The 115,343-nt window shown below is 30.7% G+C and carries 100 protein-coding genes, 2 tRNA genes, 1 pseudogene and 1 riboswitch (2 of these 104 only partly in view); of the genes and pseudogenes, 65 read left to right on the top strand and 38 right to left on the bottom strand.

Annotated elements, in window-relative coordinates:
* The 3 genes in view from proB to FVE74_RS07915 are tightly spaced (at most 58 nt apart) and all read left to right on the top strand, a layout consistent with a single transcriptional unit that may run on beyond the window.
* A protein-coding gene (gene proB, locus FVE74_RS07925) for a glutamate 5-kinase (protein ID WP_147004046.1) crosses the window boundary here: on the top strand, positions 1-711 show its 3' portion. It extends 432 nt beyond the left edge of the window; only the last 711 of its 1,143 coding nucleotides appear in the window; its start codon lies beyond the left edge, outside the window; it ends in the stop codon at positions 709-711.
* A 41-nt stretch (positions 712-752) separates the two neighbouring features.
* On the top strand, positions 753-2,009 hold the full coding sequence (locus FVE74_RS07920; RefSeq protein ID WP_147004045.1) for a glutamate-5-semialdehyde dehydrogenase: 1,257 nt from the start codon (positions 753-755) through the stop codon (positions 2,007-2,009).
* Positions 2,010-2,067: 58 nt separating this feature from the next.
* Positions 2,068-2,940, top strand: a complete 873-nt coding sequence (locus FVE74_RS07915; protein WP_147004044.1) for a tetratricopeptide repeat protein — start codon at positions 2,068-2,070, stop codon at positions 2,938-2,940.
* A 411-nt stretch (positions 2,941-3,351) separates the two neighbouring features.
* On the opposite strand, the gene FVE74_RS07910 is transcribed toward FVE74_RS07915, so the two are convergent.
* Positions 3,352-3,576: a heavy-metal-associated domain-containing protein gene (locus FVE74_RS07910; protein ID WP_147004043.1), complete on the bottom strand. Its 225-nt coding sequence runs from the start codon at positions 3,574-3,576 to the stop codon at positions 3,352-3,354.
* A gap of 200 nt (positions 3,577-3,776) precedes the next feature.
* Here FVE74_RS07910 and FVE74_RS07905 point away from each other — a divergent pair, with 200 nt between their 5' ends.
* The 12 genes from FVE74_RS07905 (at position 3,777) to FVE74_RS07850 (ending at position 12,812) form a co-directional block, all read left to right on the top strand.
* Positions 3,777-4,412: a class I SAM-dependent methyltransferase gene (locus FVE74_RS07905; RefSeq protein WP_147004042.1), complete on the top strand. Its 636-nt coding sequence runs from the start codon at positions 3,777-3,779 to the stop codon at positions 4,410-4,412.
* Between the two features lie 173 nt (positions 4,413-4,585).
* Complete coding sequence (infA, locus tag FVE74_RS07900; RefSeq protein ID WP_006805851.1) at positions 4,586-4,804, top strand: translation initiation factor IF-1; 219 nt, start codon at positions 4,586-4,588, stop codon at positions 4,802-4,804.
* A 21-nt stretch (positions 4,805-4,825) separates the two neighbouring features.
* On the top strand, positions 4,826-4,939 hold the full coding sequence (gene rpmJ, locus FVE74_RS07895; RefSeq protein WP_015770204.1) for a 50S ribosomal protein L36: 114 nt from the start codon (positions 4,826-4,828) through the stop codon (positions 4,937-4,939).
* A 210-nt stretch (positions 4,940-5,149) separates the two neighbouring features.
* Positions 5,150-5,515, top strand: coding sequence for a 30S ribosomal protein S13 (rpsM, locus tag FVE74_RS07890; RefSeq protein ID WP_021744138.1), 366 nt, complete (start codon positions 5,150-5,152; stop codon positions 5,513-5,515).
* A gap of 31 nt (positions 5,516-5,546) precedes the next feature.
* Positions 5,547-5,936, top strand: coding sequence for a 30S ribosomal protein S11 (gene rpsK, locus FVE74_RS07885; RefSeq protein WP_147004041.1), 390 nt, complete (start codon positions 5,547-5,549; stop codon positions 5,934-5,936).
* 28 nt (positions 5,937-5,964) lie between these two features.
* Entirely contained in the window at positions 5,965-6,552 is a 588-nt protein-coding gene (rpsD, locus tag FVE74_RS07880) for a 30S ribosomal protein S4 (RefSeq protein WP_018451246.1), read from the top strand.
* Between the two features lie 30 nt (positions 6,553-6,582).
* Complete coding sequence (locus tag FVE74_RS07875) at positions 6,583-7,557, top strand: DNA-directed RNA polymerase subunit alpha (protein WP_146964627.1); 975 nt, start codon at positions 6,583-6,585, stop codon at positions 7,555-7,557.
* Between the two features lie 54 nt (positions 7,558-7,611).
* Positions 7,612-7,986 carry a 50S ribosomal protein L17 gene (gene rplQ, locus FVE74_RS07870; RefSeq protein WP_147004040.1) on the top strand — a complete coding sequence of 125 codons (375 nt, stop codon included), beginning with the start codon at positions 7,612-7,614 and terminating at the stop codon, positions 7,984-7,986.
* A gap of 279 nt (positions 7,987-8,265) precedes the next feature.
* Positions 8,266-9,861 carry a subtype B tannase gene (locus FVE74_RS07865; RefSeq protein WP_147004039.1) on the top strand — a complete coding sequence of 532 codons (1,596 nt, stop codon included), beginning with the start codon at positions 8,266-8,268 and terminating at the stop codon, positions 9,859-9,861.
* A 1-nt stretch (position 9,862) separates the two neighbouring features.
* Positions 9,863-11,659, top strand: coding sequence for a sensor histidine kinase (locus FVE74_RS07860; protein WP_147004038.1), 1,797 nt, complete (start codon positions 9,863-9,865; stop codon positions 11,657-11,659).
* Positions 11,660-11,862: 203 nt separating this feature from the next.
* The gene (locus FVE74_RS07855) at positions 11,863-12,279 is read left to right on the top strand and encodes a Fur family transcriptional regulator (protein WP_147004037.1); all 417 of its coding nucleotides are present in this window, start codon (positions 11,863-11,865) and stop codon (positions 12,277-12,279) included.
* Between the two features lie 35 nt (positions 12,280-12,314).
* Complete coding sequence (locus FVE74_RS07850) at positions 12,315-12,812, top strand: ferritin (protein ID WP_147004036.1); 498 nt, start codon at positions 12,315-12,317, stop codon at positions 12,810-12,812.
* A 354-nt stretch (positions 12,813-13,166) separates the two neighbouring features.
* On the opposite strand, the gene nadR is transcribed toward FVE74_RS07850, so the two are convergent.
* The 6 genes from nadR to FVE74_RS07820 all read right to left on the bottom strand — a co-directional run bounded on the left by nadR (position 13,167) and on the right by FVE74_RS07820 (position 18,149).
* Positions 13,167-14,327 carry a multifunctional transcriptional regulator/nicotinamide-nucleotide adenylyltransferase/ribosylnicotinamide kinase NadR gene (nadR, locus tag FVE74_RS07845; protein ID WP_269473148.1) on the bottom strand — a complete coding sequence of 387 codons (1,161 nt, stop codon included), beginning with the start codon at positions 14,325-14,327 and terminating at the stop codon, positions 13,167-13,169.
* 176 nt (positions 14,328-14,503) lie between these two features.
* The gene (gene nusB, locus FVE74_RS07840) at positions 14,504-14,923 is read right to left on the bottom strand and encodes a transcription antitermination factor NusB (RefSeq protein WP_147004034.1); all 420 of its coding nucleotides are present in this window, start codon (positions 14,921-14,923) and stop codon (positions 14,504-14,506) included.
* On the bottom strand, positions 14,923-15,606 hold the full coding sequence (gene amaP, locus FVE74_RS07835; RefSeq protein ID WP_147004033.1) for an alkaline shock response membrane anchor protein AmaP: 684 nt from the start codon (positions 15,604-15,606) through the stop codon (positions 14,923-14,925). The genes nusB and amaP overlap by 1 nt, the downstream gene beginning before the upstream one ends.
* Positions 15,607-15,793: 187 nt before the next feature.
* Positions 15,794-16,189 (bottom strand): Asp23/Gls24 family envelope stress response protein, encoded by a 396-nt coding sequence (locus FVE74_RS07830; protein WP_147004032.1) that lies wholly within the window; start codon positions 16,187-16,189, stop codon positions 15,794-15,796.
* Positions 16,190-16,301: 112 nt separating this feature from the next.
* Positions 16,302-17,657 (bottom strand): acetyl-CoA carboxylase biotin carboxylase subunit, encoded by a 1,356-nt coding sequence (gene accC, locus FVE74_RS07825; protein ID WP_147004031.1) that lies wholly within the window; start codon positions 17,655-17,657, stop codon positions 16,302-16,304.
* A gap of 84 nt (positions 17,658-17,741) precedes the next feature.
* On the bottom strand, positions 17,742-18,149 hold the full coding sequence (locus FVE74_RS07820) for an acetyl-CoA carboxylase biotin carboxyl carrier protein (protein ID WP_147004030.1): 408 nt from the start codon (positions 18,147-18,149) through the stop codon (positions 17,742-17,744).
* Between the two features lie 252 nt (positions 18,150-18,401).
* Between FVE74_RS07820 and coaE the strand changes: the two genes are divergently transcribed.
* Genes coaE through yihA form a run of 3 tightly spaced genes read left to right on the top strand, consistent with a single transcriptional unit; the run spans position 18,402 to position 20,459 of the window.
* A complete protein-coding gene (gene coaE / locus FVE74_RS07815) occupies positions 18,402-19,016 on the top strand; it encodes a dephospho-CoA kinase (protein ID WP_147004029.1) in 615 nt (204 codons plus the stop codon).
* A gap of 36 nt (positions 19,017-19,052) precedes the next feature.
* Complete coding sequence (locus FVE74_RS07810; protein ID WP_147004028.1) at positions 19,053-19,853, top strand: LCP family protein; 801 nt, start codon at positions 19,053-19,055, stop codon at positions 19,851-19,853.
* Between the two features lie 15 nt (positions 19,854-19,868).
* Positions 19,869-20,459, top strand: a complete 591-nt coding sequence (gene yihA, locus FVE74_RS07805) for a ribosome biogenesis GTP-binding protein YihA/YsxC (protein ID WP_147004027.1) — start codon at positions 19,869-19,871, stop codon at positions 20,457-20,459.
* 129 nt (positions 20,460-20,588) lie between these two features.
* Here the strand turns inward: yihA and FVE74_RS07800 are convergent, their stop codons facing one another.
* Positions 20,589-22,112, bottom strand: coding sequence for a YifB family Mg chelatase-like AAA ATPase (locus FVE74_RS07800; protein WP_147004026.1), 1,524 nt, complete (start codon positions 22,110-22,112; stop codon positions 20,589-20,591).
* Positions 22,113-22,277: 165 nt separating this feature from the next.
* Positions 22,278-22,715 (bottom strand): Dps family protein, encoded by a 438-nt coding sequence (locus FVE74_RS07795; RefSeq protein ID WP_147004025.1) that lies wholly within the window; start codon positions 22,713-22,715, stop codon positions 22,278-22,280.
* A gap of 236 nt (positions 22,716-22,951) precedes the next feature.
* Here FVE74_RS07795 and FVE74_RS11960 point away from each other — a divergent pair.
* The 15 genes and pseudogenes from FVE74_RS11960 to FVE74_RS07720 all read left to right on the top strand — a co-directional run.
* Positions 22,952-23,274, top strand: a pseudogene (locus FVE74_RS11960) (autotransporter-associated N-terminal domain-containing protein); the annotation flags it as partial.
* A gap of 969 nt (positions 23,275-24,243) precedes the next feature.
* Positions 24,244-30,072, top strand: coding sequence for an autotransporter domain-containing protein (locus FVE74_RS07785; protein WP_420028891.1), 5,829 nt, complete (start codon positions 24,244-24,246; stop codon positions 30,070-30,072).
* Positions 30,073-30,398: 326 nt separating this feature from the next.
* Complete coding sequence (locus FVE74_RS07780) at positions 30,399-37,298, top strand: autotransporter-associated N-terminal domain-containing protein (RefSeq protein ID WP_147004022.1); 6,900 nt, start codon at positions 30,399-30,401, stop codon at positions 37,296-37,298.
* 140 nt (positions 37,299-37,438) lie between these two features.
* Positions 37,439-38,131, top strand: a complete 693-nt coding sequence (locus FVE74_RS07775; RefSeq protein WP_147004021.1) for a hypothetical protein — start codon at positions 37,439-37,441, stop codon at positions 38,129-38,131.
* A 63-nt stretch (positions 38,132-38,194) separates the two neighbouring features.
* On the top strand, positions 38,195-39,139 hold the full coding sequence (locus FVE74_RS07770; RefSeq protein ID WP_232053910.1) for a tetratricopeptide repeat protein: 945 nt from the start codon (positions 38,195-38,197) through the stop codon (positions 39,137-39,139).
* A gap of 552 nt (positions 39,140-39,691) precedes the next feature.
* Positions 39,692-42,370: a leucine--tRNA ligase gene (leuS, locus tag FVE74_RS07765; protein ID WP_147004019.1), complete on the top strand. Its 2,679-nt coding sequence runs from the start codon at positions 39,692-39,694 to the stop codon at positions 42,368-42,370.
* Between the two features lie 139 nt (positions 42,371-42,509).
* Positions 42,510-43,346: an SDR family oxidoreductase gene (locus FVE74_RS07760; RefSeq protein WP_147004018.1), complete on the top strand. Its 837-nt coding sequence runs from the start codon at positions 42,510-42,512 to the stop codon at positions 43,344-43,346.
* Between the two features lie 166 nt (positions 43,347-43,512).
* On the top strand, positions 43,513-46,116 hold the full coding sequence (locus FVE74_RS07755) for a DUF2339 domain-containing protein (protein WP_147004017.1): 2,604 nt from the start codon (positions 43,513-43,515) through the stop codon (positions 46,114-46,116).
* Positions 46,100-47,272 (top strand): hypothetical protein, encoded by a 1,173-nt coding sequence (locus FVE74_RS07750; protein ID WP_147004016.1) that lies wholly within the window; start codon positions 46,100-46,102, stop codon positions 47,270-47,272. The genes FVE74_RS07755 and FVE74_RS07750 overlap by 17 nt, the downstream gene beginning before the upstream one ends.
* A 16-nt stretch (positions 47,273-47,288) precedes the next feature.
* Positions 47,289-47,855: a LemA family protein gene (locus tag FVE74_RS07745; protein ID WP_147004015.1), complete on the top strand. Its 567-nt coding sequence runs from the start codon at positions 47,289-47,291 to the stop codon at positions 47,853-47,855.
* 34 nt (positions 47,856-47,889) lie between these two features.
* Positions 47,890-49,776, top strand: coding sequence for a DUF2207 domain-containing protein (locus tag FVE74_RS07740; RefSeq protein ID WP_147004014.1), 1,887 nt, complete (start codon positions 47,890-47,892; stop codon positions 49,774-49,776).
* A 92-nt stretch (positions 49,777-49,868) separates the two neighbouring features.
* Positions 49,869-50,783 carry a LysR family transcriptional regulator gene (locus tag FVE74_RS07735; RefSeq protein WP_147004013.1) on the top strand — a complete coding sequence of 305 codons (915 nt, stop codon included), beginning with the start codon at positions 49,869-49,871 and terminating at the stop codon, positions 50,781-50,783.
* A gap of 242 nt (positions 50,784-51,025) precedes the next feature.
* The gene (gene metE / locus FVE74_RS07730; protein WP_147004012.1) at positions 51,026-53,314 is read left to right on the top strand and encodes a 5-methyltetrahydropteroyltriglutamate--homocysteine S-methyltransferase; all 2,289 of its coding nucleotides are present in this window, start codon (positions 51,026-51,028) and stop codon (positions 53,312-53,314) included.
* Positions 53,315-53,394: 80 nt separating this feature from the next.
* Entirely contained in the window at positions 53,395-54,540 is a 1,146-nt protein-coding gene (locus tag FVE74_RS07725) for a 5-methyltetrahydropteroyltriglutamate--homocysteine S-methyltransferase (protein ID WP_147004011.1), read from the top strand.
* A 122-nt stretch (positions 54,541-54,662) separates the two neighbouring features.
* Positions 54,663-54,923 carry a DUF1858 domain-containing protein gene (locus tag FVE74_RS07720; RefSeq protein WP_232053909.1) on the top strand — a complete coding sequence of 87 codons (261 nt, stop codon included), beginning with the start codon at positions 54,663-54,665 and terminating at the stop codon, positions 54,921-54,923.
* Positions 54,924-54,986: 63 nt separating this feature from the next.
* Here the strand turns inward: FVE74_RS07720 and FVE74_RS07715 are convergent.
* Together FVE74_RS07715 and FVE74_RS07710 are read right to left on the bottom strand one after the other, a co-directional pair.
* Positions 54,987-55,071, bottom strand: a tRNA-Leu gene (locus FVE74_RS07715).
* A 34-nt stretch (positions 55,072-55,105) separates the two neighbouring features.
* A tRNA-Leu gene (locus FVE74_RS07710) sits at positions 55,106-55,191 on the bottom strand.
* Positions 55,192-55,354: 163 nt separating this feature from the next.
* Between FVE74_RS07710 and FVE74_RS07705 the strand changes: the two genes are divergently transcribed.
* From FVE74_RS07705 to FVE74_RS07620, 18 genes are all read left to right on the top strand, one after another.
* Complete coding sequence (locus FVE74_RS07705) at positions 55,355-56,347, top strand: ABC transporter ATP-binding protein (protein WP_147004010.1); 993 nt, start codon at positions 55,355-55,357, stop codon at positions 56,345-56,347.
* Between the two features lie 50 nt (positions 56,348-56,397).
* The gene (locus FVE74_RS07700; RefSeq protein ID WP_147004009.1) at positions 56,398-57,369 is read left to right on the top strand and encodes an ATP-binding cassette domain-containing protein; all 972 of its coding nucleotides are present in this window, start codon (positions 56,398-56,400) and stop codon (positions 57,367-57,369) included.
* Between the two features lie 3 nt (positions 57,370-57,372).
* Entirely contained in the window at positions 57,373-58,335 is a 963-nt protein-coding gene (opp4B, locus tag FVE74_RS07695; protein ID WP_146964568.1) for an oligopeptide ABC transporter permease, read from the top strand.
* An 11-nt stretch (positions 58,336-58,346) separates the two neighbouring features.
* Positions 58,347-59,282 (top strand): ABC transporter permease, encoded by a 936-nt coding sequence (locus FVE74_RS07690; protein ID WP_147004008.1) that lies wholly within the window; start codon positions 58,347-58,349, stop codon positions 59,280-59,282.
* A gap of 26 nt (positions 59,283-59,308) precedes the next feature.
* On the top strand, positions 59,309-61,090 hold the full coding sequence (locus tag FVE74_RS07685) for an oligopeptide ABC transporter substrate-binding protein (protein WP_147004007.1): 1,782 nt from the start codon (positions 59,309-59,311) through the stop codon (positions 61,088-61,090).
* Between the two features lie 123 nt (positions 61,091-61,213).
* Positions 61,214-63,694, top strand: a complete 2,481-nt coding sequence (locus FVE74_RS07680; protein ID WP_147004006.1) for a glycogen/starch/alpha-glucan phosphorylase — start codon at positions 61,214-61,216, stop codon at positions 63,692-63,694.
* 282 nt (positions 63,695-63,976) lie between these two features.
* Entirely contained in the window at positions 63,977-65,161 is a 1,185-nt protein-coding gene (locus FVE74_RS07675; RefSeq protein WP_147004005.1) for a chorismate mutase, read from the top strand.
* Between the two features lie 43 nt (positions 65,162-65,204).
* Positions 65,205-65,924, top strand: a complete 720-nt coding sequence (locus FVE74_RS07670) for a pseudouridine synthase (RefSeq protein ID WP_147004004.1) — start codon at positions 65,205-65,207, stop codon at positions 65,922-65,924.
* A 137-nt stretch (positions 65,925-66,061) separates the two neighbouring features.
* A complete protein-coding gene (locus FVE74_RS07665) occupies positions 66,062-66,877 on the top strand; it encodes a shikimate dehydrogenase family protein (protein ID WP_147004003.1) in 816 nt (271 codons plus the stop codon).
* A 69-nt stretch (positions 66,878-66,946) separates the two neighbouring features.
* Entirely contained in the window at positions 66,947-67,768 is an 822-nt protein-coding gene (locus tag FVE74_RS07660; RefSeq protein WP_147004002.1) for a hypothetical protein, read from the top strand.
* Positions 67,769-67,871: 103 nt separating this feature from the next.
* Positions 67,872-68,717, top strand: a complete 846-nt coding sequence (locus FVE74_RS07655) for a hypothetical protein (protein ID WP_147004001.1) — start codon at positions 67,872-67,874, stop codon at positions 68,715-68,717.
* Between the two features lie 19 nt (positions 68,718-68,736).
* A complete protein-coding gene (locus FVE74_RS07650) occupies positions 68,737-68,925 on the top strand; it encodes a DUF4250 domain-containing protein (RefSeq protein ID WP_147004000.1) in 189 nt (62 codons plus the stop codon).
* Between the two features lie 115 nt (positions 68,926-69,040).
* A complete protein-coding gene (locus FVE74_RS07645) occupies positions 69,041-69,535 on the top strand; it encodes a shikimate kinase (RefSeq protein ID WP_147003999.1) in 495 nt (164 codons plus the stop codon).
* A gap of 24 nt (positions 69,536-69,559) precedes the next feature.
* Positions 69,560-70,000 carry a type II 3-dehydroquinate dehydratase gene (aroQ, locus tag FVE74_RS07640; RefSeq protein WP_147003998.1) on the top strand — a complete coding sequence of 147 codons (441 nt, stop codon included), beginning with the start codon at positions 69,560-69,562 and terminating at the stop codon, positions 69,998-70,000.
* Between the two features lie 25 nt (positions 70,001-70,025).
* On the top strand, positions 70,026-70,460 hold the full coding sequence (locus FVE74_RS07635; RefSeq protein WP_147003997.1) for a HutP family protein: 435 nt from the start codon (positions 70,026-70,028) through the stop codon (positions 70,458-70,460).
* Positions 70,461-70,488: 28 nt separating this feature from the next.
* Complete coding sequence (locus FVE74_RS07630) at positions 70,489-71,163, top strand: HAD family hydrolase (protein ID WP_147003996.1); 675 nt, start codon at positions 70,489-70,491, stop codon at positions 71,161-71,163.
* 30 nt (positions 71,164-71,193) lie between these two features.
* The gene (locus tag FVE74_RS07625; protein ID WP_147003995.1) at positions 71,194-72,171 is read left to right on the top strand and encodes a dipeptidase; all 978 of its coding nucleotides are present in this window, start codon (positions 71,194-71,196) and stop codon (positions 72,169-72,171) included.
* Positions 72,172-72,198: 27 nt separating this feature from the next.
* On the top strand, positions 72,199-72,927 hold the full coding sequence (locus tag FVE74_RS07620) for a gamma-glutamyl-gamma-aminobutyrate hydrolase family protein (RefSeq protein ID WP_147003994.1): 729 nt from the start codon (positions 72,199-72,201) through the stop codon (positions 72,925-72,927).
* Between the two features lie 36 nt (positions 72,928-72,963).
* Here FVE74_RS07620 and FVE74_RS07615 read toward each other — a convergent pair whose 3' ends face one another.
* Genes FVE74_RS07615 through thiD form a run of 8 tightly spaced genes read right to left on the bottom strand, consistent with a single transcriptional unit; the run spans position 72,964 to position 79,104 of the window.
* On the bottom strand, positions 72,964-73,584 hold the full coding sequence (locus FVE74_RS07615) for a thiamine phosphate synthase (protein WP_147004586.1): 621 nt from the start codon (positions 73,582-73,584) through the stop codon (positions 72,964-72,966).
* Positions 73,584-74,717, bottom strand: coding sequence for a 2-iminoacetate synthase ThiH (gene thiH / locus FVE74_RS07610; protein ID WP_147003993.1), 1,134 nt, complete (start codon positions 74,715-74,717; stop codon positions 73,584-73,586). Before thiH ends, FVE74_RS07615 begins: the two co-directional genes overlap by 1 nt.
* The gene (locus FVE74_RS07605) at positions 74,717-75,490 is read right to left on the bottom strand and encodes a thiazole synthase (RefSeq protein WP_147003992.1); all 774 of its coding nucleotides are present in this window, start codon (positions 75,488-75,490) and stop codon (positions 74,717-74,719) included. The genes thiH and FVE74_RS07605 overlap by 1 nt, the downstream gene beginning before the upstream one ends.
* Positions 75,487-76,104 (bottom strand): sulfur carrier protein ThiS adenylyltransferase ThiF, encoded by a 618-nt coding sequence (thiF, locus tag FVE74_RS07600; RefSeq protein ID WP_147003991.1) that lies wholly within the window; start codon positions 76,102-76,104, stop codon positions 75,487-75,489. The genes FVE74_RS07605 and thiF overlap by 4 nt, the downstream gene beginning before the upstream one ends.
* A 3-nt stretch (positions 76,105-76,107) precedes the next feature.
* Positions 76,108-76,302 (bottom strand): sulfur carrier protein ThiS, encoded by a 195-nt coding sequence (thiS, locus tag FVE74_RS07595; protein ID WP_018499107.1) that lies wholly within the window; start codon positions 76,300-76,302, stop codon positions 76,108-76,110.
* 9 nt (positions 76,303-76,311) lie between these two features.
* The gene (gene thiC / locus FVE74_RS07590) at positions 76,312-77,613 is read right to left on the bottom strand and encodes a phosphomethylpyrimidine synthase ThiC (protein ID WP_018499108.1); all 1,302 of its coding nucleotides are present in this window, start codon (positions 77,611-77,613) and stop codon (positions 76,312-76,314) included.
* Positions 77,614-77,633: 20 nt separating this feature from the next.
* Entirely contained in the window at positions 77,634-78,254 is a 621-nt protein-coding gene (thiE, locus tag FVE74_RS07585) for a thiamine phosphate synthase (RefSeq protein WP_147003990.1), read from the bottom strand.
* Between the two features lie 16 nt (positions 78,255-78,270).
* Positions 78,271-79,104, bottom strand: coding sequence for a bifunctional hydroxymethylpyrimidine kinase/phosphomethylpyrimidine kinase (gene thiD / locus FVE74_RS07580; protein ID WP_172617463.1), 834 nt, complete (start codon positions 79,102-79,104; stop codon positions 78,271-78,273).
* Between the two features lie 54 nt (positions 79,105-79,158).
* Positions 79,159-79,264, bottom strand: a riboswitch (TPP riboswitch).
* 186 nt (positions 79,265-79,450) lie between these two features.
* Between thiD and FVE74_RS07575 the strand changes: the two genes are divergently transcribed.
* The 3 genes from FVE74_RS07575 (at position 79,451) to FVE74_RS07565 (ending at position 82,053) form a co-directional block, all read left to right on the top strand.
* Complete coding sequence (locus tag FVE74_RS07575; protein WP_147003989.1) at positions 79,451-80,281, top strand: tetratricopeptide repeat protein; 831 nt, start codon at positions 79,451-79,453, stop codon at positions 80,279-80,281.
* Positions 80,282-80,302: 21 nt separating this feature from the next.
* Positions 80,303-81,256, top strand: coding sequence for a DUF4037 domain-containing protein (locus tag FVE74_RS07570; protein ID WP_147003988.1), 954 nt, complete (start codon positions 80,303-80,305; stop codon positions 81,254-81,256).
* A gap of 173 nt (positions 81,257-81,429) precedes the next feature.
* Positions 81,430-82,053, top strand: a complete 624-nt coding sequence (locus FVE74_RS07565) for a DUF4125 family protein (RefSeq protein ID WP_147003987.1) — start codon at positions 81,430-81,432, stop codon at positions 82,051-82,053.
* Positions 82,054-82,357: 304 nt separating this feature from the next.
* On the opposite strand, the gene FVE74_RS07560 is transcribed toward FVE74_RS07565, so the two are convergent.
* The 16 genes from FVE74_RS07560 to FVE74_RS11955 form a co-directional block, all read right to left on the bottom strand.
* Positions 82,358-83,170, bottom strand: a complete 813-nt coding sequence (locus tag FVE74_RS07560; protein WP_147003986.1) for a tetratricopeptide repeat protein — start codon at positions 83,168-83,170, stop codon at positions 82,358-82,360.
* Positions 83,171-83,181: 11 nt separating this feature from the next.
* On the bottom strand, positions 83,182-83,691 hold the full coding sequence (locus FVE74_RS07555; RefSeq protein WP_147003985.1) for a very short patch repair endonuclease: 510 nt from the start codon (positions 83,689-83,691) through the stop codon (positions 83,182-83,184).
* An 8-nt stretch (positions 83,692-83,699) separates the two neighbouring features.
* Positions 83,700-85,142, bottom strand: a complete 1,443-nt coding sequence (gene purB / locus FVE74_RS07550) for an adenylosuccinate lyase (protein ID WP_147003984.1) — start codon at positions 85,140-85,142, stop codon at positions 83,700-83,702.
* Between the two features lie 251 nt (positions 85,143-85,393).
* A complete protein-coding gene (locus FVE74_RS07545; protein WP_147003983.1) occupies positions 85,394-85,858 on the bottom strand; it encodes a hypothetical protein in 465 nt (154 codons plus the stop codon).
* Between the two features lie 64 nt (positions 85,859-85,922).
* A complete protein-coding gene (locus FVE74_RS07540; protein ID WP_147003982.1) occupies positions 85,923-86,360 on the bottom strand; it encodes a rhodanese-like domain-containing protein in 438 nt (145 codons plus the stop codon).
* Between the two features lie 18 nt (positions 86,361-86,378).
* Positions 86,379-86,891, bottom strand: a complete 513-nt coding sequence (locus FVE74_RS07535; protein ID WP_147003981.1) for a hypothetical protein — start codon at positions 86,889-86,891, stop codon at positions 86,379-86,381.
* Between the two features lie 22 nt (positions 86,892-86,913).
* Positions 86,914-88,212: an adenylosuccinate synthase gene (locus FVE74_RS07530; protein WP_147003980.1), complete on the bottom strand. Its 1,299-nt coding sequence runs from the start codon at positions 88,210-88,212 to the stop codon at positions 86,914-86,916.
* Between the two features lie 306 nt (positions 88,213-88,518).
* The gene (locus FVE74_RS07525; protein ID WP_147003979.1) at positions 88,519-90,159 is read right to left on the bottom strand and encodes a Na/Pi cotransporter family protein; all 1,641 of its coding nucleotides are present in this window, start codon (positions 90,157-90,159) and stop codon (positions 88,519-88,521) included.
* A 163-nt stretch (positions 90,160-90,322) separates the two neighbouring features.
* On the bottom strand, positions 90,323-91,141 hold the full coding sequence (locus tag FVE74_RS07520) for an oligoendopeptidase (protein WP_147003978.1): 819 nt from the start codon (positions 91,139-91,141) through the stop codon (positions 90,323-90,325).
* Between the two features lie 227 nt (positions 91,142-91,368).
* On the bottom strand, positions 91,369-92,016 hold the full coding sequence (locus tag FVE74_RS07515; RefSeq protein WP_147003977.1) for an OmpA family protein: 648 nt from the start codon (positions 92,014-92,016) through the stop codon (positions 91,369-91,371).
* Between the two features lie 278 nt (positions 92,017-92,294).
* Positions 92,295-92,573, bottom strand: coding sequence for a hypothetical protein (locus FVE74_RS07510; RefSeq protein ID WP_147003976.1), 279 nt, complete (start codon positions 92,571-92,573; stop codon positions 92,295-92,297).
* The gene (locus FVE74_RS07505) at positions 92,574-93,323 is read right to left on the bottom strand and encodes a hypothetical protein (protein ID WP_147003975.1); all 750 of its coding nucleotides are present in this window, start codon (positions 93,321-93,323) and stop codon (positions 92,574-92,576) included.
* 12 nt (positions 93,324-93,335) lie between these two features.
* The gene (locus FVE74_RS07500) at positions 93,336-94,826 is read right to left on the bottom strand and encodes a dynamin family protein (protein WP_172617462.1); all 1,491 of its coding nucleotides are present in this window, start codon (positions 94,824-94,826) and stop codon (positions 93,336-93,338) included.
* A 199-nt stretch (positions 94,827-95,025) separates the two neighbouring features.
* Positions 95,026-95,289: a hypothetical protein gene (locus FVE74_RS07495; RefSeq protein ID WP_147003973.1), complete on the bottom strand. Its 264-nt coding sequence runs from the start codon at positions 95,287-95,289 to the stop codon at positions 95,026-95,028.
* 30 nt (positions 95,290-95,319) lie between these two features.
* Positions 95,320-95,769: a lysozyme inhibitor LprI family protein gene (locus FVE74_RS07490; protein WP_232053908.1), complete on the bottom strand. Its 450-nt coding sequence runs from the start codon at positions 95,767-95,769 to the stop codon at positions 95,320-95,322.
* Entirely contained in the window at positions 95,747-95,986 is a 240-nt protein-coding gene (locus FVE74_RS11955; RefSeq protein ID WP_232053907.1) for a hypothetical protein, read from the bottom strand. Before FVE74_RS11955 ends, FVE74_RS07490 begins: the two co-directional genes overlap by 23 nt.
* A 452-nt stretch (positions 95,987-96,438) precedes the next feature.
* Between FVE74_RS11955 and FVE74_RS07485 the strand changes: the two genes are divergently transcribed.
* The 11 genes from FVE74_RS07485 to secA all read left to right on the top strand — a co-directional run bounded on the left by FVE74_RS07485 (position 96,439) and on the right by secA (position 110,459).
* Complete coding sequence (locus FVE74_RS07485) at positions 96,439-97,416, top strand: tRNA dihydrouridine synthase (protein ID WP_147003972.1); 978 nt, start codon at positions 96,439-96,441, stop codon at positions 97,414-97,416.
* 380 nt (positions 97,417-97,796) lie between these two features.
* Entirely contained in the window at positions 97,797-99,110 is a 1,314-nt protein-coding gene (locus FVE74_RS07480) for a hypothetical protein (RefSeq protein ID WP_147003971.1), read from the top strand.
* A 213-nt stretch (positions 99,111-99,323) separates the two neighbouring features.
* Positions 99,324-99,809, top strand: a complete 486-nt coding sequence (locus tag FVE74_RS07475; protein WP_147003970.1) for a YhcH/YjgK/YiaL family protein — start codon at positions 99,324-99,326, stop codon at positions 99,807-99,809.
* Between the two features lie 38 nt (positions 99,810-99,847).
* A complete protein-coding gene (locus tag FVE74_RS07470) occupies positions 99,848-100,810 on the top strand; it encodes a S66 peptidase family protein (RefSeq protein ID WP_147003969.1) in 963 nt (320 codons plus the stop codon).
* A gap of 159 nt (positions 100,811-100,969) precedes the next feature.
* On the top strand, positions 100,970-102,232 hold the full coding sequence (locus tag FVE74_RS07465; protein ID WP_147003968.1) for a TolC family protein: 1,263 nt from the start codon (positions 100,970-100,972) through the stop codon (positions 102,230-102,232).
* Positions 102,233-102,385: 153 nt separating this feature from the next.
* On the top strand, positions 102,386-103,714 hold the full coding sequence (locus FVE74_RS07460; protein WP_147003967.1) for an efflux RND transporter periplasmic adaptor subunit: 1,329 nt from the start codon (positions 102,386-102,388) through the stop codon (positions 103,712-103,714).
* Between the two features lie 45 nt (positions 103,715-103,759).
* A complete protein-coding gene (locus tag FVE74_RS07455) occupies positions 103,760-104,452 on the top strand; it encodes an ABC transporter ATP-binding protein (RefSeq protein ID WP_147003966.1) in 693 nt (230 codons plus the stop codon).
* Positions 104,453-105,667, top strand: a complete 1,215-nt coding sequence (locus FVE74_RS07450; protein ID WP_147003965.1) for an ABC transporter permease — start codon at positions 104,453-104,455, stop codon at positions 105,665-105,667.
* A gap of 316 nt (positions 105,668-105,983) precedes the next feature.
* Entirely contained in the window at positions 105,984-107,171 is a 1,188-nt protein-coding gene (nspC, locus tag FVE74_RS07445; protein ID WP_147003964.1) for a carboxynorspermidine decarboxylase, read from the top strand.
* A 136-nt stretch (positions 107,172-107,307) separates the two neighbouring features.
* Positions 107,308-107,721, top strand: a complete 414-nt coding sequence (locus tag FVE74_RS07440) for a hypothetical protein (RefSeq protein ID WP_147003963.1) — start codon at positions 107,308-107,310, stop codon at positions 107,719-107,721.
* 77 nt (positions 107,722-107,798) lie between these two features.
* The gene (gene secA, locus FVE74_RS07435; RefSeq protein WP_147003962.1) at positions 107,799-110,459 is read left to right on the top strand and encodes a preprotein translocase subunit SecA; all 2,661 of its coding nucleotides are present in this window, start codon (positions 107,799-107,801) and stop codon (positions 110,457-110,459) included.
* 155 nt (positions 110,460-110,614) lie between these two features.
* Here secA and FVE74_RS07430 read toward each other — a convergent pair whose 3' ends face one another.
* The 3 genes from FVE74_RS07430 to FVE74_RS07420 form a co-directional block, all read right to left on the bottom strand.
* On the bottom strand, positions 110,615-111,919 hold the full coding sequence (locus FVE74_RS07430; protein WP_147003961.1) for a thymidine phosphorylase: 1,305 nt from the start codon (positions 111,917-111,919) through the stop codon (positions 110,615-110,617).
* A gap of 164 nt (positions 111,920-112,083) precedes the next feature.
* A complete protein-coding gene (locus FVE74_RS07425) occupies positions 112,084-113,124 on the bottom strand; it encodes a BMP family lipoprotein (protein ID WP_147003960.1) in 1,041 nt (346 codons plus the stop codon).
* 175 nt (positions 113,125-113,299) lie between these two features.
* Positions 113,300-115,343 carry the 3' end of an autotransporter-associated N-terminal domain-containing protein gene (locus tag FVE74_RS07420; RefSeq protein WP_147003959.1) on the bottom strand. The gene runs 5,012 nt beyond the window's last position, so 2,044 of the gene's 7,056 nt are visible here — the last part of the coding sequence; its start codon lies off the right edge, out of view; the stop codon is at positions 113,300-113,302.

The raw sequence follows: 115,343 nt of genomic DNA, 5'->3' as shown, positions 1-115,343 counted from the left end.
GAAAATGATGCGATTGTATCAAATGCTTTAAAAATAAAGGTTGGTGATAATGATACGATGTCAGCACTTGTTTCAGGATTGATTGATGCTGATTTATTGATTATTTTGTCGGATATTGATGGGCTTTATAACAAAAATCCTAGAAAATATGAGGATGCTAATCTAATTAATATGGTTGGAGACATTAACGAAGACATAAAAAATATGGCAGGAGCAGAAGGTTCAAAATTTGGGACTGGTGGAATGATTACAAAAATTGTTGCTGCAGAGATGGTAACAAAAATAGGAACAAGTTTAGTTATTGCAAGTGGAGACGACCCTAGAAACATAACTAGAATTGTTGAAAAAGAAAATATTGGAACACTTTTTGTGAAGAAAAATAAAAAAATCAGCTTGAAAAAATATTGGCTTGCTTACGGTCCTAACAAAGAAGGCGTAGTAACAATTGATAATGGTGCAAAAACAGCCTTGAAAAATGGTAAGAGCCTATTATCTGTTGGAATAAAATCAGTTGAAGGAAATTTTGATAAAGGAGCTGTTATTGAAATCGAAAATTTAGAAGGAAAAGTTATCGCAACAGGAATTTCAAATTATTCGGCAGAAGAAATTAATCTTATAAAAGGCGTTAAAAGTGAAAATATTGAAGAAATTTTAGGTTATAAATATGATGATGCAGTGATTCATATTGATAATGTTGTAGTAAAAAAATAAAAAAATATATATAAATTAAAAAATGAGAAATGAGGGAAAATATGAGTTATATAGAAGAACTTGGAGAAAAAGCAAAAATTGCATCAAGGGAACTTTTGAGAATCGGAACTAAAACTAAAAATGATGTTTTGCTTGCAATTGCAGATGAACTTATAAATAAAAAAGAGGAAATAAAAGCAGCGAATAAAATAGATTTGGAAAAAGGGGAAAAAAATGGGCTTTCTTTTGCTTTGCTAGATAGAATGACATTGACTGATAGCAGAATTGAAGGGATGGCCCAGAGTTTACGAGAAATGGCTGCGTTCCCAGATCCAATTGGAGAAGTCGTTACAGGATGGAATCATAAAAATGGAATGAGCATTACTAAAAAGAGAGTTCCCCTTGGAGTAATCGGAATGATTTACGAATCACGTCCAAATGTTACAGTCGATGCAGCAGGACTTGCGATAAAATCTTCAAATGCGATAATTTTACGTGGTTCAGAGGATGCTCTAAATTCAAATATTTATTTAAATAATTTGTTAAATAGAGTTGCAGATGCTCATGGATTGCCAAAAAATACAGTTCAGCTTGTGGAAAAGCCAGATAGGGAATTGGTAAAGGATTTAATTCGTGCAGATAAATATATTGATGTAATTATCCCGAGAGGTGGAAAAGGGCTAAAAAGATTTATCATTGAAAATGCAACAATTCCAATGATAGAAACTGGTGCGGGAATTTGTCATATTTTTGTAGATGAAACAGCTGATATAAAACAAGCACTGCCAATTATTGAAAATGCTAAAGTTCAACGTCCAAGCGTTTGTAATGCTATTGAAACAACGTTAATTCATGAAAATATTGCAAAAGAAATTTTGCCTGAATTGACAGAAATGCTTTTGAAGGATGGAGTAGAGTTAAGATATAGTAAGGAAGCATTGGAAATAGTAGGAAATAGATCGGATGTAAAATTGGCAGCTGAAGAAGATTTTGGAGCAGAATATTTAGATTTGATAATGTCGCTAAAATTAGTTAAAAACGTAGATGAAGCAATAGAATACATAAATAATCACGGAACGCACCATTCCGACTCAATCTTGACAAAATCTATAGAAAATGCTGAAAAATTCCTAAACGAAGTAGATTCAGCCAATGTTTATTTAAACGCTTCAACAAGATTTTCTGACGGAGGGGAATTTGGTTTCGGTGGAGAAATTGGAATTTCCACACAAAAACTGCATGCTCGTGGGCCTATGGGAATTAGGGAATTGACTACGACGAAGTATGTGATTAGAGGAGAAGGGCAAATTAGAGAATAAATTTTTTTAATATTATATTTTGGTTTAGAAAGGATAAAATATTTAAAAGGAGGATAGTGTGAATAATAGATATTTAAAAATTTTAATTTTATTAAGTTTTTTTGTATTAAGTTTTGGGATTTTAGCTGAAGATCAGGAAGAAATTATGAGAGTTACACGACAGGAACTGAAAGAATTGAAGATAAACGATAAATCAATTGAAAAAACTTTTGAGGGAATAAAAATGCAAGGAATAGATTTTTCTAAATCAAAAAAACCATTTGAAGAAGCTGTTCAGCTAGATAATAAAAATTATCTTGCCATGTTTTATATTGGAACATACGAAAGAGTGTTTAACAAAGATACAAAAAAAGCAATTGAATATTATCAAAAAGCAATAAATTTAAATCCGAAAAATCCAAGACCATATAACAATCTTGCAATTGCCTATGGATATTTAGGTGATACTAAAAAATCTGATGAAACTATAAAACAGATAATGTCATTATTTCCCGAATATCCAGAGGGATACTATCAATGGGCTTTAAAGTTATTAGATAATAAAAAATATTCTGAAAGCACAGAGTATATGAAAAAAGCAATTGAAAAATATAACAAGATAAAAAAAATTGATTACTGGTATATAACTCAAGATATGAAAAAAAGTTTTATAATAGATGCCCAAAAAATAATAATTAATAACTATGTAAAACAGGAAAAATTAGCAGAGGCAATAGAGTTTTTTGAAGATTCCTATATTAATATGAAACAGGATAATTCTTCTGTTGTAAATGAATTAATGGAGCTATTGTATTATAAAAATCAAGAATTGTATGAAAATAAAAATTCTAAATTATACAAAGAAAATTTTGATAAATTGAAATCTATTGAGTTTCTTGGACTTTTAATGGAGGCAAATGATCATTTAAAAGGTAAAAATAAAGGAAAATAGTTAAAAAAATTAAAAAGATGATAAAGAGCAGTAAAATCGTTTAATATCATCTTTTTTATTTTATAAAAATTTGTAATTTATTAAAAAAATTAAAAAATAGATATACAAACATTTCAAAAAATATTATAATTTTAGCAATCCTTGAGAAAGGAGGTAATACTATAATGAGAGTGTTATTGATAAAAATCTTAATTGTAATTTTATTACAGATAGTAATAATTTTAATTCAAGAATTTTGGAAATAACTAAAAAAGAGAACTTACTTTGGGGGTTAGCTCTCTTTTGATTTGTAACACTACAATGAGAATTTTTATTCTTTTACATCATTATTATAACATTTTATAATAAAAAAATCAACTCAATTTAAAATAATTTTTTTAATTTTTTATAAATAAATAGTTAATAAAAAGATTAAGAAATTTCTGTAACATCCTTCACTTTATAATGTCCAGCACCATTTACCACATCTGCTATTAGCAAGTCGTCAACTTCTTCATTTAAAGTAACTTTTGCATTTTTATCAGAAAGATTTACTTCCACATCTTCTACTTCTGGCAATCCGAATAAAGCATTTTTCACTTTTTTTGCACAGTTTTCACAATGCAGTCCTTCTATTTCAACAAGTTTTTTAATCATTTTAAAAACCTCCATAAAAATTTATTTTTATTAGGGCACAAAATTATTTTGTGTCAAAAGTATTATATAAAAAAATTGGATAAAATGCAAGGGATTTTGTATGTGCAAGAAAATAAATATGTGGTATGAGCGGTAAAATATGGTATAATGGTATGAAATTAAAAAATTATAGAAAACAAAAATTTAAGAGGTGAAATAGGATGAGTCATTATTTTTCAGAAAAGCAGGAAGTTAAATCAGACAGAAAAATAATAAGATATGAGATAGAAAATAGAAATTTTGAATTTGTGACAGATAATGGGGTATTTTCAAAGACAAAGGTGGATTTTGGGACAGATGTTATGTTGAAGGTGTTTTTACGGGAAAATTCAAATAAAAAAAATCAAAAATTTGATGTGCTGGATATTGGATGTGGATATGGAGTTGTATCTGTTGTTGTAAAATCTTTTTTTAAAAATTCGAGAACTGTTTCATCAGATGTGAACGAGCGGGCTTTGGAGCTTACGAGGGAAAATCTTTTTAAAAATGGAGTTGTAAAAAGTAATGATTTTGGAAATAGTGACTTTAAAGTGATAAAATCTTTTGCATTTGATAATATTTCTGAAAAGTTTGATGTGATTTTGTCTAATCCGCCGATTCGGGCTGGAAAACAGACTATTTTTCAGATTTATGAAAAAAGTTTTGAGCATTTGAATGAAAATGGGGAATTTTATTGTGTGATTCAGACAAAACATGGGGCGAAAAGTACACAGAAAAAACTGGAGGAGGTTTTTGGGAATTGTGAAACGCTGGAAATTGATGCTGGGTACAGGATTTTTAGAAGTGTTAAAAAATAGAAGATTTGCTGTAAAATAAAAATAATTGACAAAATGTGATAAATACTGTATTATGATAGAGTAAATAAAAAATGTAAATTGTTTTTTGAGATTTTATCAAAATTAAATATTGAAAAAAACTGGACATTTATTTATTTTTTTGTTATAATAAAAAGGATCCGAGGTGATTATTTATGGCAAAACAGGATGTTCTTGAGCTGGAAGGTGAAATAATCGAGGCGTTGCCTAATGCGATGTTTCAAGTAAGGCTTGAAAATGGACACGAAGTTTTAGGACATATCTCAGGGAAAATGAGAATGAACTATATAAAAATTTTACCAGGAGATAAAGTTACAGTGGAAGTTTCTCCATACGACTTGTCAAGAGGTAGAATTGTATATAGAAAAAAATAACAGTTGGAAGGAGGGTTTTTAGTGAAAGTAAAAGCTTCAGTAAAACCTATTTGTGACAAATGTAAAATCGTTAAACGTCACGGAAAAGTAAGAGTAATATGCGAAAACCCTAAACACAAGCAAATACAAGGATAATTTTAAAATATTTTTTATTTTAAAAAACAGATTAATAAACCTGAAAAAGATTTTTATTAAAATATATATAGACTGAAGGAAATTGAGATTACTATGGATATTGAAATAAAGATTGTAAAGGTATGTTTGGCTGTAGGGCTTATTCCTTATATTGCGTATGTGAGGGCATATTGAAGAAGATTAAAATATCAAAAATGAGGAGGAAAAAATTTGGCTAGAATAGCAGGAGTAGATATTCCAAGAAATAAAAGAGTAGAAGTTTCTTTAACTTACATTTTTGGAATCGGTAGAAGTACTTCAAACAAAATTTTAGGAGCAACTGGTATCGACAGAGATACTAAAGTAAAAGATTTAACGGAAGAACAAGTAGCAAAATTAAGAGCTGCTGTAGAAGAGTACAAAATTGAAGGAGAGTTAAGAAAAGAAATTAGACTTAACATCAAACGTCTGCTTGACATCAAGAGTTACAGAGGATTAAGACATAGAAATGGATTACCTGTAAGAGGACAAAAAACTAAAACAAATGCAAGAACTAGAAAAGGGCCAGTTAGAATGGCAATTGCTAAGAAAAAATAATAGACTATTAAGTTAAAGGAGGAAACCATAAGTGGCAAAAAGACCAGCAACTTCAAAAAAGAAAAAATTAAAAAATATTCCTAATGGAATCGCATATATACATTCTACTTTTAATAATACTGTTGTAACTATTACAGATGCAGAAGGAAAAGTAGTAATCTGGAAATCAGGAGGAACTTCAGGGTTTAAAGGAACTAAAAAAGGAACTCCATTCGCAGCTCAAATAGCAGCTGAACAAGCAGCTCAAGTTGCAATTGAAAATGGAATGAAACAAATCGAAATCAAAATAAAAGGACCTGGATCTGGAAGAGAAGCTTCTATAAGATCAATACAGGCTACTGGATTAGAAGTAACAAGAATAGTTGACATAACTCCAGTACCTCATAATGGTGCAAGACCACCTAAAAAGAGAAGACCGTAATTTTATAAACTAAGGAGGAAAAAGATAAATGGCAAGAGATAGACAGCCTGTGTTAAAAAGATGTAGAAATCTTGGTTTAGATCCTATTGTTTTAGGGGTAAACAAAAAATCAAACAGAAATATTAGACCAAACGCAAATAGAAAATTAACTGAATATGGAACACAACAAAGAGAAAAACAAAAAGTAAAATTTGTTTATGGAGTAATGGAAAAACAATTCTATAAACTATATGAAGAAGCAACAAGAAAAGAAGGAGTAACAGGGGAACTTTTACTTCAATATCTTGAAAGAAGATTAGATAACGTAATTTACAGATTAGGATTTGGAGCTACTAGAAGACAAGCAAGACAAATCGTAAGTCACGGACATATTTTAATAAATGGAAAAAGAGTAAATATTGCATCATATAGAGTAAAACAAGGTGATGTAATTACAGTTAAGGAAGATTCTAAAGAATTAGCTTTAATTAAAGAATCTGTTGGGCAAAAAGCAATTCCAGGATGGTTGTCACTTGAAGAAAATACTTTAAAAGCTCAAGTGCTTGAAAATCCAGGAAGAGACGCAGTTGACTTTGAGGTTGACGAAGCGATGATTATCGAGTTCTACTCTAGATAATAATATTTTAATCAGAGGAGATGAATTAGCTTGTTAAATATTGAAAAAATAGCTAAAAATGTAAGATTGACTGAAGAAAAAGAAGATAATTATACAGCAAAATATACATTGGAGCCTTTATATAGAGGATATGGAAATACTATTGGAAATGCGCTTAGAAGAATATTATTATCATCAATTCCAGGAACTGCAATAAAGGGAATCAAAATTGAAGGTGTATTAAATGAATTTTCTACAATTGAAGGTGTAAAAGAAGCAGTTACAGATATTATTTTGAATATTAAAGAAATAGTAGTTGAAGCTGATGAACCTGGTGAAAAGAAAATGACACTTTCAGTAAAAGGACCAGCTGTGATTACAGCAGCTGATATTCACGTAGAACCAGGACTAAAAGTTATAAATCCAGAACAAGTCATTATGACAGTTACAACTGACAGACAGATTGATATTGAATTTCTTGTGGATTCAGGGGAAGGATTTGTAATTTCTGATGAAATTAATACTGATGGATGGCCAATAGGATATTTAGCAGTTGATGCGATTTATACGCCTATCAAAAGAGTAAATTATAGTGTTGAAGATACTATGGTTGGACGTGTTACAAATTATGACAAGTTAATTTTGGAAATTGCAACAGATGGAAGTATCGAAATTAAAGATGCCTTGTCTTATGCGGTAGAGTTACTAACTTGGCATTTGGAACCATTTACAAATATTGGAAACAGTATGAGTAAATATAGAGATAGTGAAGAAGAATTGACAGAAACTGAAGAAGAAAATGAAAATAACATTGAAGATATGAAAATTGAAGAACTTGACTTTACAGTACGTTCATATAACTGCTTGAAGAAGGCAGGAGTAAATACAATTTCAGACTTAACTTCAATGACTTATAATGAATTATTGAAAATCAAGAATTTAGGGAAAAAATCACTAAATGAAATTATCGATAAAATGAAAGAACTTGGTTACGATTTAGGCGATAACGTAGGCAGTGAAGAGTAATCATAAAAAAAATTAAACTAGAATATAGAATAAAATCTTAAACGAGGAGGGAAAATGAATCATAATAAATCATACAGAAAATTAGGTAGAAGAACAGACCATAGATTAGCTATGCTTAAAAATATGACAATTTCTTTAGTGAAACATGAGCAAATCGAAACAACTGTAACTCGTGCTAAAGAATTAAGAAAATTTGCTGAAAAAGCAATTACTTTAGGGAAAAAATACAATAATTCAACTGATACTGCAAGAAGAATACATTTAAGAAGACAGGCTTTTGCATTTTTAAGAAATGAAGAAGCAGTTGTTAAAATCTTTAATGAAATTGCACCTAAATATGCTGAAAGAAATGGTGGATATACAAGAATCATTAAAACTGCTGTAAGACGTGGAGATTCAGCTGAATTGGCAATTATTGAATTAGTATAATAATTATTATAATAGTTAAAAGGCATAGGTTTTATACTTATGTCCTTTTTTATTTTGTGTTTATAGTAATTTTCATTTAAAAAATTGAAAAGATATTTTATTTGTTTTCTGGCAAAGGGTTAAAATATCTTATTAAATAGGATTTATAATAAATCTAGTACTCTAATGGGAAATATTATAAAATTTTTGTTAAAAAATAAAATGTAGTAAAATAGAAATATAGGATTAATCAGATTTGTAGAATCTTATCAATATTTTTAAAAAATAGAAGGAGAAATTATGAAGAAAAAATTGATTGTAATGAGTTTATTAATTTCAGTAGCAGTTATGGCTAGTGAGACATGTACTATGAAAAGTTTAGATTTTAGCAAAACTCAAAAAAGTGTAGAAAAGAATGAAGATAAAAAACCACAAATGGGAGCACCTATGAATAAAAAAGTAATAACCGAAGATATGATAACAAATAAAACAGAAAATGGTTACAACTTAAATTTTGATGCAAATAAAAATTATACAACAAAAACAGCGACTGTTAATGGAAAAACTGTTACTTATCGTGCTTATGAAAATATAGTTTATGTTGCAAAACCAGTTGACATTGCTTATCAAACTATAAATATCTATATTCCAGAAGAATATTTTAAAAGTAAATCAGTTGGGAAATACAATGCAAAAAGCGCACCAATATTTTTCCCAAATACAGTTGGAGGATACATGCCTGGAGCGGCTGGAGTGCCTGGAAATGGAAGAGATGGGAAACCTGATGCTTCATTAGTTGCCTTGTCAAATGGATATGTTGTGGCAAGTCCTGGAGCTAGAGGTAGAACTTTGGAAAAAGATGGGAAATATACAGGAAAGGCACCTGCTGTAATTGTAGATTTGAAGGCAGCTGTCAGATATTTGCGTTATAATGATAATAAAATGCCTGGTAGAGCTGACAGAATTATTTCTAATGGGACAAGTGCTGGAGGAGCGGTTTCAGCTCTGTTAGGTGCAACTGGTAATAGCAAGGATTACGAGCCTTATTTGAAGGAAATTGGAGCATTGAAAGCTAGAGATGATATTTATGCAGTTTCAGCTTATTGTCCAATAACTAATTTAGAAAATGCAAATACAGCGTATGAATGGATGTTTAATGATGTGAAAACATATAAAAAGATAGAAATTTCAATGCTAGATTACAATGTGGAAAGAAAATACACTGAGGGTACATTGACTGATGATGAAATTTTACGTTCAAATGATTTGAAAAAAATGTTTCCTGATTATGTGAATAGTTTAAAATTGAAGGACAAAAATGGTAAACTTTTAATGTTGGATAAAGATGGAAATGGAAGCTTTAAAAATCAAATTAAGCAGTATTACATTGATTCTGCAAATGTAGCTTTGAAAAAAGGAACTGATTTATCAGAATTTGACTTTTTAACAATAAAAAATGGAAAAGTTGTAGATTTGGATTACAATAAATATATTGCTTACATGGGTAGACAAAAAACGCCTGGAGCCTTTGATAATGTGGATTTATCGACTGGAGAAAATAATGAATTTGGAGATGAAACTACAGATAATAAGCATTTTACAGAATATATGCTAGAACATTCGACAGTAAATGGAACAATGGCTGATAAGAAAATTATAAAAATGATGAATCCGATGAATTATATTGGAAGTTCAAAAGTGAAATATTGGAGAATAAGACACGGTGCAGTTGACAAAGATACTTCACTTGCAATACCTGCGATACTTGCCATAAAATTGGAAAATCTTGGGAAAAAAGTTGATTTTGCATCACCTTGGGCGACACCACATTCAGGAGATTATGATTTGACAGAATTGTTTGGATGGATAGATAAAGTTGTGGCAGAAGGAAAGTAAGGTGAAATTAATTAAAAAAGCACAAAATGTTAGATTTAGGAATAAAATAGCTATAAAGTTGCTGTCGTATTTTGGAGTATCACTTTTTTTATTTTCAATTGTAATTGGAAGTATTTTTGGGTATATCTATATTCAGAATACAGTTGCAATGCATAAAAAAGATTTAGAGGAAAGGGCTTGTAAGATTTCAGAAACTTTGTCTAAAGTATGGTTTGAGAATGAAAAAAGTCCAGATAGGGATTTGAGTGCGGATGGAAAAAGAAGAACTGGAAATCCTGAAGAAGATAAAAATAAATTTCCGCATAGAGAAAATGCTGAGATTGTAGGAAATATAAAGGGGAAAATTTTTGAAAATAATATTATTGAAGATATACGAAAAGATGAAGATGAAAGAAAGCCTGAAGAAAGACATAAAATTTTAGAAAATAAATTGAGGAAAAGGGAAGATAATAGAAATATAGAAGATGAAAAAGATAATATTCCACCTGAAGAAAGACGTTTTCATAGGCATAGAATTGTAGATGAAAAAGATAACAATGTTAAAATTTTTAGAAGTATGAGAATGATTGAAAATCTTGCAATGGGAGAAGTTTGGATAGTTGATGCGAAAACAGGAAATATTGTCCAAGGAAGAAGTGAGAGAACCCAGTCGCTATCTTATTTAAAGTTGCCGCCAAATGCTGAAAATACTATAAAAAGGACACTCGCTGGAGAGACAACTACAACAGAAAATTTTAATGAATATTTAAATGAAAATTCAATTACTGTGGCAGTTCCAATAAAAAATGGTAAAATTATCGAAGGAGCAGTTTTGCTTCATTCTCCAGTAAAATATATGTCATCTGCCTTAAAAAGCGGAATTTATACGCTTATTTTCAGTATTTTAGCAGCTCTTGCAATAGCAAGCATCAGTGCAATATGGCTTTCTATAAGTTTTACAAGGCCACTTAACAAGATTAGAAATGCTACGCTTAAATTGGCACAGGGAGATTATGAGGTGACAACAGATGTGGATCAAGGGGATGAAATTGGAGAACTTGCAGAAAGTATTGATAAATTGGCAGTTCAGCTTGATAAAAGCTCTAAGGAAAGTGAGCGGTTTGAAAAAATGCGGCAAAATTTTATTGCGAATATTTCTCATGAGCTGCGGACACCGATTACTGTGATTCGAGGTTCGATAGAAGCCATTTGTGACGGGATTATTAGTGATCCTGAGCAGTTAAAAGAATATAATAGGCAGATTTTATCAGACAGTATTCATTTACAAAGGCTAGTCAATGATCTGATCGATTTGACAAAACTTCAGAACACGGATTTTTCCATTGATAAAAGTATAATTGACTTATCTGAAATTGTGAATGATGCGGTTAGAAGCATGAAGCAGATTTCAACCAAAAAGAATATAAAAATTAATTTTTTTGGAAATAAAGTCAATCAAAAAATGGAAAATTATCTTTTTACTGGAGATTATCAGAGAATTAGGCAAATGATAATAATTATCTTGGATAATGCAATAAAATTTTCAAGCGAAAATCAGAAAATTGACATTTATTTAAGAAAAGTAAATAAAAAATACGAACTTAAAATTTGTGATTACGGAAAAGGAATAGATCCCGAAAATATCGGAGAAATTTTTAATCGTTACCACAAGTCAAATACAGAAGAAAATAAGAATGGAATGGGGCTAGGCCTTGCAATTGCAAAGGAAATTGCGATACGGCATAATATTGAAATTTTGGTGGAAAGTGAACCAGATGTGCAAACGATTTTTACTTTTTTAATTCCTTTTGATAAATAATAGAATTGTTTGGAAAAATTAAAATTGAAAAATATTTTATTTATGAGTTTACTTTTAAAATGGATTTATTGTTGTATTGAAAAAAAATAAATTTTGATAATAAAAATAAATAAAGGTGTTGACAAAACTTAGAAAAAGGTATAAAATTGTAATGGATACAAGGAAAAGCAAATATAAATAACTTAATAGTAATAGGAGGAAAAATGCAAATAGAAAACGTTGGTGAATATTTGAAAAAAAATGGGATTAAGCCATCAATACAAAGAATGAGAATATTTCAATATCTAATGGATAATCATACACATCCAACAGTTGATGATATTTTTCAGAATTTATCTCCTGAAATGCCTACTTTGTCCAAAACTACAGTATATAACACATTAAATACGTTCGTCAGAAGTAACATTATTCAAGAGATAATAATCGAAGAAAATGAAGTGAGATATGATGTAGTGACGGAAAATCACGGACATTTCAAATGCAAGACTTGCGGAGAAATAATGGACTTCGATGTGGATTTATCAAAAATTGATTTATCAAAGTTGGGTAATGTGGAAATTGATGAAATACACTTTTATATAAAAGGTGTTTGTGAAAAATGTTTAGAAAAACATAACTAAAAATAAAAATATAAAAAATAAAGATTGGAGTAGAAATGAAATTAAATAAAGAATTGGAATTATTATTAAATGATCAAATAAATATGGAACTTGCAGCTTCTTACCAATATCAAGCAATGGCAGCATATTTTGATGAAAGAGCGTTGGAAGGGTTCTCAAAATGGATGAGCAAACAATCAAAGGAAGAAGTTGAACATTCAAATGAATTCTATAATTACGTATTAAAAAGAAATGGGAAAGTAGAATTTTTTGCACTAGATAAACCTAGAATGGACTTTAAATCAGTAAAAGAAGTATTTGAAGCTACACTTGCACACGAAGAAGCAGTAACTGCAGCTATTGAAAAAATTCATAAACTTGCAAGAGAATTGGGAGATTATGGAGCTGAAGTGTTCTTAAACAAATTTGCTGAAGAACAGGAAGAAGAAGAAGAACAAGTTCAAAAAATAATTGACAAAATAGTTTCTTTAGATATTGATAATAATAGTGCTACACTTTATCTATTAGACAAAGAAATGGGAGCAAGAGAATAAGTATTTTATATTTATAATTAAATAAGATAATAAAGTGGTTTTTTAAAAATGGCTAGGTATGCACGATTTAGGAGGGCACGGCAAAAGTATTTAGCTGTTTTTCATAAAAAAGCACATAAAATTTAGTTCTAAAAAAGAACCTATTACTAAAGTTTTTCATATTTAGTAAATAGGTTTTTGTTTTTTTATTCATCAAATATTCATCAAAATTATTGAGACTTATGTTATTTTTGGTTAGAGCAATGGATTTATTAAAAATCCTATTTAACAAGATGTTATAATTATATATTATTTGCAAAGAAATTTGTAACTAGTTCGATGTTTAAATGGAAAATAGTAATATCTTCAACTATGTTATATAAAACTGTCTGCAATTTCCTGTAATTGAGAATTGTCAGCACCATCTAAATAAGCCTTTATAATATCTTTACAAGCTAAATATCTTTTTTCATAACTGTTGGATTTTACTGTAATATAGGGAATATTATATTCTTTGTACAGCTGTTTTAATAAATTTTGAAATTTTTCCCGTCTGTCATTGTCTCCAATTGAACGAAGCCCATCATTTACCCATGCCACATTATTTTCCAGTAAAATTGTCAAATCAAATTTATAATTTTGAACAAATTCACGGACAATTGGATTATCTCTTTTTTCATAAGTTAGGCAAAAAGCAAGAGTAGCAATATAGTCTGTGTCGATTAATGCAAACTTATTGGCATTTCTTGCGGCATAGAGTACATTTGACTGGTGTCCAAAGACAATTTTTTCATAATCAGAATACTGAAGGGATTCTTCATCGCCGCCTAGTTTTTCAAATACATATTCACGTCCATATTCCCAAGCTGAAGTTGTATTAAATACATTTGCAAGTTTATCAATCATTACACTTTTTCCACTGCTTTCTCCACCACAAATTGTAATAATCGGGATTAAATGCTCCCTCACTTCACGTGGCAAAAAATCCCAGTATTTACTTGGATTTTCACGTATCTGCTTGGAATTGACGTTGTATTCAATGTAATTTTTGTCTATGGATCTAGTTTCTGAACCAAAATGTTTTAAGTTATACTCCTTATCTTCATCACGGTTGCTTATGAAAATAACATTGTTTTTCCAGTCTATTTCTGTTTCATTTTCCAGCTTTTCCCTTTTTTCAATTTCTTTCTTTAAAGTGTTAGCCCATTCTTCCCAATTTTCACTTTGTTGGGAAAAATGATTTTCATCTAGCAAAAAAGATGAAATATTTGGCTGATTTTTAAATGTCTGTTTTACAAAACGTAATCTGTCTTTTGGGGTAATTTCCTTTACAAAACGGGAATTGGATGTAAGCAGGTCATCGGCATCGTCAGAATATGAGATGACAACGTACAGTCTGTCTACAATACCGCTGGCTCTCTGAATGAAATTTACATGTCCGATGTGAAGCGGGAAAAATTTCCCGATAATTATTCCTATTTTTTTCATTAATTTTTTCCTTTCTAATAATATAATTGCTTGATTAGATCTGTTCAACAACTTTTTTTACAAAAGATTAAGACTATTTGCTTTAGAACATTTGTTTATTTACAGATAGTTTATGAACAAATCTATTATATAAATTTTAAGTAAAAATTTCACTAGATTATTTAAAAAAAACTCCCATATTCAAAAATATAGAAGTTTTTTATATAACCTATTTTAAAATGAATTTAGAAGTCACTCTTTCCTTCTTTAATATTTTTTACTAATCTTGCAAGAATTCCATTTAAAAATTCTTTCGTATCATTGTAGGAATATTTTTTTGCAATTTCTAAAACTTCATTAATTGCAATTTCGTATCCGATTTTTTTTATTGTGATTTCATAAAAGGATATTTTTAATAAAACTTTCTCGATTGTTCCAAGACGTTCGTAAGTCCAGCCTTCCAAAACATCTTTTATTCTTTCAATCAAAATATCTTCATTTGCAATTATGTCAGTTACATAACTTCTTAAGAAATCAATTTCATCTTCTTTTTTCAAATGTTCTTCTTCAATTACATCATTTATTCTTTTTTCAATATTATTATCAATTAGCTCATATTCAAAAAGTAATTTAAATATTTCTTCTCTAATCTCTCTTCGTGTCATTAATTTTCCTTTCCAGATGGGGAAGTTTTGCTATTTTCTTCATTTTTTAAATTTTCGTCATTGTTAATTTTACTTGCTTCAACTTCTAATTTTTTCTTCTCTTCTTCTTTTTCAATTTCCTCTTGAACAGCTGGAGAATCAATGACTTTTTTTTCAACAATTGTTTTGCCTAAAACTTTTTTTAACTTAACTTTACTTTTTTTTACGGTAATTCCAGTAGAATGGAAAATGTAATCGGATAATTTGTTTTGAATATCTGCTAATTTTTCATTTAAGTTATCAACGTTGTAGGTATCAACAGTAGCTTCAATAATAACTGATCTTCCTTTTGGATATGACTTTACTTTTGAATTTTTTATAATTTCCATTGAACTTAAAAAACTTTTTGATGTTTCATTTATTGTTTTGATGGAAACTTCGATTTCCCCATTTTTATTTTTTACTTTTCTATTTTGAGAATATTTTGTAAGTTTGTTAATGTAAGAAAGTAAAAATATGACTAAATAAATTATTGATAACAGCCCGATTAAAATTTTAAAATTTAGGCTGCTTAAATCTATAAAACTGTCAAGCTGCCCCAAGTAATCGGTTCTGAACAAAGTATCTGATATACTTGAAAATGCAATACCGATAAATCCAAGTATCACAGATAATCTTGCTAAAAATCCCAATATTGCAATCATTAATTTTGTAAACTAGCAAAAATACACCATATTTGTTTTATCATAACTTATCTGCATAGCTTCTAACTGAATCTCCCACGACTAAAGCTGCGAGTGTTCTTGCACTATTTCATAAACTATTTTTTATTTTAAAAATTAATAATAGTAAATTATGGTGTATCTCTGTCAGTTTCTCCTTTCTTTTTTCTTACTCTTCGATTTCAGCTGTTTCTGCTACAGCAGCTGGAACTACATCTTTCTTTTCATCTTTTACAATTTTTTGAATGTAGACATTAACTTCCTGTACTTTTAATCCTGTCATTTCAGTAATTGCTTTTACTACTTTTGTTTGGATTTCTCCAGCTAATGCTGGTAATTTGTATCCCATTTTTGCTACAATGTAAAGATCTAATGTACATTCAGTTTCGCCAACTTCCACTTCGATTCCTTTTCCGCCTGAAGATACATTTTGGAAAAATTTAACAATTTCATTTTTTGAAGTTCCACCAACAAGGCTGTTTACTCCTTCAATTTCTGATATTACTGATTCTGCGATTGTTGCTACCACTTCCTGTGATATATTTACATTTCCTAATTCGTTCATTTTGATTCCTCCTAATTTTTAATTAATTTATTTATTTAATGGCAAGGGATTTTGTCCCTTGTTAAATAACATCTTAAATATAATTTAAACCTATATAGTTTGAATAGGTTTATTATTTCCCAAGAACTTCCTTAAAGTGAGTTTCAATAAAGTTTGTATAGACAGTTCCCTTTTTAAAGTCCTCATTGTCAAGCACTTTCAAGTGGAAAGGAATAGTTGTATCTACACCTTCTATAATAAATTCCCTCAAGGCACGTTTCATACGTGAAATAGCTTCTTCCCGATTTTTTCCCTTTACGATAAGTTTTGCTATCATTGAATCGTAGTAAGGCGGGATTTCATAATTTTGGTAGGAATGTGAGTCAATTCTTACTCCAATTCCTCCAGATGGAATATATGTTTCTAAAGTTCCTGATGACGGCAAGAATCCATTTTCAGAATCTTCTGCATTTATTCTGCATTCAATTACATGTCCATTAATATGTATATCTTTTTGAGAAATACTTAACTTTTCTCCTGCAGCCACTCTTATTTGTTCTTTTACCAGGTCAACTCCAGTAATTTCTTCACTTATTGTATGCTCAACCTGAATTCTTGTATTCATTTCCATAAAATAGAAATTCATGCTCTTGTCAACAAGAAATTCTAATGTTCCAACACTGTCGTAACCAATACCTTTTGCAAGTTTTGCGGCGAATTTTCCCATTTTTTCACGTGTTTTTGAATCAATTCCTGCTGATGGAGATTCTTCGATTAATTTTTGGTGTCTTCTTTGAATTGTACAATCTCTTTCACCAAGATGGACTACGTTTCCAAATTTATCTCCTATAATCTGAATTTCAACGTGTCTTGGCTCTTCAACATATTTTTCAATATAAACATCTGGATTTCCAAAATTTGCTTTTGCTTCGTTTTGTGCAACAATATAATTTTCAGCCAATTCTTTTTCATCACGTGCAATTCTCATTCCTTTTCCGCCACCACCGGCAGTAGCCTTGATCATAACAGGATAAGTTATCCATTCTGCAACTTTTTTAGCTTCTTCCAAAGTTGGCACAATTCCATCTGATCCCTTTGTTATCGGAACTTTATGCTTGATGGCAGTTTCCCTTGCAGTTGCCTTATCTCCCATCATACTTATCAGTTCAGGTTTTGGACCAATAAATACAATTCCATTTTTATCGCATATTTCAGCAAATCTTTGATTTTCAGATAAAAATCCATATCCTGGATGGATTGCTTCACTTTGTGTAATTTGAGCCGCTGAAATAATATTTGGTATTTTTAAATATGAATCTGCGCTGCTGGCAGTTCCAATACAAATGGCTTCATCAGCTAATCTTACGTGAAGCGAATCTTTATCAGCTTCTGAATAAACTGCAACTGTTGCAATTCCCAATTCTCTTGCTGCCCTGATTATCCTAACAGCAATTTCCCCTCTATTTGCTATTAATATTTTTTTGAACATTAATATTCAGTCCTCCTAAAAGATTTTCTGTTTCTAAAAAAAATTATTAACTATTTAAATTTAAATTTTTTCTAAATTAGTTTATTAATTAACTTCAATTTTAAATAATTCCTTTGCAAAATCAACTGCTGAGCCATCTGCTACAAGCACTTCCTTTAAAGTACCGTTCACAGTAGCCTTTACATCATTGTCAATTCCCATTGTTTTAATTTTGGCAAGAATTTGCCCTTTTTTCACCAAAGTTCCAGTTTTTGGACTTAACAGCTTTATTTTACCTACATTGCTAGATTTAACAATTTCTTCCGCTGGCAATACCGCTTTAGCGATTTTTTTCTCTTTTGTAACTTTAGGCAATGCTGCTGCAGTGTTTACAATTTTTGTATTTTCAGAATTTGTTAAAGTAAGTTTTACTTTTCCGTATCTTACTTTTAGTTCTGCTATGTCTTCTTTTTTCAGAACTTTCATTAATTCCTGAATATCCTTAAGTTCCATAGTCCCTCCTTAATTTTGAGTTAAATATTTTATTTCAATAAATTTTTTATAATTTTTTTAAAATTTCATATTATAATTTTACCATATTAAAAGTATTTTTTCAATTTTTTCTTTTTTTAGAACAAAATAAATTTGTTAGAAGTCTCTTGTTTTTTTATTTTAAAAAATTATTGCAAATAAATGAAAAAAGGTATAAAATATATCATAATCTTTTTTGTAGAAATAAATTATTTTTGGAAAGGAAAATAAATAATGGTTATCGGACTTACAGGAGGGATTGGAACGGGGAAGAGCACTGTTAGCCAGATTTTGAAGGATAGAGGATTTCCTGTGATTGATTTGGATGTGATTTCACATGAAGTTATTGAATTTTCATCGGTTGTGGAAAAAATTGTACAAAATTTTGGAAGAGAAGTTCTGGCTGAGGATGAAGCTGGAAATTGTACTATTTCACGGGAAAAGCTGGGGAAAATTATTTTTTCCGATAAGAAAAAAAGGCTTGCTTTAAATTCCATTATGCACCCTGAAATTTTAAAAGTTATGCATAAAAAAATTTTGGAATGTGAATTGGGAAAAAATAAAAAGAAAAATAAAATTATTTTTGTGGAAGTTCAGCTGCTTTTTGAAGTCCAATGGGAAAAGGAATTTGATTATATACTGCTAGTTGCTGCAAAAAGGGATATGCAAGTTAGGCGTGTTTTGGAAAGGGATAAGCGTAGTGAAGAAGAAGCCTGGAATATTATAAATTCTCAGATGTCTTTGGATGAGAAAAGGGAAAAAAGTGATTTTGTCATTGAAAATGATGGAAATATGGATGATTTAAATAAAAAAGTTGATAAATTTTTAAAAAGTTTAGAACGACAGTAATTTCAAAAAAATTAAAATACATAAGAGGTAAAAAAAATGAAAAAAATATTTTTAATATTGGGAATATTCCTGATAGCATTTATTGGATGGCTTTCTATACCGTTTAATATTCTTGTGATAGGAGTCGATGCTTATGCTAATCAGCCTACGGAAGGGTCTAGAAGTGACGGGCTTATTGTTATAAGAGTTGTTCCGTATTTGGCACAGGTGAAAATGATTTCAATTCCACGTGATACTTATGCGGAAATTCCGTGTGAAAATTATAAGCAGGATAAAATTACACATTCACACCATTTTGGAGGAGTGCAATGTACGATTGACGCTGTGGAAAATTTACTTGAAACTAAAATTAATTATCACGTAAGATTTAGATTTGAAGATGTTATGAATATAACGACTTTAATTGGAGGAGTTAATGTTGTTTCAAATCATACGTTTAATCAGGACTATTTTGATCAGGAAGTGTTTCACTTTAATCAAGGGCAAGTTTATAATTTACAAGGAAGAATGGCGCTTGCATATACAAGACATAGAAAAAGTGACACGGCTTTTAAGCGTGATGAACGTCAAAGACAGGTTATTCAAGGAATTGCTAAAAAGTTAGTTGCCCCATCTGGATGGAAATATGTGCCACAAGTATATAATTATTCAAAACAGCATATGGATATTGCAGTAAATCCGATTAAAGCATTGTCAGTATTGCCAGCATTTCTTATGCATCAGTCAAATATTGATCAATATGAAATTACTGGAGATGGAAAAATGATAAACGGAATTTGGTATTTTATGCCTGATGAGGCATCGCTGGAACAAGCAAGGGAAGAATTTAAAAATTAAAAAAAGAGGTGAAATATGGAAATAAATAAGTCAGAATTTGTAAAATCGGCAGTTATGGAAAAGGATTATCCAAAATTTAATAACGTTGTAGAATTTTCATTTATTGGAAGATCAAATGTTGGAAAGTCTTCGCTTATAAATTCTCTTACAAAGAGAAAAAATCTTGCAAGAACAAGTAAAACCCCAGGAAGAACACAGCTTATAAATTATTTTTTGATAAATAATGCAATTCATTTTGTAGACTTGCCAGGATATGGGTTTGCGAAAGTACCTGATTCAGTAAAGAAAAACTGGGGAAAAACAATTGAAGGCTATCTTATGTCAGATCGTGAAAAAGTTGTATTTCTTTTGCTGGATTTGCGTAGAATCCCAACGGGCGAAGATATGGAAATGTTAAAGTGGCTGGAACATTTTGGAATTGAATATTATATAATTTTTACAAAGGCTGATAAATTGTCTAATAATGAAAAATTTAAGCAGTTAAAGGAAATTAAGAAAAAACTTGTGTTTAAAAATGAAGATGTGTTTTTTTATTCTTCCTTAAAAAATACTGGAAGAAAAGAATTGCTTGATTTTATTGGGGAAAGAGTTAATGAAAAAAAATAAAAATGTCTATTGATTTTCAAATTAATTTTCAAAAAAGCAAAAGTTATTTTAACAAGGGGTCAAAGCCCCTTGTAATTAAATAAGTAAATAAAATAGTTTTTTTTTAACAAATTGCTGCCAAATAAAAAATTACTGTTTTTTTCGATAATTCAGGGCTTCTAATAAATGTTCTTTTTTTATATTTTCTTGCCCATCTAAATCTGCTATTGTTCTTGAGATTTTTAATATTTTGTCAAACATTCTGACTGATAATCTTAAATTATCAATGGCGGCCTTCATAATTTCTTGGCTTTCCTTGTCAATTTTGCAATATTTGTTTAATTGCTTTTTGTTCATATCTCTGTTTAGCGTATTTGAATTAAATCGCTGTTTTTGGATCTCTCTGGCTTTTATTACTCTTTCTTGGATGTCTTTTGATTTTTCTGAAAGGGATTCGTCAAAGATTTCATCTTTTTTTAGCTGATGCATTTCAACGTAAAGGTCCATTCGGTCAAGAAGAGGCCCTGAAAATTTTTTTTGATAGCGTTTTATTTCTTTCAGACTGTCGCTGCATAGCGGATTATCGGGAAAGTAGCCGCTTGGAGTTGGATTTGAAGCCGTTATCGTGATATTTTTTACAGGATAAGTTACGCTGAAATTTGCTCTGGAAATGACAATTTTTCCATCTTCCAGAGGCTGTCGGAGCGCTTCTAGCGTTTTTCCCTCAAATTCTCCAATTTCATCCAGAAAAAATACTCCGTTTAGTGCTAATGTTATTTCTCCGACTCTGCTTGCTCCGCCTACAAGTGCAACTTGTGTGGCTGAATAATGAGGTGCCCTAAATGGTCTTTTGCGGATTATCGGCTCTTTTTGGCTTAACATTCCTGAAATGCTGTAAATTTTGGTTGTTTCGATTATTTCTTCCTCTAGCATGTCAGGCAAAATTGTATTAAATCTTTTGGCAAGCATTGACTTTCCTGAACCTGGGTCACCTATTAGAAACACGTTGTGTCCACCAGCTGCTGCGATTTCTAAAGCTCTTTTTGCCATAAGCTGCCCTTTTACATCTGAAAAGTCAATGGCTTCTTCTGGCTTCTTATCCTTTTCAATTTTTAAAGTATCCATTTCAACGGCTTTTTTGCACAAAGTTTCCACATCAATTTTTCCATCTAGAAAGTCCAGAAGTTCACTAATTTCATCAACTGGAATAATTTCTGCTCCTGAAATCAGCTTTGCTTCGTTATAGTTTTCCATTGGAACGATAACTCCTTTAAAGTCGGTTTCTTTTGCTAAGATTGTGGCATTTATTGCTCCATTTATTGATTTTATTTTTCCATTTAGGGAAATTTCTCCCAAAATTAGGTATTTTTTTAGTATTTCTATATTTGAAATATGTCCTGTGTTGGCAAGGATGCCTAAAAATATGCTTAAATCAAAATGGCTTCCTTTTTTTCTAATATTTGCAGGCGATAAATTTACTAGCACACGCCTGACCGGAAACTCAAATCCCACATTTTTAAAGCAGCTTCTAATTCGCTCCTTGCTTTCTGAAATGGCTTGATCTCCCATTCCAACTATATTAAAAACAGGCAGTCCTCTGGAAAGGTCGACTTCCACCTCTACAACGTAGGTATCAACTCCCAAATAACTGCAGCTAAATAAACTTATTGCCATAACTCCCACCTTTTAATCTTTAATTAATAATTAATTATAACATTTTTTAATGAAAAATGCAACTGGAAAATAAAAAAGAGAAAATCTATAAAAAGACTTTCTCCCTAAAGTATATATAATAGGCAATTTTAATAATTTTGTAAAGTTTTGTCTATTTTTAAAGATTTATTTTAAGTATGCGTTTAACATCCATAAATCTTTTTCATAAGTGCTGATATATTCATCAACCATTGCAGATGTTCCGTAATCGTTTTCTGAATCTGCAGCTTCTTTTACTTCTTTTACTAATTTTAGCATTGCTTCAAATTCTTTTTTTACGTCGGTAACTGCATCAGCAATAGAAATTTCTTTGTTTTCAGCTTCTTTAATAGTAGTAACTGCTAAGTAATCTTTTAATGTTCCTAAAGGACGACCACCGATTGAAAGGATTCTTTCAGCTACATCATCAATTTGTTCATTTAATGCATCATAGTATTCTTCCAATTTTGCATGAACAGAAAAGAAACCTGTACCAACAATATTCCAGTGGTAATTTTGAACTTTTCTGTATAGTACGTTTAAATTTGCTAAATAAAGATTTAATTTTTCAACTGTTTTTGACATTTTTATCACTCCTTAAATTATATATTTTTATTGATTACAAATTTATTATATCAAAAATAAATTTATTTGTCAACAACTTTTTATAATTATTTTAAAAATATAATTATTATAATTTTGAAATTAAAATTATTTTAGATGAGATGAAAAAAATGTTGATTTTTTTTTGTTTTGTGATATAATATTTAAGAAATTTTCAGAATAATAAAAATATAAGCAAAAAAAAGGAGAGAAAAAAGATGACTAATAATTTGAGAAAGGCAAAGAAGGATTTATGTGCTTTTGCTAAAAAATGTAAAGATTTTAAATATACAGATTCTGCATTAATTACATTTTTGATTACAGGAGTAGTGAATATTTCAAATAATTTATTTTCTGCTGAAACAAATAAAAATATAGATAATCAAAAACAGGCAATCCACACATCAATTAAGGATATACATCAAGAAGTTCAGAAAACTAGGGAAGAAAACAACAAGCTTTTGAAAAAACAAATCTGGAATTAATTCAGTTAATGGAGCAAGGAGATCACGTGGTCAAATCTCCTTGGAGCAGTTGGCAATATGGAATTAACGGATTTTATAATAACTGGGGAGGAACATACAAAGGAAGAGGAGATAAATCTGAAAAATATCCTTATGAAGGAAAATTTGAAAGAAGCCAAAACAGATTCGAGAGAAATATATCTCCCTTGAGTTCAAACTACGATTTGTTAAGCAAATCAAGAAACCCAAGATCAGCCACAACAAGCGGAAGATTCGGCTACGAGAAAGGATATGGAATTTCAAGCACAGAGAAAAAACAAGAACCAGTGGCAAGTCTAAATATAGATGCCTCAATTAAACCTAAAGATGTACATAAAAGTCCTGTTGCTGCACCAAATGTTAATGTGAATGCACCAGTATTGGCACCTTTGAGTATACCAACTGTAGTTCCTGCTACTTTGACGATTCCTACTCCTAATCCGCCTGTGGTACAGGTAGATCTTCCACAACCTAGTGCAAAACCGTTTGTGGACTTTTCCTTTCAGAATGGAGTGTTGGGATGGTTTAGCGTAGATTCTGCAACTGATAATAATACTTACACTACAATTAATAATAATACTCACATTGCTGCAAATTCGAGATTTAATAATGGGATAGGACATAAATTTTGGACAGGATTCAATCCAACTACAAATTCATTAGAACCGCATTCAGGAGTAGATGGAAGTGATTTACCATATGGATATACAAGTCAAGGATACACAGCAACACAAAATAGAAGGAATGTTAATCCTAGAACAGGGGCATTGCTATACTTTAATAGTTCTTTTAGATTAACATCTAAAAATGCTCCGGAAAATAAATTTCAAGCTCAAAACTTTGATTTATATCTAGCAGGAAATGTAGGAAATGCAGGATTAACAGATGGAAATCATGAAGGAGCATTGGGGATACACACAGTTTGGAATGGAAAACTTTCAAATGTAAATGCACATTTATATGGAAAAGCTGCTTTCCTTTCACTGGAAACATGGTGGGCAGGTAAAATGGAGTTTGATAATACACCTGGAAAAGAAGTTAAAGTAAATATTGAGTCAGTTCCAGGAGTAGCAGGAAGTGGAAATGAAAATACAATATTCCTTATTTACCCAGGAAGCTATGGTACAGTAGCATCATACAATAATGGAGCTAAACACCAGCGTGGTGGATTTACCGGTAAAGTAAATGCTGATATAAAAACTGATAAAAATATAGTTTATTCAGTACTAGGAAATCAGGGATCCTTTGAGATAGACAGTAGTGGAAAATATAATATAACAGGAAATGAAAATATAGTTTATTCAGGTTATGGATATGCACCTAACTGGAATAACTTTGTAGGTAAAGGAGTTGTACAGGATAAACATCAGACTGGTATGACACCGACTATAAAACTTACTGAAGCACCTATAATAAATGGTGATAGAAATATCGTACTTCTTTTTAATGATAAAATGGATGATACTTCAGCAGCCAGTATGAACGTATACACTACTAATGATGCAAACTGGAAAAAATCAGTAATTGGTATTTATCAGGGAGAAATTGATGCAAGAGCAAGAATAGGAAATAATGATGCAACAAGAGTGGTTGAAAATAACATCGGGATATATTCAAGGTCAGGACAAAGAGGTCAGGAAACTATAAATGGCCAGGTTGCTAAATTTAATACAAAAACAGATTTAGGAGCTGCCGGATCAAGTATAAATTATGAAGATGATCCTATACATTCTTTACAAGTAAACAATATTGATATAACATTTGGTAAAAATTCTAAAAATGGAGTTATGATAGCCGCTGAAAGAGGGACTGTAATTGATGTGGCTATGCCTAATAATCTTCATAGCACTGTTGTAAAAGATAATAGTGGAAATGCTATGTCAGGAAAAACAGATTCTACAACAGTACCAATTATGACTACACCTATAAAAGATTATGAAGGAACATCGCTTTTGACAGCTTCTTATAATGATACTACAAACCAAGTTGCTACTGGTACAGTTATTGCTTATGCAGCTGGTGAGTGGAAAAATACAGATCATAGAATGACTTCTTCTGAAGTACAGAGATTTGAAGGAAAGGGAAGTCAAATTAATATTGGACAGGATGTTGTAATGTCTGCTAGATATAAAGATTACACACCAGCAGGTTCTACAACAAAAGTAGAGTCATTCCCAGCGGCATACGTGGCTAAAGATAGCGGTATAATTACAGCTGCAGGAACTACTGATGCGAAAGGATTTGGATCTATAATTGCGTATGCGGATAATAATGCGAAGATTACATTGGATAAAGCAGTTACGGCGGTTGATGAGTGGGCTGCAAGTGATGATGCTACGAAACCGTATTTGTATAAGAATATTGGGGGATATGCAAATAAAGGAGCAGATGGTGGAAGTACAATAACATTTGGAGATGATGTTAAAGTACGTGGTATTGGAGGATTTTCTAATGGAGCTGGTTCGGTAATTAAATTTGAAGGTACTAATAATGAGATTTATTCGGCAAAAGAAGGAGGGCTTATAGCTTTAGATGGCGGTAAGATTGACTTTAAAGGTGGAAAAATTGATACTAGAAAAAGAAATTCTACAGATGATTATAGTGGAGTTGTGCCATTTTTAGCTAATACTGGATCAAATATTAATTTTTCAGGGAATACGGAACTTACTATTTCTGATGGAATACTTATGCCTGGAACAGCGGCTGATTATGCGGCTGAAGATTCATCTAATCCTGCAAATGCTGCTGCAACTGCTGGGAAAAAATATACTGGTATGAGTAATATGAAAATTAAAGTTGAAGGAAATGGTGTAATTTTAAGAGTTACAGATGGTGGGACTAGAACTGATAATAAATGGACTGGGCCTACAGGACTTATTGAAAGTGTTGAGGATGACTTGAAGATAAACAGAGGAAACTTGACGATTGGGACTGGTGCTGATTACAAGGTATATTATAAAAATGGAGAATATTCTATACAACGAGATATTGATTTAGATAATGCTCCAATATTTGACAAGATAAAATTTGTTAGAGAAAAAATATTTATTGATCCTGGAATTACAGTAAGTTCGGCTACTGGTAAGGGTATGATTGTTGGATCTGATGCTGGTGCAACTTCAAATACGCAAACGGGATATGTAAATGAAGGAAATGTGGCTATAACAGGTGGTTCTGCTTCTACAATTGCTCTTAGTACAAGTTATGGAGAAATTATAAATAAAAATACAATTACTGTAGATAATGGACTTGGAGCATATGGAGTAAATGGAAGTAAATTATTAAATGATACTAATGGAAATATTACTATTTCAGGAACTGGAGTTGGAATGGCTGCCTTTACATCTGCTAATAAACTTCAAACTTATGGAACTGATGCTAAAATTGCAAATGGATCACTTTTAAATACAGATAAAACGCTTGAAGTTGAAAATAAAGGTACGATTACTGTAAATGGAAATAATGGTATTGGATTGTATGGAGAATTGAATACTATTACTGGAGCACATCCGAGCATTGAAGTTGGAAAAGCTGGAACAAGTCATGGAAGTATTAGAAATGCTGGAAAAATCGTGTTGGCAGGCGATAATTCAGTTGGAATTGTGTCGAAAGTTACGCCACCTGCTGGAGCTGCTGATCCTTTACAATTTGGTGGGCCTGAAGTGAAACTTAACGGAACTGGAAGTTCGGATATTGTGACTACTGGAAATGATGGAATTGGTGTTTATGCGGATAATACGAAGGTTACATTTGAAACAGATTATGGAGTGGAAGTTAAAGACAGAGGAACTGGTATTTTTGTTGAGGGAAATAATCCTTCATTGAATGACAGTAAAAACTTTGAACTTAAATATACTGGAGCACCTACAGCATCTGCGGTTGCATTCTTTATGAATAATAAATCAACATTGCCTACATCTAGTATGACGAACAAGATGAATATTACTCTTAATGATACAGTTAACAATACAGAAGGACTTGTTGGAATATTAGCAAAAGGAGCTGCTGGAGATATTAACAATCAAGGAAACATTACTGGAAATGCTGGATATGGAATTATTTCTGAAGGTGTAGAAGTTAGAAATAGTGGAAATATCACTTTACCAAATCCGTTGGATGCTGCTAGTAAAAAGGCTAGTGTTGGGATTTATGTTAAAAACGGAAATAAAATTACAAATAGCGGAGATATTACTATAGGAAAATATTCTGTTGGAATTTATGGACATCAAGTTGAAAACAGTGGAAATATTAATGTTGGCGATGCGGGAACTGGAATATTCAGTACTGCTGGAAATGTTGACTTGACTGCTGGAACAATAAATGTTGGAACGGATCAGGCTGCAGGAATTTATGTGAATGGAGATAATCAAACTGTAACTGCACATTCTGGAGCAAATATGACGATTGCTGATAATTCATTTGGAATTATTTCTGAAAAAGGAACAGGTTCTGCTGGAAATAAAATTATAAGTAACATTGGAAGCATTAATAATCTTGGAAATGACACTGTTTATATTTATTCAAATGACAACAGAGCTGGAGCACAAGTTACAAATAATACAAACTTGACTTCTACAGGTTCTTACAATTATGGTGTTTATTCTGCTGGAGAAGTTGTAAATAACGGAAACATTAATTTTGGTTCAGGATATGGAAATGTGGGAGTTTACAGTACTCTTGGCGGAACTGCTACGAATAATGCTTCGATTACGGTTGGAGAATCGTATTTTGATCCAATTAGTTCATTAAATAATCGTTATGCTATAGGAATGGCTGCTGGGTATACTCCAACGGCTGCTGAAATTGCTGCAGGAAAAGTGGGATATACTGGAAATATTGTAAATAATGGCGTTATTAATGTTACAGGAAAAGGAAGTATTGGAATGTACGGAACTGGAGCGGGAACAACGGTTTACAACGGTACTGCTTCAAATCGTAATGCTGTGATAAACTTGAATTCGAGTGAAACTACTGGAATTTACTTGGATAACGGAGCTTACGGATACAATTATGGAACGATTAAATCGAATGGTTCTGGATTGAAAAAAGTTGTCGGAGTTGTAGTAAAAAATGGTTCGACAATTGAAAATCACGGAAATATTGATATTACTGCAGAAGATGCAAGAGGAATTTTATCAAAAGGAAATGCTTCAGGAGCTAATCTTGGAATAGTTAAAAACTATGGAACATTCAATATTAATGGTGTAACAGATTCGACTGATGCGACAGTTATTGGAGTGGATGCTGCGAGTGACTTGACAAAAACAGTATCTGGAATAAAAATTGATGTTCCTAGAGGATCTTCAGTTGGAACAATAACAGTAAATGGAAATCCAGTAATACCTGAATTAGCAACAACATCAGCAGAAGAGTTTCAGCCAATGGAATTATCAAAAATAGGAATGTATATTGACACTTCAAATAAAGTGTACACAAATCCTATTACAGGACTTAGTTCTTTGACAGGATTGAAAAAAGCTGACTTAATTGTGGGAGCTGAAGCTGCTCAAAATACGACTGCAAAATATATTCAAGTGGATTCAAAAATAACTGATCCATACAATGCAACAATTAGAGCTAATCCACAAATTGAAAAATGGAACATTTATTCAGGATCATTAACTTGGATGGCAACAGTCGCACAAAATTCAAACGATGGAACAATAGAAAATGCCTACCTTGCTAAAATACCATATACATACTGGGCAGGAAATGAAGCATCACCTGTAAATCCTACAGATACATACAATTTCTTGGATGGATTGGAACAAAGATATGGTGTAGAAGCACTAGGAAGCAGAGAAAATCAATTATTCCAAAAATTAAATGGAATTGGAAACAACGAAGAAATTTTATTCTATCAAGCAATGGACGAAATGATGGGTCACCAATATGCAAACACTCAAATGAGAATAAATGCAACTGGAAATATGCTTGATAAGGAATTTAGATACTTGAAAAATGAATGGAGAAATCCTTCTAAGCAAAATAACAAAATTAAAGTATTTGGAATGAGAGATCAGTATAAGACTGACACAGCTGGAATCATTGACTATACAAGCAATGCCTGGGGAGTGGCTTATGTTCACGAAGATGAAAAAATCAAGATGGGTAACTCTAGTGGATGGTATGCAGGAGCTGTAACAAATAGATTCAAGTTTAGCGACATCGGACATTCAGATGAAGATCAGACAATGCTAAAAGCAGGAGTATTTAAGACAATGTCCCCTAAGAAAGACTATAATGGAGCATTGCAATGGACAGTTGCAGGAGATGTATTTGCTGGAATTAACAATATGAAACGTAAATTCTTGGTTGTAGATGATGTATTCCAAGCTAAGTCAAATTATCATTCTTATGGAGCTGCATTAAAAAATGAACTAGGTTATGATATAAGAATGAGCGAAAGAACTCATTTAAGACCTTATGGAATGTTAAAAATGGAATACGGAAGATTTAACAGCATAAAGGAAGATTCAGGACAAATGAGATTAGAAGTGAAAGGGAACGACTATTTCTCTGTTAAGCCTGAAGCTGGAGTAGAGTTTAAATATGTACAGCCGTTGGCAGTAAGAACTAATTTGACAGTTGGATTGACAGCCGCTTATGAAAATGAACTTGGAAAAGTTGGAGATGTCAATAATGAAGCTAGAGTTAGATATACGAATGCTGACTGGTTTGGAATTAGAGGGGAAAAGGAAGACAGAAGAGGTAATGGTAAATTTGATCTAAATATTGGAGTTGATAATACTAGATTTGGTGTTACAGTGAATGCCGGGTATGATACTAAGGGAAGTAATGTTCGTGGAGGTATTGGATTTAGGGCAATTTACTAAAATTTTTAAAATAAAAGAAAGAGCAGTGAAATTTAAGTTTTGCTGTTCTCTTTTTATTTTATAATGAATCCATTGCTTTGAGAGAATTTATTTTATAATGAATCCATTGCTTTGAGAGAATTATGATATTTTTAGAATTTGTAAAAAAATTAAAAATTAAAAAATTTTTTTGAAAAATCTTTTTTTTATGTTATAATAATTAGTGGCATGAAATATAATTATTTCACTTTTTTTATGACAAAAAATCAAATAAAAACTAATAAAAAAGGAGTAATATAAGTCATTTAATAAAAAACTAAAATTTAATTAAAAGGAGAGAATGGAAAATGACTAATAATTTAAGAAAAGTAAAAAAAGACCTATGTTCATTTGCAAAAAGATGTCAAGAATTTAGGTATACTGATTCAGCGCTTATAACATTTTTAATAACAGGAACAGTAAACATTTCAAATAACCTATTTTCTAATGAGACAAATACAACAATTGAAAAGCAAAAGCAAGTAATTTCTACATCAATTAAAGACATACATCAAAAAGTTCAAGAAACTCGAAAAGAAAATGACAAACTTCTGAAAAAGACAAATTTAGAATTAATTCAACTTATGGAACAAGGGGATCATGTTGTAAAATCTCCTTGGAGCAATTGGCAATTTGGAGTCAATGGATTTTCCAGTAACTGGGGAGGAACTTTTAAAGGGAGAGGAGATAAGTCTGAAAAATATTCTTATGAAGGAGTCTATGAAAGAAGTAAAAATCTATTTGAGAGAAATGTTTCGCCATTGAGTAAAAATTATGGAAATTTGGCATTAAGTAGAAATAGAAGAATGGCTTCTTCAAACGAAAGAACTGGATTTAACTCGACTTATGGCCTTATGAGCAATACCAGAGCACAGGAACCAATCCTGGAAATAAATGTTGATGCATCAATAAAACCAAAAACTGTACAGATAGAAATTCCGGATTTAGGAATAAGAGCACCTCAGTTACAAGTGATGACAGTTAATGGAATAGAGGTACCAGCAATAAAAGTTCCTACACCAAATACTCCTACTAAAACAGTCAGCATTGCAAAACCTAATGCTGAACCATTTACAGGTTATTATTTTGATGGAACGTGGAACCATAGAGAGTTAAGAGATAATATTTCTATTTATTCAGGAATAGATCCTACTTCTTTAATAGGAAATATAGATAATAGAAATCCTACTCCTGCAGCAATGACAGGTTCATATAATGGTAGACAACTTGAAGGAACACGTATAATAAATGAAAATAATAGATATACTAATACTTACTATATAAATAGTCAAACTAATGCAACTAAAATTGAAAATAATACTTTCTATTTAAGAGGACATTATGCTACTGATACTTATAATGATAGTAATACTAGAGCACATTTAGGAATATCTGATAATGGACAAAGAGCATATAATGACGGGCATGGAAATGGGATTCCAGATGAAGGTGTTGTTGGTGTTCATGCATTGGGAGATTTAAATATTAAACATTTAGTATTTAATCTATATGGAAGAGCAGGAGCAGTAACAAATGAAACATGGAGACATGGAATACTGGATTTTGATGATGTAACTGTAAATATGTATAATAGTGATAATATGGGATTCTATAATATGCCAGTTGCTAGATATACATATAAATATTTCAAAGCAGGAAAAGAATGGCGTGTTCTAGCTGGAGGATTTTCTGGAAAAGCTAATGTAAATATGTATGGAAGAAATAATTCTGTTTATTTAACAACAGGATTATCATATATGAAACATTGGCAAAATGATGGTTTAATACAATCAGATGGAGCTTCAAACATAGTATATTCAAGTTTTTCCTATGCTCCAACTTTATCAAAACTTGTAAATCCGGCAGGAGCAGGATATCTTCACAATACAAATATGATAAAGTTATCAAATGTTAAACTATATGGTGATGAAAATATAGGTATGTATTTTGGTAGTAGAATCAAAGGAAATGTTGCTAAAGTACATATGGAAGGTGCCAATGAACTAGAAAGTGTATATGGATATAACAATAAGGCAGCTCATATAGGACTATACCAAGGTGAAATAGATTTTTCTGCAAAAATTGGAGAAAAATTAACAATAGATAACCAAAATCAACAGACAGCTGAAGGAAATTTAAACAATGCAGGTTATACTAATGAAACAGTTGATGGAGCTGTAGGAATTTTCTCAGAAAGTGGTCAAAGAGTTGGAATAGTTGCAAGAGGAGATGTAATGGAGGGAGTCCCACCAACTGCAGCTGAAATAAATGCTCATAAAACTGATCCTGCTTGGGATAGATGGTTTTTGTATAAATGGAATAATACAACACAAAGATTGGAAGTAGATAAGAATAATATTGGACCAGGATATGGTTTCCCAATGGGTAATGATTTTTCAAAAGACCCTATACATAATTTAGAAGTAGCAAAACTTGATATTAGATTTGGAAAATATTCTAAAAATGGAATTATGGTATTATCAAAGCAAGGAACAGTAATAGATGTAGGTAAAAATACTTCTAACTATCATATTACTGGAGTAAGTTCAGATATTACTGATGGTATCAATGGTGCTAATACTCTTGAAGCAGATGCTTCAACAGGAACTATAGTTGCGTATTCGGAAGGAACTTGGGATCAGTTAAAACATAGATATGGAAGTGAGGACGCAAGAATAGCTCAAAATGATGCTGATGCTGGAGCTATAAATAATGGAACAGCTAGAAAGGCATTGACAGATGCAACTGCTACAACTGCAGCAAAATTACAAGGATTGCCTTCTGAAGTAAATGTTTATCCTAATGTGGTATTAGCTTCAAAAGAAGGAATTGCCTATATGGGTGACAATAAGGGTATTGTAAATGCTGGAACACAGGCAAATCCTACAACTACAGAAGCAGTGAATTACAAATCAATAATTGGATTTGCACGAGATGAAGGAACTGTTAATATTCATGGAAATATTGAAGCAATAGATAAAAATGCTACTCAGAATAAATTTGAGAATATTGCAGGTCTAGCTACAAAAACGGTAACTGGAACATCTGGGGGAACTGTTAATATAGAAGATGGAAGTATTAAAATAAGCGGTATGGCAGGATTTGCCTCTGGAACCGGTTCAGTTGTAAATGTTAACAATGGTACAGCTAATAAAATTCAAACTGGAGAAAATGGAGCATTGGCGGCAGTTGATGGCGGAAAAGTTAACTTCAGTGGAGGAACAATCTATCATGAAGATAAAGCAACAACTTCAGATGTGGTAACAGCTGGAACAGTAACTGCTGATCATTCAAGATCTACACCATTTTATGCAGACAGCTCTTCAAAGATTGAATTCAAAGGTGCTACTACAATAAATATGGCAGATGGAATACTTATGCCAGGAACAGATGCAACTAATTATGATGGCGGAAATACTTCTTCTACTGCCAAATATCTTGGAATGAATAATGTAACTGTAAATCTTACTGGAGATAAAGCTGTACTTCGTACATACCATGGAGATACAACTAACTGGACTGGCGGGACAACAGGAACTACAAATATAAAAAATGATATGCAGCTTGCGGCACTGAATACAAATAATCACGACTACAAGATATACTACATAGATGGTAAATTTAATCTTAACATTAATCAGGATTTAGATGACAATACAGATGAATTTAACACGAAAATAGGACTTTCAAATGAGAAATTTACTATTGCAAATGGAGTTACTGTAAGTTCTGCAGCAGGAAAAGGACTGTCGATGGCTTCACATGACGGTGTTGCGACAAATACGACTACAGGGTATACAAATAATGGGACTGTTAATATAACTGGAGGAACAGCTTCCAAAACTACGGCAATATCTACAAGTTTTGGATATGTGGATAATAAAGGTACGATAAATGTTGATAATGGAATTGGAGCTTATGGAATAAATGGAAGTTCTCTTACAAATAACAAGGCTGTAAATATTACTTCGAGCGGTGTTGGTATGGCAGGATTTGCTTCTGCTTCAAAATTGAAAACTTATGGAACGGATGATAAAATTTCAAACGGAACATTACTAGCGGCTGACAAAGTTTTGGAAATAATTAATAATGGTACAATAACTGTTGCAGGTAATGGTTCGATTGGACTATATGGAAATACAAATGATATTGCAGGAACTGGATTAGTTTTAACATCAAACGGAGTTATTTCAAATAATGGCAAAATAGTGATGACTGGCGATAGCGGTGTTGGTATTGTGTCAGAAGGAGCTGGAAATACAGTTAATTTAGGGGGAACTGGAAGTTCTGATATTTTAGTAGGAAAAAGCGGAATTGGAGTTTATGCAGGTGGAATGAAGAGCGAGGTGAATTTTACTTCAAATACTGGAGTTGAAATTAAGGATAAAGGAGTAGGAATTTCAGTTTCAAGCGGTTCTGTTATAAATCCGAATGGAAATAAATTTGAAATAAAATATACAGGTTCAGCAAATGCTTCTGGAGCAGGTATTTTTTATGACAGCACGGCTACAAACATAACTGATGTGGATATAGTAAATACTAGCAGCGATAAAGGAATAGTTGGAATTTATGCAACAAAAGGAACTCTTGCAAATGCGGCTGCAATAACCGATAAGAGCGGAAAAGCCTATGGAATTTACTCTGATGGAGCAGATGTCATAAATAGCGGAACATTGACTATGAAGGACAAGGGTAAAGGAATACTTAGTACAAATGGAAATGTTACATTGACAAATAATTCTATAATTACATTAGGAGAAAATGAAGCAATCGGTGTATATACAAAAGGAACTGGAAATCTGATAAAAGCCGATGCAGGTTCAAAAATGACAATTGGCAACGGTTCGTATGGATTTATCAATGAAGGGTCTGGAAATACGATAATAAGCGATGCGACAGTTTCACCTGCTGGGGATAATACCGTTTTTGTATTTTCAAGAGATACATCTGGAAATGTAATCAACAACACTCCATTGACTTCAACTGGTTCACTAAATTATGGACTTTATTCAGCAGGAAATGTGGTAAATAAGGCTGATATCAATTACAGTTCAGGTATAGGAAATGTTGGAATTTACAGTATTTATGGAGGAACTGCCGTTAATAGCGGTACTGCTAGAATTGCAGTAGGAACTTCGAGTGTTGGAAATACTAATCCAGCTGATAATTATTATGCGATAGGAATGGCTGCGGGATATGTTGGAGATGCCGTAAAGCCAGCATATTCTGGAAATGTGATAAATGAAGGAATTATTGATGTTAATGGTGAACATAGTATTGGAATGTATGGAACGGAAAGAGGAACGACTGTAACAAATAATGGGACTATTAACCTTAATGCAAGTAACACCACTGGAATGTATCTTGACAATGGAGCTTATGGAATAAATAACGGAATTATCCGTTCAAATGGAACAGGATTGAGAAGAGTTGTAGGAATGGTAGTTAAAAACGGTTCAACAATTGAAAATAATGGAATTATTCAGATTGATGCGACAGATGCGGTAGGATTGCTTGCCAAAGGAAATTTGGCAGGTAAAAATGTGGGAATAATTAAGAACTATGGAACATTGAATATAACAGGAAGCGGATCAGAAAATTCAGTAGTTCCAGCTGAAGGTCAAGATTTGGCTAAAGATATGGGAGGTGTAAAAATACATGCACCAGCGGGATCTCAAACAGCCACAATAACTGTAAACGGAGTTCCAGTAATACCAGAACTAGCTTCAACAACAGCCAAAGAATTTAAGCCGATGGAAGTTTCAACAATTGGAATGTACATCGATACTTCAAATAAACGGTTTACAGTGCCTGTAACAGGATTAACTCAATTAAGCACATTAAAACAAGCCGATTTAATTATAGGAAATGAAGCCGCTCAAAATACAACTGGAAAATACATTCAAGTAAGCAAAAAAATACTTGCACCATACAATCAAATGATTTTAAATAATCCGCAAATTGAAAAATGGAGTATTTATTCAGGTTCACTAACTTGGATGGCAAGTGTTGCACAAAATCAGACAGATGGAACAATAGAAAATGCCTATATGGCAAAAATTCCATACACAAAATGGTCAGGAACAGACAAATCGCCAGTAAATAAAACAGATTCATATAATTTTGCAGATGGATTAGAACAAAGATATGGCGTAGAAGCACTTGGAAGCAGAGAAAATCAATTATTTCAAAAATTAAATGGAATTGGAAATAATGAAGAAGTATTATTGTATCAAGCGATGGATGAAATGATGGGACACCAATATGGAAATATTCAGCAAAGAATCAATGCAACTGGAAACACTTTAGACAAAGAATTTAATCATCTACAAAAAAATTGGCAAAATCCATCTAAACAAAACAATAAAATCAAAGTATTCGGAATGAAAGATGAATATAAAACTGATACAGCAGGAATCATTGATTATACAAACAATGCTTACGGAGTGGCTTATGTTCACGAAAATGAAACAGTTAAATTAGGAAATTCAAGCGGATGGTATGCTGGAGTTGTGACAAACAGATTTAAATTCAAGGACATCGGACATTCAAGTGAAGATCAGACAATGCTTAAAGCCGGAGTATTTAAAACAATGTCGCCTAAGAAGGACTACAATGGAGCATTGCAATGGACAATCGGAGGAGATGTGTTTGCCGGAATTAACAACATGAAACGTAAATTTTTAGTTGTTGATGATGTATTTGAAGCCAAGTCAAATTATAATTCCTACGGTGCTGCACTGAAAACAGATTTGGGATACGACATAAGAATGAGCGAGAGAACACATTTAAGACCTTATGGAGCATTGAAGATGGAATATGGAAGATTTAATAACATCAAGGAAGATTCAGGACAAATGAGATTAGAAGTGAAAGGGAACGACTATTTCTCTGTTAAGCCTGAAGCTGGAGTAGAGTTTAAATATGTACAGCCATTGGCAGTAAGAACTAATTTGACAGTTGGATTGACAGCCGCTTATGAAAATGAACTTGGAAAAATTGGAGATGTCAATAACGAAGCGAGAGTTAGATATACGAATGCTGACTGGTTTGGAATTAGAGGGGAAAAGGAAGACAGAAGAGGTAATGGTAAATTTGATCTAAATATTGGAGTTGATAATACTCAATTTGGTGTTACGGTGAATGCTGGGTATGATACTAAAGGAAGTAATGTTCGTGGAGGTATTGGATTTAGAGCGATTTACTAAAATTTTAAAATTTGTTAAACTAATTTTTGAGAAGGAACATTGAAACTTAGGTTTTGGTGTTCTTTTTTGTAAAAAAAATGAAAAAATAAAATTTTTATGATATAATTTATTAAATCATAAGTTTGTTTTTGGAGGTAAGTATGAAAAAAGTAATTTTAAGTTTGTCAATATTATTAAGTTTGTCAAGTTTTGCACAAGAAAAATATCAAGTGGAAGTAGAACCAGCTGTAAAACTTAACCAGAGTATCCTTTCAGATTACAATTCTCAAATTGAAAAGGAAGTTGGCAGAATTTACTCAAAAGAGGAAATGTTTGGAATGATGAATAAAATGATGAATGGAGTTTTTGCTGGAAGTCAAAAAGATGGGTCGAATCAGATGAAAGAAATGATGGGTTCTTTTTTTGGAGAGGATTATTTTTCTAAAATGATAGATACAATGTATAAATATTACAAGATTGATATAGAAAAAATAGATTATATCAATGGAGAAAAAGCATATGTAAAAGTTAAATTGGGATTTCCTGTAAATACAGATGAAATGAGCATGGATAAGATGATTGAAAGATCTGGAGAAATGGCTGAAAAAATGGATAAAGCCTTTAAGAAAAAAACAGGAAAAACAATGGAAGAATATCAAAAATCGATTTCACAAAATGATGAAAAAGCTATTAAAAAATATTTTAAAACAATAGGCGAAATTCAATTAGAAATGATGGATCAAGAATTAGAACGAATTACAAAAAATGGGAAATATGTAGGAAGAAAAGAAATTTTAGAAGCTAATAAAAAGAATGGAAGATGGGTTATTGAAAATCCAAGTTTTGGGTATTAGTAGGTTGAAATAGATTATTTATTGAAAGGGAAATAGGGAATTATGCATAGGGAAATAGAAAAAATGTACAAACAATTTAAAAAATTTATGGAAGAACATTCTACTGAAGAAATGAGCGAAAGTGAAATTCGAAAACTAATAGATGAATTTGAAAGACAATATAATGAAAGTACAATGAAAGGTGAAGAAGATAATTCTTTTGATGAAAGTGATTCTGAAAAGATTTATGACTATTTAGAAATGGCATTTGAAACAGAGGATGATAGTAAAAGGCTAAAATATGCAAAAGAAGTATTAAAAATGGATAAGGATAATTTGGATGCCGAATATTTGATAGCTAGTACAGATGCAAAAGATTCAATTGATATGTTAAATAGATTGGAAAAAATATTAAAGCATGGAAATGAAATAATGGAGCGGGAAGGTTTCATGGATGAAGAAAATATTGGAGAGTTCTGGGAAATAGTTGAAACTCGGCCATATATGAGGATAAAACAAAGCTATGCAGAAATTTTGGCAGAAAATGGAATGATGAAAAAAGCCGTTAAAGAATATGAAGAAATACTAAAATTAAATGAAAATGACAATCTGGGAGTCCGATTTAGATTGATGTCACTTTATGCTTTTTTTGAAGATGAAGAAAATGCATTAAAACTTTACAAAAAATATAATGGACAAAATTCAGTACAGATGTTGCTTCCAATTTCAGTTCTTTATTTTAAAAAGGGAGAATTTACCAAATCATTAAATTATTTGAAAAAAATTGAGAAAAATGTAAAAGGATTGAAAAAATTCTTTAAAGATATGATGAATGAAAGAGGAGAATTTTATCTTAATCAATTAAGCAGTATGGGATATAGACCATTTTCAACTGATGAACTTATATTATCAATGACAGAGAATGATTATTTATTTTTGACTGCAAGTTCGTTTGTTGAATGGGCTTATGAGAAATTAGGGAAGAAAACTGGAGGGAAATCGAAAAAGGTTGTGAAGTTGAAGAAGTAAATTGGTTGAATGATAAATAGAGTTTAGGAAAAAGATAGATTTTATTAGATTTTGTTGTTTTATGCGAAGAGGAAATAATATTTATAGGATCTCTAGAAATATTATGAAACAAAAATAATTGTCAAAAATTCCAAAATATAGTACAATTATGAGGCGGAGGGAGAAAATGCACATGTTAAAAATTTGGGAGATAATTATTTTATTCATTACAACTATAGATTATCTGATAAAGATAATAAAATGGATTATCAAAATGATTAGGAGGTTTAAAGGGGAATAACCTCCCTTCTATTTAATCAAAGGAGAGTGCTGAATATGGAATGGATTAGGGTAGCAACGATTATATTATGTATTGTAAAAACAATAGAATTTAGTTATCGATTTTTAAAGTGGATAAAAAAATAAGAGCAATAATACTCTTATTTTTCACACATGTTTTTATTTGGTAATTAATTATAAAATATTTTTGCAGAAATGTCAATAGACAAATTATTTTTTAAGGATATTAAATAAAAAATTTATAAATACTGAAAAAATGGAGGAGAAAAAATAATGATTAAGGAATATAATCCTAATGAAATTGAGAAAAAATGGCAAGATAAATGGGCTGAAAAAGATGTTTTTAAGTCTGAAAATAAAGCCGATGGGAAAGAGAATTATTATGTGCTTGAGATGTTTGCATATCCGTCAGGGAAATTGCATGTTGGGCATTTGAGAAATTATGCGATTGGTGATGCGATTGCTAGATATAAGAAAATGAAAGGGTTTAATGTGTTGCATCCATTTGGATGGGATAGTTTTGGGTTACCTGCGGAAAATGCGGCGATTGATCATGGGGCTCATCCTGGAAAATGGACTAAAGCGAACATTGACAACATGAGAAGACAGTTGAAACTTATGGGTCTTTCTTATGATTGGGATAGAGAACTTAGCACTTACACTCCAGAGTATTACAAATGGAATCAAAAATTCTTTATTGAAATGTATAAAAAAGGATTGGTTTATAAGAAAAAATCTTTTGTAAACTGGTGTCCTGATTGTAATACGGTTTTGGCGAATGAACAAGTTGAAGATGGGAAATGCTGGAGACATAGTAAAACTGATGTTATTCAAAAGGAATTGTCGCAATGGTATTTTAAAATAACTGATTATGCTGAAGAATTGCTGCAAGGGCATGAAGAACTTAGAGGACATTGGCCTGAACAAGTTTTAACTATGCAAAAAAACTGGATTGGAAAATCAACTGGATCTGAAGTTGACTTTATTTTAGATTACAAATTTGAAAATAATGGACATACGCATTTGAAATTGAATGACAAGGGAGAAGTTGTAATTTCTGTGTTTACAACAAGACCAGATACGCTTTATGGAGTTACTTATGCAACTGTTGCACCTGAACATCCGTTAGTTGAGGAAGTTATTTTAAAGGAAAATCCTAGTATTAGAGAAAAAGTTGAAACGATGAGAAATGAGGATAAAATAGCTCGTACAGCAGAAGATAAGGAAAAAGAAGGAGTATTTTCTGGACTTTATGTGATTAATCCTGTAAATGGAGAAAAAGTGCAATTGTGGGTTGCAAATTATGTGTTGATGGATTATGGGACAGGAGCTGTTATGGCGGTACCTGCACATGATGAAAGAGATTTTCAATTTGCTAAGAAATATAACTTGGATTTGAAAATTGTTGTAAATCCTGTTGATAAAAATGGGAGTTTAGAAGAAGTTTCTGTTGAAAAATTGGAAAATGCTTTAACAGTTCCAGGAATACTGGTAAATTCAAAAGAATTTAATGGATTAAATAGTAATGAAGCAAAAGAGAAAATTACTGAAAAATTGGAAAAAATTAGGCTTGGTAAGAAAACGGTAAATTATAGACTTCATGATTGGTTGATTAGTAGACAAAGATATTGGGGAACTCCAATTCCTGTGATTTATGATGAAGATGGGAATATTTACTTGGAAGAAGAAGAAAACTTGCCTGTGAAACTTCCTACTGATATTGAATTTAATGGGAAAGGGAATCCGCTTGAAACTTCGGAAGAGTTTAAGAATGTGATTTTGCCGAATGGGAAAAAAGGTAGAAGAGAAACTGATACGATGGATACTTTCGTTGATTCATCTTGGTACTATTTGAGATATTTAGATTCTCACAGTGCGGATAAACCTTTTGAAAAAGCGGATGCAGATGCTTGGACACCTGTAAACCAATATATTGGTGGAATTGAGCATGCGGTAATGCACTTGCTTTATGCGAGATTTTTCCATAAATCACTTAGAGATTTGGGATATGTTGATACAAATGAGCCGTTTAAAAAATTATTGACGCAAGGAATGGTTTTAGGACCTTCATTCTATTCACAAAATGAGAGAAGATACTTATTCCCAAGAGAAGCTGAATTTAAAGATGGAAAAGCGTTTTCGATTAAAACAGGGGAAGAATTAGTTACAAAAGTAGAAAAAATGAGTAAATCAAAAAATAATGGAGTTGACCCTGAAGAAATCGTGAAAGAATATGGAGCTGACTCTTCAAGAGTGTTTACATTATTTGCTGCACCGCCTGAAAAAGAATTAGAATGGAACATGAATGGGCTTGCAGGGGCATACAGATTTATAAATAGATTGTATTTATTGGCTTCTGGAACTGCAGAATTTTCTGACCATAATGCGAAATCAGCAAATCATTATGGAGTTGAATTAAAAAATAGAAATCAAAAAGATGAAGAAATTCAAAAGAAATTACATCAAACAGTTAAAAAAGTTACAGAAAGCATTGAAGATGATTTCCACTTTAATACTGCAATTGCAGCTGTTATGGAATTGTTAAACGACATGACAACTTACAAGCAAGAAGTAATTGATAAAGACAATATATCTTCAGAAAGCAAAAAAATCTGGCGTGAAGTATTGGAAAAAACAATCTTGTTAATCGCACCATTTGCACCACATGTAGCTGATGAATTGTGGGCTTATTTAGGAAATAAAACATTCACTTTTGAAGAAGAATGGCCAAAATATGACGAAGAATTGACAAAAGATCATACTTTCAATTTGGTAATCCAAGTAAACGGAAAAGTGAGAGATATGGTTTCGGCTCAAATCGGAATTTCAAAAGATGACGCTGAAAAACTTGCGTTTGAATCAGAAAAAGCTAAGAAATTTATTGATGGAAAAGAAGTTGTGAAAGTGATTGTTGTACCAAATAAATTGGTTAATGTTGTTGTGAAAGGGTAAATAATTTTTATAAAAGGTGGGGGATTTTTTAGAAAAAATTAAGAAAATCTTAATGAATATTTTGTTTGAAAAAATAGAATAAAATAAAGAAGTATTTATTAGATTACATGATAAATTGAGAATAAGAGGCGATATTAAAATGACTAAAATTGCAGTAACTGGAGTGACTGGACACTTAGGTGGAATTGTTTCAAAATTATGTAAGAAAAATGGAATAGAAGTTATAAACTTGGCTAGAAATAAAGAAAAGGCTGAAAAAATGGGATTTTCTAATGTTTTTAAGTCAAGTTATGATAAATCAGAAGATACTGTGAAATCGCTAGAGGGAATTGATGTGCTTTTTATGGTGTCTGGTTCGGAAAATCCTAATCGTGTACAGCAACATAAGGATTTTATTGATGCGGCTAAAATGGCAAAGGTTTCGCACATTGTGTATCTTTCGTTTTATAATGCTTCAAAAAATTCTGTGTTTACATTGGGAAGAGATCATTATGCGACTGAAGAGTATATTAAAGAAAATGGATTTAAATATACATTTTTGAGAGATAATTTTTATGCGGATTTCTTTGTGGATATGTGTAGAGAATATGGAGAAATAAAAGGACCTGCGGGGAATGGGAAAGTCTCTGTTGTAGTTCGTTCAGATGTTTCGGAAGTTGTTGCTAAAATTTTGGAAAATCCAAAAAAATGGGAAAATCAAACTTTGAATATGACAGGGCCTGAGGAACTTACAATGAATGAAATTGTAAAAATTGTGAGCGAATATTTTGGAAAAGAAATTAAGTATATTGATGAAACTGTGGAAGAAGCTTACGAAAGTCGTAAAATTTGGAAGGCTGAGCAATGGGAATATGATTCTTGGGTTTCGACTTATACTGCGATCGCTCAAGGTGAACAATCGGGAATTTCTTGTGATATTGAAAAAGTATTGGGACGTAGAGCAACTTCGCTTTCCGAGTATTTGAAGAACTTGTAAAAAAATATTGAAAATTCTAATAAAGTTAGTTTCATTAACTAAATTTGGAGAGAGTGTAAATTTTTTGTATAAATAAAATAAAAAATCCTTATGTTACTGGATTTGTCTAGAGATTCATACAAAATTTGAACACTCTCTATTTTAAAACTTTTGAGGTGGTCTTACAATGATTGACAAACTAAAAGAATTAGAGAATCTTGAGAATAAGTATAGGGAAATTGGGAAAATAAATTCGGAGATAGAATCAATAATTGCAAATATAAAAAATGAGGCTGGAATAAGCAGGGAAAAAGAACTTTTGGAAGATAATGAAAGGCTGGCGAAGGATTTAAAGGCATTTCATGAAAAGATGAAAGTTAGGGAAGAGGAAATTGGAAGGCTTAAAAATAGTAATGCAGTACTTATTGAGGAATTGAAGGAAGCGAGAAAAATTAGGAGAAATGGTGAGATTGATAAGTTTCAGAATATTTTGGCTGAGAAGATGAATGTGGAATTGGAAAGTGGAGTGACTAGAAGACTTTCTAATTATGCAGAGGAAATGAAGAGAAAAGTCAAAATGCTGGAAAGAAATCTTTCTCACGAATTTTCAGATGAAGCTGATTCTTTAAGAGATGAACTTAAAAAAATTAATGGGAAAATTGGTGCTTTTTTAGAGAAAAGTAATAAGAAAACTTTTGAAAATAAGATGTTTCTTCAAGAGGAATCTTCGGTGTTTCATAATAAGATAAAGAAAGAAACGGCTTTGAAGGAAGTGGAATTTCTTTTTGAAAGAGAGAAAAAAAGATTTGTATTTGAAAAGCTTATTGGACTTAAAGGATTTAACTTTTTAGGGATAATATCAATCTTTTTGGGAGTTTTTTTGGTATTTAGGACACAGTTTGCAAAAATTCTGGCAAATAATTATGTAAAAAGTTCGGCATCGTATTTGCTTGGGATGTTTTTCCTTTTTGCTGGAGAAAAATTTTATCAGAAAAATAAGAAGCATTTTGCAGTTGGGCTGATTGGTGGTGGAATTGGGATTCTTTATTTGACTACACTTCTTTCCACGCTTTATCTCAAACTTTATCCAATGACAGCGGGACTTTTTATATCAGTAATATTGACAGGGCTGGTTGTGATTCTTTCGTTACGATACGACAGCCAGGTGATTGGAGTATTATCGCTGATTGGTGGATATTTACCTTACGGAGCGTATATTTGGGTGAATAGGAGCAATGTTCAGATTTATTATATTTTGGCATATTCTTTGATTTTGCAGGGAATTGTGCTTGGAGTTTCTTGGAAAAAGGACTGGATATACAGCAAGATTTTTGGATTTGTTACAGGTGTAGTAAATATGACGGGGCTAGTTTATTATTTAAATTACAGCATTCACGACAAGATTACGGCATTTTTCTACATCGTAATTTTTACAACGGCATACAGTTTCATTTTCCTAAATTCGCACAAAAAAGAAAACCGTCAAAGCAACATAATCGACTATATATTTCTAAGTTTAAATCTAATTATAAAATTTTCATTGATTTACAGCTTGTTTGACAAGACAACCCCAAGTTGGCTAAAAGCGGTATTAGTTGGAACAGTCGGAATAATTTACGGATTTTTTGGCGACAGGCTCAAGGACAACAAAGTTGCAAAAATCTTTTATATCGTGGCATTAGGAAGTTTTATCCTAATTATTCCGTTAATTGTACCAGAACAATTTGTTGTGATTGCATGGGGTGTTGAAACTGCACTATTATATTTCTTTTATAGAAAATATAAAAATAAGGAAATGCGATATGGAACGATTGCGATTTATCTAGTTTCGCTAGTGAGTAATTTAATTGTGCGGGAAGAAAAATATTTGCTTGTGTATATTCAGGATTTGATGATAATATCTTTTTCATTTGTGCTTTATTTCCTGATAAAACAAAAGAGTTATAAAAAGGAAGTTAGGATTTTAAATGGAATATTTAAATATCTGATTTTTATTTATTCAATATTTTTTATAAATAAAGTTGTTTATAATACTGCTCAAAAACTAGGATTTACAAATTATGGTAAAGAGATTTTACTTTGTATGTTGGCTGTGGTATTTATACTGAGAATGGTAACTTATAAAATAAAAAAATTACAAGATAGTTTTAGCTTGAAATTTTTAGTAATAATTGAAATAATTTATTTGTTATTTATAAATATGTTTAATTGTGTAAAATATATTCTTGGAAGTGGAGAATGGGTAGAAGAAAATTTGTATTCAAGATATCCGCCAATAAACTTTCAGATATATCTAATTTTACTAGTTTTTGTAAATATATATTTATTTATGGTTGCTAAAAATGATATTCATTTATGCTTTTTCAAAAAAAATGAGAAAAAACCATTGTGGATACTCGGAGAATCAATATATTTCCTTTGTGTAGCAAATATTATTTTACGAATATACGAACAGTCAAATATGCTTTTTTTAGGAGCTGGATTGGCTTTAGATATAGTTGGGCTGCTACTATGTGGATATTTAGTCTGGAAAGGATTTAGAGTACCGAATAGGAATGTTAGAAGAATTGGGCTTGGAATAGGAATATCTTTTGTGGCAAAAAGTTTTTTATGGGATTTCTTACGATTTGATAATTCCTATAAGTTGATTGCTTACTTTAGTATGGGGGCTATTCTGATTGGAACTTCCTATATTTATCAGACAGCTTTGAAGAAATTGGAGCAGGAAGTGAAAGAGAGTTTGAGTGACACGGATTTTGGGAAAGGTGAGAAAAATGAAGAAAATAAATAAAATAATATTGTTTTTATTTTTAATAACAATTGTTCAACTTTTTTCCAGCCAGTATTTTAAAACTATAAAAATAACAGGAAAGTCGACATACAAGCAATTTTTTCTAACAGAGGATATTTATGAGAACAGTAAAAATAATCTTGGAGATATACGGATAATTGATAAGAAAGGGAAAGAAGTTCCTTATGTTATCGAAACTGGAAAAGAGCAGGAAAAGCACAGCGAAAAAATTGTGGCAAGGGCAAAAATAGATGAAGTGTTGACGAAAAAGGATAAAATGGAATTTATTGTGAAATTTAATTCTGATAGTTCGTTAAAGGGTATAATTGGAAACAGGCTTGTGCTGATTTCTTCCAAAAATTTTTACAGCGAATATACTTTGCTTGGAAGTAATAACGGTACAAATTGGGAACAGATAACTTCGGGAGAAATTTATAAGACACCTGATAAGTCAAACTTGACAATCGAATTTTCAGAAAAAAGATATGAATTTTATAAAATTGTAACGCCGTTGGATAAAGGGAATATCTTTAGTGAAGCAATTTTGAAATTGTCAAATAATGAGGCTGGAAAACTTAAAACTGTAGGGACAAAATTGGATTATAAAGTTGAGCAGGAAGGAAAAAATACAATTCTGAAAATCAAGAGCAAGTTTTTGCCGTTAAAAAATATTGTTCTGGATGTGGAAGATGAGTTTCAGAGAAATTATACTGTGAGAAGCGGAGATAATTTTTATGCGGAAGAGATAATTTTTAAAGTTGGGGAAAAGTCAAATTTGATAATAAATTTAGAAAATGTTCCTAAATTGTCTGAAATAGTCGTTGAAATACAGAATGGAGATAATTCACCGCTCAAAATAAAAGGGGTAACAGGAAACTATGTTCCAGACAGAATTGTGTTTAGGGCTACAGAAGGGGAAGATTATAAAATAACCTTTGGAGATGAAAGTTTAGATAAGCCAGAATACGATATTGCAGAATTTGCTGATTCAATAAAAGAACGAGATGAAGTTTTTGTAGGAAAATTGGAAAAGGCAGATATAAAGAAAGTTTCAAAGCCAAGGGATTACACGGTTTATTATAATGTTTTTATAGGAGCTGTTGTGGTAATATTAATTGGATTTATGTTAAATAAAATAAATAAAAATAAAAAATAGAAGAGGAGAATGAATTATGAATATTGTATTTGTTTTTATAGGAATTTTGGTAATTTTGGTTCTGATGGCAATGGGGATTTACAATAAATATATCAAATTGAAGAATTTGAATGAGGAAGGTTGGAGCGGAATAGGCGTATATTTGCAAAAAAGACTGGATTTGATACCAAATCTTGTGAATACTGTTAAAGGGTATGCGACGCATGAAAAGGAAACTCTGGAAAATGTGGTGAAATTGAGAAGTCAGATGATGTCAATTGATACAAAGGATATTGATAATATTGAAAAAATTCAAAAACTTGAAAATGAAATGACAAAGACGTTAAGATCAATAATGATGTTACAGGAAAATTACCCAGACTTGAAGGCAAATGAAAACTTTTTGAACTTACAATCCCAATTAACTCAAATAGAAACAGAAATTCAAAGTTCAAGAAAATATTACAACAGAACAGCGAGAGATAGAAATACTTTTGTGGAAACTTTTCCAAATAATATTTTTGGTGGAATTTTTGGATTCAAAAAGGCTGAGTTCTTTAATGCTGTGGAAGAGGCGGAAAAAGTTCCAGAAGTTAAATTTTAATTTGTTTAAATGGATTTTTAGAAGGGGGATTGTTATGAAAAGTTTTAACAAACAAAAATTAAATAATATTTTTTCAATAATTTTTGTATTTTTCACGTTATTTTTCTTAAATACAAAATCGTTAATTGCTGAAAAAATAACAAATTATGACGTTACAGTTCAGATAAATAAAAATGGGACTTTGACAGTAAATGAAGTAATTGACTATGAATTTGATGATGCGGCAAAGCATGGGATTTATAGGGATATTCCGTTACGTTCAAAGAAAAATGGGGCGGATATCTACAAATCTTACATAAAAATGAATTCGATAAAGAGAAATGGGCTTTCAGAAGAGTATTCAACGAAAAATTTTAATGAAGGAGTAAGATACAGAGTAGGTTCTGCAGACAGATTTGTGGAAAATGGCGTAAACAGATATGAGTTTAACTATGTGATATATAATGCAGTATTTGAAAAAGATGGAATTTATCAAGTATATTACAATGCGATTGGGCAGTTCTGGAATGTTCCTGTTGAACGGGCAAGCGTCATTATAAGATTTTCTGATGGACAGGAAATTAAAAAAAATGAAATTAAAAAATTGGAAGTTTATACTGGAAGTTATGGAGAAAAAGGTGAAAATTATGATATTTTAGAAAATGATGTAGAAATACACATTGCAACAAAAGAGCTGGAGCCCAAAAATGGGCTTACATTTATGCTAAATTTGAAAACAGATAAAATAAGTCCAACTTTGGCAGATAAGCTGAGAATTGTATATCTTTCCAATCCTGCAACTATAATTTTGCCATTTTTGTTATTGTTTCTTACAATTTATTCAATCGTAACATGGAATTTTTTTGGAAGGGATCCGCAAGGAAAATCTGTAATTCCAGAATTTAATTTGCCAAAAGACATTTCTCCAATGTTTGCGGCATATATAAATGGTGAAAGAGACACAGTGGAAATATTAAATGCAGGAATATTTACATTACTTACAAAAGGGTTTATAGTAGCAAATAGAGTTAATGGTGAAATTAAATATAATAAGGGATTCAAAACTGTGTATACACAGGAAACTGAACTGGCTGAAGAGGAAAGAATGCTGCTTGATGCTCTTTCTTCAGAAAAGAATAATATTTTTGGTGGTGAAAAAAGAATTTATAATAAGGCAAATAGTATTATTGAAATCCTGAAGGATAAGTATAATAAAATAATTTATAAAAATAATGGAAGTTTTTTAGTTCCATTTTATTGTGCAGCTCCTGTTTTTATAATTTTTATATTTTCACAGACAAATTTTGAGATTTTCAATCCTTTTATAATACTGTATATACTTATAACATTAGGCTCATTTTTTCATAGAATTTGGATAACTGTTAGTAAAAAACTGTTAACAGGGCTAATAATTATAGCGATTTTAGGTGTATCTTTTTATCAGGGAATTGAGATTTTTGTTTTTGTAACATATTTTGTAATACTATTTATTACGTATTCAAAGTTAATTGGGAAATATACAAATGAAGGCTTGAGAAAAAAAGAATACCTGAAAGGTATGAAAATGTATATAAAAACGGCAGAAGAGAATCAGATAAGAAAATTTGACAATGTAAAGGAATTAATCGAATATTTTAATGGAATCTTGCCTTTTGCAGTAGCGCTTGGAGTAAAAAATGAGGCAATAAAATTAATGAAAAAAACAATAAAATTATACAACTTCGACATAAATGAATCTTATATAAATAGCCACACTCATATGTACGCTTATAGTAATCATAGTTTTACGAACGCATTTTCAAGAAGTTATAGCAGTGGAAAATCGAAAATTATGAGTGAAAAATTTAGTTCATCCAAGAGTGGCTCAGGCGGAGGCGGCTTCTTTAGTGGAGGAGGTTTCTCTGGCGGAGGTTCCGGCGGGGGAGGTGGAGGAAGCTGGTAGAAATATCAGCTTTTTTTGTTATGCGGACTAAGGCGACAGAACAGGGCTTAAAGTAATTATCAATTATTTTAATAAAAAAAGAAAGGGGTAAAATGACATTACAACAATTAAAGTATGTAGTTACAGTCGCTGAAAAAGGGACATTGAGTGATGCTGCAAAAGAGCTTTTTGTTTCTCAACCAGCACTGACTAAGGCTATAAAAGAATTGGAAGATGAAATGAATATATCAATTTTTAACAGAACAAATAAGGGAGTGATTGTTTCTCTTGAGGGAGATAGATTTTTGGGATATGCAAGGCAGGTTTTGGAACAGACAGATTTATTGGAGGAAGAGTATAAGAAGGGAAATAAGATAACTAGGCATTTTTCGGTGTCTGCACAGCATTATTCGTTTGCAGTAAATGCTTTTGTGGATGTGATTAAGAAGTTTGGGGAAAATAAGTACGATTTTACGCTTAGGGAAACTCAGACTAATGAAATTATTGAAGATGTGAGCAAGAGAAAAAGTGAAATTGGGATTTTGTATACTTCAGGGGCAAATAAAACTGTGATTGAGAAAATGATAAAAAGAAATAATTTGAAATTTATTGAATTATTTACTGCGAAGCCGCATGTTTTTATTAGTTTCAATCATCCTTTAGCAAAAAAAGAAAGCATTAGTCTTGAAGATTTGAAGGAATATCCATATTTGTCGTTTGAGCAGGGGGATTACAATTCATTTTATTTTTCGGAAGAAATACTTAGCACGATTGACAGGGATAAAAATATAAAAGTTAGGGACAGGGCGACTTTGTTTAATTTGGCAGTTGGGCTTAATGGGTATACTGTGAGTACAGGGATAATCAGTAAAGAGCTGAATGGAGAAAATATTATTGCAAGACCGCTGGAAGTTGATGAGTATATGAAAGTGGGGATTATAATGCAGAAAAATATTGAACTTAGTGTTTATGGGAAAGTTTATGTTGAGGCTTTGAAGGAGCATTTGAAATATACGGAAATTTTGTAAAATTTATAAAAATTATTTTGAGATATTATTGAAAAAACTGAAATAAAAAGAAATAAAAAAGACTGGATTAGAATTGTAAATTTTAGTGCAGTTTTTTTTATAAAAAAAAATGATATAAATAAAAGTTATAACAAACCAAAAAATAAATGTATTTTACAGAAATAATATATTTGTATATAATAATTTTATCAAAAATAATTAGAGATATTACTAGTGTAACAAATAGATAAAGGAGATAAATTATGAAAACGGCGATTATTGGATACCCTAGAATTGGGGAGAATAGAGAATTAAAATTTGCGATAGAAAAATATTGGAGAAATGAAATTACAGAGAATGAACTTTTGGAAATAGCGGAAAAGCTTAGAAAAGACCAGTGGTTAAAACAGAAGGAAGAAAAAATTTCATTTATTCCGGGAAATACATTTTCATTTTATGATGGAATACTGGATACAATAATTTTATTGAATGCGATTCCAAAACATTATAAAGATTTAGGATTGAATGAACTGAATACATATTTTGCAATTGCGAGAGGTTATCAAGGGGAAAAAGGAGATGTAAAAGCTCTTTCAATGAGAAAATGGTACAATACCAATTATCATTATATGGTTCCTGAACTAGATGATTATGCAGAGATTAAATTAAATGCAGATAAGATATTTAATGAACTTGAGGAAGCTAAAAAATTAGGAGTGAACACTCATCCGTCAGTAATTGGACCATTTACATTTTATAAATTGGCTAAAACAACTGGAAATAAAGAGAAAAAAGAATATTTAACTGATATTGTAAATGTTTATGTGGAATTGCTGAAAAAATGTAATGAAAAAAATATCGATTGGATTCAAATTGAAGAACCGCAATTAGTAACAGATCAGACAGAGGAAGATATAAAATTGTTTGAAGAAATTTATACAGAAATTTTGAAGAATAAGAAAGATGTAAAAGTATTGCTTCAAACATATTTTGGAGATGTGAGAGATTGCTACAAGACAATAACAAAACTTGATTTTGATGGGATAGGTCTTGATTTTGCTGAAGGAAGACAAACTGAGAAATTAATAACTGAAAAGGGATTTCCAAAAGATAAAATATTATTTGCAGGAATTGTAAATGGGAAAAATATTTGGAAATGTGACTATAAAAAAGTTTTAAATATATTGAATAATTTAAAAGGAAAAGTTGAAAATATAGTAATAACGACATCTTGTTCACTGCTTCATGTGCCTTATACTTTGAGAAATGAAAAAAAATTATCAGAAAATATATTAAGACATTTCTCGTTTGCTGAGGAAAAATTATCAGAATTAAAAGAGTTGGGAGAATTGAGTCAAGTTCTTTGGGAAAATTCGCTGGAAAAAGTACAGGAAAATGAATTTTATGTAAAAAACCAAAAAATTATAACTTCTGAAAAAGGAATGGAAGATAAGGAAGTTAGAGATACGGTTAAAAAATTGAAAGATAGTGATTTTGTAAGAGAGGGAGCAAGAAAGGAAAGACAGAAAATTCAAAGGGAAGAGTTGAATATTCCTTTACTTGCAACAACTACAATAGGTTCTTTTCCCCAAACAAAGGAAGTGAAGCTAAATAGAAGCAAATTTAGAAAAGGTGAAATTAGCAAAGAAGAATATGATAAAAATGTATTTAACTTCATAAAAGAATGTATTGAATTGCAGGAAAAAATTGGACTTGATGTGCTTGTGCATGGAGAGTATGAAAGAAATGACATGGTTGAATTTTTTGGAGAAAATCTGGCAGGATATATATTTACAGAAAAAGCGTGGGTTCAGTCTTACGGAACAAGATGTGTAAAACCGCCAATAATTTTTGGAGATGTGAAAAGAACAAAACCAATTTCAGTTCTATATTCTGAATATGCTCAGAAATTAACTAAAAAGCCTGTTAAAGGAATGCTTACAGGGCCTGTAACAATATTAAACTGGTCATTTCCAAGAGAAGATATTTCATTAAGCGAAATGGCATTTCAAATTGGACTTGCCATACGAGAAGAAGTATTGGATTTAGAAAAAGCAGGAATAAAAATAATTCAGATAGATGAAGCCGCACTTAGGGAAAAATTACCGTTAAGAAAAGAAGATTGGCATAAAGAATACCTTGATTGGGGATTGAAGGCATTTAGACTTTGCCATAGCGGAGTAAAAGTTGATACGCAGATTCACACACATATGTGCTATAGTCAATTTGAAGATATAATAAAAGACATTGACAATATGGATGCCGATATTATAACATTTGAAGCTTCAAGATCAAAATTGACAATTCTTGATTTCCTAAAAGAAAATAACTTTGAAACAGAGGTAGGTCCTGGAGTTTATGATATTCACTCTCCTAGAGTACCTTCAGTTGAAGAAATTGTAGCAGCTTTAGAAATAATGGTTAAAAAAATTGGGAAGGAAAAATTATGGGTAAATCCAGATTGTGGATTAAAGACAAGAGGAATTACAGAAACTGTAAAAAGTTTGGAAAATCTTGTTGAAGCTACAAAAATTGTGAAAAGTAGATTATAGAAATATTATTAAAAAAATATAAAAAATATAAAAAATATAAAAAATTTATAAATAAATAATAAATAAAGGAGCTGATAAATATGTGTACAATAAATGCACCTCATAGACATGATACGGTAGGAAGCTTTTTAAGACCTGAAAGATTGAAAAAGGCTAGAAATGATTTTGAAAAGGGGAAAATTGACAAGGAAGAATTGACAAAAATTGAGAATGAAGAAATTAAAAAAATTGTGGATAAGCAAATTGAACTTGGATATACAAGTGTTACTGATGGAGAGTTTAGACGAAGTTACTGGCATTTGGATTTCTTCTGGGGATTTAATGGAATTGGACATATTCACGCTGATAAGGGATATGAATTTAATGGAGTTGTAACTCGTGATGATACTGCGATTGTTACTGGAAAAATTAGCGGGGAAAATCATCCATTTGTAAAGCATTTTATATTTTTGCGAGATTTGGTAAAAGATAAAAAAGGTGTGGAAGCTAGATTTACGATACCAGCTCCAGCACAGTTTTATGCGGAATTAGTAAGGGAAGATAAGCATGTTGAGGCACTTCTTAAAGTTTATCCTAATTTTGAAGGTTTGGAAGATGATATTGTAAATGCTTACAAAACAGTAATAAATGATTTGTATAATGAAGGGCTTAGAACTTTGCAGATTGATGACTGTACTTGGGGATGTCTTGTTGATGACAACTTTATTGCTTCATTTATTGAAAAAAGTGACAGGGATAAGGAAGTTATTAGGCGTGAATTTGCAGAAAGATTTTTGAATATAAATAATAGAGTTTTCCAAAATAATCCAGAAGATTTGGTAATTAATACACATGTTTGCCGTGGAAATTATGCTTCGACCTGGTTTGGGCAAGGTGGATATGATAAAATTGCTGATGAACTTTTTGGAAAAGAAGATGTGAACGCTTATTATTTGGAATTTGATACAGAAAGAGCTGGAACTTTTGAATCACTTGCAAAAGTTTCTGGGGATAAAAAAGTTGTATTGGGGCTTATAACTTCTAAAAATCCGACTTTAGAGGAAAAGGAAACTGTGATTGCTCGTATAAAAGAAGCATCAAAATATGTTCCGCTAGATAGACTTTATTTAAGTCCACAGTGTGGATTTGCTTCAACAGAGGAGGGAAATCATCTTACAGAAGAACAGCAATGGGCAAAGCTTAGATTTATTAAGGAAGTTGCTGATGAAGTATGGGGAAAAAAATAATAAAAGAAAATTATTTAGAAAAGTGTGCTATTTGTCACACTTTTTTTAGTGAAAATATGATAAAATAATTTTGTTAATCAAAATATTTTGTTTGATAAAAAAGAAAATAAGGAGTCAAAAAAATGAAAGAGGAATTTAAGAGCAAGTATAATTTGAGTGGAAAAACTGTAATAGGAGATGTTATTAAGAAATATCCTTATATTAAGGAATATATGCCGATGATTTCTCCAGAATACAAAAAACTTCTGGATCCTGTTCAATATATGATGATGTCTAGAATAGCAAATCTTAATATGATAGCAGAACGTGGGGAATTGGAACTTGATTATCTGATTATGCTGATGGAAGCTAAGATTGATGAAGAAGAAAATAAAAAGAAATAAATTTTTAAAATAAGAAAGCATCTGTTTTGATGAAAATCATTCAGATGTTTTTTTATAAAAAAATGGTGCGAGTGACGGGAGTCGAACCCGTACGGCTACTGCCACTACCCTCTGAAAATAGCATGTCTACCAATTCCATCACACTCGCATAGAATATTAAATTTTTATAAATATTATTATAATGGTGCGAATGACGGGATTTGAACCCGTACGACCAGGAGTCACTACCCCCTCAAGATAGCGTGTCTACCAGTTCCACCACACTCGCATATTAAAAATTTTTTAATTTAAATTATTAAACTCTAAAAGCATTATACATTCAAAATTTAAAAATGTCAATTATAAATTAAAAAAAATGAGTAAAAAATTTGATTTTGTGCTACAATATGGATATGAAATAAATTTAAAAAAAGTTTTTGAAGGAGATGAATATGGAGAAAGCTGAAACGTTAATAGAAATTAACAATCTTATTACGAGTTTTCGGATAAAAGATGAATATTTTCCAGCCGTTGACAATGTTTCATTGAAACTTGGAAGAAATGAAATACTGGCAATAGTGGGAGAATCGGGATGTGGGAAAAGTACGCTTGCTACTTCCATTATTGGACTTCATAATCCGAATAACACTAAGCTGGAGGGAGAAATAAATTTTGAAGGTAGAAATCTTTTGAAAATTGGGGAGGAGGAATATAACAAGATTCGTGGGAATAAAATTGGGATGATATTTCAGGATCCATTGTCGGCTCTTAATCCGCTTATGAGGATTGGAGATCAGATTGAAGAAGGGATGATTTATCATACTAAACTATCTAAGAAGGAAAGGGAAGAACGTGTACTTGAGCTGTTAAATCACGTTGGAATAAAAAATGCTGAACGTATAGCAAGACAATTTCCACATGAATTATCGGGAGGAATGCGGCAAAGGGTTATAATTGCAATAGCGCTTTCATGTAAGCCTGAAGTTATTATAGCTGATGAGCCAACAACGGCACTAGATGTTACAATTCAGGCACAGATACTGGATTTGCTAAAAACTTTGCAAAGTGAGATAAATGCTGGGATTATATTAATTACTCATGATCTGGGTGTAGTTGCAGAAATGGCAGACAGAGTGGCGGTTATGTATGCTGGAGAAATTGTAGAAATTGCCAATGTGAAAGAATTGTTTGACAATCCAAAGCATCCTTATACAAGATCACTTTTAAGTTCGATTCCACAGCTTGACAGTGAAAATGAAAAGTTGCATGTAATTAAGGGAATTGTTCCATCAATAACTAAAATGGAGAGAACAGGCTGCCGATTTTCTAAAAGAATCCCTTGGATAAAGGAAAATGAACATGAAAAAAATCCAAAGCTGCATGAAGTTGAAGAAGGGCATTTTGTAAGATGCACCTGCTGGAAAAACTTTCATTTTGAGAAGTAAATTTTAAAAGTAAAAAAATTTTAAAAATTTAGAGAGGAAAAAATAGAAATATGAGTTTTATTGAAGTAAAAGACTTAAAAGTTCATTATCCTATTCGTGGAGGATTTTTTAATAAGATAATTGATTATGTTTATGCTGTAGATGGAGTCAGTTTTACTATTGAAAAAGGAAAGACTTATGGACTTGTGGGAGAATCGGGATCTGGAAAGTCTACAATTGGAAAGGCGATAATTGGACTGGAAAAAATAAAAAGTGGAAAGATTATTTATGAGGGAAGGGAAATTGACAGAAAATTTAGAAATAGAAGAAGTGAATATAATAGAAATGTGCAAATGATATTTCAAGATTCGTTATCCAGCTTAAATCCTAAGAAAAGAGTAATTGATTTAATTTCAGAACCTTTGAGAAATTTTGAAAATTTGACGCCAGATGAAGAAAAAAGGAAAGTATCGGAACTGCTGGAAATTGTAGGAATGAACAGAGAAGATATTTTTAAATATCCACATGAATTTTCTGGTGGGCAAAGACAAAGGCTAGGGATTGCACGGGCTGTTGCGACAAAGCCTAAGCTGATTATTGCAGATGAGCCTGTGTCAGCACTTGATTTGTCAGTCCAGGCGCAAGTATTGAATTATATGAAGGATATTCAGGAGCAGTTTGGACTTAGCTATCTTTTTATTTCCCATGATTTAGGAGTTGTAAAGCATATGTGTGACTATATGTTTATAATGTATCACGGAAGATTTGTGGAAACTGGAGAGAAAAATGATATTTACAAAAATCCTGAACACTTTTATACAAAGCGGCTAATTGCGGCGATTCCAGAAATACATCCAGAAAAACGGACAGAAAATAAAAGAAGACGGCTAGAAATTGAAAGGGAATATTTAGCAAATGAAAAAAAATATTATGATGAAAATGGACGTGTCTTTGATCTGAAAAAATTGACAGATACACATTTTGTTGCTTTTAAAGATAAAAATTTGAGAAATAATGAAAATAGTGAAAAAGGAGGCAAATAATCAATGTGGAAAACAGTTTTAAGAAGAATACTTGTTATGATACCGCAATTATTCATACTTAGTGTATTAATCTTCATTTTGGCAAAACTTATGCCAGGAGATCCGTTTACTGGGCTAATTACACCGCAAACTGATCCTGCGGCACTTGAAGAATTGCGAAGAAAGGCAGGGTTGCTCGATCCTTGGCATATCCAGTATGTGAGATGGCTAAAAAATGCTTTTTCCGGTAACTTGGGAATGAGCTATACTTATAACGTTCCTGTAAAGACGCTTATTGGAGAACGTGCAGTAAATACTTTTATTTTGTCGCTGCTTAGCCTTATTCTGACATATTGCATTGCAATACCGCTTGGAATGCTTGCTGGACGTTATCAAAACTCAATGCTTGATAAATGTGTTACATTTTATAACTATGTGAGCTATGCGATACCGACTTTTGTGCTTTCGCTTATAATGATCTGGTTTTTTGGATATACACTTGGGTGGTTTCCGACAACTGGTTCGGTGACGGCTGGGCTTCATACTGGAACTTTTGGTCAGATTCTTGACAGGATTTATCATATAATATTGCCTGCAATTACATATGCATTGCTGGGAACAACTTGGATTGTGCAGTATTTGAGAAATGAAGTGATTGATGCTAAGAATCTGGATTATGTAAAAACGGCGAAAAGTAAGGGAGTTCCTGAAAATAAGGTTTATTCTAGACATATTTTCAGAAATTCGATTTTACCAATTGCAGCGTTTTTTGGTTATTCGATAACAGGACTTCTGGGAGGTTCGATTTTTATTGAAAAAATATTCAGTTATCCTGGAATGGGAGGACTGTTTGTAAATTCAATTATAACACGGGATTACAGCGTTGTTACTGCATTAATATTGCTTTTTGGATTTTTAACATTGCTTGGAAGTTTGCTTTCAGATATTATTCTTAGCATTGTTGATCCTAGAATTAGAATAGAGTAGGTGGTGAAGGAATGTCTAATAATGAAATTTTAAAGGGAAATAATAGAAAAACAGAAGATTTTGAAAATATTAAGAAAAGTGATAACAAGCCAACTGGAATTAGTGTTATTACAAGGGAAATATTAAAGGATAAACTGGCACTTGCTTCGCTTATTATTCTTGTGATCCTTTTTGGAATAATTTTTATTGGATCGCTTTTTGCAAATCAGGATGAAATTATGAAAATAAGTCTGCTTGATAAGTATGCCATTCCAATGAAAGAGGGATTTTGGCTAGGTTCTGACTCTGGAGGACGTTCGATATTAGGACAGCTTATATTAGGAGCAAGAAATTCGATTATTATTGGTTTTGCAATAACTATTCTAACTTCAGGAATTGGGATATTTCTAGGTTTAATAGCAGGATATTATGGAAAATGGGTGGATAATGTAATAATGAGAATTATTGACTTTATCACAATTTTACCGACACTTATGATAATCATTGTATTTGTTACAATTGTTCCAAAATATACAATTACAACTTTTGTTCTTATAATGAGTGCATTTTACTGGGTTGGATCAGCACGTCTTATTAGAAGCAAGGCACTTTCTGAAAGTAAAAAAGACTATGTTTTAGCTTCAAAAACTATGGGAACAAAGGATTTGACAATAATTTTCAGAGAAATACTGCCTAATTTAAGTTCAATTATAATTGTAGAATTGACACTGGGATTTGCTGGAAATATTGGGATTGAAACAGGGCTTAGCTTTCTGGGATTTGGGTTGCCGCTTTCTACACCGAGTCTTGGAACGTTAGTTGGTTATGCAGCAGATCCCGAAGTGCTGTCGACAAAATTGTGGATATGGCTTCCAGCTTCAATATTAATTTTGATTATGATGCTTTGCATAAATTATGTTGGTCAGGCTTTAAATAGGGCAGCTGATGCAAAACAAAGAAGAGGATAAAAATTTTAGAAAAAGGAGAATTAAATATGAAAAAATGGAAGTTGATAATAACGTTTTTAGTGTTAATATTCGCAATGTCGTGCAGTCCAGGTAAAAAGAGAAGTGAAATGCCTGGCGCAAAACTGAATTTATCATTATTTCCAATAAAAACGTCAAATAATGAGCCTGCAATAGAAGGTGGAACTTTACAAGTGGCAATAGTAAAGGATGACCCGCTTGTTGGAGTTTTTAATGAAGTGCTTTATACAGATAGTTATGATGGCAATATCATTTCAACATTTTTAAGCTCAAGCATATTTGAAGTTGATGAAAATTTTGAAATAACAGATACTGGAGCTGCCACTCTTAAAGTCGATGCAAAAAATAAAAAAGCTATAATAAAAATAAAAGATGGAATAAAATGGTCAGATGGACAGCCTTTGACTGCCGATGATGTGATTTATGCCTATGAAGTTGTGGGAAATAAAGATTATCCAGGTGTGAGATATACAGAGGAAAGTCAAAAAATCGTTGGAATGAAGGAATATCATAGTGGAAGCGCCAAAAGTATTTCAGGAATAAAAAAAATAGACGATAAAACAGTGGAAATTTCATTCTCGCAATTGGGACAAAGTATCTATGCAGTTGGAAATGGTTTAATTGGAAATGCATTACCGAAGCATTATTTAAAAGATGTTCCAATAAAGAACTTGATTTCATCGGATAAAATTAGGGTAAAACCAGTAACATTAGGGCCATATAACCTTACAAAAGTTTCGCGTGGAGAAAGTCTGGAATTTACTGCAAACCCATATTATTACAGAGGAAAGCCTAAAATTAACAAGACAATATTGCAAGTGGTAAATTCACAGTCCATAGTAGCAGCATTAAAAGCTGGAAAATATGACTATGTAATGAGTATGCCTGATTCTTTGTATAATAATTATAAGGATTTGAAAAATATAGAAACTTTGGGACAGCAAGATTTGTATTATTCGTATCTGTCATTTAAATTAGGTCATTATGACAAGGCAAAAGGAGAAAATATAACAGATCCAAATGCCAAGATGGCAGATGTGAGATTACGTCAAGCTCTTGCTTATGGTATAAATGTTGAAGAAATAGCGCAGGCATTTTATTTTGGATTAAGGCAGGAGGCAACATCATCAATTCCACCTGTTTTCAAAAAATATTTTCCAAAGGATTTAAAGGGTTATCCGTATAATCCTGAAAAGGCAAAGCAATTACTGGATGAAGCGGGATATAAGGATATAAATGGAGATGGATACCGTGAAGATAAAAATGGAAAGCCTTTTGAAATAAAAATGGCATTTATGGCAGGAGGCGACGTGGCAGAACCGCTTGCTCAAAATTATATTCAAAGCTGGAAAAAAATAGGTATAAAAGCTGTTCTTACATCAGGAAGATTATTAGCTTTTCAAAATTTTTATGAAAAAGTAGAAGGAGATTCTAAAGACATAGATGTCTTTTTTGGAGCATGGGGAGTTGGGACAACCCTAGATCCAACTAGTTCAGCAGGAAGAAAGTCTCAACTTAATTATTCACGTTTCGTATCAGAAGAAAACGATAGACTAATGGCAGAAATATTAGGTGAAAAATCATTGACAGTTCCAAATTATAAAGCAGAAGCATTTAAAAACTGGCAAAAATATTATATTGGACAGGCGGTGGAAGTTCCGCTAATGTACAGATATAAACTTACTCCAGTAAATAAACGGCTAAAAAATGTATATATTGGCTATGATGCAGCATTAAAGGATGAAGGAATTTATAAGTGGGAACTTACGGCAATTAATCCGATGAGATAAGTATTTTGATATACAAAATTAAAAAAATAGATAAATGTAATTAAATTTGTCAAAAACTATTGAAATAATGCTAAAAAAGTGGTAAAGTGAAAATGGTAAATAAAAAAATATTTAGGAGGAGACATGGAAATTAATAAAGCTGAATTGAAGGACAGTATTCTTAGGGAACTGAGAAGGCAATACGGAAAAACTCTTGAAGAAGCTCATGAATTTGAGTTATATAATGCGGTTTCAAAAGTAGCGTTGGATTACGCAATGGAAAAATGGTACAATACTAAAAAAACTTATGCTAAAAAACAAGTAAAACAAATGTATTATTTCTCAGCAGAATTTCTAATGGGAAGATTTATGGGAAACAACCTAATCAACTTGCAAATCAATGACGTTATTAGAGAAACATTAAATGAATTGGGCGTAGATATTAATAAAATTGAAGATCGTGAAATGGATGCAGGACTTGGAAATGGAGGACTTGGAAGACTTGCGGCGTGCTTTTTAGACTCGCTTGCAACGTTGGCATTACCAGGGCATGGATATGGACTTAGATACAAATATGGAATGTTTGAGCAAAAAATTGAAAATGGATTCCAAGTGGAATATCCAGATGACTGGACAAAATATGGTGACCCTTGGTCAATTAAAAGAATGGACAGAGTATTTGAAGTAAAATTTGGAGGACAAATCGAAGTTCATCGTGACGAATTTGGAAAAGAATACTTTAAACGTGTAAATACTGAAACAGTTCACGCTGTGGCTTATGATGTGCCAGTTATCGGTTATGGAAATGACACAGTAAATACATTGAGATTGTGGGAAGCCAGATCACCTGAAGGATTTGACCTAAAATTATTTAATGATCAAACTTATTTACAAGCTTCTGCAAAAGCAGTTCAAGCAGAAGATATTTCAAGAGTATTATATCCAAACGATACTGAAAAAGATGGAAAACTGTTAAGATTGAAACAGCAATTTTTCTTTACGTCAGCTTCATTGCAAGATATTATCAGAAGGTATAAATCTGTATTTGGAAATGACTTTTCTAAATTTGCAGAAAAAGTGGCAATTCAGTTAAATGACACTCACCCAGTAGTTGCAATTCCTGAATTGATGAGAATTTTCCTGGATAAGGAAAAATTAGGATGGGATGAAGCTTGGAACATTTGTAAAAATGTATTTGCTTACACAAACCATACAATCTTGTCAGAAGCATTGGAAAAATGGGATATTTCACTATTCCAGCCATTATTGCCAAGAATTTACCAAATTATCGAAGAAATTAATAGAAGATTTGTTGCAGAATTACAGGAAAAATATCCTGGAGACTGGGAAAGAATCAATAAAATGTCGATTATTGGAAACGGGCAAGTTAGAATGGCATGGCTTGCAATTGTAGGTTCGCACAAAGTAAACGGAGTTGCAAAATTACATACAGAAATTCTTAAAAATACTGAATTAAAAGAATGGAATGAATTATATCCTGAAAAATTCCTAAATAAAACAAATGGAATCACTCAAAGAAGATGGCTATTAAAATCAAATCCAGAATTAGCCGCATTAATTACAGAATTAATTGGAGATAAATGGATTACAGACTTGTATGAACTTAAAAAACTGGAACAATATTTAGATGACGATAATATCTTAAACAGGGTTTCTGAAATTAAGTTACATAATAAGGAAAAATTGGCTAAATACATAAAAGATACTACAGGAATTGAAGTAGATCCTCATTCTATCTTTGATATTCAAGTTAAAAGGCTGCATGAATATAAGAGACAATTATTAAATGTGCTTCATATTATGGATCTTTACAATAAATTAAAAGAAAATCCATATTTAGACGTTGAGCCAAGAACATTTATCTTTGGAGCAAAATCAGCTGCTGGATATAGACGTGCTAAAGGAATTATCAAATTAATCAATGCTGTTGCTGAAAAAGTAAATAACGATTCTGAAATTAATGGAAAAATTAAAGTTGTATTCCTTGAAAACTACAGAGTTTCACTTGCAGAAAAAATATTCCCATCAGCAGATGTATCAGAACAAATCTCTACAGCAAGTAAAGAGGCATCTGGAACTGGTAATATGAAATTTATGCTAAACGGTGCATTAACTCTTGGAACAATGGATGGAGCAAATGTGGAAATCGTTGAAGAAGTTGGACTTGAAAATGCATTTATCTTTGGACTTTCTGCACAAGAAGTTGAAAGTTATCAAGAACGTGGAGGATACAATCCATTTGATGAATATAATAATGTGGAAGGACTTAAAAAAGTTATCGATCAATTAGGTGACGGAACTTATGATGATAATCATACAGGAATCTTTAAAGAATTACAAAATTCATTATTATATGGAGTAGATGGTTCACGTCCAGACGTGTATTTCCTATTAAAAGATTTCGCATCATACAGGGAAGCGCAAGACAGACTTCAAAAACAATTTAAAGATAAAAGAGAATGGACTAGAAAAGCGCTTAAAAATATTGCAAATGCTGGAAAATTCAGTTCAGACAGAACTATTGCCGAATATGCAAAAGAAATCTGGAATATTGAACCTGTTGAAGTTGAAGATTATATTGTTGAAGATTATATTGAAAAATAATTTTGATTTAAGCAATATAATAGCAGGATACAAAAAAAATTTAATTACAATTTTAAAATAAAATAAAAAAGGGAGTTATTTTTAATTAATAATTAATAATAGTTCCCTTTTTTGTATTAATTTTAAACTATTCTTGCTTTTTTTTACTGATTTTAGTATAATTTACTTATCAAAGAAATATTTATGATAATTTTATTTCTAAAGTAATCTAAAGAAAAATTAAAAAAGTTATGGTATAATAAAATGACTTGTTTTTAAATAAAAAATAAAAAGGAAAGACAGATGAATACAAATAAAAATTTAGATTTGGGGAAAATTCGGGAAAAGATTGATAAATTAGACAGCCAGCTGGTGGAATTGCTGGAGAAAAGACTGGAAATTGTGCAGGAAGTGGCGCAGTTTAAGAAGCAGACTGGGAAAAGAATCTTTGATGAGGAACGGGAAAAGGAAGTTGTTCAAAAAAATTTGAAAAGAGTGAAAAATAAGGAACTCAATCATTATATTGAACTAATTTTGAAGGATATTATGGATTCAAGCAAGGAATATCAAAAATTTAAAATAGGAATTTCAACTAAATATGTAAATGATTTGGACTTGAAGGATAAAAAGTTAGGATATACTGGAGTTCCAGGGTCGTATGCCTATGAAGTGCTTATGAATATTTTGAAAAATAATAAAAATTTAGATGTAGACAGCATTGAGGAAAATAAAAATATTTTTCATTTTAATTCACATAAAGAACTGGTGGAAGCTGTTCATACAAAAAAAATAGATATTGGGATATTGCCGATAGAAAATTCTATTGTAGGAGAAGTCAGGGACAGCATTGATTTGATTAATACGAAAAATATTCATATAATTGGGGAAGTTAGACATAAAATTTCACATAATCTTTTAGGTGTGAAGAGAAGCAGAATTGAAGATATAAGGAATATTTATTCGCATGACCAGGCTTTTATGCAATGCTCACAGTTTTTATCAAAGCATGAATGGCATCTTAACCGTATGACAAATACTGCAATTAGCGGGAAGTATATTGCAGCAGAAGGTAAAAAGGAAAATGCCTGCATTGCTAATATGAAAACTAAAGAAGTTTACGGACTTGAATTACTGAAGAAAAATATTAATAACGAAGAGGAGAATTATACGAGATTTTTTATTATTTCAAATGAAGAAGCTGTAATTGACGGAAGTGATAAAATAAGCATTGTGACAAGTGCGAATAATGAATCAGGAGCATTAATTGGATTATTGCAGATTTTTTACAAATATGGGCTGAATATGGTAAATTTAAAATCACGTCCAAGAGCAAATAAGCCTTGGGAATATTATTTTTACATTGATTTTGAAGGAAATATGTCTAGCGAAAAGGTAAGAATGGCGCTTGAGGAAATGCGGGAAAAATCAAATTATCTACAGATTTTAGGCAATTATAAACTGTATAATTTGGAAATATATTCAAATTAACGGGATTTTATAAATAAAAAATAAAAAGAAAGAAAGAGTTTAGATGAGATTAGATAAATTTTTAGCAAATTCGGGGATTGGGACGAGAAAAGAAGTTAAGGAAATCATAAAAAAGAAAAAAATTAGTGTCAATGGTGTTTTTGTAAAGGATGGAAAAATTCATATTGATGAAAATAAAGATGTTATAAAATATGAAAATAAAGTTGTCGGTTACAAGCCGTTTGTCTATATTATGATGAACAAGCCTGCTGGAGTTATTTCTGCAACAGAGGATAACTGCCATAAAACTGTTATTGATCTATTAAATGATGAATACAGGACTTATGATATTTTTCCTGCCGGAAGGCTGGATATTGACACTGAAGGCTTACTTTTGCTTACAAATGATGGAATTTTGTCGCATAATTTACTTTCTCCTAAAAAGCATGTGGATAAGAAATATTATGTAAAAATTGCCAAGCCACTTAGTGAAAATGATGTAAAAACCTTGGAAAACGGGATAAAGCTGGAGGAAAATTTTGTAACGAAAAAGGCAAAAGTTGAAGTAATTTCTGAAAATTTGCATGAAAATGGCGATAATCAAGTTTATATAACAATTTCTGAAGGGAAGTTTCATCAGGTGAAGAGAATGTTTAAGGCGGTTAATAATGAAGTTCTTTATTTGAAGCGAGTAAAAATGGGAAATCTTTCGCTGGATAAAAATTTGAAGCTGGGAGAATATAGGGAATTGACAGAAGAAGAGCTGGATGGATTAAAATTTTGAAATAAATTTGTTTGACAGCTTATCTGGCAGAATGTCTTGAGAAAAAGATAAAAATAAAAAATTAAATTATCAAACAGGTTTATGAATAATGATACTACAAAAATTAATATTAAGAATGCAGGAAGGAAAATAAGAAAATGGAAAAATTTGGATTATTGGGAGAAAAATTAGGACATAGTTATTCAAAGGAAATTCATGAGATATTTTTTGAATTGACTGGGAAAAAAGCGAGTTATGAGATGATTGAGAGGGAAATTGGAGAAATTGAGGAACTGATGAAAAATATAAGAAATGGAAAGTTTAATGGGATTAATGTTACAATTCCTTATAAACTGGAAGTTATTAAGTATCTTGATGAAGTGTCGGAAACTGCTAAAAAAATTGGAGCGGTAAATACAGTAACTTTTAGAGATGGAAAACTTGTTGGAGATAATTCAGATTATTTTGGTTTTCTTAAAACGTTGGAATTAAATGGAATTGATGTTGCTGGTAAAAAAGTGCTTGTTTTGGGAACTGGCGGAGCTTCTAAAGCCATTTATAATGGATTGGTTGACAGCGGGGCTGAAAGTGTTTTTCTTGCGACAATTATAGAACATGATCCTTTTAAAATGAGAAATCAGGATAGACTGATTCATTATTCATCAATTGCAGGACTTAGAAATATTGAATTAATCGTAAACTGCACACCAGTTGGAATGTATCCTGCAGTTGATAATTGCCCGCTTGAGGATAAGAATTTAATTGATGTGAATGCAGTCGTGGATATTGTTTACAATCCTGAAGAAACTGTGCTTATGAAAAAGTATAAATTAAAAGGGACAAAGGTGGCAAATGGACTTATGATGCTTATTTCACAAGCAATTAAATCTGAAGAAATATGGCATAATGAAGTGTATGGAGCAGAAATTATTGAGGAAATTCATAAAAGATTATCAGAAAAATTATATAAATAAAAATATTTGTACTTTAAAGAAAATTTGATTATAAAAAATAAAAAAGAGTTAAGAAGAGAGGAAGATTTTATGTTAAAAAAAATAATGATAGGAATAATTGTTGTTGCTACTATTGGTTTTGCAAAGACAAATAAGGAGATAATTGATGAGGGGAATGTAAGGCAGAAGACAATTTTTGATAAGTATTTTACGTCAGCTGCCTTGAAAAGTGGAGAAGCTGTTGGAAATTCTGCATATTCTGAAGTAATGAAGACTTTATATAATGAAAATCGTTCATATTTTGACAGGGAATTTGCTAGGCTTTCGGGAAATAGAAAATCTAATTTTAGATCAATGTATGCATATTATAGCGATTATGTTGTAGAATATCCAAAATTTTTAAAAAGTGCATTTGGAAGTTTTTTAGAAGATATAGGGGATTTTCAGTCGTATTCTTATACAAATACTTATTTACTGCTGGAAACATTTAATTTGAATATGAATACATATTTGGAAGCTGAAAAGGATGGAAAAACTGTAGATGGAAATATTGATGACATTTATGATTATTTGTACAGCAGCGGAGATAAAATTTCAAAAGAGGAATATAAAAAAATGTCGGCAATACGAATGAAAGACCTTGTGAATGAAGAATACGATAAATTGGAAGGAGTTTTAGAAGCTAGGGGAAATGAAGGGAAAGATAAGAAAAAAGCTGCCTCTTCAGCAAAATCAAGTTTAAAAAAATTGAGAAAGCTATATGGAAATTATGATAAATGGTTTGACAGCTATATAGATACTTCAGCATTATCTTATGAAAATAAGGAAAAATTAAAAAAATTAGTAAAATTTGAAAATATTTCAAATATTAAGTTTATAATTCAGGCGATTGAAAATAAACAGGTGAAGTAATAGGATTTTACTTCTTGATAAAGTCAGAATTAAATAATTGAAATAATAAAAAAGGATTATACGTTATCCTTTATTAACGTAAATTTACTATGTGGGAGTCAAAATGAGTAATAGTGAAAAATTAGATGAAAAAAAACAAGAAGAAATAAAAGATGAAAAAATTAGTGAAACTGAAATTAATGAAGATAAAAATTTAAAAACTAGAAAAAAAGTCAGCAAAAATGACATGTTAAATCATATTGACCTGTCAATTTATAATGAACTTGATGATTTTGCTGCGGAAGTGCTGGATACTGATAATTTTTTGAAATATGTGGAGGCTAGAAGGGAATATTTGTTTGAAGCGGAAGAAGCTGTAAAAAAATATTTTGGAGAAGAGTTCTTAAATGATGGAGAAAACAAAATCAGTACATTTTCGGATTTTTATTATCAATATTTGGTAAAATATTCTGATAGCTATCTTTATAAATTTATGGCAAAAGGCTATACAGATGGATTTAGGGAACTGCTTGGGAAAAAGGGGATAAATCCTGACAGTTTAAATGTTGACTGGGAAAGCATACGACTGAAGGAGCTGGAATATGATGAATCTCTTGTGGATATCCTATATTCGATTGTAAATTATGAACTGGAACATCGTAGATATTCTATTTTTGGAATAAATATGGGATATGAATCAACTTTGTATTTTGTTGTTCCAGAAAAGACTTTTTTTAGAATTGATAATGAGCCTGAACTGTTTACTGTTTTTGATATTGGATTTTTGGAAACTATTTATAATGAAATTTATGAAGTTACAGGTGATCTTGGAACTGAAAATGTTAGAGTTGGAGATTTTCTAGAAAAACGTGGAAATGAATATTACACTTTATTTGATGATTTAAGTAAAAATGTTGTAATTGAAAATATTGATGAAAATGATGAATCAAAAGTAAAAATAATTTTATAAAAATAGAGAAGGAGATGAAATGATAAATTTTGAAACTAAAGATATAATGCTGCTTTATAGTCTTGTAAATATGAAATTACGTGATGAATTTTCAGATTTGGATGATTTGGTAAATTATTATGGTGTTGATAAGGATAGTTTATTAAATAGGTTTTCAGAAGCTGGATATAAATATTCAGAAAGTGAAAATCAGTTTAAGAAATTATAGTTTACTATTTTGTAAGTATTATCTAAATAGATAAATAAAATTCAGTATAAATTATAAAATTTGAGCAGGGTAAGGGAAACAAAAAACTTTATTTTATTAGGAAAGTAGATGATTTATGAAAAATATAGTATTAATTGGAATGCCCGCTTGCGGGAAAAGCACGATTGGATATTGGCTGTCACAAAAAACTAGTTATCTCTTTTTTGATGCTGATAAATATTTGGAAGAAAAGGAAAATAGAATTATTTCAGATATTTTTGCAAACGAAGGGGAAGAGTATTTTAGAGATTTGGAAACGAAATATTTAAAAGAATTGTCTGAAAGACAGGGAATTATTATTTCAACTGGCGGAGGAGCTGTTAAGAGAAAGGAAAATATTGATATTTTGAAGAAAAATGGAATTGTTATATTTCTTGACAGAACGATTGAGGATATTTCAAGAGAAAACCATGAAAACAGACCTCTTTTGCAAAATATTGAAAATCTTTGGAAATTATATGATGAAAGAATAAATTTATATAGAAAATATGCTGATATTATAATAAAAAATGATGATGACATGGATGTGGTTACTGAGAGAATAATTACAGCTTTAAAGGGAAAACTTTAGATTGAAAAACAAGGATGTGTAAAAATGAAGAAAATAATGATTATAAATGGACCTAATCTAAATTTCTTAGGAATTAGGGAAAAGAGTATCTATGGAAATGATGACTATGAAAGTATTTGCAGTTACATAAAAGGAAAATTTTCAGATAAAAAAGTCAGAATAGATATTCTGCAGTCAAATTCTGAAGGAAAAATTATAGATTTCCTGCAGTCGGCATATTTTAGAAATTTTGATGGAATTGTAATAAATCCAGGAGCCTACACTCATTACAGCTATGCAATTTTAGATGCGATAAAATCAATATCTATACCAACAGTGGAAGTTCATTTGAGCAATATTCACGAAAGGGAAGAATTTAGAAAAACTTCAGTTACAGCTGCAGCCTGTATTGCTCAAATTTATGGAAAAGGCAAAGATGGATATGTGGAAGCAATTAAACTTCTTTTAAGGGGAGAAAATTGTTAAAAAGACGAAAAATGAGGATTTTAAAATGGAAGAAAATAATAAAAGTGTGGAAATATGCAGAATAGCATTAAAAATGTCGATTTCTTCACGAGATGAAGAACGAAAGCTAATGAAGGAATATAAGGAAAAAGGAATAAGGACAGCGGCAGTAAATGTTGGTGGAGCAATGCCTCAATCACGTTTTAAGTTTATAGAAAGCGCATTAATGGCGGCAAAAAGAAATAATCTTATTCAAGATGTGCATGCTCACGATGGTGCAGTAATTGGTGCGATGCGGGAAGCAATGAGTCAAATTGAGGCAATTATAAATGGACTTAGTGTTGGTGGTAAAATTGGGCTGGCAAGAGATGGGGAACATCTGGCTGTGGCAATATTTTTAAGTGTTGGAATATTGCAGTTTAATGAAGTGATAACTTCTGTTGCCCATCGTTCGGTTTCGATACTTGACAGTGAAAAATAATTTTAAAAAAAATAAGGAGAAACTTGTAATGGGAAAGAAATTTTTTGAAGAAATTGAATTATTTTTGTTTGATATGGATGGATTGCTATTTGACACGGAAACCATTTATGTTGGATATGGGCGTGAAGTGGCTAAAAAAATGGGATATACAATAACAAAGGATATTGTGGAAAAGACAACAGGTGTTACAGATGATAAGGCGAGAATATTATTTAAAGAGTCATTGGGGCAGGACTTTCCTTATGATGAAATGATGGGGACAGTAAAGGATCATATATTAGAATTAGCTAAAAAAAGTGAAGTGCCTTTAAAATCAGGTGCGTTGGAACTTTTAGAATTTTTGAGGGAAAATAATAAAGAAATGATTCTGGCGACTTCTTCGGATTTGTTTATGGCAGAAGCTTTAATTAATGGAAAAGATCTAAAAAAATATTTTTCTCATTTTGTAACGGCAGAAGATGTAGTTCATGGTAAGCCCGATCCTGAAGTATTTTTGATAGGAGCAAAAAAGGCGGGAGTATCTCCAGAGAAAACTGCAGTATTTGAAGATTCCTTTAATGGAATAAGAGCGGCACATGCAGCGGGAACATTTCCAATCATGGTGCCAGATAAATTGAAACCGACAGAAGAAATTGAAAAATTAGTTTATAAGAAGTTTAATAGTCTGGTTGAAGTGCTTGATTATTTTAAGGGGAATAATTAAAATAAAAAATAAAGAAAGAAGGAAAAATTAATGTTTTTCGATATGCACGCAGATGTGTGGACAGATAATTTTTGGGAATACAAAAAGGGAAATAAAGATGTTATAAGAAATAAATATAAGGATAAATTCTTGAAGGGAGGACTTTCTGGAGGAATTTTTGTAATTTATTTGAATGTAAATAAAGTAGAAAATGCTGAGGAATATTTTTTTTCAGATTTAAGGGCAATGACTGAAGAACTGCATTATGCAAGGGATTTGATAAAAATAATAAAAGAGCCATCTGATTTTAAAATGATGGAAAAAAGTTTGAATGAAAAGGATAAAAAATTTGGAGTTGTGCTTGGAATTGAAGGGCTTCCTGGAATCGGGGATAAGCTTGACTATATTTATTTGCTGTATCAGCTTGGTGTGCGACATATCGGAATGACTTGGAATGAAACAAATGCTTTTGCGACAGGGCAAAGCGGGGATAAAAACAGAGGACTTACACCACTTGGAATTGATGCTGTGAAAATAATTAATGAACTTGGAATCCTGCTTGATGTTTCACATGCAAATGATAAGACTTTCTGGGATATTGCAAAACATTCTAAAAAACCATTTTTTGCTTCCCATTCAAATGCGAGAAGTCTTTGTCCATCAATGAGAAACTTGAATGATGATCAGATTTTGTGTATTGGTGAACGTGGTGGAATAGTTGGAATGAATAGTTATCATAATTTTGTCAGTCAAAATGAAAGTGATAAAAATTTGGAAATGCTTTTAAATCATCTGGAATATGTGGCTGAAAAAATTGGGCTGGATAAAGTTGGATTTGGGCTTGATTTTGCAGAATATTATACGCCAGAAGGGGAAGAAGTTTCTGGACTTTCAGGATTGCACGATGTTACAGAACTGGGAAATGTGGAAAAAGCCTTGAAAAAGAGAGGGTATTCTCAAAATGAAATTGAGATGGTAACTTATAAGAATTTTATTGACTTTTTTGGAAGAGTGAGAAATTTTAAATAAGAAAAAGTAAAGAAGGGAATTGCGGAAATGAATAACAAAAGAAAACCATTAATAGGAATCACTACTTCGCTGGAATTAAATCCAAACAGATTAAATGACCACAAAACAATAGTTTCAGTAGATTATAGCAAAGCCGTCATAAATGCTGGAGGAATTCCGTTTATTTTGCCAATAACTGAAAATCTTGAAGTTATAAAGGAACAGATACAAGTTTTAGATGGACTTTTACTTTCGGGCGGGGGAGATCCTGATCCAGTTTTATATGGAGAAGACTGTCTGCAGGAGGTTGGAAGCATTACACCGCAGCGTGATGAATTTGAACTTGTAATTTTAGATGAATTTATGAAAACCGGAAAACCTGTTTTTGGAATTTGCCGTGGACTTCAAATTGCAAATGTTTATTTTGGTGGAAGTCTGTATCAAGATGTAAAATATACAGGAACAACAATTAACCATATGCAAAAATGGCTTCCAGATTTGCCAACACACGATATAAACATTGAAAAGAACAATATTTTATTTGAAATTTTTGGAGAAAAAGCAAGGGTAAATTCCTATCATCATCAAATGATAAAAGATTTAGGAAATGGATTAACTTCAATTGCGAAGGCAAATGATGGAATAATAGAGGCTTTCCAAAATAAAAATCACAAATTCTTTTATGCCGTTCAATGGCATCCTGAAATGATGGCAGTCCGTGGGAACCAAAAAATGCAAAAGATTTTTGACAAATTTATTAAAAGCTGTGAAAAATAGGATTGTCTTATTCTAATATAAAACATAATAGATAGTTTAATATTTCATTAGACTTGACATCATACATAGTCCAAAAGCTCCACTATTAATAACAGACTGGGAATTTCTTTCATTTATTCCGCCTATTGCAAATACAGGAATGTTTAATACAGATGATAGATTTTCAACAAATTTTAGTCCCCTTGGTTCTAAGCCTTTTTTACAATCTGTTTTAAATATATGTCCTGCAACTACATAGTTTGCTCCCAAAATTTCTACTTCTTTAGCTTCCTCAAGACTATGTATAGATACTCCTATTTTTTTATATTTTTTTATAAGTCCTGTTTTAATATTTTCTTCTAAAGACTTAAAAACATTATAACTTAAATGAATACCTTCAATATTATATTTTTCATCCAAGTTTAAATCATAATTTTGATGTAAAATTAAATTTATCTTATATTTTTGGCAAATAGGATAAATTTTTTTCACTAAGTTTAGATATTTACTTTTATCTAAATCTTTTTCTCTTAAAGTAAGTGCAGTAATCTCAAAATTTTTTAGAATTATTTTTTTCTCATAACCAGAAAAAATTTTTTCAACTTGCTTTTTAAGATTACTGTTAGCACATAATTTTCTGTTACTAATAATATTTAATTTTATTTTATCCATAATAATCAATTATCCTCTAAATAAATATAGTCGTTCATCACAGGTTGTAAATTTTCACTTTTTATCTTTTCAAATATTTGAGCTACTGTTCTTCTATCTGCTATTTCAAACTGCTCGTCACCTTTTTTATTTGAACAACCACTATGAGCACCTATTCCTGTATCCACTCCTGCCGAAATTTTTGTTGCGGCTATTTTTATTATATTATCCCTAAAATTAGGCTTTTCCCTTGTAGATATTGTTATATTTGCAAAAGGTAAAAATAGTCTATATGCACATACAATTTGAAACAGGTCTTTTTCACTGATAAATTTTTGTTCTATTTTTAGATTATTGATAATAGGTCTTAATCTTGGACAGGAAATAGAGATTTCTGCATGAGGATATTTTTTTTGCAAGAGATAAGCATGATAACCTGTTGAAAAAGCATCTTTTCTAAAATCATCTAGTCCTAGCAATGCTCCAAAAGCAACACCTCTCATCCCCCCCATTAAAGCCCTTTCCTGTGAATTAAATCTATATGAAAAAACTTTTTTATGACCTTCTAAATGTAATTTTTGGTATTTTTCTTCGTTGTATGTTTCTTGAAAGATTGTTACATAGTCCGCTCCACAAGAATTTAGGTACTTATAGTCTTCCACATTTACAGGATATATTTCGATTCCTACATTATTAAAATATTTTCTTGCTAATTTACAAGCCTTTCCAATATATTCAATATTGGAATATTTTTCACTTTCTCCTGTAAGTATAAGTATTTCTTCCAAACCTGTTTTTGCTATTTCCTTTAATTCAACTTCTATCTGTTCAAAATTTAATCTAGCCCTTTTTATCTTATTATGCGAGTTAAAACCACAGTAAATACAATAATTATCGCAATAGTTTGAGATATATAGAGGTGTAAACATATAGACAGAATTTCCAAAATATCTTTTTCTGCATTCTTTTGCTTTTTGTGCCATTTCTTCAAGATAATTTATAGCTTTTGGAGATAGCAGTGCTTGAAAATCTCTTGTGGATAAATAATCTTTATTTAAGGCTTTTTTTATATCTTCATCTGAAAAGGAATTGTAGTCATAATCATTTATTTTATTTATTACTTCATTCAAAATATCTGAGTTAATGTTTTTTAGTTTCATTAGTCCACCTCATTTAAAAATCCTGTAAGCGGTGAAGAGGCACAGCCTCCATTTTCCAAAACTCTTCCTACTTTTGCAAGATAAGCATCTCTTCCAGCTTGTATTGCATACTTAAAGGATTTTGCCATTCTTGGAATATCATTTGCAGTTGCTATTGCAGTATTTGCCATAATTGCGGTTACTCCCATTTCCATTGCTTCACAAGCTTGAGAAGGTTTCCCTATCCCTGCATCAACTATTATTGGTAAATCTATCTCATCTATTAAAATTTGTATAAATTCCTTTGTTATCAGTCCTCTATTAGAGCCTATTGGTGCTGCAAGAGGCATTATACAGCTTGCTCCTGCATCTCTTAAATCTCTTGCCACATTCAAATCAGGGTACATATATGGCATTACAATAAAGCCTTCTTTTGCCAATATTTCAGTTGCCTTTATAGTTTCATAGTTATCTGGCAAAAGATATTTGCTATCTTTTATAACTTCAATTTTAATAAAATCTCCTTGAGTGTATTCTCTTGCAAGTCTTGCTATTTTTACTGCTTCTTTTGCATTTCTTGCACCAGAAGTATTAGGAAGCAAGGTTATGTTTTTAGGGATATAATCTAAGATATTTTCCCAAACTCCACTAACAGCTCTTCTCATCGCAACAGTTACCATTTCTGCTTGTGCATAATTAATGGCACTATTTATTAATTCATTTGAATATTTTCCTGAACCAAGAATAAATCTTGAATTAAATTCTTTATTTCCAAGTTTAAAACTATCTTTCATTTTTCTTCTCCTAGTATTAATCTTAAAACCATATTGGCTTGGTGTGCGGCACAGATCATAACTCTAGTTGACATAATGCCCGAATATTCTTCATAATCCGAATAATTATCCCCAGTCAAATAAAAATTATCTCTAACTCTTCTTGTAATAATTTCATTTGATGAGCCTAAACCAGCCATTCCAGATGCGGATATAACTATTTTATTTTTATTTGTCAGTAATTTTTCTATTGCCATAGCTTTTGTTTCAGCTCTATCAAAGGCTTCTACAATAATTTTTATATCTTTAACTATAGAAGATATATTTTCTTTATCCACTTTTGTATCCAGAATATCAACTTTTACAAAAGGATTTATTTCCTTTATAATATTTTTTATAGCTTTAGTTTTTTTCATTCCTATATGAGATATTCTATATTGCTGTCTATTCAAATTACTTGCTTCGACAATATCAAAATCTACTAATTTTAAATATCCTATCCCTGCTTTTGCAAGTAAAATCGCCACATTTGAACCCAATCCTCCCAAGCCTAAAATACAGATTTTTGTCTTTTTTAATTTTTCAAATGTACCTTTCACATTTCTTTTAAGCAAATCTTCTTCTTTTAAATCCATATATTAACCTCCACCAACAAAACATACGATTTCTATCTTATCTGTATTTTTTATATTAATTTTTTCAAAATCTTCCTTTTTTATTATATTTCCGTTGAAATCAACAACAATTCTATCTGTTCTATATTTATTTTTTGTTAAATAATCTAGCAAGTTAATATTGTTAATTTCTTCATATTTTCCGTTAATTTTTGCCATTTTACACTCCTATTTTAAAATATTTACATCTTCACCTGACATTATTTTTTTCATAGTTCTCATAGAACACATTTTTCCGCACATAGTACAAGTATCTTCATTTTCAGGAGTAGACTCTTTTCTATATCTTCTGGCTTTTTCTTCATCTATTGCTTCTGCAAACATTCCTTCCCAATCTATATCTGCTCTATATTTTGCCATTCTATTATCCCAGTCAATAGCCTTTGGAACTTTTTTACTAATATCGGCAGCATGAGCTGCAATACGAGATGCTATTATTCCTTCTTTCATATCATCTAAGTTTGGCAATCTTAAATGCTCTGCTGGTGTTACATAACATAGAAAATCAACTCCAGCTGCAGCTGCTATTGCCCCACCAATTGCTGAAGTGATATGGTCATAGCCTGGTGCAATATCTGTTACTAATGGTCCTAGTACATAAAAAGGTGCATTGTGGCAAAGCTTCTTTTCTAACTTCACATTTGCTTCTATTTCATCTATTGCCATATGTCCTGGTCCTTCGATTATTATTTGAACATTTCTTTTCCAAGCTCTTTTTGCCAATTCTCCCAATGTTATTAGTTCTTTTATCTGACAGGCATCTGTTGCATCATTTAAGCAGCCTGATCTTAGTGCATCTCCTAAACTTATTGTCATATCATATTCTTCACAAATATCTAAAAGTTTATCAAAGTTTTCATAAAAAGGATTTTCAGCATTGTGAAGTTCCATCCAGGCATACATAAGCGAACCTCCTCTTGAAACGATATTAGTTATTCTTTCATTCCTTTTGAAAAGTTCTACTGCTTCTCTATTTAACCCTGCATGAATAGTAACAAAGTCGACTCCATCTTCTGCATGTTTTCTTACCACATCTAAAAATTCTTCTGCCTTTATATCCTTTAATTCCTTATCATAAAAGCCAATTGCATCGTAAACAGGAACTGTTCCAATCATTGCAGTAGACATAGCGATTAATTTTTTTCTAAATTTTTCTGTCTTACCAAATGAACTTAAATCCATTATTGCATCTGCTTTCATATCTATGGCAACTTTTGCTTTTTCCAATTCTCTATTTATGTTGGGACAATCCTTTGATATTCCTAAATTTACATTTATTTTTGTAGATAAACCTGTCCCAACTCCTTTTGCTAAAAGAGAGCTATGATTTTTATTTGCAGGAATAGCAATTTCACCTTTTGCTACTCTTTCCATTAAAATTTTTTCATCCATAGATTCACTTTCTGCAATACTTTTCATCTCCTTTGTTAAAATACCTTTTTTAGCAGCTTCCATCTGTGTTTTATACATAATAATATCATCTCCTTGTATTAAATAAAATTTTTTAGCATAATATTTACTGTTTTTTTACAATCTTTTTCTGATAATATCCCTGAAACTGCACATATTCCCTGCAGTCCAATATTTTTTAACATACATACATTACTAATATTTATTCCTCCTATTGCAAAAACTGGAATTTTTACACTATTTACTATCTTTTTTAAATCTTCCATTTCTAATTTTTTTGCATTGTCTTTTGTATTTGTTCCAAAAATAGCTCCACTTCCTATATAATCTGCTCCTAACAGTTCTGCTTTTTTAGCTTCTTTTGCATTTCTTGCTGTTGCTCCAATTAAAAATTTATTTTTTAAAATCTTTCTTGCCTTTTCTATTGGAATATCAGCTTGTCCTAAATGAACTCCATCTGCCTCAACAGCCTGTGCTATGTCCAATCTGTCATTTATAATGAATAATGCTCCATAATTTTTGCAGATTTCTTTTACTTTTAATGCCTTTTCATAAAAGTCTTTTGTAGAACTGTTTTTTTCTCTTAACTGAACTATTTTTATTCCACCTTTAATACTTTCTTCTATACATTTATAAAAATCTTTTCCATTACAAGCTTTTTCATCAGTAACTAAATAAATTTTACAGTCTTTTAAATCCATATATTCCCCTTAATAATTAATAAAGTTTTTCTATATCAATATTTTTGTATATTTCTCCCATTTGATTTACCGTCCCACCTATTTCTCCAAAATCTACTGAATTTCTTATTGAACATAAGACAAAATTCTTAGCTTTCTTAACTGAGTCCAGCATAGAATAGCCCTTGGCTAAATTAGAAGCAATAGCTGAAGATAAACTGCAACCAGTCCCATGAGTATTGTTGCTAGAAATTTTTTCTCCTTTTAAAACATATACTTTTTCTTTATTTATAAGAATATCCACTGCACTATTTGAAAGATGTCCCCCTTTAACAAGAATCCATTTTTTAGTAAAATCTGCAATTATCTTTCCATAAGTTTTCATTTTTTCTATGCTATTTATGTCCTCAATATTTTCATTTTTTAAAATTATTTTTACTATTTCTTTTGTTTCATCTAAATTAGGTGTAATTATATCCGCCAGTTTAAATAATTTATTTACTAAAAAGTCTTTTGTTTCATCTTTTATTAAAGAATTTCCGCTTGTCGCAATCATCACAGGATCAAGAACTATATTTTCTGCTTTATATTTCAATAAAGATTCATATATTATTTCCCCGTTTTCTTTAGTATTTATCATTCCAATTTTTATGGCAGAAACTTTTATAGTATCTAATATTGCTTCTATCTGATTTTTTAACATCTCTATTGAGACATTTTCTATCATCTTTACTTTCTGCGGGTTCTGTGCAGTTAAACTTGTAATAACCGTCATTCCATAAACTTCATTTGCGGCAAAAGTTTTCAAGTCAGCTTGTATTCCTGCACCTGCACTGCAATCTGAACCTGCTATTGACAATACATTTTTCATATTTTCCTCCAAATAAAAAAAGTATATACCTAATTTGTACATACTTTGTAATCTAAAATAAACTTTCTTACTTCCTACGTTGGCATTATCCAAATCAGGTCAAAAGGTCAAGGCTCACATCCTTTTCTCAGTCAATTTGTTGACTCCCTTGTAACTAGTTTTATTATTTAATTTTATTCACACTTAATATAATAGCACATATTTAATTTTTATACAATAGATTCAAAAAATTATTTTTTATATTGTTGCAGAATATAATTTTGTATGGTAAAATTTTATTAAATAATAAATTTAAAAATGAAATATATTCAAATAAAAAAGAATTAATGAAAGGAAGAAATCTAAAATGTTAAACGAATTTGAAAAGAAAATTAGAATAAATGAATTGACAAATTTGAGAAAAGAACTTATGCAGCAGGGAAATGTTGTGGAGGAAGTTAAAGTTTTAAAGGAATTAGCAGAACTTACGGAAGATGTTTTTGGGGAAGAAAGTGACGATAATATTAAAATTTTGAATGAAGTTGGGGGAACACTTAAGTATGTCGGGGAGTTTGACACAGCGAAAGATGCTTTGCTGAAAGCACGAGGATTTATTGAGAAAAAGTATGGGAAAGACAGTATTCCATATGCGACTTGCAGCCTAAACTTGGCGGAAGTTTACAGATTTATGAAAAAATATGATAAAACAGAAGATATTTATCTTAATACGATGAAAATTTATGAAGCTAATAATCTTCAAAATGATTATGTTTATGCAAGTGTATGTAACAATTTGGCTTTATTTTATCAAGAACTTGGGCGATTTGAAGAAGCGATTGAGCTGCAGGAAAAAAGTCTGAAAGTACTGGAAAAAGTTGGAGAAAATCCCATTCAGTATGCAATTACGCTAAGTAATCTAGTACAGCCTTATTTAAAAGTAAAAAATATCGAAAAAGCTGAAGAATATTTACAAAAATCATTAAAATTAATTGAAAAGGAAGTTGGGAAATCTCACAATTTATATGCGGCAGTTTTGAATAATATGGCAACTTTTTATTTTGAAGAGAATGAATACGAAAAGGCATTGAAATTATTCGAGGAAAGTGCAGAAATCTGTGAAAAAACATTTGGAAAGGAAAGTAATAATTATAAAAATATTTTGGAAAATATTCAAATTGTAAAAGAAAAAATGGTTTAGATTTTTTTAGAAGGAGAAAAAATGGATTCAAATAAAATAAAAGGACTGGAACTTTCAAGGAAATATTTTGAAGAAATTTATCTTCCAGTTATAAAAAGTGAGTTTCCAGAAGTTTTTGAAAAAATGGCGGCTGGACTTGCGGGAGAAGGGTCAGAATGTTTTGGATTTGATGATGAGATTTCGCAGGATCATGATTTTGGACCGTCTTGCTGTATTTGGCTAACTTCGGAGGATTATGGGAAATATGGGCTGAATTTGCAAAAAAGACTTAATGAATTGCCAAAGGAATTTTTAGGATTTAGAGCATTAAATGTTAGTGAATTTGGAGATGGACGACGTGGAGTCCTGAATATGGATGACTGGTTTTTTAAGTTTTTGGGGGATGTGAAGGTACCCGAAAATTTGTATGATTGGAGATTAATTCCAGAAGAATTGCTTGCAACGGCAGTTAATGGAGAAATTTTTATGGATAATTTGGGGAAATTTACAAAAATTAGAAGTGATTTGGAAAAATATTTTCCAGAAGATATACGGCTTAATAAAATAGCCACAAGATGTATGAAAATGGCACAATCTGGGCAGTATAACTATTTGCGGTGTATGAGAAGAAATGAGATTGTGGCGGCAAGACTAGCAGAAACTGAGTTTATAAACGAGGCAATTCATATAATTTTTTTATTAAATAAAAAGTATAAGCTGTTCTATAAATGGATGCCAAAAGCATTGAAAAATTTGAAAATTTTAGGAGAAAAAACGTATTTTCTAATTGAGGAATTGGTAAAATTGCCAGTTGGCGCAGTAAATCGGAAATTTCAAATTATTGAAGAAATAAGTGCTAATGTAATTTTAGAATTGAAATATCAAAATATTGTTCCACGACAATTAACAAGTGATTTTTTACAAGATTACGGGCCTTTTGTGCAAAATAAAATAGAAGATGAAAAGTTAAGAAACTGGAATCCTGCAATGGATTAATGTAAAAAATATTAGATCTATTCAATAACTATACAAATTTAGGATTTAATAAATAAAATATCCTGAAGCAAGGGGTCTTGACCCCTTGTAAAGACAAAAAAACTTAGTTTATCGAACATATATCTATTATATTTTATAAAATAATTATGGATTTAAAAATAGGAGAATCAAAAATGAAAATAGAAGTTAGTAAAAAAGAAAGTTTTATTAGACAAATTTTAAAAAGAGAATGGGAATTTTTTCAAAATGTGCATCATACGGAAGGAAGGGCAGAATGTCAAGATAACCCGCAGGAATTTGAAATTATGAGAAGAAGCCAATGGGAAACATTGCCTGATGAAATCTTGGAAAGTTATCTGGAAGACTTGATTTTAGCAAAACACCGTGGCGAAAACATCGTTCAGGATAAATATGCCAGAATGATGAAATATAGTGCACCAAAAGAATATGAAGTAATCAAAAACTATTTACCTGAAATTCCCCAAGAAAAAAAAGAATTAATCAAAAAAATAGTAAAAATTTATTTACATTGGGAAGAGGAAATAATAGAAAAATATCCAAAACTTACTTCAAAAGGTCGTCCTTTAAACTCAAAATACGATACTCCAAACTACACTTCAATTGAAACTTATTTAAAGGGAGAATTGTCTTCATATTCAATAAAAACTTTAAAATTATATTACGAATATATCCAAAACTGCGTTTCAAATAATATAAATTTAGCAGAAAATAATTTGGAAAATATTGTGTTAGAGAAAGGATATAAAACAATTGAAGAAGCGGAAGAAAGTTTGTAAAAAATAGCTAGTTTAAATTTTTTTTGATTAGTAAATTTATCTTATTTAACAAGGGGCAAAAATCCCCTTGTTATGAAAATGAGAATTAAATTAATATTATAGATTTATTTGATAACTACACAAACTCAGAATTTATTAAAATAAACATCCTGAAGCAAGGAGTCTGGAGTGTAAAGGGTGTGTAAAAATTTTTGTGTAAATAGAACGGCAAAGTATTGAATTTACTGAATTCATCTATTAGTTTACCCAAAATTATGTACACTCTCTTTTATAGATAAAAAACTTAGTTTATCAAACACATATTTTATAGACCATGTTCTTCTAATATCAATATAGTATTATATTCTACTTCCGCTTCTCGTGAACCTCTATCCATTGCCATTTTATAATACTTTTTAGCATTGCTATAATCTTTTTCATCTCGATAAATTGCTCCTACATTTATCATCGCATCTACTTTACCTTTTTGAGCAAGCGGTATCAAATATTTTTTAGCTTGTGCAAATTTCTCTTGAACTTTATATAAAATTCCTAAATTATATTCAGGATCATCGTTATTTCCAAGTTCTATTGCCTTCAAAAAATACTTTTCTGCTTCATCGTATTTTTTTTGATAGTAGCAAGAAATTCCTAAATTATAGAAAACTTCGCTTTCTTGATATTTTTCTTTCAATAATCGATTATAAAGTTCATCAGCCTTCTGATAATTTCCTTCTTGCCTGTAAATAATTGCCAATTGAAATATTGCATCATTTTGATTTTTTGCAGCCAATTTTTCTAAATAAAATTTTTCTTTATCATAATTCTTTTGTCTATCATAAAACATTGCCAAATTAAACATCGCATCATCATATCCCATATCAGCAGCTATTTTATAATACTTTTCGCCTTCTATTATTTTTCCTTGCTCCATATAAAGATAACCTAAATTATATATCGCATGAACATCTTTCTTTTTAGCCAATTCCAAATATATCTTTTCAGCTTTGACATATTCTTTCTGTTCCAAATATGATTTTGCCAATTTAAATTTCTCATTAGAATTTGGATTTGAATTTGAAAAAACATTAAAAGAAAGTATAAAAATTGAAAAAATTAATAATATTTTACTTTTCATTACTTCGCTCCTTAAATTTTTGGATATTTCTTATTTTTCTCTGCAACTTCCATCTGAACTGAAATGTCTTTTTCTTCATAATTAAAGACTCTTTCGATTCTATCCTTCAAAATTTTCAAATATTTTTCCTTATATTCTTCATTTCGTTGCATTTTATTAATTTCACATTCCCAAATCGTAATCACACTAATATCCATCTCAAAAAGTTTCTCATAAACCTCAATATCCCTCTCCACATTTCTTTTGAACTTCTTTTCCCAATACTCCGTGTTTGTCTTAGGAAAAGTTGCAATTTTACAATTTTTATGCCTATGCCAGAAACACCCATTTACAAATATTGCTGTATTATATTTCAGAATAAAAATATCAGGTGTTCCTGGAAGCTGTGAATAGTTCACTCTGTACCTATATCCCATTTTATAAAGTAATTTACGGATATAGATTTCAGGTTTTGTATTTTTGGATTTTATTCTTGCCATGTTCTGGCTTCTTGTGAGGGAAATTTTTTTTGCTTTTTTCATTTTTCAAATTAAACTCTCAATTCTTCCCTATCCTCAACAATCTCATCCTTATACTTATCCAAAATCGGATCAATCTCATTCTTAACGAAATCTTCAGTTTGTTGTCCAGCAAATCCAGTATAATTAGCAGAAACCAAGATTCCTTCCATATCTTCTGCTTTAAGTCCCAATCTACCGTCTTTTATAATTCTATCAATTAATCTGTTAGGATTTCCATTCAATTTAATTTCCTTTGTTTCTTCCATCGAAAGTTCTCTAATAATTTCGTGAACTTCTTGTCTGTCCATTCCTTTTTTAACTGATTCCATAATGATATTTTCAGTCGCCATAAATGGTAATTCCTTTTGAATATTAGCTTCAATTACTTTTGGATAAACAACAACTCCATCCATAATGTTAAGCCAAATAATTAAGATTGCATCAACTGCCAAGAATGCTTGTGGAATAGACAATCTCTTGCTTGCAGAATCGTCCAATGTTCTTTCAAACCATTGTGTTGCAAAAACTAATGCACCTGTTTGTGAGCTTGAAATTACATATTTTGCAAGTGATGAAATTCTTTCACTTCTCATTGGATTTCTCTTGTATGCCATCGCACTTGACCCAATTTGATTTTTTTCAAATGGTTCTTCCAATTCTTTCAAATGTTGCAGCAATCTAAAATCGTTTGTAAATTTGTGAGAAGATTGAGCAATATTTGACAATAAATTCAAGATTTGTGCGTCCACTTTTCTATCGTAAGTTTGCCCTGAAACACCTTGTTTTTTACCAAATCCAGCTTTTTCAGTAACCAATTCATCCAACTGTTTTACTTTTTCAAAATCTCCTTCAAACAATTCTTTAAAACTAGCCTGAGTCCCAGTAGTCCCTTTAACTCCTCTAAATCTCAAGTTTTCTAATCTAAATTCCAATTCTTCAAAATCAAGAAGCAACGAATGAAGCCATAAAGTCGCTCTTTTTCCAACAGTAGTAAGTTGTGCCGCTTGGAAATGAGTAAATCCTAAAGTTGGCAAATCTTTGTATTGCAACGCAAAATCTCTCATTTTTTCAATTAAGACAAGCAGTCTTTTTCTAATAACTAAAAGCCCTTCCTTAATTTGAATCAAATCAGTATTATCTCCAACATACGCACTTGTCGCTCCTAAATGAATAATTTTTCTTGCATTTTTAGCTTGTTCCCCATAAGTATGCACATGAGCCATAACATCATGTCTCAATTTTTTCTCGAATTCAGCCGCAACTTCAAAATCCACATCATCTTTATATTTTTTTAGTTCCTCAATTTGCTCATCAGTAATAAAATCAAGCCCAAGCTCTTTTTCAGCCTCTGCCAAATTTATCCACAATTTTCTCCAAGTTCTAAATTTAAACTCTGGTGAAAAAATATGCAACATTTCCTTACTCGAATATCTCTCCGCCAACGGATTTGAATATATGCTCATATCTGCCATTTCTAATTCCTCCTAATTATTATTTTTTATAAATTTATACTCTGAACCTAAATCCCAATTAAATTCAGTCCCTAATTTTTTTCAATCATAATTTTTATTTTTAGATTTTAAGAATAACAATTTTCACAACAAGTCCATTATTTTAACTTCAAAAGAATATGATAATATTTCTAAAACCAAAAATAATATAATTATAACTTTATTCATACTTGTCTTTTTCTGCATAAATCACTTTTCACAAAACTTCCTAACTAATTATCCCAAATATAAATTGCTCCATCCTTAAAATAAATCTTTTTCACTTCATCTTTCTTTATGCTAAAACTAAAATCAAACGGTTTATACTCCATTCCTTCATTATTTTCATAAAATCTTGTTATGACTATTTCATCGTCACTTTCAATAAAATTTTCTATCATTTTTTTTGAAATTACTTTATTTGTAATAATTTTAGGATTTTTACCATTTATCTGAAAGTTTTTTTCCGTATACACTTTTTTATTTTTTCCAATTGCCTTAAAATTTTCATATTCCAATTCTATTTTATCTTTGTCAGTGTCCAACAGTTTGGTACCCTTTAATTTTATTGTAATTGTACTAAAAGACACTTTTTTATTTGAAAAATTATTAATTTTAGATTTTTTACCATTTTGTGCCAAAGCTGAAAACGAAACAACCCCAATAACTAACATTAACATTACTAATATTTTTTTCATTGCTCATTCCCTTCTTATTCAAAATACAGTATTTTTTCTTTTACATCTTTAAATACTACATTTGTTATTTCACAACTTCCCCATTCCAATCTTTTATTCCACCAAAATCAATCACGTTTGTATAACCTTTTTCAATCAATTTTAATGCTGCTTCCCTGCTTCGTCTTCCGCTTCTGCAATAAACTAAAATTAAATCGTCTTTATTTTTTAATTTTGCTTCTGCTTTATTTTCAATAGTTTCCAGCGGAACAGAAATTGCATTTGGAATATGCCCTTCTGTATATTCTTCCAAAGTTCTAACATCTACAACTATAACTTTTTGAGTTTCTATCATCTTTTTTGCTTCATCTGAAGTTATCTTTTTATATTCTGCTTTTTTTCCATTTTTTACTTCTTTTGACATTGTTAAACTTTGTTTTTCATTTCCTGTTTTACTACAAGAAAATCCAAATACAGAAAATAATCCAATCATTGTCAGCAACATTATTTTTCTTATTTTCATTTTATCTTCTCCATTTCACTATTCAAATTTTTTCTCAAATTCAATATCTTGATTTTCTTTTATAAAATTCTTATTTCTATCCAAAAGTCTTTTTCTAAATTCTAAAACCTTATCTTTTGAATTTATTTCATTTCCTAAACGATAGTTCATATGATCTTCAAATTTTTCAGTATTAAACGTAAACTTCGATGTTTTTCCTTTTGTTAATTCTGCCACTATAATGTTTTCTGTACTATATGCCAAATGATTTTTATATATTATTAAAAATACATTTTTATTTTTTCCTTTTACAATTTCTGTATCTTCAGGAATATAAAATTTATAATTCCCATTTTTATCTTTATAATCAAATTCATACAAAGAATTACTCAATATTCTTAGGATACTAGATTTTTTTGCTTCTTCATCAGAACGACAATGAGATATTCTATCACAAAGATCATTTAAACTTTCTTCAATACTTTTTTCATTTATACCACCAGAAAAACTACAAAAACTTATCAAAAGAAACAATATCAAATTTTTGCTCATAATTTCCTCCAACTTTCAAAAATTACTTCACAAACTCTCCCAAATCATATCTATAAATATTCTGAGTTCTTTCAGGTCCAACTGAAATCATTGAAACACGGCATTTCAATTTATTTTCAATATATTCAATATATTTTTTACAATTTTCAGGCAAATCTTCGTAATTTTTTATTTGAGTAATATCTTCTTTCCATCCGTCCAATTCTTCGTAAATTACTTTCAAGTCTTTAGATTTTCTCAAGTTTCCAGGATATGAATAACAAACTTTTCCATCAATTTCATAACCAACTGCAACTTTTATTTTTTCAAATCCAGTCAATACATCTAATTTTGTCAATACAATATCTGTCAATCCATCAATTAGAACCGCATATTTTCCGATTACTAAATCAAGCCATCCACATCTTCTAGGACGCCCAGTTGTCGCACCAAATTCATGTCCAACTTTTCTCAAAGTTTCTCCATCTTCATTTTCCAATTCTGTAGGGAAAGGTCCTTCTCCGACTCTTGTTGTGTAGGCTTTCATAACTCCAAGCACTCTTGAAATTTTTGTCGGTGCAACCCCAGTTCCTACTGTTACTCCACCAGATGTTGGCGATGATGAAGTTACATAAGGATAAGTTCCATAATCAATATCAAGCATTAACGCTTGTGCCCCTTCAAAAAGTACAACTTTTCCTTCTTCAATCCCTTCATTAATTTCCACAACTGCATCAATAATTCTAAATTTAATCTTTTCAGCAAGTTTCATAAATTTATCATAAAGTTCTTCCAAATTGAAAGTTCCTTTACCGTATCTAACTAACATATCATTTTTTTCATTTACATTCCAAGTAAGTTTATCTCTAAATCTTTCTGGCTCCAATAAATCTCCAATTCTAATTCCATTTCTAGCAATTTTATCAATGTAGCAAGGTCCAATCCCTCTTTGAGTAGTACCAATCTTATTTTCACCCATCGCTTCTTCCTTCGCCTTGTCAATCTCAATATGATAAGGCATAATCACATGAGCTCTTTCATCAATAAATAAATTATCCAATTTTTTCCCTCTTTTTTCTAATTCATCTATTTCTTGCAGCAAAACTTCAATATCAACTACAACTCCAGCACCAATTATACATTTTCCAGCTGAATTAATAATCCCAGATGGCAATAAATGTAAAATAAATTTTTCATCATTTACAACAACTGTATGTCCTGCATTATTTCCTCCTTGGAATCTAACCACATAGTCTGCTTTTGGAGATAAGACATCAATTATCTTTCCTTTTCCTTCATCTCCCCATTGTGTACCCACAATTACAAAAGTATTGTTTTCCATAATTCATTCCTCCCAAATTTTTAGAATAATTCTCTTACTTATTTTTGTTGAAATGTAAAAAATCAAAAAAAATTTATATGTTTTTATCTAAATCAAAATTTTTATCTTTTACTATTTATTTTACTATATTTATTAGTTTTTTTCAACACTGTCTTTTCTTTATTTTCAAAATAAGAAACTTTTTCTATCAAACTATTTTATTAGACCTGTTCAATATAACATAAGAACATTTGAAAGTTTAATATTTTTCCAAAAAAAATAGGCAGTCTTAGCCTATTTTCATGTTTTTTTATCTTTTAAAATTTATTATTTAACAGTTTTATTTTCAATCATTTTTTCAACTAAATTTCTAGCATGATCTCCGATTCTCGTAAAATGTGACACAACATCTATATAGTAAAGTCCAGATTTTACATCGCATTCCTGCTTGCTCACACGTTTTATATGGGCTTTTCTTACTTCTTTTTCTTTTGCATAAAGTTTATTATGTAAATCAACTACTGCAAAGGCTTTTTCTGTGTCATCATTTTTAAGTGCTTCTTCAGCTGTTTCTATTATTTCTTTTGAAATTAAAAATAATTTTTGCACTTCTTTATGAGCTGTTTCAGTAAATACCAATTTTTTCTTAATTTCATATCTGACATCTCTTACAATTCCAATCGCATGATCTCCAATACGTTCCACATCACGGCACATATCTAGATACATGCTGATTTCTTCCCCATCTTTTTCAGTTATATGTTCCTGTGATAATGTTGTCAAATATTTTGTAATTTCCTGATCAATATTATTTATTGCCTCTTCTGTTTTTTCCACCTTTTCAGCAACTTTTTCATTATGTTCATGGAAAAAATCAATTGATCTGCTAAGATTTTTTACTGCAATTGAAATCATTGATAACATTTCCTGTTTTACTTGTCCCAATGCAATCGCTGGTGTATGAATTAGCGCTGCATCCAAAAATCGTGGCTGATGTTCTACAACATCTTCATCTTTTTCTTTAATCAATCTTACGACAATATATTCTAGAAGACCAATAAATGGAAATAGTAAAATTGTTGTTATGATATTAAACGAACCGTGTGCGAATGCAATTGTAACTTTTGGATTCAAATGAAGAATTTGTGACATTTTTTCTACAAAAATTGAAAATGGCGATAACATAATCATAAAGAATATTGTTCCCATGACATTAAACATTGTGTGCGACAATGCAAGCCTTTTTGCTGAAGTATTGGCACCAATTGCTGCAAGTATAGCTGTTATTGTTGTTCCTATATTATCTCCGTAAAGTACAGGCAATGCAGCTTTTAATGTTATAAGATGTTCTTGATAGACATTTTGTAAAATACTGATTGTAGCACTTGAAGCTTGAACAAGCATTGTAATCATTGTTCCGATGAATACTCCCAAAACTGGGCTATGACTAAGCCTTACTGTCAATTCTGTAAATGCTGGCAAATGTTTAAGCGGTTCCATTGCTTTAGACATCAAAGTCAATGCAAAGAATATTCCTCCAAAACCAAATAAAATTCTTCCTAAATTATTTATAAAATTGTTTTTTACAAAAAACAGGCATGCCGCTCCTAAAAATAATATTGGCAATGCATATTCGGTAATGTTGAATCCAATAATAAACGTTGTAATTGTCGTACCAATATTGGCACCCATAATAATTCCAATAGCTTGCCGTAAATTTAAAAGTCCCGCTCCGACCAGTCCAATCGTAATAACTGATGTACCTGAACTCGACTGAATTAATGCTGTCACAAGTATTCCGACTAAAACTCCTAAAAACGGTGAAGTTGTATATTTGTCCAAAATATATCTAAGCCTATCTCCAGCTGCCATTTGCAGCCCATCTCCCATATATTTCATACAGAACAGAAACATTCCTAATCCACCTAAGAATCCAAATATCATCTGCTGATAATTAATCGCATTCATCAAATCAATCCTCTCTTTATTTTTATTTTATTTTAGTTTTAAAAATTCTATCACGTTGTATTTATACCATATTTTTTTTCAATTTTCTACTTTTTTTTACTAGAATTTCAAATAAAAAATAGTATGTAATTCAAAATTTATAAAATTTATTTGGTAAATTCTATTAAATAACTTGATACTTTTCTACATACTTTAATTTATGATTTATCCAATATTCCAGCTGATTTTGAGCCTGATTTATTTTGAATTCAACATTATATTTTGCCATTTCAACAAACAAGGAATTATCTTTTTGATAAATTGACATATAATGTTTTCCTTTTTTATCTGCAACTTCAATTTTTTCATTTTCTATTGAAAAAGTATACTGAATACTGTTATAATCACGATTTGGACTCCATACAAGATTTCTATCATTATTTATTTTTATATAAAATGCTGAATTTGTCGGAATAAATGCTAAATTCAGCCAATTTAATCCTTTACTGTCAATCCCGCCAGAAATTCCTTTGTTTCCGTAAGCAGTTATTTTATATTCGCCTGCACCGACATTTTTTACGCCTGCAAATACCATTCCCATTGATTTCATTTCAGATTTTTCAGAATCTGTATTTTCTGTATAATTAGAAAAAAAATCATTTGGCGAATATTTTATAATTTTTGATTCATTCGTTGTTTTTCCCTTTTTATTTATTTTTATAATTTTAAAATCTTTTTTCAAAGTATCGGATAAAAATTCATAAACATTGATTGCCGCATATCTTGAAGGCATAAAAGCCAGATAATTTCCAACATTCAGCTGAACAGGATATTTATTTCCGTTTCCTGAAATTATCGCATAACTGATATAATCTGGATTATTTGACATTCTGGCTGAAAACTTTTCAAAATTATTAAAATTTTCCTTATTTCCAGCATTTAAAGCAAAACTAAATAAAAGCCCCGTTAATATTATAAATTTTGATAATATGTTTTTTCTCATAAAAACCTCCTAAATAGAAATTTATTTTATACTAAACCCTGTTTAAAAATAGAAGCCATATTTCATTATTTGCTAATAAGGAATTATGCAACTAGTTTTCTATTTAAATGGAAAATAGCATAAATTCATTATTTAAAGAAAATAAATTAAGTAAAAATATAATTAGAAGCAGAAAAAAAGGAGCTAATTCAAAACTCAATTTGAAAAAACTCCTAAAAAATTTTCAATTATTTTTGATTTGCAATTATAGCAATTTCAACTCTTCTGTTTTGAGCTCTTCCTGCTTCTGTTGCATTGCTTGCAATTGGCTGTTTGCTTCCGTAACCACGTGAAGTTATTCTTGAAGTTGAAATTCCTTGTGATTCAAGGTAAGATGCTACTGAACTTGCACGATTTACAGAAAGTGGATTGTTGATTGCATCAGTTCCTGTCGTATCTGTATGTCCTGAAACTACAATTGTTGAATCAGGATAAGTATTTAATACAGTTGCTACCGAATCCAATGTCTTTCTAAATTGTGGTTTAACCACATAGCTGTTTGTATCAAAAGTAATGTTTTCAGGTGCTGTTAATTTAATTTCACCTTCACCAGTTCTTTTTACATCTACACCAGTTCCTTGTAATTTATCTTTTAACTCTTTTTCCTGTCTATCAAAAATGTTTCCAATGGCCGCACCAACTGCAGCTCCTCCAGCTGTACCAATCAATGTACCTTTTGTATCTTTCCCAATAACTTGCCCAATAGCCGCTCCTGCAGCCGCACCAATTCCAGCACCAATTCCAGTTTTACTAATTTTCTTAGTTCCATCAGCAGCAGTTGTACAAGAAACCAATGCCAATGCTGATAACATAGTAATTGCCAATACTTTTTTCATTTTGACTCCTCCTTAAAATTTACTCTTTTTAACTTTTAGTTGGATTATACAATATTTTTATATTATTTTAATTTTTTTTGGCTTTGAAAATGTTGTGTTTTAAAAATTTAAAGTATTTATTTCAATATATCAACTAATCTAGACTATAAAGATAAAATTTAAAGAGATTCCAAAAACTTTCTAAATAATTAAAGAGAACAATAAAAAAAGTGGCTTTATATTATAAATTTTAGATTCGTTAAAGGGAAAAAATAAAAAATTAGGCTGTTCGGGTAAAATTAATAGTTGTCATTTTTTATATCATCTAGTAAGTCTTTGTGTTTTTTTAATAAATCTTTTAAAAGTAGTTGATTTATAATTTTATAAATTTTTTTTATATCTGAATTATATGATTTTTCTAACTTAGAATATTCTTTTAATATTTGTTTTATTTCAGTTATATCATCTTTTATTTCTTTTTGATTTTTCAAAATATCATTTAATTTTTGGGTTATTTTTTTACCTTCATTTTTTGGAAAAAATAAAAAATTTCCAATTAATTCTTTTCTGTTTTTCATTTATTTACCACCTAAATTTAAAATTTTTCCTAGTAAATTTATTTCATCCAATAAATTTTTATAATAATTTTTTAATTGCATTCTTTCATTATCATCTTTTTTCAAACTTGCTAATATTTTTTCTGTTTCATTTTTAGAAGTAATCAAAGTATTTTTTCTATTTGTCATATATTCTGAAAGTTTTTCAGAAATAAAATTTTGCTGTTCTTTTGTAAAGTCAGATAATTCACATAATAATGTATTATTTGCCTTTGTAACAGTATTTACTGCTAAATCTCTCAATTTATCATTTTTTTTATTTCCTTTATCAAGTTTAAGAATATCTAGCAATTTATTATTGTTTAATGAAAAAGTATTGGATATTTGTTTTGAGTATATCTTATCTAGGCCTTTATTTATATTTTTAGCATTATTTTTAAAGCTCTCGAAGACAAAATTATCAATTATCGGTGTATCAGATGCATTGTTAATTTCAGAAAGTTTTCCTTCTATTGTACGAAAATTATCTTTTATAATGTTTTGAGCTAATTTATCGTATTCTTCGGCTTCTCTACTATATCCCTTTATACATTTTTCTAAAAGTTCATTAACTTTTTTAGTTTCATCAACAGTTGCTGTGCTTGAATTGTAACTAGGGGTATCACCTAAACTGAAAATTTTTTCGGCTACCCAGGTAATTACCCTTGCTGGAGTAAATATCACACTTCCAATTGCTTTAAGAACTCCTCCAATTGCAGACCAAAATCCCATAATTTCTCCTCCTTATTTATCTATTTTAATTTTTTTGATACCTTTTTCTAATTCTTTAAAATTATTTTCAAGTTTTCCAAAATCTAAATTGAAGCTGTCTGTTGTTTCTTTTATTTTTTGTTCAAGGCTGGCATTTATTTTTTCAAGTTCTTCAATTTTACGTCTTTCTTCTTCCACTTTTTTATTCAGTTCTTCAGAAGTTCTTTCTAAATCGTCTTTTTTCTCAGTTAAAATATTTTTGTAATTATTTCTAAAATTATTTATTTCTTCTACTAAAATTTTATATTGTTCAACAAAATCTGTAATCATTGAGTTATTAAAATCTTGAAGTAATTCCTTTTGTATAATTTTATTAACTTTTTCAATTTGTGAAAAGTTGATAATTCTTTTTTTCAATTCTGCCAGCATTTCTTCTGTATATTTATTTTCTGATATCAAATCAATAATTTTTCCTGCTTCATCAAAATTTATTAATTTTTCATGTGTCAATTTTAAAACAGTTTCACGATTAAAAATACTATTTAATCTTGATGCTTCTGAATAAGCAAAAGAACTTATACCCAACAAATGATTAATTGCTGTTGATGCATTTCCGTAGCATTCTTCCTTTTTTAGAATATCGAGCCACAATGCTCTTTGTTCTTGCCAATCTTCAGCAGAGTTCATTATATCAATCTGAGTTCCTAAAATATAAACTTTATCTTTTTTGTATCTTGCTTTTGAAAATACTTTTGTAATTGTTAAAAATTCTTCATTTCGTAATGTTTTTGCGTTTACACATACAATTACGGCATTCGCATTACTGATATAATCTCTTGTTATTTTTGAACGGTAATCTATGACATCATTTAATCCAGGGGTATCTACCAGACATATTTGAGTTGGCAACTTTAAATCGTCTATACCAATTTCAAGTTCTTTAACAAAATAATGTTCTTTAGATCTTGAAGAAGTCCAACGTGAGATTTCTTTTTTCATTTCTTCGATACTATCAAATTCTTGATATACATCTTTTTTATTAAGTAATAGGTTTTTAACTTCATCAGCATTTAACTGCTTATATCCTTCGATAAATGTCGTAGCTTTTTTTTCAGTAGCATCGTACCAAATTTTGTCCCAGTCATTTTTAGTATAAAATTTTATTTTTAAGCAATTTTTTTCAGAATATTTAAATTTTGTTAATGTTGCGGTTTCTGGAGTTACGTTTGTGCTAGCAAGTTCGTGCCCAATAAGAGCATTTATTAAAGTTGATTTTCCTGCTTTTATTGCTCCGACAATTGCTATTTGATAATTTGGATTTTTTATATTTTCAATATAATCATTTATTCTCCGATTAATTGATTCAAAAAAATTAGATTCTTCTTTAAAAAATTCTTCCTTACTCAAATTATTAAGGACAATTTGTGATAAAACAATATTTTTAGCATAGTCATTAAGTATATCATTCCAATGTATTTGTACCAATTTGTCACTATTGTCTTTTATAAATTTTTCTAATTCCAATATTTATCACCCTTTCTTAGTAATCTATTATATTTCTTTATCTTTTATTATATCATAATTTTTTTACAAAGTCATATACAATATATATATATATATTATTAATATATTTTATAAATGATTAAAATTTAAAGTGACAAAAAAAGCGAACATTTCCATGCCGCTTTATAAATTTTTCTATTCAAAATAAAACTAAATCGTTCTAGTCTTCCTCATCATATTCATAATAGTAATAATAATCTCCATCATCATCGTTGTCATCTTCATCATAGTAATAATAGTCATCATTTTCATCATCATAACTGCTATAGTAAATATTAGCATAATTATTGTTACTGTCATAAATATTTTGAGAACTGATTCCTTTTATTTCATCTGCAATTTTATTATTATATTTTGCCCATCCAGCATTTGTATTTATTGATATTAATACTAATATTCCTAACATAAAAATTTTATTTTTCATTTTGTTGCTTTTCCCTTCTGAAAAAGATTATTAATCCATATTATCATATATTCTTGCAAATTCAAATAATCTGTCTTTTGTAAATTCTTGATAAGTCATTATTTCCACATTTCCAGCTGCTCTTCCACCCATCATAGAATTTCCATCTTCATCATTGTTTGAATTTTCTACTTTTCTTTTTCTTGTTTTTAGCCATTGTCTTTGTTCGTTTCTAAAGTTTACCTTTTTTCCTTCTGGCAATCTTTCCATAATTAAATTGTAAACTTTAGTAAGCTCATCATCTAATTTTTCGTTAAGAGCTTCATTTGCTTGAGTTTCTTCAACACTCCATCCGTTTTCATCGCTTATTTTATCTCTTTTGGCTTCGTAGTTTGAAATTCTGTTTTCTAATTTTCCTTCATAATTTGAAATTTTTTTAGGTTTTGAAGGTATTTCTGCCTTTTTTTCTTTTTTTATTTCATTTGTCTTGATACTTGCCAAGTTTTGCTGCTCTTGCTGCCTTTTTTTCTTTTTTTATTTCATTTGTCTTGATACTTGCCAAGTTTTGCTGCTCTTGCTGCCTTTTAGCCAATTCAGCATTTTGCTTTTCTAAATTTGCAATTTTCTTTTCCAATTCAGTATTTTTATTTTTACAGGCGACACTTCCAAATAATAGTAAAATAACACCTAGTTTAATAATTAGTTTTTTTATTCTCATAATTTTCTCCTTTTATAATAAATTTAGAAAACTTTGAATTATATTGAATTTTTTTTATTTCGTTATAAGTATACTATAACTTTTTTGAAAGTCAATAATCAATATTATAAAATCCAAAAATGCTTTAAAGATAAAATTTAAAAAATTAATTTGATTTTTGAGGAAATTGAATATATAATAAAAGCGGATAAATAATTGTAAAAGCAAAAATTAATAGAAATAAGAGTTTATACTAAAACTGCTTAGACTTAGAATTTAATAAAATAAATATCCTGAAATAAGGGATTTTAACTCCTTGTATAGTTAAAAGATTTAGGTTATTGAAAATATCTATTAAAAAAATTAGGAATTTTTGGCAAAATTGGAAAATGAAAAATTAATTGGATTTTACATGCTTTTACAGATGGCTAAAGAAGAATAAAGTTAGAGAAGAATAGGATCTGGGAGAATTTATGAAAATATATGTTGCTCCGATGGCGGGCGTTACTGATTATTCTTTTAGGAAAATACTTGAAAAGTTTGAGCCTGATTTTTTGTTTACTGAAATGGTAAATGCTAATTTATTGAATCGTGAAGATGAAATTACTGTAAATGAGCTTTTGAAATGTGATGATAAGGAAAAAACAGGGACTCAAATTTTTGGTGGGGATAAAAATGAGCTGGTTTCTGGAATTTTGAAATTGAAGGATTTTGGATTTAGAAAAATTAATATAAATATGGGGTGTCCGCAGCCTAAGATTATAAAAAATGGGGCAGGATCGGCACTTTTAGAGAATTTTGAAGTGGTTGATAAGGTGCTTTTGGAAACTAAGGGCATCGAGGCTGATATTTCTTTAAAAATTCGTGTTGGATATAAGGATTTTCAAAATCCTGAGATTTTTCTGGAACTGGCAAATAAATATGATCTTGATTTTATCTGTGTTCATGGGCGGACTCAAGAACAGATGTATTCTGGAACTGCAAATTGGGAAATTGTTGAAAGATTAAGCAAGATGCCAAGAAATACAGAATTTTTTGGAAATGGGGACTTATTTGAGCCTATTGAAATAAAGCAAAAAATATCTTCATGCAATCTTGATGGCATAATACTTTCACGTGGAATAATTGGAAATCCTTGGCTTATTTCACAAACAAGGGAGTTTTTAAAATTTGGAAAAATAAATACGATTCAAACTTTTGATGGAACAAAATTGCTTGTTTTAGAACATTTGGAAAATATTTGGAAAAATAAGGGAAAAATAAAAGCTGTGCTTGAAATAAATAAGTTTTTGCGACCATATTTTAAAAGATTTTGGGAGAAAAATTTGAATAAAAATAGTAAAATTGTTACGGTTGAGGATTTTTATGATGAAAATTTGAAAGGCAAAATTGATAAAATTATTTTGGAAAAAGAGATTTTAGAAAAAATAAAAATGATAAAACAGCTGTAATTTTAAAAATACTGGATTAAATTAGATGTGTTCAATAATTACATAAACTTAAAATTTAATAAGATAAATATTCTGAAGTAAGGAATCTAGACTCCTTAAAGATAAAAAAAATTGAACGAGTATGTAAAATTTTTTGTGTAAATAGAACAGCAAAGTATTGAATTTACTGAATTCATCTATTAGTTTACACAAAATTATGTACACTCTCTATTGAAACATATCTTTTGAATTTTATCGACTTTTGCAAATATGTTTGAATCTGTTCAAATTAGCTATTAAGAATCATATAATTAGGGTTTTAGTAAACATAGCTACAGCTTTTGAGTTCAATTTTAAATCAGTTTTGCTATAATTAAAAATGACTGGAGAAAGGGATAAAAATGACAAGAAATAATGAAAAAATTTCGTTGCTGATAGAAAAATTGAAATCTATAAATGAGAATATTTTTTTTGATTTGTTAGTCGATAATTTTAATAATGAGCTGTTGGAAAAGAAATTTGGTAAACCGTTTAATGAGAATTTGATTTTTTTTGAGAGAGAAATTGATATTATTGAGAAAATTGATGAGTCAAACAAAGATTTTTTGAGAAAAGTTATAGAAACAAATAATTCTTATGTTGAAAAGAAATGTTTGAATTTTGCGAAAGAAGACTATTTGAGGGAATTTCAGAGGGATAAAATTTTAAGGGTAAACGGAAGAGGATTGAATCCAGAGCAAATGATAATGTATGTTTTAAGTACGAATAAACTGGTTGAATTTTTGGATTTTTTTAAGGAAGAATATTTTAAATATATTGAGAAATTGGAAGAGAATAAGCAGGAAATATTGGGGAAAGAGACATTTTTGAAAGAAGCTGTGGAAGAACTGGAAAATGAGGATTTTGAGAAGGAATTTCAAGAGAGTATAAGTGCAAAATATAAAAATGTTAAGAAGAGAAATTTGGAAAAATTATCACAAAAATATGGTTTGGAATTTGATGAAGAAGGCAGAAAATTTAATGTTTCAGCAGAATTTATCAGTTTTTTTGATGAAAAAATGAAGGAATATTTTTTGATGAGAAAAAATTTTAAGAGAGGATTTGAGTTTTTTAATATAAATTCGTATAAGTTTAGTGAAAAGGAAAGAGATTTGGAAGAAATAATTACTGATATTGAGGGAATTGAGCAAGAAAATAAATTTTTAAATTCTCTTTGTGATAAACTTGAAGAAGAAAATAAAAAGTTGAAGGAAGATTTGAGAAAAAACAGGAATAAAGAGGCTGAAAAGACTATTGAAAAACAGAAAAAAGAAATTGAAAAATTGAATATTCGGATAAAAAGTCTTGAAAAAGAAATTGAAAATATGGAACAGGATGAGAATATTGAAGTAGTTGAAAATGTGAATATAAAAGAGTTGTCAGAAGAAAAGACGATAGACTTGACGAATCAGAATGTAAAAGTAGTTGGTGGGAGATGGAGTCAAAAAGTTATTGAAAAAGCTGAAAAATATGCGAAGGAAAAAGGATTTAAGATAGAATTTATTCATGCTACAGCTGTTTTTAGAAACTCAGATAAATTAAAAAATTCAGATATCGTAATTTTTGATACATCTTACAACTCTCATTCAGCATATTACAAGCTAAAAAGCTGTGGATTGAAAATATACAGGATTTCAACTTCAAATTTGGATAGAATTAAAAATCTTTCTAAATAATTTATTGTAATTTTATGTTTTACAGGAAAATAGTTCTATATTTATTGGAATTTTTAAATTTTTACAAATACTTGTTCGATAATCATAAAAATTTAGAATTTAATAAAATAAATATCTTAAAGCAAGGGGTCTTGAACCCTTGTAAAGATAAAAAATCTTAGGTTATTGAAAATATCTAATGACTAAAAAAAATGAAGAAAAGGAGAAAATAAAATGATTTTTACAAATATAAATGACAAATTGCAAAACAGCAGCCTGACAAAGGATATTCAATTTTGTATTGATTATGCTGAAAAAAATAGGGAGAAGATCTTGTCATTGGAAAATGGAAGCTATGATGTTGGTTATAACGGAATTAAGATGAATGTAGGGAAATATTTTACGAAGAAGGAAAATGATAAATTTTGGGAAAGCCATAAGAGATATTTGGATGTGCAAATTATGATTGATGGAAGTGAAAGGGTTGCATTTAACGATATTCATAATATGAAGGAAAAAAGTTTTGATCCTGAAAGAGATTTGGTTATTTTAGAAGGAAATAAATTGTTTGATATTGTTATTGAAAATGGAGATGTACTTGTATTTTTTCCAAATGATGTGCATAAACCTGAACTTGATATTCTGGATTCTGAAAATGAAGAAGAATGTGAAAATAAAAAGAAAATTATTACAAAAGTTGTCTTTAAAATTGAAATATAATTTTAGGAAATTGTAAAAGTAAAAAAAGGAGTGTGAAGATGAATTTTCCAGGACCATTAAAACAAGGAGATAAAGTATTTTTAGTCTGTACTTCTTCGCCTATTCTAGGGGAAGATATTGAGAAATGTAAGGAAGTTGTAAAAAAGTTGGGATTTGAGCCTGTGCTGGGGGAGAGCCTTTTTGAAGATATTGGTGGATATATGGCGGGAACACCTGAAATTAGAGTAAAGGATTTGCATAGAGCTTTTTCTGATGATGAGATTAAGGGGATTTTTTGCGTGAAAGGCGGGTTTAGTGCTTCACAGCTTTTGGATAAGCTGGATTATGAATTGATAAAAAATAATCCGAAGGTTTTTGTAGGATATAGCGATGTTACTAATTTGAATATTGTTTTTAATCAGAAGTGTAATTTGGGAACTTTTCATGGACCAATGGTAAAATCGAATATGTTTGATGATTTCAGTAATTTTACGAAAAAATCTTTTTTGGAAGCATTGGATAAGAAAAAAGGAGAAAAATGGAAATTTGAAAATCCGATAGATGAAGAAAGTGGATTGGAAAAGAAAATTTTACTTTTGAATAAGAAAGATTTTGAAAATAAAAAAATAAGCGGTGAAATAGTTGGAGGGAATTTATCAATAATTGTTACAACTTTAGGAACTGATTATGAAATTGATGCAAAGGGGAAAATACTTTTTATTGAGGAAATTGAGGAGGAAATAAGCAGGATTGATAGAATGATGACTCATTTGAAATATGCTGGGAAATTTGATGATTGTAATGGAGTTTTATTTGGAAATTTTGCAGGATGTGAGAATACTTATGGGGAAAATTATGAGCTGATGGATCTTTTTAAAGATTTTTTTAAGGATTATGAAAAACCTGTAATTTATGGGCTTGAAAGCGGACATGAGAAACCTGATCTAGTTACGGTTCCGCTTGGGGCTAAATGCAGCGTAGAAATTTGGGAAGATGAGAATAAGATTTATTTTGAAAAATAGTTTTTGGCTAAATGATCACTATTGTAAAAATGGTGATTATTTTTTAGTAAAAAAAAGACATAATTTTGTCAAAAATAAATGATAAAATAAGACAAAAATGTTATAATCTTTTAACTTAAATTTGAGAAAAGATAAGTAACTGAAAAGGAAGGAGAGTAAATGGTAAAAATAAATAGAAAGTTTCAAGTCTTATTTGTTTCATTTATTTTAGGACTGAGGAGTTTTGCAGTCAGTGTAGATGATTTAATTACAGAGTATGAAAAAAATTCGTATACTACAAAAATAAATGAGAAAAATATGAAAAAGTATGATATTAAAGAAAAAGCCTTAAAAAATGGTGATTGGAATGAAATCAGTGTAAATTCAGATGAGAATTATTCTTTGCATGGTCAGGCTAATGGATTGACGATGGATAATAATGTGAAGTATGGGAATTTTTATTATAAAAATAGTTATAATTTTAGGACTAAGGAACTTACAGAAAATAAAATTGGAATTTCTAAAACTTTGAATGATTATTTTGGATATAGTGATAATAGTTATAATAAAAAAACAAATCAAATTTCTCGTGATATTCAAAAAATTACAAATGAAACTACTAAAAATGGAGAGATTCGTGATTTGATTGATTTGTATAAAAATTATAAAAATAAACAGAAGGAGATTGAGCAGGAAGCACTTACGGTGGATGATACAAAAAAAGATTATGCGATTCAAACTAAGAAATATGAGGTTGGAACGGCATCTCAATATGATTATGAATTGGCAAAAACAGAGTATGAAAATTCGCAGTTGAAGTATGATAATCTTGGGAGAGAATTGAAGATTTTGGGAGAGCAGTTTATGATTTACAATATTAAATTGCCTGAAAAAGAAAAATTGGATGATTTGAAGAGGGAGGAATTGAAAAAAGAAGACTTTTATGAGCTTAGATTATCGGAAGCAGAAGCAATAGAATTAAATACGAAACTTAATGAAGAGCAAATTAAAAAAGAGAATATTGATTATAAATATCCAAAATTAACAGGAGATTTGGGTTATTCATTAAAGGATCATTCGATTGTTGCGGGACTTTCTGTTTCTAAAACTTTTAAAAGATATAACGATACGATTGAAGATTTGAAAAATGAAAAAGAAAAACTAGAATTACAATATGAACAGAAGAAAAATGAATTAGTATCAAATGTTGGGCAGCAGATGATAACTTATACAACTTATCAGACAAATGAATTAACTGCAGAAAATACGATGAATATTAAGAAAAAAGAGTATGAAATTTATGCGAAAAGATATGAATTGGGAGTTGATACTTATTCAAATTATGTAGAAAAACGAAATAATTATAAAAAGGCTATAATTGATTATGAAACGGCTAAAAATGAATTGGCGGCATTTACTAAAAAAATAAAATATTATAAGTAATGTTCTTAAATTTTATAAGAAAGCTAGAAATTATATTTCAGTTATTTTGTAACGGGGATTCTAGATACTTTATGAAAAAGAATTCATAACAAATTTACTTTTAAATAGGGAGTAGTGTAAAAATAGAAAAAATAAAGAAAAAAAGGTGATTTTATGGAGAAAAATTATATTTTAAAAGATAAAAAGGATAAAAAAAATATTGCAAAAATATTTTCAATTTTTAGTATTTTATTATTTTGTTTAATTAGTTGTGGAAAAAAAGATGAAGGGGCAGAATATGAAGTGACAAGAGTTGGGATGGGAGATATTTCACTTTCAGTTTCAAAGACAGGACAAGTTGTGTCGGATAATGTAGTGTCGGTTTATACGAGTTCTAGCCAAAGGGTAAAAGATGTATTTTTTAAAACTGGTGATAATGTAAAAAAGGGAGATGTAGTTGTTACATTTTATCCAGCAGATAAAAATGAAACTTTAAGAAAAATACAGATGAAAAATTTGGAAATTCAAAAATATGAGCGAAATTTGGCTAGTGCTCAAAGTTCACTTAGAAGAAAAAAAGAAACTAAAAATTTAGAAATTCAGCAAAAGTCACGAGATTTGCATAATGCTGAAGAGCTTTATAAAGTTGGAGGGGAAACGAGGGTTAATGTGGATGACGCAAGAAAAGCATTAAGAACTTCTAGACTAGAATCTGATACCGTTGATAGTGAAGAAAGAACTAATATAGAAGATGCAAGAACTGCACTAAAGACTGCAAGATTGGAATTGGCGACATTGCAGGAAGATATGACGCTTATAAAAAATGAGATAACAAGTCCAGTAGACGGGGTTATCACAGAAATGACAGCTGATGAAAACTATAAAGTAAATACGGAATCGACTTTGTTCAAGGTGTCGGATTCTAAAAATATGAAAGTAGAGGTAAGCCTTTCAGATACACAAGTAAAAGACATAGAAGTAGGACAAAGAGTGGAAATTACATCAGATGCACTACCTAAGGGGGAAAAAGTGGAAGGATATGTATCGCAAATTGCTGGAGTGGCGAAAAAAAGTGAAAATTTGGATGAAAGTAACACAACCGTCACTATAAAAATGAATGATACAAAAAATTTAAGACCTGGAACTACGATAAACGCCACAATTTTTTATGAAGAAAGAAAAAATGTTGTAAAAATTCCATATAGTGCAGTAATAAACGAAAATGAAAAATATTTTGTATTTACGGTTGGAAAAGATAAAAAAATTACAAAAAGAGAAGTAAAAGTAGGAGTCAGTGATGAAAGCAACTATGAAATAATTTCAGGTTTAAATATGGGAGAAAGCATAATTTCTGTTGTCGATGAAACCTTAAAAGATGGTCAGAAAATAAAAATTGCCGATCCGAAAAAACCTAAAAAAGACAATAAAAAAATAATAAAATCACAAGATGTAGAGAGTGTGCCAGCAGGTGAGGCAGCACCAGGAGGTCCTGGGCCTATGTAAAATTATGTAAAAAAATTTAAAATTTGATAAAGGAATTGTAAATTTATGATAGACGTAAAAGATATTGTAAAGACTTATAAAAATGGAAATTTAGAATTGACCGTATTAAAAGGACTTAATCTATCGGTCAAAAAAGGAGAGTTTGTCGCATTTATGGGACCAAGTGGAAGTGGAAAATCCACACTTATGAACATTTTGGGCTGTCTTGACAGTCTGACTTCAGGAACATATATTTTGGATGGTCAAGATGTTTCTAGAATAAAAGGCGATGCACTAGCAAAAGTGAGAAATGAAAAAATTGGATTCGTGTTTCAGACTTTTAATTTGCTTCCTAAAATGAATGCTGTTGAAAATGTCGCACTTCCAGCACTTTATGCAGGAGTGAAAAAGTCAGAAAGAATAAAAAGAGCAATAGAAGCACTTGAAAGTGTAGGGCTTGGAGATAGGATTCATCATAAGCCAAATGAAATGTCTGGAGGACAAAGGCAAAGAGTTGCAATTGCGAGAGCCATTATTAATAATCCAAACATACTTTTAGCGGATGAACCAACTGGAAATTTAGATTCCAAATCAACTGAAGAAATTTTGGAAATCTTTAAAAAATTAAACGATAAAGGAACAACGATTGTTATGGTAACTCACGAGGAAGATGTCGCCGAACATTGTAAAAGAATTATTAGATTAAAAGACGGCGTAATTGAAAAAGATGAGATTGTTGTAAATCGGAGAGGAGTGTAAATGGATTTTTTAGAATCACTAAAGTTATCTTTATCCAATTTGCTTAGTTATAAAGTGAGATCATTTTTGACGATGTTAGGTATAATAATTGGGATAGGAGCAGTTATTATGATGTCGTCATTGGGAGCTGGAATGAAGCAAAATATAACAGGGGATTTAAATAAGCTAGGAGTGGGAAATTTTAATATTTCGATTGACACTTCTCCTGGACAAACTTATAAAACTGAGGATCTGATGACAGAAAAGGATATTGAAAACATAAAAAAAATAGAAGAAGTTGAAGCAGTTAGTCCAACTTCTAGTGCCTTTGCCAGAATTGAAATTGATGGAAATACAAAAATGTTTATGGGTACAGGAGTCACAGAAGATTACTTTAAAATATCAAATTTTACTATAGTGAAGGGAAGAAAATTTTTACCCAGTGAATATAAAAAAGACGGAAGATTTATAATAATCGACAGTTCCACAGCAGAACAGTTATATCCAGATGAAAATCCAATAGGAAAAAAAGTAACTCTAAATTTTAAAAAGAACAGATATGAGTTAGTTATTGTCGGAGTGTATAAAGATCCTTATTCTAGTTTAAATTTTGGAGGTGGAGGAGGTGCCCCGTCGAGCGGGCTTATACCAAATCAGTTTTTAGTATTTATTAATGGAGGGGAGCAGAATAAGTTTGAAGAGCTGCAAGTAAAGGCAACTTCTGCAAATTCGTTAAATATTGCAATGGCCGAAGTTAAAGATTTAATGTCAAGAAGAGGAAGTTCTTTTGACAAATATAACGTGAGATCAGAAAGTTCTGGACTAGATCAATTTAATAATATTTTGAATATGGTAACTTTATTTATCAGCGGAGTTGCTGGAATTTCATTATTTGTTGGTGGAATTGGAGTGATGAATATTATGCTTGTCAGTGTTACAGAAAGAATAAGGGAAGTTGGTCTAAGGAAAGCGTTGGGGGCTAGAACAAAGGACATTCTTGTGCAGTTCTTGATTGAAGCGGTAATTTTAACATTTTTTGGAGGTATAATTGGAGTTGCAATTGGATATTCTTTGGCACTTCTAATCGGTATATTTATTAAGACATCTCCAATATTAAGCCCAGGTGTAGTACTTATATGTATATTTGTTTCTACAATTATTGGACTTGTATTTGGAGTTTATCCAGCTAAAAAGGCTGCTGCATTGGAACCGATGGAGGCTTTGAGAACTGATTAAATACTTAACTGCGGTTTGAATTTTAAATAATTATTAAATAAATTCATTAAAAATAAAAATTGATTATTCTAAAAATAATTGGAATAATCTTTTTTTTAATTTTTGAAGAAAATATGATATAATATATTTGAATTTTTTTAAAGTAAGTTGACAGTTTTATTTTCTTGCTGTATTAATAAATTTTATTAAAACATAATTTATTTATTTTCTAGTAAGAGATAAAGATTTGTTATTAAAAAAAATAAAAATTGAAAGATAAAAGATGTTGTAATAAAATTTTAAAAATAATTTAAAAATATAAAAGGAGATGATAAAAATGCCAAAAAATAAATATATTGATATGGATATAACAAATTTGCCAACGCCAGCGTTTATAGTAGATGAGAGATTGCTTAAAAGAAATCTTGAAATATTGAAAAGTGTAATTGATAGGACAGGATGTAAAATATTGCTTGCACAAAAGGGATTTTCAATGTTTTATTTTTATCCGCTAATTGGAAAATATTTGAATGGAACTACGGCAAGTTCGCTGTTTGAAGCAAGACTTGGGTATGAGGAAATGGAATTGAAAAATACGGAAAGAAAACTGGAAACCCATATTTTTAATCCATCTTACAGGGAAGATGAATTTGATGAAATTATGAAAATTACAAATCATATTGTGTTTAATTCCTTTAATCAATGGAGAAAATTTAAAGATAAAGTAAGGGAATTTGAAGAAAAAAATGGCAAGAAAATTAGTTGCGGGCTTAGATTGAATCCAGAATTTTCTGAAGTTGAAACAGAAATTTATAATCCTGCGGGAAGATTTTCCAGATTTGGAGTGACGCTTGAAAATTTTAGGGAAGATGAGATTGAAGGGTTGGATGGATTTCATTTTCATGCGCTTTGTGAGCAAAATTCAGATGCCTTGGAAAATGTTCTAAAGATTTTTGAAAAAAAATTTGGAAAATATTTGTATGATATGAAATGGCTGAATTTTGGGGGCGGACATCATATTACAAGGGCGGATTATGATGTTGAGAAACTTATAAAATGGATAAATTATATTAAAGAAAAATATGATGTTGAAGTTTATTTGGAGCCTGGTGAAGCAGTTGCACTAAATACGGGATTCTTGGTTTCAGAAGTTTTGGATATTACAAAAAATGAGATGGATATTTTGTTGATGGATACTTCAGCTTCCTGCCATATGCCAGATGTAATTGAAATGCCGTATCGTCCATTTATTTTTGGTTCAGGAATACCAGGAGAAAAAAAATATACTTATAGATTGGGAGGGCCTACTTGCCTTGCTGGAGATATAATTGGTGACTATTCCTTTGATGAGCCGGTAAAAGTGGGAGATAAGCTGATTTTTACTGATATGGCACATTACAGTATGGTAAAGACAAATACTTTTAATGGGATAAATTTGCCTGCGATTGCGGTTTATACTGAAAAAGGCGGAGTTGAAGTTATTAGAAGATTTACGTATGAGGATTTTAGAAATAGATTGTCGTAATTTTTAAGTTAGATAATTAAAATTAAATATAAAAAATATTAAATATAAGTACAATAGACAAAAGGCATAATAAATGATATAATAAGTAAATTTTGACTAAAATATATAACTTAATTTAGAGGAATAAAAAATAATAATGAAAAAGATGATTATAGATAGAAGAAAAAGTATAATGCTTGTGATGACTTGTATTATTTTTATGATGACTTATTCAAGTTTGATAGGAACGCCTAGTTTTAGCCATAAATTGAGTGTTTTTGTAAATGAGAACAATTTGAGCCATGAAGATATTAGGGATCTGATTGTGAAGATTAATCAGTTTAAGAGCAGGGATAATAGGCGCTTTACACAAGAACTGGAAAAGATTGGGAAAAGGAAGGAAAAGGAAAAAAATAATAATAACTTGTTTTTTTTGTTTAAAGGGAATCAGGATATTATTTATTTTGTAAATAAAAATTATCAGGATGATGGTAAAATTTCTGGAGGTTCCCAAGATAGTTATGCTTTTTTTAGTAAAAAGAATGAGAATAATTTGAGAATACGTGAATAAAAACTGAATATTTTGTAATAAATGGATTTAATATATAATTTGAAAAATTTAATATGAGAAAGGAAAAATTATAAAATATGTTAAAAAAATTAGGAGAAAAAATATTTGGTACATCAGATGATAGAGAAATAAAAAAAATGCAGAAATTGGTAAATAAAATTAATGAAATTGAACCGATTTTTGAAAAACTGACAGATGAGCAGCTGCAGCATAAAACTGTGGAATTTAAAGAAAGACTGGCAAAGGAGTCACTTGATGACATATTGGTGGAAGCATTTGCGACAGTGAGAGAAACTGCTAAAAGACTATTAGGAATGCGTCATTATGATGTTCAGCTTATTGGTGGAATGATTTTGCATAAGGGAAGCATTGCGGAAATGAAGACAGGGGAAGGAAAAACCCTTATGTCAACACTTGCAATTTATTTAAACGCATTGCCAGGAAAAGGAGTTCATGTTGTAACGGTTAATGATTATCTTGCAAAGCGGGATAGAGATATTATGGCTGGACTTTTTGAGTTTTTAGGGCTAACTTCAGGAGTTGTTGTTGGAAATATTACGCCAGAACAAAGAAAAAATGCATATAACTGTGATATTACTTATGGAACTAACAATGAATTTGGATTTGACTATTTGAGAGATAATATGGTTGGAGAACTCGATGAGAAGGTTCAACGTGGGCATAATTATGTTATTGTCGATGAAATAGATTCGATTTTGATTGATGAAGCGAGAACACCGCTTATTATTTCGGGAGCTGCTGAAGAAACTACAGAGTGGTATAACACTTTTGCAGAAGTTGCTAAAAAACTTAAAAGAAGTTACAAGACTGAAGAAATTAAAGATAAGAAAAATACAGTTATCCCTGATGAAGACTGGGAAGACTATGAAGTTGATGAAAAGTCGCATACGGTTACGATTACTGATAAAGGGATTAAAAATGTTGAAAGAATATTGAAAATTGAAAATTTGTATTCGCCAGAATATGTTGAACTGACACATTTTTTGACACAGGCATTGAAGGCAAAGGAATTATTTAAACTAGATAGAGATTATATTATTAATGATGATAATGAAGTTATTATAGTTGATGAATTTACTGGGCGTCTTATGGAAGGAAGACGTTATTCAGATGGGCTGCATCAGGCTATAGAAGCTAAGGAAAAATTGGAAGTTGCAGGAGAAAATCAGACACTTGCGACAATTACACTGCAAAACTATTTTAGAATGTATGAAAAACTTTCTGGAATGACAGGGACTGCAAAAACAGAAGAAGATGAATTTAAACAAATTTATAAGTTAAAAGTTATTGTAGTGCCTACAAATAGACCTGTAGCCAGAGTTGACCTGCCAGATGTAATCTATATGAATAAAAATGCTAAATATAAAGCAATTGCAAGAAAAATAGAAGAGCTTTATGAAAAGGGACAGCCAGTTCTTGTCGGTACAGCTTCAATACAACATTCTGAAGAAGTATCAGCACTTCTTAAAAAGGCAAAAATTCCGCATGAAATATTAAATGCAAAACATCACGAAAGAGAAGCGGAAATCATAGCACAGGCTGGACGTTTTAAAACAGTAACGATTGCGACAAATATGGCAGGACGTGGAACAGATATAAAACTTGGTGGAGATGCAGAGTCTTTTGCTACAAAAGTTGCAGTTAAGGGAACACCAGAATATGAAGATGTTTATAAAACTTATGCGAAGGAATGCGAAGAGGACAAAAAACGGGTTATCGAAGCTGGAGGGCTGTTTATTTTAGGAACTGAAAGACACGAAAGCAGACGTATTGACAATCAGTTAAGAGGACGTGCTGGACGTCAAGGAGATCCAGGAACATCTGAATTTTATTTGTCGCTAGATGATGACTTGATGAGATTGTTTGGTGGAGATAAGTTAAAAGCAATGATGAAAATGTTAAAAATTGATGAAGATGAGGAAATTCGTCATAAACAAATCAGTAAATCTGTAGAAAATGCGCAAAAACGTATTGAAAGCAGAAACTTTTCATCAAGAAAAAGCCTTATTGAATATGATGATGTAAACAATACTCAAAGGGAAGTTGTCTATGAACAAAGGGATGCCATTTTGAAAAATGAAAATCTTAAGGAATTGATTACTGGAATGATTTCAGATACAGTGGACGATATTGTAAATTCAGCTTATGTTGGTGAAGGCAATGGAGAAAAGGACTTCAATTTATTGGCAGACAAACTTCAAGAAACATTTGAATATGAAATTTCAGAAGACTTACAAGATGCAAGCGCTGAAGAAATTTCTGACAAAGTTTATGATGACTTGATAAAAGTTTATGATGAAAAGGAAGAAGCTGTTGGAAGTGAAGTATTTAGAAGAATCGAAAGATATATTATGTTAGAAGTGCTGGATTCTAAATGGCGACAACATTTGAAGGATTTGACAGAACTGCGTGAAGGAATAAGATTGCGTTCTTATGGACAAAGAAATCCAATTCACGATTATAAAATTGTAGCTTTCGATGTTTATAATGAAATGATAGATGCAATAAAACGTGAAACAAGTTCATTTATCCTTAAACTAAGAGTTCGTAGCGAAGAAGATACAAATAATTTGACACATGAAGAAGTTTCAAATGTAAAATACGAACATAATGAAAATGAAATGATTGGTGACGATGTTCCAAATGATGCGATAAACGAACCAAGACGTCCGCTTTCACGAAGGGAAAGAAGAGAACGTGAAAGAAGAAACGTGTAAAAATAAAAGTATTTGATTAATAGAAACTACACTTAATACTAAACCTATTTAAAAGACAGAGATTATATACGCTAAACAAGGGGGTTTAACCCCTTGCAAAAAAATTTATGATTTATCTGCTATTTAAATGGAAAATAGTATAGAGTGTAGTTTTTTTATTCAATTATTTCTAAAATAGCTTCTGGTTTTTCAACTTTTTCTTTAGTCAGTTCAAAAGCCTCCAAGACCATATTTTGAGATTCGGTTATATTTTTATTGTCATTATAGTAAATTTCAGCAATTTTTTCATTTTTCGCAATTTTTTCTCCTGCTTTCTTAAAAATATTTATTCCTGCCGAATGATCAATCTCATCTCCTTTTTTAGCACGGCCAGCACCAATAATCATTGCAGCCTTTCCAATTTTTTCTGTTTTTATTCTTTTTATATATCCTGCATTTTCAGAAAAAATTTCCATTTTATATTTGGCTTTTGGAAGCAAATCGTAATTATTTACAAGTTCCTTATTTCCGCCGCTTTCTCCAATAAATTCACCTAATATCCGTAATGCGCTTCCATTTTTTATAACTTTGTCTATTTTTTCATAAGCCTCACAAAGTTCTGATATTTCACCTTTTTCCTTTAATGCAAGACCTGCGATTGTATAGACAACTTTTTTCACATCATCAGCATAGTTTCCCTTTAAAAATTCTATTGCCTCAATAATTTCATTCGCATTTCCAACTGCATATCCCAGCGGCTCATCCATATTGCTAAGCACAACCTTAACTTTTCTGCCTGCTCCTTTGCCAATTTCCATCATTCGTTCTGCTAATTTTTTAGCTTGATCCAAATTTTTCATAAAAGCTCCATCTCCAACTTTTACATCAAGAATTATAACATCCGAATGAATTGCCAGTTTTTTGCTCATAATGCTGCTTGCAATTAGCGGAATACTTGGAACAGTTGCCGTAACATCACGTAAAGAGTATAATTTTTTGTCAAGAGGGACAATTTTATTGCTGTAGCCCATAAGACCAATTCCAGTTTTGTTGGCAATTTTTGTGATTTCTTCTTTTGTTGTTGAAAATTTAAAGCCTTGAATTGATTCAAATTTGTCAATTGTTCCGCCAGTATGTCCAAGACCCTTTCCAGATAGCTTTACATTTGCCATTCCAAGTGCCGATAAAATAGGAGAAAGAATAACTGTAACTTTATCGCCAACCCCGCCAGTACTGTGCTTGTCCACAAGAAACCTATTTATTCCCTCAAATTTTATAGTATCTCCAGAATCTCGCATTAACATTGTAAATTTTAACAATTCGTTTTTTGTCATATCGTTGAAATAAACAGCCATAAGAAATGCCGCCATCTGATAATCGGGTATATTTCCCGATAAATACCCATTTAATAAAAATTCAATTTCCGTTTCTGAAAGTTCGTTATTATCACGCTTTTTTTGAATTATGTCGACTGCTCTCATAAAATCATCTCCTATTTAATTTTAAATTTTCTAATAAAGAAAAGGCTGTAAAAGAATGATATTTAATTTTTATATCAATTCTAAAACAGCCGTTGGTAATTTTTTGAATTTAAAGAAATATTATTTAATATAGATGTCAAATAATTATATTTATTGCTTTGAAATTATATTGAAGGTTTTACTACAATTTTTCCATCTTTAATATCTTGTTTAATTTGTTCAAGACGTTTGATGTTTTCTTCACCAATTTTATCCTTTGTAAATTCAAAGTCTGTAGTTCCTACTCCATTTTCCTTGATTCCGAAAGTTTGGACTTTTGCTTGGAATTTTCCTTCAACAGTAGTTTTTATAACATCAAATACTGCATTGTCAACATATTTCATCATAGAAGTTAAGATTGTTCCAGGATATAGGGAATCTTGGTTAGAATCTACACCAATTCCATAAACATTTTTTTCTTTAACTGCTTGGAATACTCCAAGTCCGCTTGCTCCAGCTGCGTGATAAATTACATCTGCACCTTGTTGAATTAATGTTTCTGTTTTTGCTTTAGCTGATGCCTGGTCATTGAAAGAATTGCTTCCTCCGATATAAACAGGTAAAACTTTGATGCTAGGTTTTATATATCTTGCACCTTGTGCATATCCAGCATAAAATCTATTAATTAATTCAGATTCATTTGCTCCGACAAATCCAATAGTTCCTGTCTTGTCCATCATTCCGGCTAATGCACCTACAAGGAATGATCCTTCATGTTCTTTAAACAAGATAGAAGTAACATTTGGAAGGCCAGTTACAGTTTCGTCAATTATTGCAAATTTTTGATCAGGGAATGCTTTTGCTACTGCAACTAGTGAATCCTTCATTGTATAACCAACTGCGATAATCAAGTCAAATTCTCCAGTTTCTGCAAATTGTGTCAAAGCATTTTTTGCTTCTGTCGCTGGATCTTTTGGCTCGTATTCTTTAAAAGAAATCCCAAGCTCCTTCTGAGCCTTTTGTAATCCTCTAAAAGTCGCATCATTAAACGATTTGTCACCTTTTCCACCTGTAGAGTAAACTACTGCAACAGATTTTTTAGAATTTGTTGAATCAGTAAAAGTTTTTCCATCTTTTACCTGCTCTCCAGTAGCTGGCTTATTTCCACAAGCTGCGATTAACATTAGTGCAAAAATTACACTAAAAATTGTTACAATTCTTTTCATTTTCTCCTCCTAAAAATTTTATATTTTTTTCTATAATTAATTATACCCTATTTTTTTGAATTTTTAAATGATTTTTTTAAAATTTTTTTTATTCAGTATTTAATTATTTTTTCGTTCCAAAATGTTTTCTCATATATAGTAAACAAGGGATTAATATCCCTTGCTAAACTTAAAATTAATAAATCGCTCTAAATCCAATTCCACCTCGAATATTATTTCCCTTAGTATCATATCCAGCATTTACTGTAACGCCAAATCTAGTATTGTCAACCCCGATATTCAAGTCAAATTTACCGTTTCCACGCTTATCTTCCTTTTCCTTTTCAAGATTATACCAGTCTGCTGTTGTGTATCTTACTCTCGCCTGATTTCTATTTTGCAGTTTTCCAAGCTCATTTTCATAAGCAGCTGTAACTCCTACTGTCAAATTTGTTCTTACTGCAAGCGGCTGAATGTATTTAAACTCTAATCCAGCTTCTGGTTTTACTGAGAAATAGTCGTTTCCTTTTACTTCTAATCTAACTTCTCCATCATTTTCCTTGATGTTGCTAAATTTTCCATATTCCATTTTCAAGGCCCCGTATGGTCTTAAATGTGTTCTTTCACTCATTCTAATATCATATCCAAGTTCATTTTTAAGAGCCGCTCCATAAGTATGATATGTAGATTTAGCTTCAAATGTATCATCAACTATCCAGAATTTACGCTTCATGTTATTAATTCCTGCAAATACATCTCCTGCAACTGTCCATTGCAGTGCTCCGTTATAATCCTTTTTAGGTGACATTGTCTTAAATATTCCAGCTTTTATCATTGTCTGGTCTTCTGTCGAATGTCCTAGATCCTTGAATCTGAATCTGTTTGTTACAGTTCCTGCATACCACCCGCTAGAATTTCCCATCTTAATCTTTTCATCCTCATGAACATAAGCTACCCCGTAGGCATTGCTCTTATAGTCAATGATTCCAGGTGTGTCAGTATTATATTCATCCCTTAAACCAAATGCTTTTATTTTGTTATTTTGCTTAGTTGGATTTCTCCATTCGTCCTTTAAGTATTTGAACTCGCTGTCAAGAGAATTTCCTGTAGCATTTGTTCTTTGCTGAATATTTGCATATTGGTGTCCTTTCATCTCATCAAATGCCTGAGCCAAGATATGCCCTTCTCCGCCATTTAGGCTGCTTATCTTATCAAACAGCAATTTTTCTCTTGTTCCCAGTCCTTCTACTCCATACCGTTGTTCAAGTCCGTCCAAGAAGTTATATGTATTTCTGTCATTCTTTTCTGCATACACTGTATAAGGAACCTTAATCAAGTATAGCTTGTCAAGAAGTTCTGTCACAGGATTCTTGGTAGGCTGTGCCATCCATGTCAAGCTTGACGATATTACATTTAATGTTGTTCCTCCTGTTACAACACCTTTCAAAGCATCATTATAAGGTTTTAAAATGTTATCTCCAACTTCAATTGCTTTTGCAGTGGTATATCTTGTAGCTTCTGCCCCAAAAAGCAAATTAATGTCAGTCAGTCCTGTCAAGTAATTCAGTCCTTGAATAGGATTTGTATAATTAACTCCTGAAGTATCCACATACATTCCTATGCTAGAAATTTCTGAAGATGATGGAAAGTTCATGAAATAGTCACTTGCAGAAAGATTTATCGGAGTAACTCCTGATGGTGATTTTATTATTACTTCAGCAGGTTGTGGCACTGCCATATCTGTATCCAGTTTATATATTGGAATTATGTTGCCTTGCGCATCCGCTACTGTAGGGACTGCAGCCTTAGGTGGAACTTTTACTATGACTCCTCCCATTTCCTTCATGTCACTTGCTGTAGCCACTTTCATTCTTGGTGTTGAAGTTCCTGTCTGGCTTGTCAGAGTTACAGGATTTACTCCATTTGCATTTTCTTCGGCGTGATCTGCATTATCTGTCCAAATTCCTGCACTTTGGCTATCTGAAGCCGCAATATTTATCACTCCGTAATTCTTGATATAACCTCCATTAGCTACATAGACTCCTTTTGCTGATGTAAGTCCGCTTGCCGTTGTCTGGATAGTTCCCCAGTTTTCTCCGACTGCACCTCTGTCAATGTACATTCCAACAGTTTTACTTCCCATAAGGTTGATGTTTCCATAGTTAATTGCCTTAGATCCTGAACCTACTGCATACATACCTATCGTGTCAGGTTTGCTTACTTCAATAGTTCCCTGATTT

Origin of the sequence: Leptotrichia wadei, from assembly GCF_007990445.1 — a bacterium.
Taxonomy (GTDB): Bacteria; Fusobacteriota; Fusobacteriia; order Fusobacteriales; family Leptotrichiaceae; genus Leptotrichia; species Leptotrichia wadei_A.
This window is presented reverse-complemented; position numbering and strand designations above follow the sequence as displayed.

What these genes read in the sequence shown, in the direction of transcription:
- FVE74_RS07540 (WP_147003982.1), bottom strand. Translation starts at nt 86,360, where the DNA reads ATGAAAATAAGAAAAATAATGTTGCTGACAATGATTGGATTATTTTCT.
- FVE74_RS07830 (WP_147004032.1), bottom strand. Translation starts at nt 16,189, where the DNA reads ATGAACGAATTAGGAAATGTAAATATATCACAGGAAGTGGTAGCAACA.
- thiS (WP_018499107.1), bottom strand. Translation starts at nt 76,302, where the DNA reads ATGGCAAAAATTAACGGAAAATATGAAGAAATTAACAATATTAACTTG.
- FVE74_RS07785 (WP_420028891.1), top strand. Translation starts at nt 24,244, where the DNA reads ATGGAGTTTGATAATACACCTGGAAAAGAAGTTAAAGTAAATATTGAG.
- FVE74_RS07755 (WP_147004017.1), top strand. Translation starts at nt 43,513, where the DNA reads ATGATTGACAAACTAAAAGAATTAGAGAATCTTGAGAATAAGTATAGG.
- thiE (WP_147003990.1), bottom strand. Translation starts at nt 78,254, where the DNA reads ATGGATTTAAAAGACTGTAAAATTTATTTAGTTACTGATGAAAAAGCT.
- FVE74_RS07800 (WP_147004026.1), bottom strand. Translation starts at nt 22,112, where the DNA reads ATGGCAATAAGTTTATTTAGCTGCAGTTATTTGGGAGTTGATACCTAC.
- FVE74_RS07425 (WP_147003960.1), bottom strand. Translation starts at nt 113,124, where the DNA reads ATGAAAAGAATTGTAACAATTTTTAGTGTAATTTTTGCACTAATGTTA.
- FVE74_RS07560 (WP_147003986.1), bottom strand. Translation starts at nt 83,170, where the DNA reads ATGAAAAGTAAAATATTATTAATTTTTTCAATTTTTATACTTTCTTTT.
- yihA (WP_147004027.1), top strand. Translation starts at nt 19,869, where the DNA reads ATGGAAATAAATAAGTCAGAATTTGTAAAATCGGCAGTTATGGAAAAG.
- FVE74_RS07660 (WP_147004002.1), top strand. Translation starts at nt 66,947, where the DNA reads ATGTTAAAAAAAATAATGATAGGAATAATTGTTGTTGCTACTATTGGT.
- FVE74_RS07495 (WP_147003973.1), bottom strand. Translation starts at nt 95,289, where the DNA reads ATGAAAAATAAAATTTTTATGTTAGGAATATTAGTATTAATATCAATA.
- FVE74_RS07470 (WP_147003969.1), top strand. Translation starts at nt 99,848, where the DNA reads ATGAATTTTCCAGGACCATTAAAACAAGGAGATAAAGTATTTTTAGTC.
- FVE74_RS07475 (WP_147003970.1), top strand. Translation starts at nt 99,324, where the DNA reads ATGATTTTTACAAATATAAATGACAAATTGCAAAACAGCAGCCTGACA.
- rpsD (WP_018451246.1), top strand. Translation starts at nt 5,965, where the DNA reads ATGGCAAGAGATAGACAGCCTGTGTTAAAAAGATGTAGAAATCTTGGT.
- FVE74_RS07795 (WP_147004025.1), bottom strand. Translation starts at nt 22,715, where the DNA reads ATGTCAAAAACAGTTGAAAAATTAAATCTTTATTTAGCAAATTTAAAC.
- FVE74_RS07545 (WP_147003983.1), bottom strand. Translation starts at nt 85,858, where the DNA reads ATGAAAAAAATATTAGTAATGTTAATGTTAGTTATTGGGGTTGTTTCG.
- FVE74_RS07630 (WP_147003996.1), top strand. Translation starts at nt 70,489, where the DNA reads ATGGGAAAGAAATTTTTTGAAGAAATTGAATTATTTTTGTTTGATATG.
- thiH (WP_147003993.1), bottom strand. Translation starts at nt 74,717, where the DNA reads ATGAAACTAAAAAACATTAACTCAGATATTTTGAATGAAGTAATAAAT.
- FVE74_RS07905 (WP_147004042.1), top strand. Translation starts at nt 3,777, where the DNA reads ATGAGTCATTATTTTTCAGAAAAGCAGGAAGTTAAATCAGACAGAAAA.
- nusB (WP_147004034.1), bottom strand. Translation starts at nt 14,923, where the DNA reads ATGACACGAAGAGAGATTAGAGAAGAAATATTTAAATTACTTTTTGAA.
- FVE74_RS07570 (WP_147003988.1), top strand. Translation starts at nt 80,303, where the DNA reads ATGGATTCAAATAAAATAAAAGGACTGGAACTTTCAAGGAAATATTTT.
- FVE74_RS07525 (WP_147003979.1), bottom strand. Translation starts at nt 90,159, where the DNA reads ATGAATGCGATTAATTATCAGCAGATGATATTTGGATTCTTAGGTGGA.
- FVE74_RS07780 (WP_147004022.1), top strand. Translation starts at nt 30,399, where the DNA reads ATGACTAATAATTTAAGAAAAGTAAAAAAAGACCTATGTTCATTTGCA.
- FVE74_RS07735 (WP_147004013.1), top strand. Translation starts at nt 49,869, where the DNA reads ATGACATTACAACAATTAAAGTATGTAGTTACAGTCGCTGAAAAAGGG.
- FVE74_RS07450 (WP_147003965.1), top strand. Translation starts at nt 104,453, where the DNA reads ATGGATTTTTTAGAATCACTAAAGTTATCTTTATCCAATTTGCTTAGT.
- opp4B (WP_146964568.1), top strand. Translation starts at nt 57,373, where the DNA reads ATGTGGAAAACAGTTTTAAGAAGAATACTTGTTATGATACCGCAATTA.
- thiF (WP_147003991.1), bottom strand. Translation starts at nt 76,104, where the DNA reads ATGGATTTAAAAGAAGAAGATTTGCTTAAAAGAAATGTGAAAGGTACA.
- FVE74_RS07770 (WP_232053910.1), top strand. Translation starts at nt 38,195, where the DNA reads ATGTACAAACAATTTAAAAAATTTATGGAAGAACATTCTACTGAAGAA.
- FVE74_RS07650 (WP_147004000.1), top strand. Translation starts at nt 68,737, where the DNA reads ATGATAAATTTTGAAACTAAAGATATAATGCTGCTTTATAGTCTTGTA.
- FVE74_RS07910 (WP_147004043.1), bottom strand. Translation starts at nt 3,576, where the DNA reads ATGATTAAAAAACTTGTTGAAATAGAAGGACTGCATTGTGAAAACTGT.
- FVE74_RS07520 (WP_147003978.1), bottom strand. Translation starts at nt 91,141, where the DNA reads ATGAGAAAAAACATATTATCAAAATTTATAATATTAACGGGGCTTTTA.
- FVE74_RS07865 (WP_147004039.1), top strand. Translation starts at nt 8,266, where the DNA reads ATGAAGAAAAAATTGATTGTAATGAGTTTATTAATTTCAGTAGCAGTT.
- FVE74_RS07690 (WP_147004008.1), top strand. Translation starts at nt 58,347, where the DNA reads ATGTCTAATAATGAAATTTTAAAGGGAAATAATAGAAAAACAGAAGAT.
- FVE74_RS07725 (WP_147004011.1), top strand. Translation starts at nt 53,395, where the DNA reads ATGTGTACAATAAATGCACCTCATAGACATGATACGGTAGGAAGCTTT.
- FVE74_RS07440 (WP_147003963.1), top strand. Translation starts at nt 107,308, where the DNA reads ATGAAAAAGATGATTATAGATAGAAGAAAAAGTATAATGCTTGTGATG.
- FVE74_RS07455 (WP_147003966.1), top strand. Translation starts at nt 103,760, where the DNA reads ATGATAGACGTAAAAGATATTGTAAAGACTTATAAAAATGGAAATTTA.
- FVE74_RS07465 (WP_147003968.1), top strand. Translation starts at nt 100,970, where the DNA reads ATGGTAAAAATAAATAGAAAGTTTCAAGTCTTATTTGTTTCATTTATT.
- FVE74_RS07430 (WP_147003961.1), bottom strand. Translation starts at nt 111,919, where the DNA reads ATGAGAGCAGTCGACATAATTCAAAAAAAGCGTGATAATAACGAACTT.
- FVE74_RS07820 (WP_147004030.1), bottom strand. Translation starts at nt 18,149, where the DNA reads ATGGAACTTAAGGATATTCAGGAATTAATGAAAGTTCTGAAAAAAGAA.
- FVE74_RS07705 (WP_147004010.1), top strand. Translation starts at nt 55,355, where the DNA reads ATGGAGAAAGCTGAAACGTTAATAGAAATTAACAATCTTATTACGAGT.
- rplQ (WP_147004040.1), top strand. Translation starts at nt 7,612, where the DNA reads ATGAATCATAATAAATCATACAGAAAATTAGGTAGAAGAACAGACCAT.
- FVE74_RS07745 (WP_147004015.1), top strand. Translation starts at nt 47,289, where the DNA reads ATGAATATTGTATTTGTTTTTATAGGAATTTTGGTAATTTTGGTTCTG.
- FVE74_RS07505 (WP_147003975.1), bottom strand. Translation starts at nt 93,323, where the DNA reads ATGGGATTTTGGTCTGCAATTGGAGGAGTTCTTAAAGCAATTGGAAGT.
- thiD (WP_172617463.1), bottom strand. Translation starts at nt 79,104, where the DNA reads ATGAAAAATGTATTGTCAATAGCAGGTTCAGATTGCAGTGCAGGTGCA.
- FVE74_RS07530 (WP_147003980.1), bottom strand. Translation starts at nt 88,212, where the DNA reads ATGGAAAACAATACTTTTGTAATTGTGGGTACACAATGGGGAGATGAA.
- aroQ (WP_147003998.1), top strand. Translation starts at nt 69,560, where the DNA reads ATGAAGAAAATAATGATTATAAATGGACCTAATCTAAATTTCTTAGGA.
- FVE74_RS07605 (WP_147003992.1), bottom strand. Translation starts at nt 75,490, where the DNA reads ATGAAAGATAGTTTTAAACTTGGAAATAAAGAATTTAATTCAAGATTT.
- FVE74_RS11955 (WP_232053907.1), bottom strand. Translation starts at nt 95,986, where the DNA reads ATGAGAATAAAAAAACTAATTATTAAACTAGGTGTTATTTTACTATTA.
- FVE74_RS07665 (WP_147004003.1), top strand. Translation starts at nt 66,062, where the DNA reads ATGGAAAAATTTGGATTATTGGGAGAAAAATTAGGACATAGTTATTCA.
- FVE74_RS07645 (WP_147003999.1), top strand. Translation starts at nt 69,041, where the DNA reads ATGAAAAATATAGTATTAATTGGAATGCCCGCTTGCGGGAAAAGCACG.
- amaP (WP_147004033.1), bottom strand. Translation starts at nt 15,606, where the DNA reads ATGATTGCAATATTGGGATTTTTAGCAAGATTATCTGTGATACTTGGA.
- FVE74_RS07920 (WP_147004045.1), top strand. Translation starts at nt 753, where the DNA reads ATGAGTTATATAGAAGAACTTGGAGAAAAAGCAAAAATTGCATCAAGG.
- FVE74_RS07655 (WP_147004001.1), top strand. Translation starts at nt 67,872, where the DNA reads ATGAGTAATAGTGAAAAATTAGATGAAAAAAAACAAGAAGAAATAAAA.
- purB (WP_147003984.1), bottom strand. Translation starts at nt 85,142, where the DNA reads ATGGCAGATATGAGCATATATTCAAATCCGTTGGCGGAGAGATATTCG.
- nspC (WP_147003964.1), top strand. Translation starts at nt 105,984, where the DNA reads ATGCCAAAAAATAAATATATTGATATGGATATAACAAATTTGCCAACG.
- FVE74_RS07635 (WP_147003997.1), top strand. Translation starts at nt 70,026, where the DNA reads ATGGAAGAAAATAATAAAAGTGTGGAAATATGCAGAATAGCATTAAAA.
- FVE74_RS07460 (WP_147003967.1), top strand. Translation starts at nt 102,386, where the DNA reads ATGGAGAAAAATTATATTTTAAAAGATAAAAAGGATAAAAAAAATATT.
- FVE74_RS07510 (WP_147003976.1), bottom strand. Translation starts at nt 92,573, where the DNA reads ATGAAAAACAGAAAAGAATTAATTGGAAATTTTTTATTTTTTCCAAAA.
- FVE74_RS07515 (WP_147003977.1), bottom strand. Translation starts at nt 92,016, where the DNA reads ATGAAAAAAGTATTGGCAATTACTATGTTATCAGCATTGGCATTGGTT.
- FVE74_RS07775 (WP_147004021.1), top strand. Translation starts at nt 37,439, where the DNA reads ATGAAAAAAGTAATTTTAAGTTTGTCAATATTATTAAGTTTGTCAAGT.
- FVE74_RS07700 (WP_147004009.1), top strand. Translation starts at nt 56,398, where the DNA reads ATGAGTTTTATTGAAGTAAAAGACTTAAAAGTTCATTATCCTATTCGT.
- FVE74_RS07485 (WP_147003972.1), top strand. Translation starts at nt 96,439, where the DNA reads ATGAAAATATATGTTGCTCCGATGGCGGGCGTTACTGATTATTCTTTT.
- FVE74_RS07810 (WP_147004028.1), top strand. Translation starts at nt 19,053, where the DNA reads ATGAAAAAAATATTTTTAATATTGGGAATATTCCTGATAGCATTTATT.
- FVE74_RS07720 (WP_232053909.1), top strand. Translation starts at nt 54,663, where the DNA reads ATGAAAGAGGAATTTAAGAGCAAGTATAATTTGAGTGGAAAAACTGTA.
- FVE74_RS07625 (WP_147003995.1), top strand. Translation starts at nt 71,194, where the DNA reads ATGTTTTTCGATATGCACGCAGATGTGTGGACAGATAATTTTTGGGAA.
- FVE74_RS07760 (WP_147004018.1), top strand. Translation starts at nt 42,510, where the DNA reads ATGACTAAAATTGCAGTAACTGGAGTGACTGGACACTTAGGTGGAATT.
- FVE74_RS07750 (WP_147004016.1), top strand. Translation starts at nt 46,100, where the DNA reads ATGAAGAAAATAAATAAAATAATATTGTTTTTATTTTTAATAACAATT.
- FVE74_RS07555 (WP_147003985.1), bottom strand. Translation starts at nt 83,691, where the DNA reads ATGAAAAAAGCAAAAAAAATTTCCCTCACAAGAAGCCAGAACATGGCA.
- FVE74_RS07675 (WP_147004005.1), top strand. Translation starts at nt 63,977, where the DNA reads ATGAATACAAATAAAAATTTAGATTTGGGGAAAATTCGGGAAAAGATT.
- FVE74_RS07565 (WP_147003987.1), top strand. Translation starts at nt 81,430, where the DNA reads ATGAAAATAGAAGTTAGTAAAAAAGAAAGTTTTATTAGACAAATTTTA.
- FVE74_RS07685 (WP_147004007.1), top strand. Translation starts at nt 59,309, where the DNA reads ATGAAAAAATGGAAGTTGATAATAACGTTTTTAGTGTTAATATTCGCA.
- thiC (WP_018499108.1), bottom strand. Translation starts at nt 77,613, where the DNA reads ATGTATAAAACACAGATGGAAGCTGCTAAAAAAGGTATTTTAACAAAG.
- infA (WP_006805851.1), top strand. Translation starts at nt 4,586, where the DNA reads ATGGCAAAACAGGATGTTCTTGAGCTGGAAGGTGAAATAATCGAGGCG.
- FVE74_RS07740 (WP_147004014.1), top strand. Translation starts at nt 47,890, where the DNA reads ATGAAAAGTTTTAACAAACAAAAATTAAATAATATTTTTTCAATAATT.
- metE (WP_147004012.1), top strand. Translation starts at nt 51,026, where the DNA reads ATGAAAACGGCGATTATTGGATACCCTAGAATTGGGGAGAATAGAGAA.
- accC (WP_147004031.1), bottom strand. Translation starts at nt 17,657, where the DNA reads ATGTTCAAAAAAATATTAATAGCAAATAGAGGGGAAATTGCTGTTAGG.
- FVE74_RS07480 (WP_147003971.1), top strand. Translation starts at nt 97,797, where the DNA reads ATGACAAGAAATAATGAAAAAATTTCGTTGCTGATAGAAAAATTGAAA.
- coaE (WP_147004029.1), top strand. Translation starts at nt 18,402, where the DNA reads ATGGTTATCGGACTTACAGGAGGGATTGGAACGGGGAAGAGCACTGTT.
- FVE74_RS07620 (WP_147003994.1), top strand. Translation starts at nt 72,199, where the DNA reads ATGAATAACAAAAGAAAACCATTAATAGGAATCACTACTTCGCTGGAA.
- FVE74_RS07670 (WP_147004004.1), top strand. Translation starts at nt 65,205, where the DNA reads ATGAGATTAGATAAATTTTTAGCAAATTCGGGGATTGGGACGAGAAAA.
- FVE74_RS07680 (WP_147004006.1), top strand. Translation starts at nt 61,214, where the DNA reads ATGGAAATTAATAAAGCTGAATTGAAGGACAGTATTCTTAGGGAACTG.
- FVE74_RS07535 (WP_147003981.1), bottom strand. Translation starts at nt 86,891, where the DNA reads ATGAGCAAAAATTTGATATTGTTTCTTTTGATAAGTTTTTGTAGTTTT.
- leuS (WP_147004019.1), top strand. Translation starts at nt 39,692, where the DNA reads ATGATTAAGGAATATAATCCTAATGAAATTGAGAAAAAATGGCAAGAT.
- FVE74_RS07575 (WP_147003989.1), top strand. Translation starts at nt 79,451, where the DNA reads ATGTTAAACGAATTTGAAAAGAAAATTAGAATAAATGAATTGACAAAT.
- FVE74_RS07850 (WP_147004036.1), top strand. Translation starts at nt 12,315, where the DNA reads ATGAAATTAAATAAAGAATTGGAATTATTATTAAATGATCAAATAAAT.
- FVE74_RS07855 (WP_147004037.1), top strand. Translation starts at nt 11,863, where the DNA reads ATGCAAATAGAAAACGTTGGTGAATATTTGAAAAAAAATGGGATTAAG.
- secA (WP_147003962.1), top strand. Translation starts at nt 107,799, where the DNA reads ATGTTAAAAAAATTAGGAGAAAAAATATTTGGTACATCAGATGATAGA.